Source organism: Mesorhizobium sp. M0954 (genome assembly GCF_040319155.1).
Taxonomy (GTDB): domain Bacteria; phylum Pseudomonadota; class Alphaproteobacteria; order Rhizobiales; family Rhizobiaceae; genus Mesorhizobium.
Map to the genome: position 1 here is coordinate 115,344 of NZ_JAMYNR010000004.1, position 110,317 is coordinate 225,660.

Annotated in this window: 112 protein-coding genes and 1 pseudogene (2 of these 113 only partly in view); 54 read left to right on the forward strand and 59 right to left on the reverse strand. The window is 63.3% G+C overall.

What is annotated here, in order from left to right; all coding sequences use genetic code 11:
* A protein-coding gene (locus NKH93_RS07245) for an IS110 family RNA-guided transposase (protein ID WP_352473779.1) crosses the window boundary here: on the reverse strand, positions 1-123 show its start. The gene continues 915 nt to the left of window position 1, outside the view; the window shows 123 of its 1,038 coding nt (coding positions 1-123); its start codon is at positions 121-123; its stop codon lies beyond the left edge, outside the window.
* A gap of 155 nt (positions 124-278) precedes the next feature.
* On the opposite strand from NKH93_RS07245, the gene NKH93_RS07250 reads away from it, so the two are divergent.
* Complete coding sequence (locus tag NKH93_RS07250) at positions 279-1,652, forward strand: transposase (RefSeq protein WP_352969760.1); 1,374 nt, start codon at positions 279-281, stop codon at positions 1,650-1,652.
* A 100-nt stretch (positions 1,653-1,752) separates the two neighbouring features.
* Here NKH93_RS07250 and NKH93_RS07255 read toward each other — a convergent pair whose 3' ends face one another.
* The 5 genes from NKH93_RS07255 to NKH93_RS07275 form a co-directional block, all read right to left on the reverse strand.
* Entirely contained in the window at positions 1,753-2,865 is a 1,113-nt protein-coding gene (locus NKH93_RS07255; RefSeq protein ID WP_352923519.1) for a nucleotidyltransferase family protein, read from the reverse strand.
* A gap of 270 nt (positions 2,866-3,135) precedes the next feature.
* A complete protein-coding gene (locus tag NKH93_RS07260) occupies positions 3,136-4,230 on the reverse strand; it encodes an alcohol dehydrogenase family protein (protein ID WP_352501341.1) in 1,095 nt (364 codons plus the stop codon).
* Positions 4,231-4,239: 9 nt separating this feature from the next.
* On the reverse strand, positions 4,240-5,619 hold the full coding sequence (locus tag NKH93_RS07265; RefSeq protein WP_352923522.1) for an aspartate aminotransferase family protein: 1,380 nt from the start codon (positions 5,617-5,619) through the stop codon (positions 4,240-4,242).
* Between the two features lie 35 nt (positions 5,620-5,654).
* Positions 5,655-7,148 carry an NAD-dependent succinate-semialdehyde dehydrogenase gene (locus NKH93_RS07270; protein ID WP_352923525.1) on the reverse strand — a complete coding sequence of 498 codons (1,494 nt, stop codon included), beginning with the start codon at positions 7,146-7,148 and terminating at the stop codon, positions 5,655-5,657.
* A 127-nt stretch (positions 7,149-7,275) separates the two neighbouring features.
* Positions 7,276-7,767: an Lrp/AsnC family transcriptional regulator gene (locus NKH93_RS07275; RefSeq protein ID WP_352473224.1), complete on the reverse strand. Its 492-nt coding sequence runs from the start codon at positions 7,765-7,767 to the stop codon at positions 7,276-7,278.
* A gap of 82 nt (positions 7,768-7,849) precedes the next feature.
* Here NKH93_RS07275 and ehuR point away from each other — a divergent pair, with 82 nt between their 5' ends.
* From ehuR to doeB, 10 genes are all read left to right on the forward strand, one after another.
* Positions 7,850-9,235 carry a MocR-like ectoine utilization transcription factor EhuR gene (ehuR, locus tag NKH93_RS07280; RefSeq protein ID WP_352501338.1) on the forward strand — a complete coding sequence of 462 codons (1,386 nt, stop codon included), beginning with the start codon at positions 7,850-7,852 and terminating at the stop codon, positions 9,233-9,235.
* A gap of 122 nt (positions 9,236-9,357) precedes the next feature.
* A complete protein-coding gene (gene ehuA, locus NKH93_RS07285) occupies positions 9,358-10,143 on the forward strand; it encodes an ectoine/hydroxyectoine ABC transporter ATP-binding protein EhuA (RefSeq protein ID WP_352683223.1) in 786 nt (261 codons plus the stop codon).
* A 65-nt stretch (positions 10,144-10,208) separates the two neighbouring features.
* Positions 10,209-11,060 (forward strand): ectoine/hydroxyectoine ABC transporter substrate-binding protein EhuB, encoded by an 852-nt coding sequence (gene ehuB / locus NKH93_RS07290; RefSeq protein ID WP_352923530.1) that lies wholly within the window; start codon positions 10,209-10,211, stop codon positions 11,058-11,060.
* 187 nt (positions 11,061-11,247) lie between these two features.
* Positions 11,248-11,907: an ectoine/hydroxyectoine ABC transporter permease subunit EhuC gene (gene ehuC, locus NKH93_RS07295; RefSeq protein ID WP_023677201.1), complete on the forward strand. Its 660-nt coding sequence runs from the start codon at positions 11,248-11,250 to the stop codon at positions 11,905-11,907.
* A gap of 16 nt (positions 11,908-11,923) precedes the next feature.
* Positions 11,924-12,583, forward strand: a complete 660-nt coding sequence (gene ehuD, locus NKH93_RS07300) for an ectoine/hydroxyectoine ABC transporter permease subunit EhuD (protein ID WP_352467665.1) — start codon at positions 11,924-11,926, stop codon at positions 12,581-12,583.
* Positions 12,580-13,353, forward strand: a complete 774-nt coding sequence (gene eutA, locus NKH93_RS07305; RefSeq protein WP_352923532.1) for an ectoine utilization protein EutA — start codon at positions 12,580-12,582, stop codon at positions 13,351-13,353. The genes ehuD and eutA overlap by 4 nt, the downstream gene beginning before the upstream one ends.
* A gap of 10 nt (positions 13,354-13,363) precedes the next feature.
* Complete coding sequence (gene eutB / locus NKH93_RS07310) at positions 13,364-14,356, forward strand: hydroxyectoine utilization dehydratase EutB (RefSeq protein WP_352923534.1); 993 nt, start codon at positions 13,364-13,366, stop codon at positions 14,354-14,356.
* Positions 14,353-15,345 carry a cyclodeaminase gene (locus NKH93_RS07315; protein ID WP_352923537.1) on the forward strand — a complete coding sequence of 331 codons (993 nt, stop codon included), beginning with the start codon at positions 14,353-14,355 and terminating at the stop codon, positions 15,343-15,345. The genes eutB and NKH93_RS07315 overlap by 4 nt, the downstream gene beginning before the upstream one ends.
* Before the next feature lie 38 nt (positions 15,346-15,383).
* Positions 15,384-16,562 carry an ectoine hydrolase DoeA gene (doeA, locus tag NKH93_RS07320; RefSeq protein ID WP_352923540.1) on the forward strand — a complete coding sequence of 393 codons (1,179 nt, stop codon included), beginning with the start codon at positions 15,384-15,386 and terminating at the stop codon, positions 16,560-16,562.
* 5 nt (positions 16,563-16,567) lie between these two features.
* Positions 16,568-17,569, forward strand: coding sequence for a N(2)-acetyl-L-2,4-diaminobutanoate deacetylase DoeB (doeB, locus tag NKH93_RS07325; protein ID WP_352923543.1), 1,002 nt, complete (start codon positions 16,568-16,570; stop codon positions 17,567-17,569).
* A gap of 3 nt (positions 17,570-17,572) precedes the next feature.
* On the opposite strand, the gene NKH93_RS07330 is transcribed toward doeB, so the two are convergent.
* Complete coding sequence (locus tag NKH93_RS07330; protein ID WP_352923553.1) at positions 17,573-18,232, reverse strand: GntR family transcriptional regulator; 660 nt, start codon at positions 18,230-18,232, stop codon at positions 17,573-17,575.
* Between the two features lie 322 nt (positions 18,233-18,554).
* On the opposite strand from NKH93_RS07330, the gene NKH93_RS07335 reads away from it, so the two are divergent.
* The 8 genes from NKH93_RS07335 to atzF are packed head-to-tail and all read left to right on the forward strand — an operon-like array spanning position 18,555 to position 26,828.
* A complete protein-coding gene (locus NKH93_RS07335) occupies positions 18,555-19,682 on the forward strand; it encodes a BMP family ABC transporter substrate-binding protein (RefSeq protein ID WP_352467659.1) in 1,128 nt (375 codons plus the stop codon).
* Positions 19,683-19,702: 20 nt separating this feature from the next.
* Positions 19,703-20,827: an ABC transporter permease gene (locus tag NKH93_RS07340; RefSeq protein ID WP_352822810.1), complete on the forward strand. Its 1,125-nt coding sequence runs from the start codon at positions 19,703-19,705 to the stop codon at positions 20,825-20,827.
* Entirely contained in the window at positions 20,827-21,753 is a 927-nt protein-coding gene (locus NKH93_RS07345; RefSeq protein WP_352822807.1) for an ABC transporter permease, read from the forward strand. Before NKH93_RS07340 ends, NKH93_RS07345 begins: the two co-directional genes overlap by 1 nt.
* A 14-nt stretch (positions 21,754-21,767) precedes the next feature.
* Positions 21,768-22,469 carry a biuret amidohydrolase gene (gene biuH, locus NKH93_RS07350; protein WP_352923549.1) on the forward strand — a complete coding sequence of 234 codons (702 nt, stop codon included), beginning with the start codon at positions 21,768-21,770 and terminating at the stop codon, positions 22,467-22,469.
* A 58-nt stretch (positions 22,470-22,527) separates the two neighbouring features.
* Positions 22,528-24,012, forward strand: a complete 1,485-nt coding sequence (locus tag NKH93_RS07355) for an ABC transporter ATP-binding protein (protein WP_502896441.1) — start codon at positions 22,528-22,530, stop codon at positions 24,010-24,012.
* Positions 24,012-24,680, forward strand: a complete 669-nt coding sequence (locus tag NKH93_RS07360; RefSeq protein WP_352822799.1) for a cysteine hydrolase family protein — start codon at positions 24,012-24,014, stop codon at positions 24,678-24,680. The genes NKH93_RS07355 and NKH93_RS07360 overlap by 1 nt, the downstream gene beginning before the upstream one ends.
* Entirely contained in the window at positions 24,673-25,023 is a 351-nt protein-coding gene (locus NKH93_RS07365; RefSeq protein WP_352501326.1) for a cupin domain-containing protein, read from the forward strand. The genes NKH93_RS07360 and NKH93_RS07365 overlap by 8 nt, the downstream gene beginning before the upstream one ends.
* Positions 25,020-26,828, forward strand: coding sequence for an allophanate hydrolase (gene atzF, locus NKH93_RS07370; protein WP_352822796.1), 1,809 nt, complete (start codon positions 25,020-25,022; stop codon positions 26,826-26,828). The genes NKH93_RS07365 and atzF overlap by 4 nt, the downstream gene beginning before the upstream one ends.
* A gap of 5 nt (positions 26,829-26,833) precedes the next feature.
* On the opposite strand, the gene NKH93_RS07375 is transcribed toward atzF, so the two are convergent.
* Positions 26,834-27,391 (reverse strand): cytochrome c, encoded by a 558-nt coding sequence (locus NKH93_RS07375; RefSeq protein ID WP_352473247.1) that lies wholly within the window; start codon positions 27,389-27,391, stop codon positions 26,834-26,836.
* Positions 27,392-27,408: 17 nt separating this feature from the next.
* Positions 27,409-27,951: a phosphatase PAP2 family protein gene (locus NKH93_RS07380; RefSeq protein WP_352822790.1), complete on the reverse strand. Its 543-nt coding sequence runs from the start codon at positions 27,949-27,951 to the stop codon at positions 27,409-27,411.
* A gap of 41 nt (positions 27,952-27,992) precedes the next feature.
* Between NKH93_RS07380 and NKH93_RS07385 the strand changes: the two genes are divergently transcribed.
* Entirely contained in the window at positions 27,993-28,475 is a 483-nt protein-coding gene (locus tag NKH93_RS07385; RefSeq protein WP_352452336.1) for a DUF2127 domain-containing protein, read from the forward strand.
* Between the two features lie 42 nt (positions 28,476-28,517).
* On the opposite strand, the gene cueR is transcribed toward NKH93_RS07385, so the two are convergent.
* Positions 28,518-28,916 carry a Cu(I)-responsive transcriptional regulator gene (gene cueR, locus NKH93_RS07390; RefSeq protein ID WP_352473250.1) on the reverse strand — a complete coding sequence of 133 codons (399 nt, stop codon included), beginning with the start codon at positions 28,914-28,916 and terminating at the stop codon, positions 28,518-28,520.
* A 269-nt stretch (positions 28,917-29,185) separates the two neighbouring features.
* On the opposite strand from cueR, the gene NKH93_RS07395 reads away from it, so the two are divergent.
* From NKH93_RS07395 to NKH93_RS07405, 3 genes are read left to right on the forward strand one after another with little or no spacing between them, the layout of a single operon-like run.
* Positions 29,186-30,253 (forward strand): type III polyketide synthase, encoded by a 1,068-nt coding sequence (locus NKH93_RS07395; RefSeq protein ID WP_352473251.1) that lies wholly within the window; start codon positions 29,186-29,188, stop codon positions 30,251-30,253.
* On the forward strand, positions 30,250-30,963 hold the full coding sequence (locus tag NKH93_RS07400) for a methyltransferase domain-containing protein (RefSeq protein ID WP_352473252.1): 714 nt from the start codon (positions 30,250-30,252) through the stop codon (positions 30,961-30,963). The genes NKH93_RS07395 and NKH93_RS07400 overlap by 4 nt, the downstream gene beginning before the upstream one ends.
* Positions 30,960-32,180 carry an NAD(P)/FAD-dependent oxidoreductase gene (locus NKH93_RS07405; protein WP_352473253.1) on the forward strand — a complete coding sequence of 407 codons (1,221 nt, stop codon included), beginning with the start codon at positions 30,960-30,962 and terminating at the stop codon, positions 32,178-32,180. The genes NKH93_RS07400 and NKH93_RS07405 overlap by 4 nt, the downstream gene beginning before the upstream one ends.
* On the opposite strand, the gene NKH93_RS07410 is transcribed toward NKH93_RS07405, so the two are convergent.
* From NKH93_RS07410 to NKH93_RS07475, 14 genes are all read right to left on the reverse strand, one after another.
* The gene (locus tag NKH93_RS07410) at positions 32,177-34,708 is read right to left on the reverse strand and encodes an NAD-dependent epimerase/dehydratase family protein (RefSeq protein ID WP_352920354.1); all 2,532 of its coding nucleotides are present in this window, start codon (positions 34,706-34,708) and stop codon (positions 32,177-32,179) included. The genes NKH93_RS07405 and NKH93_RS07410 overlap by 4 nt on opposite strands.
* 737 nt (positions 34,709-35,445) lie before the next feature.
* Positions 35,446-36,012 (reverse strand): hypothetical protein, encoded by a 567-nt coding sequence (locus NKH93_RS07415; RefSeq protein WP_352703996.1) that lies wholly within the window; start codon positions 36,010-36,012, stop codon positions 35,446-35,448.
* A 21-nt stretch (positions 36,013-36,033) separates the two neighbouring features.
* Entirely contained in the window at positions 36,034-36,756 is a 723-nt protein-coding gene (locus tag NKH93_RS07420; protein WP_352703994.1) for a cytochrome c biogenesis CcdA family protein, read from the reverse strand.
* A gap of 26 nt (positions 36,757-36,782) precedes the next feature.
* Positions 36,783-37,580: a DsbA family protein gene (locus NKH93_RS07425; RefSeq protein ID WP_352920351.1), complete on the reverse strand. Its 798-nt coding sequence runs from the start codon at positions 37,578-37,580 to the stop codon at positions 36,783-36,785.
* Positions 37,581-37,642: 62 nt separating this feature from the next.
* Positions 37,643-38,401: an SCO family protein gene (locus NKH93_RS07430; RefSeq protein ID WP_352744064.1), complete on the reverse strand. Its 759-nt coding sequence runs from the start codon at positions 38,399-38,401 to the stop codon at positions 37,643-37,645.
* Positions 38,401-38,712 carry a hypothetical protein gene (locus NKH93_RS07435; protein ID WP_352473262.1) on the reverse strand — a complete coding sequence of 104 codons (312 nt, stop codon included), beginning with the start codon at positions 38,710-38,712 and terminating at the stop codon, positions 38,401-38,403. Before NKH93_RS07435 ends, NKH93_RS07430 begins: the two co-directional genes overlap by 1 nt.
* Positions 38,713-38,725: 13 nt before the next feature.
* A complete protein-coding gene (locus NKH93_RS07440) occupies positions 38,726-39,247 on the reverse strand; it encodes a TlpA disulfide reductase family protein (RefSeq protein WP_352920366.1) in 522 nt (173 codons plus the stop codon).
* A gap of 2 nt (positions 39,248-39,249) precedes the next feature.
* On the reverse strand, positions 39,250-39,858 hold the full coding sequence (locus NKH93_RS07445; protein ID WP_352703988.1) for a DsbE family thiol:disulfide interchange protein: 609 nt from the start codon (positions 39,856-39,858) through the stop codon (positions 39,250-39,252).
* The gene (locus NKH93_RS07450; RefSeq protein WP_352473265.1) at positions 39,845-40,018 is read right to left on the reverse strand and encodes a hypothetical protein; all 174 of its coding nucleotides are present in this window, start codon (positions 40,016-40,018) and stop codon (positions 39,845-39,847) included. The genes NKH93_RS07445 and NKH93_RS07450 overlap by 14 nt, the downstream gene beginning before the upstream one ends.
* A gap of 11 nt (positions 40,019-40,029) precedes the next feature.
* On the reverse strand, positions 40,030-40,470 hold the full coding sequence (locus tag NKH93_RS07455) for a DUF411 domain-containing protein (RefSeq protein ID WP_352473266.1): 441 nt from the start codon (positions 40,468-40,470) through the stop codon (positions 40,030-40,032).
* Positions 40,471-40,508: 38 nt separating this feature from the next.
* Entirely contained in the window at positions 40,509-40,949 is a 441-nt protein-coding gene (locus tag NKH93_RS07460; RefSeq protein WP_352920346.1) for a DUF411 domain-containing protein, read from the reverse strand.
* A gap of 36 nt (positions 40,950-40,985) precedes the next feature.
* The gene (locus NKH93_RS07465; protein ID WP_352969770.1) at positions 40,986-42,422 is read right to left on the reverse strand and encodes a multicopper oxidase family protein; all 1,437 of its coding nucleotides are present in this window, start codon (positions 42,420-42,422) and stop codon (positions 40,986-40,988) included.
* Between the two features lie 125 nt (positions 42,423-42,547).
* Entirely contained in the window at positions 42,548-42,931 is a 384-nt protein-coding gene (locus tag NKH93_RS07470) for a hypothetical protein (RefSeq protein ID WP_352542785.1), read from the reverse strand.
* Positions 42,932-43,030: 99 nt separating this feature from the next.
* Complete coding sequence (locus NKH93_RS07475; protein WP_352473273.1) at positions 43,031-43,456, reverse strand: MerR family transcriptional regulator; 426 nt, start codon at positions 43,454-43,456, stop codon at positions 43,031-43,033.
* Positions 43,457-43,519: 63 nt separating this feature from the next.
* Between NKH93_RS07475 and NKH93_RS07480 the strand changes: the two genes are divergently transcribed.
* Together NKH93_RS07480 and NKH93_RS07485 are read left to right on the forward strand one after the other, a co-directional pair.
* Positions 43,520-45,721: a heavy metal translocating P-type ATPase gene (locus tag NKH93_RS07480; RefSeq protein WP_352920339.1), complete on the forward strand. Its 2,202-nt coding sequence runs from the start codon at positions 43,520-43,522 to the stop codon at positions 45,719-45,721.
* 31 nt (positions 45,722-45,752) lie between these two features.
* Positions 45,753-46,349, forward strand: coding sequence for a cation efflux transmembrane domain-containing protein (locus NKH93_RS07485; protein ID WP_352920336.1), 597 nt, complete (start codon positions 45,753-45,755; stop codon positions 46,347-46,349).
* Positions 46,350-46,634: 285 nt separating this feature from the next.
* On the opposite strand, the gene NKH93_RS07490 is transcribed toward NKH93_RS07485, so the two are convergent.
* A complete protein-coding gene (locus NKH93_RS07490; RefSeq protein ID WP_352817350.1) occupies positions 46,635-47,057 on the reverse strand; it encodes a hypothetical protein in 423 nt (140 codons plus the stop codon).
* A 191-nt stretch (positions 47,058-47,248) separates the two neighbouring features.
* On the opposite strand from NKH93_RS07490, the gene NKH93_RS07495 reads away from it, so the two are divergent.
* The 12 genes and pseudogenes from NKH93_RS07495 to NKH93_RS07550 all read left to right on the forward strand — a co-directional run bounded on the left by NKH93_RS07495 (position 47,249) and on the right by NKH93_RS07550 (position 58,404).
* Entirely contained in the window at positions 47,249-48,061 is an 813-nt protein-coding gene (locus tag NKH93_RS07495; protein WP_352920334.1) for a class I SAM-dependent methyltransferase, read from the forward strand.
* 1,595 nt (positions 48,062-49,656) lie between these two features.
* A pseudogene (locus tag NKH93_RS34315) lies at positions 49,657-50,166 on the forward strand (DUF2778 domain-containing protein); the annotation flags it as partial.
* Positions 50,167-50,352: 186 nt separating this feature from the next.
* Complete coding sequence (locus NKH93_RS07505; RefSeq protein ID WP_352817357.1) at positions 50,353-51,138, forward strand: ThuA domain-containing protein; 786 nt, start codon at positions 50,353-50,355, stop codon at positions 51,136-51,138.
* Positions 51,139-51,193: 55 nt separating this feature from the next.
* The gene (locus NKH93_RS07510) at positions 51,194-52,252 is read left to right on the forward strand and encodes a Gfo/Idh/MocA family protein (RefSeq protein ID WP_352920328.1); all 1,059 of its coding nucleotides are present in this window, start codon (positions 51,194-51,196) and stop codon (positions 52,250-52,252) included.
* Positions 52,253-52,276: 24 nt separating this feature from the next.
* Positions 52,277-52,678 carry a GFA family protein gene (locus NKH93_RS07515; protein ID WP_352473786.1) on the forward strand — a complete coding sequence of 134 codons (402 nt, stop codon included), beginning with the start codon at positions 52,277-52,279 and terminating at the stop codon, positions 52,676-52,678.
* Between the two features lie 193 nt (positions 52,679-52,871).
* Positions 52,872-54,545, forward strand: a complete 1,674-nt coding sequence (locus NKH93_RS07520) for a LuxR C-terminal-related transcriptional regulator (protein WP_352969775.1) — start codon at positions 52,872-52,874, stop codon at positions 54,543-54,545.
* A 208-nt stretch (positions 54,546-54,753) separates the two neighbouring features.
* On the forward strand, positions 54,754-55,434 hold the full coding sequence (locus NKH93_RS07525) for a hypothetical protein (RefSeq protein WP_352501301.1): 681 nt from the start codon (positions 54,754-54,756) through the stop codon (positions 55,432-55,434).
* 242 nt (positions 55,435-55,676) lie between these two features.
* The gene (locus NKH93_RS07530) at positions 55,677-55,847 is read left to right on the forward strand and encodes a hypothetical protein (RefSeq protein WP_352501300.1); all 171 of its coding nucleotides are present in this window, start codon (positions 55,677-55,679) and stop codon (positions 55,845-55,847) included.
* A 327-nt stretch (positions 55,848-56,174) separates the two neighbouring features.
* Positions 56,175-56,702, forward strand: a complete 528-nt coding sequence (locus NKH93_RS07535; protein ID WP_502893757.1) for a c-type cytochrome — start codon at positions 56,175-56,177, stop codon at positions 56,700-56,702.
* A gap of 229 nt (positions 56,703-56,931) precedes the next feature.
* Positions 56,932-57,141, forward strand: a complete 210-nt coding sequence (locus NKH93_RS07540) for a LuxR C-terminal-related transcriptional regulator (protein ID WP_352541235.1) — start codon at positions 56,932-56,934, stop codon at positions 57,139-57,141.
* Between the two features lie 129 nt (positions 57,142-57,270).
* Positions 57,271-57,912 (forward strand): hypothetical protein, encoded by a 642-nt coding sequence (locus NKH93_RS07545; RefSeq protein ID WP_352473775.1) that lies wholly within the window; start codon positions 57,271-57,273, stop codon positions 57,910-57,912.
* Positions 57,913-57,951: 39 nt separating this feature from the next.
* On the forward strand, positions 57,952-58,404 hold the full coding sequence (locus NKH93_RS07550) for a nuclear transport factor 2 family protein (RefSeq protein ID WP_352473774.1): 453 nt from the start codon (positions 57,952-57,954) through the stop codon (positions 58,402-58,404).
* A gap of 481 nt (positions 58,405-58,885) precedes the next feature.
* Here the strand turns inward: NKH93_RS07550 and NKH93_RS07555 are convergent, their stop codons facing one another.
* The gene (locus tag NKH93_RS07555) at positions 58,886-58,978 is read right to left on the reverse strand and encodes a LysR family transcriptional regulator (RefSeq protein ID WP_352473773.1); all 93 of its coding nucleotides are present in this window, start codon (positions 58,976-58,978) and stop codon (positions 58,886-58,888) included.
* A 178-nt stretch (positions 58,979-59,156) separates the two neighbouring features.
* On the opposite strand from NKH93_RS07555, the gene NKH93_RS07560 reads away from it, so the two are divergent.
* A complete protein-coding gene (locus tag NKH93_RS07560; RefSeq protein WP_352685236.1) occupies positions 59,157-59,300 on the forward strand; it encodes a hypothetical protein in 144 nt (47 codons plus the stop codon).
* 86 nt (positions 59,301-59,386) lie between these two features.
* Here NKH93_RS07560 and NKH93_RS07565 read toward each other — a convergent pair whose 3' ends face one another.
* The 9 genes from NKH93_RS07565 to NKH93_RS07605 form a co-directional block, all read right to left on the reverse strand.
* Positions 59,387-60,130 carry an amino acid ABC transporter ATP-binding protein gene (locus NKH93_RS07565; protein WP_352473770.1) on the reverse strand — a complete coding sequence of 248 codons (744 nt, stop codon included), beginning with the start codon at positions 60,128-60,130 and terminating at the stop codon, positions 59,387-59,389.
* A 25-nt stretch (positions 60,131-60,155) separates the two neighbouring features.
* Entirely contained in the window at positions 60,156-60,830 is a 675-nt protein-coding gene (locus NKH93_RS07570; protein WP_352920321.1) for an amino acid ABC transporter permease, read from the reverse strand.
* A complete protein-coding gene (locus NKH93_RS07575; RefSeq protein ID WP_023720609.1) occupies positions 60,827-61,498 on the reverse strand; it encodes an amino acid ABC transporter permease in 672 nt (223 codons plus the stop codon). The genes NKH93_RS07570 and NKH93_RS07575 overlap by 4 nt, the downstream gene beginning before the upstream one ends.
* A 133-nt stretch (positions 61,499-61,631) precedes the next feature.
* On the reverse strand, positions 61,632-62,420 hold the full coding sequence (locus NKH93_RS07580) for an ABC transporter substrate-binding protein (RefSeq protein WP_352569105.1): 789 nt from the start codon (positions 62,418-62,420) through the stop codon (positions 61,632-61,634).
* A 111-nt stretch (positions 62,421-62,531) separates the two neighbouring features.
* Complete coding sequence (locus tag NKH93_RS07585) at positions 62,532-63,695, reverse strand: saccharopine dehydrogenase family protein (protein ID WP_352920317.1); 1,164 nt, start codon at positions 63,693-63,695, stop codon at positions 62,532-62,534.
* On the reverse strand, positions 63,692-64,195 hold the full coding sequence (locus NKH93_RS07590) for an Lrp/AsnC family transcriptional regulator (protein WP_023677254.1): 504 nt from the start codon (positions 64,193-64,195) through the stop codon (positions 63,692-63,694). Before NKH93_RS07590 ends, NKH93_RS07585 begins: the two co-directional genes overlap by 4 nt.
* Before the next feature lie 317 nt (positions 64,196-64,512).
* A complete protein-coding gene (locus NKH93_RS07595; RefSeq protein ID WP_352569108.1) occupies positions 64,513-65,556 on the reverse strand; it encodes an acyltransferase family protein in 1,044 nt (347 codons plus the stop codon).
* A 203-nt stretch (positions 65,557-65,759) separates the two neighbouring features.
* Positions 65,760-66,485 (reverse strand): 3-keto-5-aminohexanoate cleavage protein, encoded by a 726-nt coding sequence (locus tag NKH93_RS07600; RefSeq protein ID WP_352920313.1) that lies wholly within the window; start codon positions 66,483-66,485, stop codon positions 65,760-65,762.
* Positions 66,486-66,666: 181 nt separating this feature from the next.
* Positions 66,667-69,867: a tetratricopeptide repeat protein gene (locus NKH93_RS07605; protein ID WP_352969779.1), complete on the reverse strand. Its 3,201-nt coding sequence runs from the start codon at positions 69,865-69,867 to the stop codon at positions 66,667-66,669.
* 147 nt (positions 69,868-70,014) lie between these two features.
* On the opposite strand from NKH93_RS07605, the gene NKH93_RS07610 reads away from it, so the two are divergent.
* Positions 70,015-70,758 (forward strand): 2OG-Fe(II) oxygenase, encoded by a 744-nt coding sequence (locus NKH93_RS07610; RefSeq protein WP_352774355.1) that lies wholly within the window; start codon positions 70,015-70,017, stop codon positions 70,756-70,758.
* 30 nt (positions 70,759-70,788) lie between these two features.
* On the opposite strand, the gene NKH93_RS07615 is transcribed toward NKH93_RS07610, so the two are convergent.
* On the reverse strand, positions 70,789-72,144 hold the full coding sequence (locus NKH93_RS07615) for a sigma-54-dependent transcriptional regulator (RefSeq protein WP_352920306.1): 1,356 nt from the start codon (positions 72,142-72,144) through the stop codon (positions 70,789-70,791).
* 6 nt (positions 72,145-72,150) lie between these two features.
* Positions 72,151-74,010 (reverse strand): sensor histidine kinase, encoded by a 1,860-nt coding sequence (locus tag NKH93_RS07620; protein WP_352920304.1) that lies wholly within the window; start codon positions 74,008-74,010, stop codon positions 72,151-72,153.
* 238 nt (positions 74,011-74,248) lie between these two features.
* Between NKH93_RS07620 and NKH93_RS07625 the strand changes: the two genes are divergently transcribed.
* The 3 genes from NKH93_RS07625 to NKH93_RS07635 all read left to right on the forward strand — a co-directional run bounded on the left by NKH93_RS07625 (position 74,249) and on the right by NKH93_RS07635 (position 77,532).
* Positions 74,249-75,580, forward strand: a complete 1,332-nt coding sequence (locus NKH93_RS07625) for a dicarboxylate/amino acid:cation symporter (protein WP_352920302.1) — start codon at positions 74,249-74,251, stop codon at positions 75,578-75,580.
* A gap of 469 nt (positions 75,581-76,049) precedes the next feature.
* Positions 76,050-77,108: a glycosyltransferase family 2 protein gene (locus tag NKH93_RS07630; RefSeq protein ID WP_352920299.1), complete on the forward strand. Its 1,059-nt coding sequence runs from the start codon at positions 76,050-76,052 to the stop codon at positions 77,106-77,108.
* A 115-nt stretch (positions 77,109-77,223) separates the two neighbouring features.
* Positions 77,224-77,532 carry a HigA family addiction module antitoxin gene (locus NKH93_RS07635; RefSeq protein ID WP_352473755.1) on the forward strand — a complete coding sequence of 103 codons (309 nt, stop codon included), beginning with the start codon at positions 77,224-77,226 and terminating at the stop codon, positions 77,530-77,532.
* Between the two features lie 43 nt (positions 77,533-77,575).
* On the opposite strand, the gene NKH93_RS07640 is transcribed toward NKH93_RS07635, so the two are convergent.
* The 6 genes from NKH93_RS07640 to NKH93_RS07665 form a co-directional block, all read right to left on the reverse strand.
* The gene (locus NKH93_RS07640; protein WP_352685247.1) at positions 77,576-77,863 is read right to left on the reverse strand and encodes a DUF982 domain-containing protein; all 288 of its coding nucleotides are present in this window, start codon (positions 77,861-77,863) and stop codon (positions 77,576-77,578) included.
* An 89-nt stretch (positions 77,864-77,952) separates the two neighbouring features.
* On the reverse strand, positions 77,953-78,759 hold the full coding sequence (locus NKH93_RS07645) for an ABC transporter permease (protein WP_352920295.1): 807 nt from the start codon (positions 78,757-78,759) through the stop codon (positions 77,953-77,955).
* A 4-nt stretch (positions 78,760-78,763) separates the two neighbouring features.
* Positions 78,764-79,597, reverse strand: a complete 834-nt coding sequence (locus tag NKH93_RS07650) for an ABC transporter permease (RefSeq protein WP_352473751.1) — start codon at positions 79,595-79,597, stop codon at positions 78,764-78,766.
* A gap of 17 nt (positions 79,598-79,614) precedes the next feature.
* Positions 79,615-80,730: an ABC transporter substrate-binding protein gene (locus tag NKH93_RS07655; RefSeq protein WP_023677269.1), complete on the reverse strand. Its 1,116-nt coding sequence runs from the start codon at positions 80,728-80,730 to the stop codon at positions 79,615-79,617.
* Positions 80,731-80,797: 67 nt separating this feature from the next.
* The gene (locus NKH93_RS07660) at positions 80,798-81,892 is read right to left on the reverse strand and encodes an ABC transporter ATP-binding protein (protein WP_023677270.1); all 1,095 of its coding nucleotides are present in this window, start codon (positions 81,890-81,892) and stop codon (positions 80,798-80,800) included.
* A 124-nt stretch (positions 81,893-82,016) separates the two neighbouring features.
* On the reverse strand, positions 82,017-82,904 hold the full coding sequence (locus tag NKH93_RS07665) for a LysR substrate-binding domain-containing protein (protein WP_023677271.1): 888 nt from the start codon (positions 82,902-82,904) through the stop codon (positions 82,017-82,019).
* 75 nt (positions 82,905-82,979) lie between these two features.
* Here NKH93_RS07665 and NKH93_RS07670 point away from each other — a divergent pair, with 75 nt between their 5' ends.
* Both NKH93_RS07670 and NKH93_RS07675 read left to right on the forward strand, forming a co-directional pair.
* On the forward strand, positions 82,980-84,572 hold the full coding sequence (locus NKH93_RS07670; RefSeq protein WP_352473793.1) for a zinc-binding metallopeptidase family protein: 1,593 nt from the start codon (positions 82,980-82,982) through the stop codon (positions 84,570-84,572).
* A gap of 33 nt (positions 84,573-84,605) precedes the next feature.
* The gene (locus NKH93_RS07675; RefSeq protein WP_023677273.1) at positions 84,606-85,538 is read left to right on the forward strand and encodes a dimethylarginine dimethylaminohydrolase family protein; all 933 of its coding nucleotides are present in this window, start codon (positions 84,606-84,608) and stop codon (positions 85,536-85,538) included.
* An 80-nt stretch (positions 85,539-85,618) separates the two neighbouring features.
* Here NKH93_RS07675 and NKH93_RS07680 read toward each other — a convergent pair whose 3' ends face one another.
* The gene (locus tag NKH93_RS07680; protein ID WP_352817112.1) at positions 85,619-86,626 is read right to left on the reverse strand and encodes an ornithine cyclodeaminase family protein; all 1,008 of its coding nucleotides are present in this window, start codon (positions 86,624-86,626) and stop codon (positions 85,619-85,621) included.
* Between the two features lie 155 nt (positions 86,627-86,781).
* On the opposite strand from NKH93_RS07680, the gene NKH93_RS07685 reads away from it, so the two are divergent.
* On the forward strand, positions 86,782-87,243 hold the full coding sequence (locus NKH93_RS07685) for an Lrp/AsnC family transcriptional regulator (RefSeq protein WP_023677275.1): 462 nt from the start codon (positions 86,782-86,784) through the stop codon (positions 87,241-87,243).
* A gap of 107 nt (positions 87,244-87,350) precedes the next feature.
* Here the strand turns inward: NKH93_RS07685 and NKH93_RS07690 are convergent, their stop codons facing one another.
* Positions 87,351-87,734, reverse strand: a complete 384-nt coding sequence (locus tag NKH93_RS07690) for a YybH family protein (protein WP_352473747.1) — start codon at positions 87,732-87,734, stop codon at positions 87,351-87,353.
* 152 nt (positions 87,735-87,886) lie between these two features.
* The gene (locus NKH93_RS07695) at positions 87,887-88,636 is read right to left on the reverse strand and encodes an SDR family NAD(P)-dependent oxidoreductase (protein WP_352473745.1); all 750 of its coding nucleotides are present in this window, start codon (positions 88,634-88,636) and stop codon (positions 87,887-87,889) included.
* Between the two features lie 97 nt (positions 88,637-88,733).
* Here NKH93_RS07695 and NKH93_RS07700 point away from each other — a divergent pair, with 97 nt between their 5' ends.
* Positions 88,734-89,627 carry a LysR family transcriptional regulator gene (locus NKH93_RS07700; RefSeq protein WP_352473744.1) on the forward strand — a complete coding sequence of 298 codons (894 nt, stop codon included), beginning with the start codon at positions 88,734-88,736 and terminating at the stop codon, positions 89,625-89,627.
* Positions 89,628-89,717: 90 nt separating this feature from the next.
* On the opposite strand, the gene NKH93_RS07705 is transcribed toward NKH93_RS07700, so the two are convergent.
* Entirely contained in the window at positions 89,718-90,146 is a 429-nt protein-coding gene (locus tag NKH93_RS07705; RefSeq protein WP_352473742.1) for a VOC family protein, read from the reverse strand.
* 216 nt (positions 90,147-90,362) lie between these two features.
* Between NKH93_RS07705 and NKH93_RS07710 the strand changes: the two genes are divergently transcribed.
* On the forward strand, positions 90,363-91,565 hold the full coding sequence (locus NKH93_RS07710) for an MFS transporter (protein ID WP_352969783.1): 1,203 nt from the start codon (positions 90,363-90,365) through the stop codon (positions 91,563-91,565).
* A 97-nt stretch (positions 91,566-91,662) separates the two neighbouring features.
* Here NKH93_RS07710 and NKH93_RS07715 read toward each other — a convergent pair whose 3' ends face one another.
* Positions 91,663-92,565: a sigma-70 family RNA polymerase sigma factor gene (locus tag NKH93_RS07715; RefSeq protein WP_352473741.1), complete on the reverse strand. Its 903-nt coding sequence runs from the start codon at positions 92,563-92,565 to the stop codon at positions 91,663-91,665.
* Positions 92,566-92,769: 204 nt separating this feature from the next.
* Between NKH93_RS07715 and NKH93_RS07720 the strand changes: the two genes are divergently transcribed.
* From NKH93_RS07720 to NKH93_RS07750, 7 genes are all read left to right on the forward strand, one after another.
* Complete coding sequence (locus tag NKH93_RS07720) at positions 92,770-94,176, forward strand: MFS transporter (RefSeq protein WP_352473740.1); 1,407 nt, start codon at positions 92,770-92,772, stop codon at positions 94,174-94,176.
* A gap of 433 nt (positions 94,177-94,609) precedes the next feature.
* On the forward strand, positions 94,610-95,806 hold the full coding sequence (locus NKH93_RS07725) for an acyltransferase family protein (RefSeq protein ID WP_352473739.1): 1,197 nt from the start codon (positions 94,610-94,612) through the stop codon (positions 95,804-95,806).
* 2 nt (positions 95,807-95,808) lie between these two features.
* On the forward strand, positions 95,809-96,915 hold the full coding sequence (locus tag NKH93_RS07730) for a glycosyltransferase family 2 protein (RefSeq protein ID WP_352969786.1): 1,107 nt from the start codon (positions 95,809-95,811) through the stop codon (positions 96,913-96,915).
* 6 nt (positions 96,916-96,921) lie between these two features.
* Positions 96,922-97,950, forward strand: coding sequence for a glycosyltransferase family 2 protein (locus NKH93_RS07735; RefSeq protein WP_502896437.1), 1,029 nt, complete (start codon positions 96,922-96,924; stop codon positions 97,948-97,950).
* A 9-nt stretch (positions 97,951-97,959) separates the two neighbouring features.
* Positions 97,960-99,747, forward strand: a complete 1,788-nt coding sequence (locus NKH93_RS07740; RefSeq protein ID WP_502896438.1) for an ABC transporter ATP-binding protein — start codon at positions 97,960-97,962, stop codon at positions 99,745-99,747.
* A 1,081-nt stretch (positions 99,748-100,828) separates the two neighbouring features.
* The gene (locus NKH93_RS07745; protein ID WP_292659780.1) at positions 100,829-101,047 is read left to right on the forward strand and encodes a hypothetical protein; all 219 of its coding nucleotides are present in this window, start codon (positions 100,829-100,831) and stop codon (positions 101,045-101,047) included.
* A gap of 111 nt (positions 101,048-101,158) precedes the next feature.
* Entirely contained in the window at positions 101,159-101,863 is a 705-nt protein-coding gene (locus NKH93_RS07750) for an SOS response-associated peptidase (protein WP_352473737.1), read from the forward strand.
* Here NKH93_RS07750 and NKH93_RS07755 read toward each other — a convergent pair.
* The 11 genes from NKH93_RS07755 to NKH93_RS07805 all read right to left on the reverse strand — a co-directional run.
* Positions 101,860-102,120, reverse strand: a complete 261-nt coding sequence (locus NKH93_RS07755) for a hypothetical protein (protein WP_352451464.1) — start codon at positions 102,118-102,120, stop codon at positions 101,860-101,862. The genes NKH93_RS07750 and NKH93_RS07755 overlap by 4 nt on opposite strands.
* 3 nt (positions 102,121-102,123) lie before the next feature.
* Positions 102,124-102,381 (reverse strand): hypothetical protein, encoded by a 258-nt coding sequence (locus tag NKH93_RS07760; protein ID WP_352473735.1) that lies wholly within the window; start codon positions 102,379-102,381, stop codon positions 102,124-102,126.
* 146 nt (positions 102,382-102,527) lie between these two features.
* Positions 102,528-102,677 carry a hypothetical protein gene (locus NKH93_RS07765; protein ID WP_023677295.1) on the reverse strand — a complete coding sequence of 50 codons (150 nt, stop codon included), beginning with the start codon at positions 102,675-102,677 and terminating at the stop codon, positions 102,528-102,530.
* A 3-nt stretch (positions 102,678-102,680) separates the two neighbouring features.
* Entirely contained in the window at positions 102,681-103,010 is a 330-nt protein-coding gene (locus NKH93_RS07770) for a DUF2934 domain-containing protein (protein ID WP_352920286.1), read from the reverse strand.
* 128 nt (positions 103,011-103,138) lie between these two features.
* Entirely contained in the window at positions 103,139-103,774 is a 636-nt protein-coding gene (locus tag NKH93_RS07775) for a BA14K family protein (RefSeq protein WP_352473733.1), read from the reverse strand.
* Between the two features lie 204 nt (positions 103,775-103,978).
* The gene (locus NKH93_RS07780; RefSeq protein ID WP_352969788.1) at positions 103,979-104,704 is read right to left on the reverse strand and encodes an ABC transporter ATP-binding protein; all 726 of its coding nucleotides are present in this window, start codon (positions 104,702-104,704) and stop codon (positions 103,979-103,981) included.
* Positions 104,705-104,741: 37 nt separating this feature from the next.
* Positions 104,742-105,740: an ABC transporter substrate-binding protein gene (locus NKH93_RS07785; RefSeq protein ID WP_352472197.1), complete on the reverse strand. Its 999-nt coding sequence runs from the start codon at positions 105,738-105,740 to the stop codon at positions 104,742-104,744.
* A gap of 58 nt (positions 105,741-105,798) precedes the next feature.
* Positions 105,799-106,647, reverse strand: coding sequence for an ABC transporter permease (locus NKH93_RS07790; RefSeq protein WP_352472196.1), 849 nt, complete (start codon positions 106,645-106,647; stop codon positions 105,799-105,801).
* Positions 106,648-106,687: 40 nt separating this feature from the next.
* The gene (locus NKH93_RS07795; RefSeq protein ID WP_352472194.1) at positions 106,688-108,052 is read right to left on the reverse strand and encodes an LLM class flavin-dependent oxidoreductase; all 1,365 of its coding nucleotides are present in this window, start codon (positions 108,050-108,052) and stop codon (positions 106,688-106,690) included.
* Positions 108,053-108,104: 52 nt separating this feature from the next.
* Positions 108,105-108,662 (reverse strand): FMN reductase, encoded by a 558-nt coding sequence (gene msuE, locus NKH93_RS07800; RefSeq protein WP_023677302.1) that lies wholly within the window; start codon positions 108,660-108,662, stop codon positions 108,105-108,107.
* Between the two features lie 732 nt (positions 108,663-109,394).
* On the reverse strand, positions 109,395-110,317 hold the 3' portion of the coding sequence (locus NKH93_RS07805) for an Nramp family divalent metal transporter (RefSeq protein ID WP_352472192.1). 370 nt of this gene lie beyond the right edge of the window; the window shows 923 of its 1,293 coding nt (coding positions 371-1,293); the start codon falls outside the window, past its right edge — the gene reads right to left on this strand; the stop codon is at positions 109,395-109,397.

The following is a 110,317-nucleotide window of genomic DNA, read 5'->3' on the forward strand; positions in this document are numbered from 1 at the left end:
AACCGCGGTGAGGTCGTCGGGGTGGCTGACCACCTTGATCTCGCGGCAGATCTTGCCAGTTTCATCGACAATGCAAACGGCGGTCTCTTTTACCGAGATATCCAATCCGGCATAATGCTTCATGCTGCGTTTCCTTTCCTGATGCTTGTGGCTGTAGCTGCAGACCACGTTCTATCATCAGCTCGGAGCGCAGCACCTCCGTCCATCACCGTCGAAGATGGGGCTCAAGCCGAATATCCCATCTGATTCAATCTTCGTCGTAAGAGGAGATTGAGTCGATGATGGGCGAGCAAAGTGTGATGCAGGAGGAGCTGTTCTACGGCTTCAGCCTGGAGCGGCATGTGCCGGCGGATCACCTGCTCAGAGCGATCGACCACTTCGTCGATCTGTCCGCCATCCGCCAGCATCTGGCGCCCTTCTACAGCCCGATCGGCCGTCCCTCGATCGACCCTGAGCTGCTGATCCGCATGCTGATCGTCGGCTATTGCTTCGGCATCCGCTCGGAGCGCCGGCTGTGCGAGGAGGTACATCTGAACCTGGCCTATCGGTGGTTCTGCCGGCTTGGCCTCGAGGGTGATGTGCCTGACCACTCACCCTTCTCCAAGACCCGCCACGGCCGCTTCCGCGATGCCGACCTGCTGCGCGAACTGTTCGAGACCGTCGTCCGGCGCTGCATAGCTGAAGGGCTCGTCGGCGGCGAAGGCTTTGCGGTCGATGCCAGCATGATCGTCGCCGACGCCCATCGTCAGCGCGGGATCGAAACGGCCGAGGACCTCAATCCCAAAGCCAAGCGGGCCGTGGCTGAGTATCTCGCCACTCTGGATGACGCCGCCTTCGGGGCCGCCACGCCGGTGGAGCCCAAGTTCGTCTCCCCTGTTGATCCCGCCGCGCGCTGGACTGCCGCTTGGGGTGGCCCAGCCGTCTATGCCTATTGCACGAACTATTTGATCGACGTGGAGCACGCCATCATCGTGGACGTGGAGCCCTCGACCGCGGTGCGCCAAGCCGAGGTGACGGCCGCCAAGACTATGATCGAGCGGGCGCACGACGAGCTCGGCCTCTGGCCGGAGCGGCTGATTGCCGACACCGGCTACGGCTCGGCCGAAATGCTGAACTGGTTGGTGCATGAGCGTGGGATCGAGCCGCATATCCCGGTCTTCGACAAGTCTAGGCGCAAGGATGGCACCTTCTCGCGCGACGACTTCACCTACGACCATAAGGCCGATACATACATCTGTCCTGGCGGGAAGACGCTCAGGCAGCGCCAGAAGACCTATCGGATGCCACACCCTCTCGTCGACGAGAATGGCATGATGCGCTATCGCGCCAGCAAGCTGGATTGCGACGCCTGTGCCCTGAAGCCCAGCTGTTGCCCGAAGGAGCCGGCGCGCAAGGTGCTGCGCTCGATCTATGAGGGCGCGCGCGACATGGCCCGCGACATCGCAAAGACAGACGCCTACCAGACCTCACGCTATCAGCGGAAGAAGGTGGAGATGCTGTTCGCGCACCTCAAGCGCATCCTGAAGCTCGATCGATTGCGATTGCGCGGCCCCTGTGGTGCCCGCGATGAGTTCCACCTTGCAGCCATCGCCCAGAACCTCAGGAAATTGGCCAAGATTTGCACCCTCGGAACAAACGTCCGAGCCACTTAAGGCGAGGAGGTCGCGTCGACCTTAATCAAGACGCTTCGGTGCGAGTGGATCCACGGCTTCATCGCCGACTTCTTCAACACTATCCACCCGTTGCTGCCGTTTAGTCTCCGTGCTTTGTTTTCGCAGATGAGCCGCTGAATCCTTCCAGTTCCTCGCCGATTCCTGAAAGTGCGTTGACGATCGTCGCCTCGACGTCGCCACGCTGTTTCTGGGGAATCAAGCCAAGTCCTTTTTGTATCGCTTCACGCCAATGTTTCCCCCTGTCCCACGCTTCCGAAAACGCGATGGCGAGATCGTCCTGGCGACGGGTAGCTTTCAGTGCCTCGACCAGAAGTGCTGCCTGGTGGACATCCTTTTCCCGCTTGCCCACGCCGTTTGCGTTGTTCTGTCGGCGCGAGGCAACGATCAGCTTGTGAACCGCATATCGTCCGGGCGACGGTACCACGACAGGCACTCCCGATCGATGCAGCAGCACAGTTCTGATTGGTTCGTGGATCAGGAAATCGAGAAACCGAAGAGGCTGCGCGGATGCACCGCCCAAAGGCGGCATCGAGGTTGCATGATCGGCGTAGTCATCGCTGCCCGTGTTCGGTGTAAGGAACTCGACCTTGTATCGGACTGCGTTCTCGAATTGCGTCGCGTGTCCGGGATCTGATCTGTAAGGGATTTCCCTGAAGGTTGGGTCGATCTCCCTCAAGATTTCGAGGATGGGCGGCAGGCTGTCCTCGACCGCGGCCGACACGGAATGGAATAGGGCGAAGTCTGCATCGCCCGTCTGCAACGCTGCACCGGGCAGCTTCACGCCCAGATAGCCCGCGTAGGACTGAAAGGCGACTGTGCCGACCAGGACGCCGCGTAAGCGGAAGATGCCAGCCTTCCCCAGCGCCTCGACGACATCCCCGGTGAACCTTTCGGGTTCTGTCAGCCCTGCCTCGCGCACGAGCGTGGATACCAGCTTCCTGCGGGCGCGGAGGTCGTCCTTGATCTGACGGAAGGATTCAACGCGTTTTGCAATCTCGGGATCGCTGTCAGGCCCGACATACCGTCGCGTCTTCGTCGGCTGCGTTTCCTCGAAATACCAGTATACCTTGCCCTTGACGGGCACCTTGACGAGATTGCCCGTCGTAGGGAAATCCGTTTCGAAGACTGCGTCCAAGGATCGCTGGACGAGTTCCGCATACATCGTGCGGTAAACGAGGTCGACCGTCTTCATGTCAGGCGGCTCCGGTTATAAGAAAAATGCGGTTCTCTTATAGCGGCATGACCTCAAGGGACGCAAGCGGGAGTTATAAGAAATCGCGAAAACCTATAACACCGCAGGAGAGGGTCAGGAATCCTTGTTGCCGGCGTGCAGCCAAATCAGAATGGGTTTTGCTCATTCAGATAAACAAAGCCATCACGAAAACGCTGCTTGGATGTGGCGCTCGACCTCACCGCGTCCGCGAACGGCCCGAGCCTGTCATAGGCGTTTTTGGTCGACGCGCTATTTTGGCGACGCATCCGGCACGACGACCAGCTTGCCAACGAAATCCTTGGCGATGAAATCGGCCTGGGCGCGATGGAAATCGGACAGCTTGTAGACGCCGCCGACCAGCGGCCGGATCTTCTTGTCCTCGATGTAGCGCACGATGCGGCGGAAATCCGCGCGTGTGCCCTGGCTTGAGCCATGCAGTTGCAGCTGTTTCAGGTACATGGTGCGCAGATCGAGCTGCACGACCGGGCCGGCAATCGCGCCGGCCGTGGTATAGCGGCCTTCCGGCCTCAAGATGCGCAGGAGGTCGTTGAAGATCGCGCCGCCGACCAGGTCGGCGACCACATCGATTGGCCGCCCGCCGGTCGCCTCGTTCACGGCTGCCGGCAGGTCGGCCACGCCACGGGTGATCACCGCCTCGGCGCCGATGTCACGCACGGCCTGTTCCTTGCCCTTGCCGGCAACCGCATAGGGAATGGCGCCGCGTGCCCGCGCCAACTGCACGATGCCCGAGCCGACGCCGCCCGAGGCGCCGGTGACCAGCACGCGCTCACCGGCCTTCAATGCTGCGCGTTCCAGCATCTGTTCGCCGGTGAGATAGGCGCAGCAGAAAGTGGCGAGCTCGACATCGCTGAGATCGGTATCGACGACATGGGCATTCTCTGCCGGCACCGCCTGATATTCGGCATAGCCGCCGTCGCGGCCGTGGCCCATATAGTCGATGTCGGCGAGTGAATCGTCGTCGCGATTGTAGATGGAGAAATCGACCATCACCCGCTCGCCGATGCGGGTCGGCGAGACGCCGTCGCCGACGGCAATGATGTTGCCGACCGTGTCGGTGCCCTGGATGCGCGGGAAGCTCAGCGTATTGCCCCGACGACGCCAGGTCGACACAGCGGCGGCATCCTCCTCCGTTCCATAGGCGCCCTGGCGCACCCAGACGTCGGTGTTGTTCATGCCGCAAGCGGTGACCTTGACCAGCACCTCGCCCCGGGCGGGCGAGGGCACTTTCACGTCGGTGCGGTAGACGAGCTTTTCCGGTCCGCCGTGCCCGATCAGTTGCACGGCGGCCATGGTGGCGGGGAGGGTCTTGGTCATGGCATTCATGTCGGCTCTTCAGATATTTGCAAACACGCTCTTCACCGCGTCGGCCGTCCTCGACACGACGATATCGGCCTCTTGCCGCGTCAGGCAGAGCGGCGGCGCGAAACCGAGAATGTCGCCCTGCGGCATGGCCCGGCCGATGACGCCGCTTGCCGCAAGGGTGGTCGCGACCTGCGGCCCGATTTTATGCGAGGCGTCGAAGAATACGCGATCGTTCTTGTCGGCGACGAACTCGATCGCCGCCAGCATGCCGTCGCCGCGCACCTCGCCGACGTTTTTGTGGCCGCCGACGGCTTTCGTCAGCTCGGCGCGGAAATAGGCGCCGGTCTCGCCGGCGTTCCGCACCAGGTCCATCTCGTCGATCAGTTCCAGGTTGGCGACGCCGGCGGCGACGCAGATCGGATGCGCCGAATAGGTCCAGCCATGACCGAGCGAGCCGAGCTTGTCTGAACCCTGCACCAGCACCTGCCAGACCTTGTCTGACACGATGACGCCCGACAGCGGCGCATAGGCCGAGGTCAGGCCCTTGGCGATCGTGATCAGGTCGGGCTTGATGCCGTAGTGGTCGGAGCCGAACATGGTGCCCAGCCGGCCGAAGCCGGTGACGACCTCGTCGGCAACCAGAAGCACGTCGTATTTCTTCAGCACCGCCTGGATCTTCTCCCAGTAGCCGGCCGGCGGCGGCACGATGCCGCCGGTGCCGAGGATAGGCTCACCGATGAACGCGGCGACCGTCTCCGGCCCTTCGGCGAGAATCATCTCCTCGAGCTTGTCGGCACAGTATTGCGAAAACTGCTCCTCGCTCAGCGAGCGGTCGGCACGGCGGAAGTAGTAGGGCGCCTCGGTGTGCAGGACCGGCGCACGCGGCAGGTCGAAGGCGTTGTGGAACAGGTCGAGGCCGGTCAGCGATCCGGTCATGATGCCGGAGCCGTGATAACCGCGCCAGCGCGAGATGATTTTCTTCTTCTCCGGCCGGCCGAGCACGTTGTTGTAGTACCAGATCAGCTTGATGTTGGTTTCGTTGGCGTCGGAACCGGAGAGCCCGAAATAGACCCTCGACATGCCCTGCGGCGCGCGGTCGATGATCATCTTGGAAAGCGTGATCGATGCCTCGGTGCCGTGCCCGACATAGGCGTGATAATAGGCGAGGTTCTTGGCCTGTGCGGCGATGGCGTCGGCGATCTTCTGACGGCCATAGCCGACATTGACGCAGTAGAGGCCGGCGAAAGCATCGATGCTCTTGCGACCGTTATTGTCCCAGATGGTGACGCCTTCGCCGCCGGCGATGATGCGGGTCGGCGATTCACCCCGTGCATGCGTGCCCATATGGGTCGAGGGATGGAAGAAGTGATCGCGGTCCCAGGCGGCGAGTTCGTTTGACTGGTCGAGCATCTTTTTACTCCTGAGGAAAAGTGTCGGGCGCGGTTCTAGGCCACGTCCAGGCAGAGATATTTGAGATCGGTAAAGGCTTCGAGCCCGTGACGCGAGCCCTCCCGGCCGATGCCGGACTGCTTGACGCCGCCGAACGGGATCGGCGCGCCGGTGATCCTGACGCGATTGATGGCGACCATGCCATAGTCGAGCGCGCGGCCCATGCGCAATTGCCGGCCGCCGTTTTCAGTGACGACATAGGCGACCAGGCCGTACTCGGTGGCATTGGCGCGGGCGGCGACTTCCTCTTCGCTGTCGAAGGGCGTCACGGCCGCAACCGGACCGAAGGTCTCCTCGCGCATGATCAGGGCGTCGTCGTCAACATCGGCCAGCAGCGTCGGCTGGTAGAACAGCGGCCCGGCAGGATGGCGCTTGCCGCCGGTCAGGCAACGCGCGCCTTTGGCGAGCGCATCGGCCACCTGCTCCTCGACCTTCTTGACGCCGCGTTCGTGCATCAAGGGTCCGATTTCGGTGTCCTCAGCGAGGCCATTGCCGGTCCGCAATGCCTCGACGCGTTTGGCGAAAGCAGCGCAGAACCGATCGTAGAGCGGACGCTGGACATAGATGCGGTTGGCGGCGAGGCAGTCCTGGCCGGAGGTGGCAAATTTGGCGTCGACGGCTATTCTCACCGCCTTGTCGAGATCGGCGTCGGCAAAGACGATCAGCGGCGCATGCCCGCCAAGTTCCATCACCAGACGCTTCATCGTCGGCGCACTTTGCGCGGCAATCAGCCTGCCGATCTCGGTCGAGCCGGTGAAGCTCATGGCGCGAACGCGCGGGTCTTCGCACATCCGCCCGACGATGGTCGAAGCCCTGCCGGTGAGGACGTTGAACACGCCAGCCGGCAGGCCGGCACGTTCGCCAAGCTCGGCCAGCGCCAGTGCCGACAGCGGCGTTTCCGAGGAAGGATGCGCGACGATGGTGCAGCCGGCGGCAAGGGCGGCAGCCGCCTTGCGGGTCAGCATGGCCGCTGGAAAATTCCACGGCGTGACGACGCCGACGACACCGAGCGGTTCGCGTCGCACCACCATCTCGGCATTTGGCAAATGGCTGGTGACGCTTTCGGCGTTGAGACGTTTGGCCTCCTCGGCATACCACTCGACAAAAGAGGCTGCGTAGTCGATCTCGCCGCGCGATTCCTTCAGCGGCTTGCCTTGTTCGAGCGTCATCAGCAGGGCCAGGTCATTTTTGGCGGCGACGATCAGATCGAACCATTTTCGCAAGATTTTCGACCGTTCCTGCGGCAGCAATGCGCGCCAGGCAGGAAAGGCGCGCGATGCCGCATCGATCGCCAATGTCGTCTGCCGGGCATCGAGCGCGGCAACGAAAGCGACGGTGGATCCGGTGGCCGGATCGGTCACCTCGAAACTCTCCGCGGTCTCGCTCGCCGTCCAGTGGCCAGCGACATAGGCGAGTTCGCGCAGCAGCCGTCGGTCGGCGAGGCGGTCAAGTGCTTCATGGCGCTGCGAGCGGGCAAAATGTGCGGACATCGTCGGGCTCCCGGTTCGGGTGATGCCGCAAGACTATCTCTGCCGCGCAAACAGAGAGGCTGTTTGCGTGCCTGCACGTAGAGAGATTGTCTCTATTGCACCGAGCGCGCAGACGATCTCTCCGGTATCAGGAAGATGCCGGCAACAGGTCCGCCACCGGCAGCACACTCTCCTCCTTCACCGTCTTGGTGACGATATATGTGAAATAGCGGTCGATGCCGATCTCGCGTTCGAGCAGAGTGTCGACCAGCCGCTGATAGGCGTCGATGTCGCGCGCCATCACCTTCAGCAGGTAATCGACGCCGCCGCCGACAGACCAGCAGGCGACGATCTCGGGAATGTCGCGGATGACGCGCTCGAAACGGTCGAAATCGGCCTGGCGGTGGCTGGCAAGCGTCACCTCCATCAGCACGGTAGCGACCGGCGAGATGGCGCGCATGGCGATCCTGGCATGGTAGCCCGAGACGATGCCGGCCTTTTCCAGCTTGCGCAGCCGCATCCAGCACGGCGTCGGCGACAGGCCGACTTTCTCGGCCAGCGCCAGCTTGGTGATGCGCCCGTCGCGCTGGATGGCGTCGAGTATTTTCAGATCGATCGGATCGAGTTTCGCTGCAGCCATGATCGCCCACTTCCGGTGCCGGACACCATGACGGCGCATTATTTCGATTGTCAATTGCACTGATTTCGATCTCTAATAAGTCATGACATTTTGGCGACCAGATCCCGCTCTTATCCGGCGGCCGGCCTATCAATCGCTCGCCGACCAGTTCGCGCGCGCCATTCATGACGGGCGCCTGGCCAATGGCGCGCGCTTGCCGACGCACCGGCAACTGGCCGACGATCTGCAACTTTCCGTGCAGACGGTCAGCCGCGCCTACGAGGAATTGATCCGCCGCGGGCTGGTTTCCGGCGAGGTCGGCCGCGGCAGCTTCGTGCAGACGCAGCGCCGCGAGCCGGAGCCGCCCTATCTGCCGGAGCGGCTGGGCGAGCTCATCGACCTCTCCATCCTGAAGCCGGTCTGCGAACCGATGCATCTGGAGCGGCTGAGGCAGGCACTGGGCTGGCTCGCCGAAAACCTGCCGTCGAGCTCGGCGCTGTCGTTCAGGCCGAACATGGTGTTCCCACGCCACCGTGCGGTGGGTGTCGAGTGGCTGCGGCTCTGCGGCCTCGACGCGTCGCCGCAGAACATCAGCCTGACCAACGGCGCCACCGCCGGTATGACGGTAGCGCTGATGAGCGTAGCGCCGCCCGGTTCGACCGTCGCCACCGAGGCGATCGGTCACCACACGCTGATCCCGCTGGCGCGTTATCTCGGCTTCAACCTCGAGGGTTTGCCGATCGACGACAATGGGCTGATCCCGGAAGCGCTGGACGAGGCCTGTCGGCTGTCGGACATCCGCGCCGTGTTCGTGCAGCCCTCGGTGATCAACCCGACGGCAACGCTGATGGATGCCGCCCGGCGCGAGCAGATCGCTGCGGTGGCGCGCAGGCACGACATCGCCATTATCGAAAACGACGTGCTCGGCCCGCTGGTCGAGGACCGTCCGCCGCCGGTCGCGGCGTTTGCCCCCGAGCGCACGCTCTACGTCACCTCCTTTACCAAGATCGTGGTGCCGGGCCTGCGCATCGGCTATCTCGCGGCGCCCGATCGTTACGTCGCCGCGGTCGCCAATCGCCATCTCGTCTCGAACTGGATGGCGACGCCGTTGGTGGCCGAGATCGCCACCAAATGGGTGACCGACGGCACCGCGATGGAACTCGTGCGATGGCAGCGCCTGGCTTTGCGGCGGCGTCTGGACATAGCCGCCGAGGTGCTTGCCGGAGTGGATTATCGGGCTCATCGCGACGGGCTGCATGTCTGGCTGCGGCTGCCCGAGGATCGCGGCGAGGAAAGCTTTGTGTCCCAGGCGCGCCTGCAGGGCGTGGCGATTGCGCCCGGTACGTCGTTTCGCATTTCGCAGATGCCTTGGCATCCCGCTGTCCGGATTTCGCTGGGCTCGACCACGGAGGGGGAACTGCGTGCCGGTCTCGGCGTTGTCACCAAGCTTCTGCTCGGCGATCCCGAGCATCTCCTGCTTGCCATCTAGGCAACAAATGGCGGGGAATTGTGCGGAGTTCGGAATATTGTCATGATATTATTTTCTTGATTGACATGATTTGCCGCGATCCGCATCGTTAAAGGCATAGCTTCTCCAGCACGGGAAATTCATTGTCGGCGCCCATCATCAAGATCGACGGCATTTCGAAAAGCTTCGGCACCTTCAAGGTGCTGGACGGCCTCTCGATGCAAGTCATGCCCGGCGAGAAGCTGGCACTGATCGGCCCGTCGGGTTCGGGCAAGACGACGATCCTGCGCATCCTGATGACGCTAGAGCGTATCGACAGCGGCCACATCCAAGTCGACGGCGAACAGCTGTACCACATGGAGCGCAACGGCCGGCTACTGACGGCCGATGAACGGCATTTGGCAAAGATGCGCCAGAAGATCGGCATGGTCTTCCAACTGTTCAATCTGTTTCCGCACAAATGCGTCATCGACAATGTGACGCTGGCACCAATGCTGACCAAAGGCGTGCCGCGGGCCGCCGCCGAAAAGCGGGCGATGGAACTGCTCGACATGGTCGGCATGGTCGAGAAGGCCAAAGCGATGCCGGCGCAGCTTTCAGGCGGCCAGAAGCAGCGCGTCGCGATTGCGCGGGCGCTGGCGCTGTCGCCGAAAATCATGCTGTTCGACGAGGTCACCTCGGCGCTCGACCCTGAGCTCGTCGACGAGGTGCTCAACGTCATGCGCAAGCTCGCCGCCGAGACCGACATGACCATGCTGCTGGTCACCCACGAGATGGGTTTCGCCCATGACTTCGCCGACCGGGTGCTGTTCTTCGATCGCGGCAGAATAGTCGAGGAGGGCAAGCCCGACGAGATTTTCCGCCATCCCAAACAGGAGCGCACGCAAGGTTTCCTGAAGAAGATCATTGCGGCCGGACATCGGGTCTGACTGCCATGCGAGGCGGCAACGCCTCAAGCAAGCCAAGAAGACAGACAAACAAGGAGTTGGGAACAATGAAGAAATTTGCCATTTTGGCCGGCGTCGCCGGTATTGCGCTGACGGCGGTGCTGGCCGCCTCGACGGCCGGCTCGGCCGACGACAGCAAGCTCGAAGAGCTTAAGGCGCAAGGCTTTGCCCGCGTCGCCATCGCCAACGAGCCGCCCTATACGGCGGTCGCTGCCGACGGCAAGGTTTCGGGTGCGGCGCCTGACGTTGCCCGTGAAATCTTCAAACGCCTTGGCGTCAACGATATCGTCGCCTCGATCTCGGAATATGGCGCCATGATCCCCGGCTTGCAGGCCGGCCGTTTCGACGTCGTCACCGCCGGATTGTTCATGAAGCCGGAACGTTGTGCTGCGGTCGCCTATTCGGAACCGGTGCTGTGCGACGCCGAGGCGATGCTGGTGAAGAAGGGCAACCCGAAGGGCTTCAAGAGCTACGAGGACGTCGCGAAGGACGCGAGCGCCACGATCGGCGCGCCGGGTGGCGGCACTGAAGAGAAGCTGGCGCTCACCGCAGGTGTGCCGCGCGAGCGCGTCATCGTCGTGCCGGACGGCCAGAGCGGCCTGAAAATGCTGCAGGACGGCCGCATCGATGCTTATTCGCTGCCCGTGCTGTCGATCAACGACCTGGTCAAGAAAGCCAATGATCCGAACCTCGAAGTCATCGCGCCGGTGATCGGTGCGCCGGTCTATTGCGACGGCGCGGCCTTCAAGAAGGGCGACGAAGCGCTGCGCGACGCCTATGATGTCGAGCTGGCGAAACTGAAGAAGTCCGGCGAGTTCGCCAAGATCATCGAGCCTTACGGCTTCTCGGCGGCGGCGGCAATGTCGACGAGCCGCGACAAGCTCTGCTCGGCGAAGTAGGTGCGTTCTTCCTTCTCCCCTTTCACGGGGAGAAGGTGGCCCGAAGGGCCGGATGAGGGGCGGCGCCATACTCCGGTTGGTTCGCGCTGCCCCCCATCTGCCTGCCGGTATCTTCTCCCCGTGAACCGGGAGAAGGACGCTGGAAGCAACGTGTCGCTAGACATTCAACGCGGAAACTTTCGACCCAATGACCCAATGGTCCGGCTATTTCGGCCTGATATTGCAAGGAGCGCTTGTCACCATCGAGCTGACGCTGATGGGGTCGGTGCTGGCCTTGGTCATGGCCTTTCTTGCCGGGCTGGGGCGGCTGTCGCGGTTTTTCGTGCTACGCGCGCTGGCCACCGCCTATATCGAGTTCTTCCGCGGCACCTCGATTTTCGTGCAGCTGTTCTGGGCTTATTTCGTGCTGCCTTTTGCCGGCATTTCGTTGACGCCGCTGCAGGCCGGGGTGCTGGCGCTGGGCCTCAATGTCGGCGCCTATGCGGCGGAAGTGGTGCGTGGCGCCATCAAGTCTATCGGCCGCGAACAATATGAGGCCTGCACCGCCCTCAATCTCGGCCGCTGGCAAGCCATGCACCATATCATCTTGCCGCAGGCGCTTCTGGTGATGCTGCCAACCTTCGGCAACAACGCCATTGAATTGCTCAAGGCCACCGCCGTCGTTTCGCTGATCTCGCTCGCCGACCTGACCTTCCAGGCGCAGGTGGTGCGCTCGCAGACCGGCAATACTCTGGTGCCGTTCAGCACCATCCTCGTCATCTATTTCGTCCTGGCGCTGCTCATCTCATGGGGCGTGCGGTCGCTGGAACGCCGCATGGCTCGTGGCCTCGACGGGGTGCGCGTATGATGGACCGGGCCTGATAATGGAATGGGATTGGGATTTTGTCCGGCAGATCCTGCCGACGCTGATCGAGGGGGTGAAGATCACCATCCTGGCGACGCTGCTTGGCTCGGTGCTGGCGGCCATCGTTGGGTTGGGCATCGCGTTGGCGCGCCGGTCGCCGAACAGGGCTCTGTCGCGCACCGTCGGTTTCCTTGCCGAGTTCATCCGTGGCACACCGCTGTTGGTGCAGCTCTATTTCATCTTCTACGTGCTGCCGGATTTCGGCGTCCTGTTGCCGCCGCTGGTCGCGGGCGTTATCGGTCTCGGGCTGCATTACGGCACTTACACGGCCGAGGTCTACCGCGCCGGCATCGATAATGTTCCGCGCGGCCAGTGGGAAGCGGCCAAGGCCTGCAATCTGAACGCCACCCAGACCTGGACGCACATCATCATTCCGCAGGCGATCCCGCCGATGATCCCGGCGCTTGCCAATTATTTCATCGCCATGTTCAAAGAGACGCCGCTGCTGTCGGCGATCACCGTGCTCGAACTGATGAACCAGGCCAAGAGCGTCGCCAATACCTATTATCGGTATATCGAACCGATCACGTTGGTCGGCGCCTTCTTCCTCGCCATCAGCCTGTTCTCGGTGGTGCTGCTGCGCTGGCTGGAACACCGTTATGGGCGGATCGAAAGATGAGCGCTGCACCCGAAATCCGCCTGCATTCGGCCCGGCCGCCGCTCGACGCGCGTCCGCTGGAAAAGCGGGTCGGCCTGATCATCCTTGCCACCGACCATACGAGCGAACCGGATTTTCACCGCATGGTGGCAAGCGACCGCATCGGGGTCTATGTCGCACGCATCCCCTACGCCAACCCGACGACGCCGGACAATTTGCGCAAGATGCAGCCGTCACTGACGGCGGCCGCGGCCCTGATCCTGCCCGACGAGCCGCTCGATGCGATCTGCTATTCCTGCACCTCAGCTTCCGTCGTGATCCGCGATGCCGAAATCGAGGCGGCGGTGCAGGCCGCGAAACCCGGTGCGCCGGTGGTTACGCCGCCGATGGCCGGGGTGCGCGGCCTGAAGGCGCTGGGCGCCAGGACGATCAGCATTCTTACCCCTTATACGGTCGAGACCAGCCGGCCGATGGCGACCTATTTCACCGTGCATGGTTTCGAAATCGTCAGCTTCACTTGCCTCGGCTTCGAGGATGATCGCGAGATGGCGCGGATTGCGCCGAAATCCTTGGTCGATCTGGCTCGCGAGGCGACGGCCGAACACTCGGACGCGCTGTTTGTCTCCTGCACGGCACTGCGGTCCGCGGCGGCAGTTGTCGGTATGGAAGAAGCCATCGGCCGTCCTGTCGTCACCAGCAACCAGGCGACGGCCTGGAATTGCCTGCGGCTTTGCGACGACGACGAGCCGCGCCCTGAATTCGGCCGTCTGATGACGCTGCCGCTGAACTGATTGATGAGCCATGACCACGTCCAGGATAAGCCTGTCCGAAATCCACGCCGCGCGCGAGCGCATCGCAGGCAAGGTCGAGCGTACGCCGACCGTTCCTTCCCGGAGTCTTTCCCAGCACTTGGACGCTCCTGTTTATCTCAAGCTCGAACACCGGCAGACCACCGGCGCCTTCAAGCTGCGTGGTGCCTCGAACGCAATCGCCTCGCTGACAGAAGAGGAGAGGGCGCGTGGCGTCGTCGCTGCCTCGACCGGCAATCACGGCCGGGCGCTGGCTTATGCCGCTCGACTGCAAGGTATCCACGCGACGATCTGCATGTCGCGGCTGGTGCCGCAGAACAAGCTCGACGAGATCCGCCGGCTCGGCGCCGAGATCCGCATCGTCGGCAACAGCCAGGACGATGCGCAGCGGGAGGTCGAACGGCTGGTCGCGGAAGAGGGGCTGATCATGCTGCCGCCTTTCGACCATCCCTCCATTGTCGCCGGGCAAGGCACGCTCGGGCTGGAGATCATCGAACAGGTTCCGGACGCCGCCTTGGTGCTGGTGCCGCTTTCCGGCGGTGGGCTGGCGGCTGGCGTTGCCGCTGCCGTGAAGGGCGTCAGCCCGGCGACGAAGGTGATGGGCGTTTCAATGGCGCGCGGTGCGGCGATGAAGGCGAGCCTCGACGCCGGACATCCGGTTTTGGTCGAGGAACTGCCGACGCTGGCCGATTCCCTCGGCGGCGGCATAGGCCTCGACAACCGGCTGACCTTTTCCATGTGCCGCGACCTGCTCGACGATGTGATCCTGCTCAGCGAGGACGAGATCGCCACCGGCATCCGCCATGCCTATGAACAGGAGCGCGAGATCGTCGAAGGCGCCGGCGCCGTCGGCATCGCAGCCGTGCTTGCCGGCAAGGTCAGGGCGAGCGGCCCGACGGTGCTCGTGCTGTCCGGCCGCAACATCGATATGACACTGCACCGCAAGATCATCTGCGGCGAAGCAATTGCGGAGAGCGCAGCATGAGCCGGATGACGATCCTCACCGAAGCTGAATTGCGCAAGATCGTGAAGCTCGATCTCGATGCCATCGCCTGCGTCGAGAATGCGTTCCGGGCGCTCGCCACCTTGCCGGTGGCGATGCCGCCGATCCTTCGGCTCGACATTCCGGAGCATCGCGGCGAGGTCGACGTCAAGACCGCCTATGTACCGGGTGTCGACGGTTTTGCGATCAAGATCAGCCCCGGCTTTTTCGATAATCCCAAGCTCGGCCTGCCCAGCGTCAACGGCATGATGGTGCTGCTGTCGGCGAAAACCGGATTGGTCGAGGCGCTGCTGCTCGACAATGGCTATCTCACCGACATCCGCACGGCCGCCGCCGGTGCGGTCGCCGCCAAACATCTGTCGCGGGCGGGTTCCTCCGTTGCCGCGATCTTCGGCGCCGGTGTTCAGGCCGGACTGCAGCTCGAGGCGCTGATGCTGGTGCGGCCAATCACGGAAGCCCGCATCTGGGCAAGGGATGCCGCCAAGGCCGAAGCCGCGGCCGACGCATTGTCCGAAAAACTGGGCATCGCCGTTCACGCCGAGCCCGACGCGGCAAAGGCTGCGGCCGATGCCGACATCATCGTCACCACGACGCCGTCGACCGAGCCGCTGATCAAGGCCGGCTTCGTCTCCGCCGGCCAGCATATCACTGCCATGGGCTCGGATGCCGAGCACAAGAACGAGATCGCGCCGGCGATCCTGCGCATGGCCGATCTCTACGTCGCCGATAGCGCCAAACAGACGCGCCGGCTGGGCGAACTGCACCATGCTATCGCGGCGGGCGTGATGGCGTCCGATGCCGAAATCACCGAGCTTGGCCACATCATCGCCGGCGAAAGGCATGGCCGGCGCTCGGACAGCGACATCACCATTGCCGACCTGACCGGCACTGGCGTGCAGGACACGGCGATCGCTACGCTCGCCCGCGACCGTGCGCGTGCAGCCAAGACCGGTACGATTTTCGAAAGCTGATGCTGGCCGCAAGGCCCAACAAACGAGGACCAAGAACAATGCAGCCCAATTTGAAATTCTCGCGCGGCGAATATGCGGAGCGCCTCGCCAAGACGCGGAAAGCCATGCAGGTCAAGGGCGTCGATCTATTGATCGTCAGCGACCCGTCCAACATGGCCTGGCTGACCGGCTATGACGGCTGGTCGTTCTACGTGCACCAGGCTGTCATCGTGCCGCCGTCGGGCGAGCCGGTGTGGTACGGGCGCGGCCAGGACGCCAACGGCGCCAAGCGCACCGCCTATCTCGCGCACGACAACATCATCGGCTATGCCGACCACTATGTGCAGTCGACCGAGCGCCATCCGATGGATTTTCTCTCGCAGGTGCTCGCCGATCGCGGCTGGGGCAAGCTCAGCATCGGTGTCGAGATGGACAATTATTGGTTCTCCGCCGCAGCCTTCGCGTCTCTGCAGAGACATCTGCCCAATGCCCGCTTCGTCGACGCCACGGCACTCGTCAACTGGCAGCGCGCAGTGAAGAGCCCGACCGAAATCGACTACATGCGCAAAGCCGCCCGCATCGTCGAGGCAATGCACGAGCGCATTGTCGACAAGATCGAGGTCGGCATGCGCAAATGCGACCTGGTCGCCGAGATCTATGATGCCGGCACGCGCGGCGTCGATGGCATTGGCGGCGACTATCCGGCGATCGTGCCGCTGCTGCCGTCGGGCGCCGACGCATCGGCGCCGCATCTGACCTGGGACGACAGGCCGATGAAGTCGGGCGAGGGCACTTTTTTCGAAATTGCCGGCTGCTACAACCGCTACCATTGTCCGCTTTCCCGGACTGTGTTCCTTGGTAAACCGACGCAGGAATTCCTCGATGCCGAAAAGGCGACGCTGGAAGGCATGGAGGCGGGACTTGCGGCCGCCAACCCCGGCAACACATGCGAGGACATCGCCAACGCCTTCTTCGCGGTGCTGAAGCGGTACGGCATCGTCAAGGACAACCGCACCGGGTACCCGATCGGGCTTTCCTATCCGCCTGACTGGGGCGAGCGCACGATGAGCCTGCGTCCAGGCGACCGCACCGAGTTGAAGCCCGGTATGACCTTCCATTTCATGACCGGCTTGTGGCTTGAGACGATGGGGCTGGAAATCACCGAATCCATCCTGATCACCGAGACGGGCGTCGAGTGCCTGGCGAATGTGCCGCGCAAACTGGTCGTGAAGAATTGAGCCCGATGTCCAGCCTTCGCCCGTCACCGATCACGCCGACCGTCGATTTCGAGCGCGACGGCGTGCAGCACGGTTTCCTGCGCCTGCCTTACAGCCGCGACGATTCGGCCTGGGGATCGGTGATGATCCCGATCTGCGTCATCCGCAACGGCAAGGGGCCGAGCGCATTGCTCACCGGCGGCAATCATGGCGACGAGTACGAGGGGCCGCTGGCGCTCTATGACCTCGCCCGTACGCTCGACCCGAAGCAAGTCAGCGGCACGATCATCATCGTGCCGGCGATGAACTATCCGGCGTTCCGCGCCGGCACGCGCACCTCGCCGATCGACAAGGGCAATCTCAACCGCAGCTTTCCCGGCCGGCCCGACGGGACGGTGACCGAGAAGATCGCCGATTATTTCCAGCGCGAGCTTCTGCCCCGTACAGACATCGCGCTCGACTTCCACTCCGGCGGCAAGACGCTCGACTTCGTGCCGTTCTGCGCCGCCCACATCCGGCCCGACAAGGTGCTGGAAGCGAAGGGTTTCGCTGCGGTTGAAGCCTTCTCCGCACCATGGTCGATGAAAATGCTGGAGATCGACGCGGTCGGCATGTTCGACACTGCCGCCGAAGAGATGGGCAAGCTGTTCATCACCACCGAGCTTGGCGGCGGCGGGACTTCGCGCGCGGAAACGGTGCGGATCGCACGTTGCGGCGTGCTCAATGTGCTGCGCCATGCCGGCATCGTCGCCGGCGCGGTCGAGATGCAGCCAACCCGCTGGCTCGACATGCCGTCCGGCGATTGCTTCTCGTTCGCCGAGGACGACGGGATGATCGAAACCATGATCGATCTCGGCGAGGCGGTGGCAGAGAACCAGGTGCTGGCACGTATCCATTCCATAGGCCGCACCGGCGGCGCTCCGCAGGAGATCCGGGCCAAAATGTCCGGTCTGTTGGCGGCGCGGCATTTTCCGGGGCTGGTCAAGGCCGGCGACTGCGCTGCCGTGGTCGCCGTGCTGGTCGATTGACGGTTAGGAAGCCGATGTCGGGAACGGCTCGGTCCTGCCTTTGGGACGATCGCCGATGGCAAAGACGGCGCTCGCCTCGCTGACGATCGAGACATGATCCTTGGCGGCTGTTCCGGCCGCCGCACTGTCGCCGCGCATGATTGCGGTGACGACGGCGTCATGCTCCTGCCACGACTGGGCCAGCCGGCCGGGCAGCATGAATTGCGCGCGGCGGAACGGCGCCAGGCGGCCGCGGGTCATGACTGTCAGTTCATAAATGTGCTTGCTGTGGGCGCCGCGATAGAGCCGGGTGTGGAACTCGGTGTTGAAAAGCTCATACTCTTCTTCGGCACCGAGCTGCACGAAGCGCGCCGAGGCCTGGTGCTCGGCCTCCAGCGTGCGGCGCTCGCCAGCGGTCATGCGCTCGGCCGAGAACCTCGCGCAGATCGCTTCAAGCTCGGCCATGCTTTCGAACATCGAGGCGAGGTGCTCCTGCGTCACCACGGCGACGGTGGCGCCGCGGTTCGGCCGCCTTTCGACCAGCCCCATGGCGCTGAGCCGGCTGAGCGCTTCCCTGATCGGCGTGCGTGAGACGTCGAAGCGGGCCGCGAGCGAGGCCTCATCGAGCTTTTCGCCCGGGCGCAGGAAACCGGTGATGATCCGGTCGCTGATCGCCCTCACCATCTGATCGACGGTCGTGCCCGACCTGATCAAATTGCGCTTTCCCGACACGTCTCCTCCGTCCAGTCTTTTCGCTAGAGCCGTAAGCCACTCACCGGCTTCGATTCCTCCGCATCTCTGTATGCCTATGTTTTAGCCTTCATGTCAAATTGGCGATTTTGAAGGCAAAAAGTGTATGCAATTGCTCCGGCTTTGTGCAGTCCACATCGGCACACTCATTGATATTGCTGAATAAATCCTATTTCTGAAACTGGCATGCTGATTGCATACACTTCTTTCATTGAGGTGTTAACCGGCCCCAAAGGCCCCACAGAGGGAGCATTCAATGTCCGAGAGATTCATGCTTAGCCGCCGCGACCTGCTCAAGACCTCCGCCGCCGGAGCGGCGCTCGGCCTTGCGTCCGCATCGTTTCCGATCAGCAGGGCCTTCGCCGCGACGGCCACCGTCGGCTTCATCTATGTCGGGCCAAAGGACGATTACGGCTACAACCAGGCGCATGCCGAAGGCGCCGCCACGCTGAAGGGGATCGAAGGAATTTCCGTCGTCGAGGAGGAGAACGTGCCGGAGACGGTCGACGTCCAGAAGACGATGGAATCGATGATCAATCTCGACGGTGCGTCGCTGATCTTCCCGACCTCGTTCGGCTATTTCGATCCGCACATGCTCGCCATGTGCGCGAAATTCCCCGACGTGCAGTTCCGCCATTGCGGTGGCATGTGGAACAAGGACAAGCATCCGATGAATGCCGGTTCCTATTTCGGCTATATCGGCATGGGCCAGTATCTGAACGGCGTCGTCGCCGGTCACACCAGCAAAACCAAGAAACTCGGCTTCGTCGCGGCAAAGCCGATCCCGCAGGTGTTGCTCAACATCAATTCCTTCCTGCTCGGCGCGCGCTCGGTCGACCCGACCATCACCTGCCAGGTGATCTTCACCGGCGAGTGGTCGCTGGCGGTCAAGGAGGCCGAGGCCACCAATGCGCTGGTCGACCAGGGCGCCGACGTCATCACCTGCCATGTCGACAGCCCCAAGGTGGTGGTCGAGACGGCGGCCGGCCGTGGCGCCTTCGTCTGCGGCTATCATGCCAACCAGAGCCCGCTGGCGCCGGAAAAATACCTGACCGGCGCGGAATGGAACTGGGCCAAGGTCTACAAGATGTTCGTCGACGATCTGGTGGCGGGCACGCCGCTGCCCAATTTCACACGCGGTGGCTTGGCCGACGGCTTCGTCAAGATGAGCCCGCTCGGCCCCGCCGTCGGCGACGCCGCCCGCAAACAGTTCGACGGCACGCTGGCCGAAATGATGAAAGGCGGCTTTTCCGTCATCAAGGGTCCGCTGAAGAGCAACAAGGGCGTCGTCGTCGCGACCGAAGGCCAGGCCTTCGCCGAGACCGCGCTCGAACTCGAAAGCATGGACTACCTGGTCGAGGGCGTCGTCGGTTCGACCGCCTGAACCGGATCGGAGACGGGGCCATGGCAGACACGATCAGCACTGCGGGCGCACCGGCGCTGTTTGGCGCCAGGAATTATCCGGCGGCGCTCGAATGGGCGGCGCGGCGGGCGGAAGCCTTCGTCATACCGCTCGCGGCACTGATCGTCGGCATGGCGCTGTTCAGCGTGTTCATCGCGCTGGTCGGCAAATCGCCGGTGCAACTCTACGAGACGATGTGGCGCGGCGGCTTCGGCTCGTGGTTCTCGATCCAGAACTCGCTGTCACGGGCAGCACCGCTTTTGCTGGCAGCGCTCTGCGTGGCGCTGCCGGCCCGGCTCGGCCTCGTCGTCATCGGCGGCGAAGGCGCGATCGTGCTGGGCGGCGTTGCCGCCGCCGCCATCGGCGTCGCGGCGAATGGCGCGCCGGCTTTTCTGGTCATCCTGCTGATGGGCGTGGCGGGCGCGGTCGCCGGCGGCATCTGGATCGGTGCCGTCGGCGCACTCCGCCACTACCGCGCCGTCAACGAAACCATCTCCAGTCTGCTGATGGCCTATATCGCCATCGCGCTGATGAACCATCTGGTCGAAGGGCCTCTGCGCGATCCGACTTCGCTCAACAAACCCTCGACCGAGCCGCTGGCGGATGCCTACCGCATCGGCAACATTCCAGGCATGGACGTGCACTGGGGCCTGGTCGTCGGCATTCTCGCCTGCGTCTTGTCCTGGCTGTTGATCGAAAAGACGCGCTGGGGGTTTGCCGCCCGCATCGCCGGCGGCAATGTCAGGGCAGCTCAGGTGCAAGGGCTTGCCGTCGGGCCGCTGATCGTCGGCTTCACCGGGCTCGCCGGCGGCTTCGCCGGGCTGGCCGGCATGCTGGAGGTCGGCGCCGTTCAAGGCAGCGCCAACGCCTCGCTCGCCGCCGGCTATGGCTATACCGGCATCCTCGTCGCCTTCCTCGCCCGCCACAATCCGCTCGCCATCATCCCGGTCGCTTTCCTGCTCGGCGGTATCGGCGCTTCTGGCGGGCTGATCCAGCGCCGCATGGACCTGCCCGACGCGACCGTGCTGGTGCTGCAAGGCATGCTCTTCGTCGTCATCCTGTTCAGCGAAACCTTTTACGGCCGCTTCAAGGTCTTCAATCCCGATCTGTGGAAGAGGGGCTCCTGATGGACGCGACCGAGATCGGCCTGTGGGGCGTGCCGCTCGCCATTCTCGGCGGCGCCATCCGCGTTTCGACGCCCTTCATCTTCGTCTCGCTCGGCGAAGCCATCACCGAGCGCTCCGGCCGCATCAATCTTGGCCTCGAAGGCACGCTGGTCTTCGGCGCGATGACCGCCTATGCGGTCGCAGTGATGACCGGCTCGCCATGGCTCGGTCTGCTGGCTGCCGCAGGTGCCGGTCTTTGCTTCGGCCTGTTCCATGGCTGGATCTGCAAATTCCGCGGGGTGAACGACATCGCCATCGGCATCGCGCTGATGCTGTTCGGCTCCGGTCTCGCCTTCTTCTTCGGCAAGCCGTTTATCCAGCCCTCGGCACCAGACCTGCCGGCCATCGCCTTCGGTGGCTGGTCGGATCTCCCGCAGGTGCAGGCGGCGCTCAACGTCAACATCCTGTTCCTGATTGGTGCCGCACTTGCCGTGTTCCTATGGTGGGCGTTCCGCAACACCCGCGCCGGCCTGATCGTGCGCGTCGTCGGCGACAGCTCCGATGCGGCGCGCGCCATGGGCCTCAATCCCAACACCGTGCGCCTGCTTGCGACAGGTGTCGGCGGTGCGCTTGCTGGCATCGGCGGCGCCTATCTGTCGCTCTATTATCCCGGCAGCTGGACCGAACGCATCTCGTCGGGGCAGGGCCTGATGGCGGTGGCGCTGGTCATCTTCGCCCGCTGGAATCCGCTCGGCTGCTTTGCCGCGGCACTGTTGTTCGGCGGTGCGGGCGCGCTGGGCCCGGCGTTGCAATCGGTCGGGGTCACGCAGGGCTACTACCTCTTCTACGCCGCGCCTTACATCCTCACGCTCATCATCATGATCGCCACCTCGTCGCCGAGCCGCTCGCTTGCCGGCGCGCCGGGCGAATTGTCGATCACCAAATGACTGGAGTTTTTCCGATGAACGCCAGAGCCGAGATCACCCAGCGCTACATCGACGCCGACCCTTATCCATGGCCTTATAATGGCGAGCTCCGGCCGGACAATACGGCACTGATCATCATCGACATGCAGACCGATTTCTGCGGGCCGGGCGGCTATGTCGATCATATGGGCTACGATCTTTCGCTGGTGCGGGCACCGATCGAGCCGATCAAGTCGGTGCTCGCAGCCATGCGGGCCAAGAGCTACACCATAATCCACACGCGCGAGGGCCACCGGCCCGATCTCGCCGACCTGCCGGCCAACAAGCGCTGGCGTTCGCGCCGCATCAATGCCGGCATCGGCGACCCCGGACCTTGCGGGCGCATCCTGGTGCGCGGCGAACCCGGCTGGGACATCATCCCCGACCTCTATCCGGCGGCGGGCGAACCGATCATCGACAAGCCGGGCAAGGGCTCGTTCTGCGCCACCGACCTCGAGCTGATCCTGCGCCAGCGCGGCATCGACAACATCGTGCTGACCGGCATCACCACCGACGTCTGCGTCCACACGACGATGCGCGAGGCCAACGATCGCGGCTTCGAATGCGTGATGCTGGAGGATTGCTGCGGGGCAACCGACTACGGCAATCATCTCGCCGCGATCAAGATGATCAAGATGCAGGGCGGGGTGTTCGGCGCGGTGTCGAATTCGGCATCCTTCGTCGCGCAACTGCCGTGAGGAGGCGATCTTGAGCGGAAGCACTGGGAAGAAGGCCGTCGGCGTCGAGACCATCGGCATGACCATGCGCTTCGGCGCTTTCACCGCGCTGGACGATGTCTCGATCAAGGTGCCGGCGGGATCGTTCCACGCGCTGCTCGGCGAAAACGGCGCCGGCAAGTCGACGCTGGTCAAATGCATGATGGGTTTTTACCATCCGACCGCCGGCGACATGCTGGTCGATGGCCGCGAGGTCGCGATCGCCAGTCCCAAGGACGCGTCGGCGCTCGGGCTCGGCATGGTTTATCAGCATTTCACGCTCGTTCCGTCGCTGACCGGCGCGGAGAACCTGGTCATTTCGCGCGAGAAGGTGCCGGGCGTCATCGACTGGCGCAAGGAGCGCGCCGCACTTGCGCAATTCATGCAGCGTATGCCGTTCAAGCTGCCGCTCGACGTCAAGGTGGCGGAACTTGCCGCCGGCGAGAAGCAGAAGCTCGAAATCATCAAGCAGCTCTATCTCGGCCGCAGTTTCCTGGTGCTCGACGAGCCGACTTCGGTGCTCACTCCCGGCGAGGCACACGAAGTGCTTGGCCTGGTGCGCGACATGACCAGGACCGGCGACCTCACCGTGCTGATGATCTCGCATAAATTCCACGAGGTGACGGCCTTTGCCGACGATATCACCGTGCTGCGCAAGGGCAGGCTGACCGGAACCGGAAAGGTCTCCGAACTTTCCCACAAGCAGATGGCGGCGATGATGATCGGCGACCAACCGATCGCCGCACTCGACAGCCGCGCCCCGGTGCCGGCCGGCGCCAGACAGGTGCTGACGGTAAAGTCGCTGAAGGCGCCCGACCGCACCGGCTTGAAAACCATCGACATCGGCGAACTCGATGTGAAGTCGGGTGAGATCGTCGGCATTGCCGGCATCTCCGGTAACGGCCAGAAGGAGTTTCTCGAAGTCCTTGCCGGACAGCGGGCGCGCAATGGCGGCGACGTTCTGGTGAAAGGCTCGCCCTATGGCGCCAGCCGCAGCGAGGCGCGCACGCTCAATGTCCGCTTCATTCCGGAGGAGCCGTTGCGCAATGCCTGCGCACCGAAGATGACGGTGGCGGAAAACATGGCCTTCCGGACCTTCGACCTCAACGAGGCCGGCAAGCCGGTCAACTGGATCAGGATGAGTGCGATCAGTGACTACGCGGCCCGCCTGATCGAACAGTTCAAGGTCAAGACGGCATCGCTCGCTTCGCCGATTTCGTCGCTCTCGGGCGGCAATGTGCAGCGCGCGGTGCTGGCGCGGGAACTGACCGGCGAGGTCGATTTGCTCATCGTGTCGAACCCCTGCTTCGGCCTCGACTTCTCTGCCGTCGCCGAAATCCGCGCCCGCATCATGAAGGCGCGCAACGCCGGTGCCGCCGTGCTCCTTATGTCGGAGGACCTTGATGAGCTGCTCGAGCTCTCGGACCGCATCTTCGTCATGTCGGACGGCGCGCTGGTCTACGAGACGCCGATCGCGCAGGCGAGCGTGCAGACGATCGGCGAGCACATGGCGGGACATCACTGATGGCTGGGATCGAGGCACTGCCGTTTCCGTTTGTGTTCAAGCCTGAGGCGATGGCGCTGGTCGTCATCGACATGCAGCGCGACTTTGCCGAACCCGGCGGCTTCGGCGCCAGCCTCGGTAATGACGTCAGCCGGGTCACGGCCATCGTGCCGACGGTGAAGAGGCTGATCGCGGGGTTTCGCGCCGCTGGCCTGCCGGTGATCCACACGATGGAGTGCCACAAGGCAGACCTTTCGGATCTGCCGCCGGCCAAGCGCAATCGCGGCAATCCGTCGATCAGGATCGGCGATGTCGGGCCAATGGGTCGTGTGCTGATCGTCGGGGAGCCGGGAACGGCGATCCTCGATGAACTTGCCCCACTGCCTGGCGAGATCGTCATCGAAAAACCCGGCAAGGGCGCGTTCTATGCCACCAGCTTCGGCGACGACCTCAAGCGGCTCGGCGCACAGCAGCTAGTCTTTGCCGGGGTGACGACGGAGGTCTGTGTGCAGACGACGATGCGCGAGGCCAACGACCGCGGCTATGAATGCCTTCTGGCGGAGGATGCCACTGAGAGCTATTTTCCGGAGTTCAAGGCGGCAGCCCTTGCCATGATCAGGGCGCAGGGCGCCATCGTCGGCTGGACGGCAACGACGGACCAGGTGCTCGAGGGACTTTCCAATGCCTAACGTCGCATACGCGGCTCTCATCCAAGGGGGCTGGCGTGATCTGCCATTCGAGCATTTTCGCGAAGGCATCACAGTGCATTGGCTGCTCAAGGGTGGGCCGATGGAACCGTCGGTCGCCATCCTGAACTACCGGGCTGGCGCCAGCGTGCCGCGTCATCGCCATGCCGGGCTGGAGACGATCATCGTGCTGGAAGGCACGCAGAGCGACGAGAACGGCGATCATGCCGCGGGCAGCGTGATCCTGAACCCGGTCGGAACCGAGCATTCGGTGTGGACCAAGGATGGCTGCGTCGTACTCATCCAGTGGAACCTGCCGGTAGTCATTCTGGGCGAGGCCAAATGAGCGACATCCGCTTCGACATAGCGAGCCTGCACGTTGCCTATCAGGCCGGCGTCAGCATTGGCGAGGTGATCGATATGGTCCATGCGCGGCTCGCGGCGGCCGATGACCCCGGCATCTTCATCCATCTGGCGAGCAGGGCGGAGTTGCTTGCCGAGGCGGAAAAGCTCGGCCCGTTCGATCCCGCGGCAAAGCCGCTGTGGGGCGTGCCGTTCGCGGTCAAAGACAACATCGATGTTGCCGGCATGCCGACCACGGCGGGTTGTGCGGAATATGCCTACTTGCCGGCGAAAGACGCCACCGTCGTCGCGCGGCTCAAGGCCGCCGGCGCGCTGGTTGTCGGCAAGACCAATCTCGACCAGTTCGCCACCGGCCTGGTCGGCGTTCGCACGCCCTATCCAATCCCGAGGAATGCGATCGACCCGAAACTGGTGCCGGGCGGTTCCTCGTGCGGCTCGGCCGTGGCGACGGCGCGCGGCATCGTCTCCTTCGCGCTCGGCACCGATACCGCCGGTTCGGGGCGCATACCCGCCGGCCTCAACAACATCGTCGGGCTGAAGCCGAGCGTCGGCGCGCTATCAGCCGCCGGCGTCGTGCCGGCCTGCCGGACGCTCGACTGCGTCTCGGTCTTCGCGCTCACCGTCGATGACGCCTATCACGTGTTCGAGGCGGCGGCGGCAAAGGACGACGCCGATCCCTATTCGCGTGACCTCTGCATTCAGGCTCTTGCCGCGCGCCCGCCGGTGCTGACTGTCGGCGTGCCGGCCAGGGCGGACTGGACCTTCTTCGGCGACGAGGCGATGCAGGCGGGTTTCGAGGCCGCTCTTGCCTCGCTGGAGACGCTGGGCTGCCGGCTGGTCGAAATCCCGTTCGGTGATTTCTACGCCACCGCCACTCTGCTCTACGAAGGCGCCTGGGTGGCCGAGCGTTACGCCGCGATCAGGGACTTCATGGATGCCAACGAGGCCGCCATGCATCCGGTGACGCGGCAGATCATCGGCGGTGCGCGAAAACTTTCCGCTGCGGACGCTTTCAAGGGGCTCTATGCCCTGCAAGGCTATAAGGCCAGGCTTGCGCCGGTCATCGCCTCGGTCGACGTTTTCTGCGTGCCGACCGCGCCGACGCACTACACAGTCGAAGCGGTGCTGGCCGATCCCATCGTCACCAACAGCCGGCTCGGCACCTACACCAACTTCGTCAATCTGCTCGACATGTGCGGCATTGCCGTGCCGAGCGGAACCCGCAGCGACGGTCTGCCGATGAGCGTCACCTTGCTTGCCGCGGCGGGCAAGGACCACCTGACTGCGTCGCTTGCGCGCGATGTCCATGCGGCAAGCGGCCTTGCGCTTGGTGCTATCGGCTGGCCGCAGCCGCAGCGCGGCGATGTTCTGGCGGGCGTGGATGAAGGCACGATCGAGCTGGCCGTGGTCGGCGCGCATCTGTCGGGGATGGCGCTGAACGGCCAGCTGCAGCAGCTCGGCGCGATTTTCGCCCGGGCTGCAAGAACGGCGCCGCTCTACCGGCTTTACGCGCTCGCCGGCCAGTCGGTGCCGCGACCGGGGCTCGAACGGATCTGCAACGGCAAGGGGACAGCGATCGAGGTCGAAGTCTGGCGGCTCTCGCCGCAAGCCTTCGGCCGTTTTGTTGCCGCGATCCCGCCGCCGCTCGGCATCGGGACGCTTGTGCTTGACGACGGAACTTCGCCGAAGGGCTTTCTCGTCGAAAGTGCCGGTCTCACCGATGCAAAGGAGATTTCGCATTTCGGCGGCTGGCGCAATTTCATGGCGGGTCAGCTGCAGCGAAGCTGACGCTATCACTCGACCTTTTGCCTAAACTTCGAATGGCAGCTCGAGCAATCCTGCAAGATGAGATGCAGGAGGTGCTCCGCCGGCAATTTAGTGGGATCGGCTTCCGCGAGTGATGGTCGCTTGCCAAGCAGGCTGCCACCGCCCATCGCCAGGCCGGAACCCATTCTCATGTCGTCGGTGATGCGCGGCGGCGCCCGCTCGGCGTCGGAGGCCAAGGCGCTGGCCAGCGTCCCGATGTGGCGAGCCAGCTCTTCGAACTCCGCGCGGGCGGGGTCGATATCCGGCCTGGCGCCTGAAGGCGCGCCCAATGTCGCGCTGGGGAATTCGGCAATCAGGGCAGGGCCGGTGCGGGCGCGGATGGTCTCGGCCGCCGCCTTGAAGGCCGCGGCGTCGTACGCCTGCTTGCCGTCGAACATCCCGGCTATCGTCTTTGCGGCCTGGGCCATTTCCTTCATCGAGGCCTGGCGAGCCTGGATGACCGCATCACGACCCGAATGGGCGGCGGCGAGCACGACAGAGACGCAGGCAAGCGACAGGACCGCTATGATAGCTGCTCGTCTCATCGTTGGCACATAAGGAGCTAGAGAATTCTTGTGACCAGACTGTCCAGTCGGGAGTTCTCGCGATAGGCAAATCGGACCACAACGGCACCTAAGACGCCAGTGATGGCACCGCCTATCACGTCGGTGAGATAGTGGGTGCCGATATAAATTCTCGACCAGCAGATCAGCAATGCCATGATGGAGAGGGCCAGCATCCGGCGCGGCAGACCTTGCGTTGCAAGAGCCGCAACAACCGCAAAGCTGGCTGTCGCGTGGTCGGAGGGAAACGACCAGTCGGCGCTGGGCGCAATCAGCAGATGCGTCACGCCGGCATCGTAGGGCCGCAGCCGGTGGACGAATAGCAAAATGAACTGATTGATCGCCAGACCGAGCAGGAACGCCAAGCCGGCGGACAAGGCAGCATGGCGCACATGGTAGCGGTCGGCCTTTGCCCACCATTGCAGGGCAACAGCCAGCACCATCAGCGGAACGCCGATTTGTGAGACGGCGATCATTGCCTTATCAAGAAAAGGGCTGATCCCGGCTGCCGCGTTGATCCAGTGGGTTAGAGCTGCATCCATCGTTTCTCGTTTCCGCTGTTGTCGATCGCAAGGTGAATTTTGTGAAAGCAGTAGACGAACGCCGCATCCATCAGATTTTCGAGCTCAGCATCTGGCTTAAAGGGGCGCATGCCCTGATCGAATGCGTGGGCGGGATCCTGCTTTATGTCGTCACCACCGACGCCATTGCCTCCTGGGTCAATACATTCACCCAAGAGGAATTGATCGAAGATCCGAACGATTTCATAGCTGGCTATCTGTCGCAGATGGCAAGCCACTTTTCCGTCGCCAGCAAGGAGTTTTATGCCTTCTACCTGCTTAGCCACGGCCTGATAAAACTGCTGCTCGTTGTCGGGCTTTTGAGAGGCAAGCTGTGGTCGTATCCGGCATCGCTTGCGGCGCTGGGCGCATTTATGTTCTATCAAGTCTACCGCTACTCCTACACTCATTCGTTCGGCCTGCTTGTCCTGACCGTATTCGATGCTGTCGTCATGGTGCTGATCTGGCATGAATGGAAGGTCGTGCGGCAGCACAAGCCGGCATGACAGCGAAGTTTGCACGTCAGCCGCTCCGATTTTCAATCCACCTCACTGGGCGACGCCTTGTCCTGCCAGCTCGTCGATAATCGGGCAATCCGGCCGCTCGTCGCCGTGGCAGTGACTGACCAATTGGTGAAGCAAGCCGCGCAATCCGACCAGTTCGGCGATCTTCCTGTCGACCTCGACCAGCTTGGCTTTCGCGATCGCCTTCACGTCGGCGCTGTCACGTTCCCTGTCCTGGTACAGCGACAGCAGCTGGCGGCATTCGTCGACCGAAAACCCCAGGCTTCGCGAGCGCTGCAGGAAGCGCAGCCGGTGAATATCGGCCGTCGAGTAATCACGATAGCCATTGTCCGTCCGGGCCGGGTGCAAGAGCCCGATATCCTCGTAGTAACGGATCGTCTTGGCCGGCAAGCCGGATTTTTCGGATGCGACGCCGATGTTCATGGCGGAAATCTCCTTTGTCGGAGGAAATAGACCTTCCAGTAGATGGAAGGTCAACATGATGTGGCGATTTTGGATGCCTGACGCAACCGCCCGCCCGCTCCAACCGTTTGCCTGCCAGTACATACTGAACCTTCGGGAAGAAATCGGTCCTCGGAAACGTTTTTACCGAACAGTGCTCAAAACCCGGTGTTCGACACCGGGTGCCGATGAGCAAAGACCCTCCGGCGCTGGCTCGACGCAACACCGTGCAGACGCCGAGGAGACAGAACATGCCCGTCAAGGCCTATATCAACCGGATCGCGACAGCGGCACCGGAGCACGAGGTTCATGAATTCTACCTGCGTTTCGCGGCCTCCATGCTCGCGGCCGATCGCCGGAGGATCTTCGAACGCATGGCCGATCTTGCCGGCATCGAGCACCGCTATTCCTGCTTTGCGCCGGCGTCCGACCCCGAGGGACCGTCCGCCGACCTGGCCGGAACCTTCATCCGGGGCGCGTTTCCCGGAACGGCGGCGAGAATGGCGATGTTCGACGATGCCGCACCTGTTCTGGCGCAAAAGGGCATCGACGGATTGCAGCTTGGCGACGACGCTTCCCGCATCACCCATCTGATCGTCACCACCTGCACCGGCTTTTCGGCGCCGGGCATCGATCTCGAGCTGGTTGCGCGTTGCGGGCTGCCGAACGGGATCGAACGCACGATGATCGGGTTCATGGGTTGCTATGCGGCGATCAACGGCCTCAAGCTGGCCCGCCACATCGTCCGCTCCGACCCGCAGTCCAAGGTCCTGCTGGTCAATATCGAGCTCTGCACGATGCATCTGCGACAGACCACCGAACTGGAAAAACTGCTGTCGTTCTGCCTTTGGGGCGACGGCTGCGCGGCTGCGCTCATCACTGCCGAGCCGGCCGGCATCGAGCTCGATAGCTTTCACTGTCTGGTGGCGAGGGAACGGCGGGACCTGATGCGCTGGAACATTCGCGACCACGGCTTCGAAATGGTTCTTTCCGGCCAGGTGCCGGCAGCGATTCATGAAGCGTTGCGGAACAGCCAGGCCGCCGTCCTCGGAGGCCGATCGGCGAAAGACATCGACCTTTGGGCCGTGCATCCGGGTGGACGTTCGGTGCTCGACGCCGTCGAAAGGGCCCTGGAACTGGAGCCCACCGCGCTGGAACCATCGCGCGAGGTGTTGCGCCAGTATGGGAACATGTCGTCGGCGACCGTCATGTTCGTGATGAAGGAGATGCTGAAGGCGCCACCCGGCCTGCTCGGTTGCGGCATGTCGTTCGGACCCGGGCTGACGGCCGAAACCATGCTCTTTCGAACGGTGTCATGAGCGGCCTGGAGCACCGGCAGCTTGCGCCGGAAATCCTCGACGGACTTGCGGCCGACGATCCGCGAGCGCTGGCCGCGCGCCGCGACCTTCGGCGCATCAATATGCTGATGTTTCAGGTGCCGATCATGACGTCGTTGCTCAGGAGGTTTGTGCCAAAGCCGCCACGCCGCATTCTGGAGATCGGCGCCGGCGATGGCTCCTTCATGCTGACGGTGGCGCGGCGCATGACCAGGCATTGGCCCGGGGTCGAACTGGTGATGCTCGACCGCGTCGGCCTCCTCACCGCGCAATTGCGCGGCGATTTTGACCGGCTGGGATGGAGGGCGGAAGGCGTCACCGCCGATGTCTTCGACTGGGCAGGAAAGATCGAGGGCGCGCGGTTCGACGCCGTCACCGTCAATCTGTTTCTGCATCATCTCGACGATGCGCAACTCGTGCGTCTATTTTCGCTGATCGGGCCGAAAGCCCCGTTGCTCATTGCGACAGAGCCGCTGCGGGCGAAATTGCCGCTGGCCGCGACCCGTCTTCTGCCGGCAATCGGCGCCAACGACGTCACACGAAACGACGCGGCGCAAAGCGTGCGTGCCGGCTTTCGCGGCAGCGAGCTTTCCGGTCTCTGGCTTGAGGCCAACGGCAAACCGGTCGAGGAACGACGCGCCGGCCTGTTTTCCCACATTTTCGTCGGCGCCAGCGCCGGCAACGACCCATGACGCGATTGTCGACCCATGACGCGATCGTCATTGGTGCCGGCCCGGCGGGCACCTCCGTCGCGCTCACGCTGGCCCGGCGCGGATGGGCCGTGGCAATTGTGGAAAAGAGTGCGTTTCCACGCCGCAAGGTCTGCGGCGAATATATCTCGGCAAGCAATCTTGCGCTTCTCGACCGGCTTGAGATCGGCGATGCCTGGCGTACCAATGCCGGCCCCGAAATCCGCCGCGTCGGCTTGTTTTCCGGCGAGACCTGCGTCGAGGCGGCAATGCCACGTGCAGGAGCTGGGCCTCGTGGGAAAGACAGCTTCGGCCGGGCGCTCGGCCGGGACATTCTCGATTCTCTGCTTTTGCAAGCGGCGCGATCGGCGGGTGTCGAAATCTTTCAACCCTGCCGCGCCGTCGCCATCGAGCGGGATCGCGAGATGCAACGGGTGCGAATTCAAGCCGGGGATGAAGCGGCGATATTGCGAGCGCCGGTGATTGTCGCCGCACACGGCTCGTGGGAACCGGGACCATTGCCCAGCCAGCTCGCAAAGGCCAATCGCCCGTCGGACCTGCTCGGCTTCAAGGCGCATTTCACCGGGTCGTCCCTGCCGCCGGATTTGATGCCTCTGCTGGCCTTCCCCGGCGGCTATGGCGGCATGGTTTCGGCGGATCATGGCCGGTTGTCGATCTCGTGCTGCATCCGGCGCGATATGCTCGCGCGGCTGCGTAAACAATATGGCCCCAAACAACGGAGCCACGTGTCGGCCGCCGATGCGGTCTCGCGCCATCTCGTGGACTCGTGCCGAGGCGTCAGGAACGCCCTGGAACCGGCTCTCCTCGACGGTTCGTGGCTTGCCGCAGGTCCGATCCGGCCGGGAATTCGCTCGTGCTACGAAGAGGACATCTTCCGCGTCGGCAATGCAGCTGGAGAGTCTCATCCTGTCATCGCCGAGGGCATCTCGATGGCGCTTCAGTCCGGCTGGCTGCTGGCTTGCGAACTCGCATGCGCGCCAAGTGGCCGGGCAGGGCGCGAGGCTGCCGCCACACGCTACGGGGCGGCCTGGAAAAGACTGTTCTCGACACGGGTCTACGCCGCCGCGGCCGTTGCCGGAATTGCCCTTCGCCCCGGCAGCGCCACCTTGATGGCAGCGATCGTCCGGAATTTCCCGCAGACACTGACGCTGGGCGCGCAACTGAGCGGCAAGACCAAGCCGGTTCCCGGCTTCGTCTAGGCGACATAGCGGTCCCATGAGCCGTAGTGCTCCTTGCTTCGGAGCCCGCGAGGCAGGCTGAGGCCGATCACAACTAGCCCTGCAACGGCATTGTTCAATGTCGAACCTCTGGTCGCGCCGTCGAGCAGCCAGGGCGCTGCGATCAGCCATAACCCGAACGGCAGGTTGAGGAAACGCAACGGCCGTGCCACCTCGGCCATGGCGCAGACCGCGATCGTGATGATCATGGCGCCCGAGAGGTGATCGCTGTTTGCAATGGCGCCGGCCGTGCCGAAGACCAGCCGCGAGATCATCAGCCAACCGCCGACGATACAGCATGCGACCAGCGTCCATGGAAACGTGACACCGCGAATGGCTGCGGCGGACTGTGCGGCAAGCGCGGCGGAAAAGCCGGGATCGTTCTTGTCCGCCTCGCCGTTCGGCTCCGGCCCGCCTTGGAAAAAGGTGCGCCAGAACGGACGGTCTGCCCGCACGCTGCGCAGCATGTACTGGCCCATGGCGACCACCTCGTCCAGCGTCAGCGGGATCATGACCAGCATGGCCGCCGCCGCGATGAGGCACAGTGTGCAATAGGTGCCGATCATGATCGGCTGGATGATGATGAAGAAGATCGAGACGCCGCCGAGCGGCACCACCAGGATGAAGAAGAAGGTCACCATCCAGGGCATGGTGCGCCAGCGGGTCGCCGTGCCCATCGCGCCCATCAGGGTTTCGATCATATAGGCCACGGCGCCAAGCCCGGCATCAGCGACTGGCCAGGCTCGAGAAACGTCGGATGTGATGATGAATTCCGTGCCGTTCCTGCCGTCTCCGCCGGGGAAGAACGGCTCCCAGACAGCACCCACATGGCCGAGCTGGTAGGCAGTGAGATAGCGGGCGATAAGGAAACCGAAGAAACCGAGCGCGATGATCGGCAGGCGCTGCAGCCAGGATGACGGCGAGTAGGTCCAGCCGGGCGGAACGGTGCTCTCGTCCATCATCCCTTCGTGGCTCATGCCCGGCATCATCGGGACGAGCACCGAGAAAGTGATGGCCAGCGCGCCGACGATCGTGTCGTTCATGGTGGCGGCGGCGCTCGGCGTCCAGAAGAACAGCGGCGCGAACAGCAGCCATAGGCCGGCGATCGTCGTGCCCCATTGCGCCCAGGAAAAACGCGGCGACAGTGCGAGCCCGCCAAACAGCATCAGCAGCAAGCCCGAGACAATGTCGCTCCAGCCGGTGAGCGCGTTGCGCAGCACCGGTTCCCACAGTCCACGCTCTTGCGTGACGTCACGCACAGTGCCAGCCGCCGGATCGAACAGCGCGAACTGAAGCGGGCTGGTGAGGAGCCACACGCCAAGCGTGATGACCAGGAAATGAGCCCAGAGCATCTGCTTGCCCATCCCCGCCATCTCGGCCATGTGTCCGGGTTTCATCTTGTCGTGTTTGGCCTCGAACGCCTTGTCTTTCTCTCGCGCTTTTGTTCCGCTGCCGGCCACCTTGGCGGCGTTGAGCTTGTTGGCCCGATACCAGCCGGCGGGATCTGCCTTGAGCGCGTCGACGATCCGCGGCAACGTCTCGCGCAGGGAATGCCGGGGCTGCCAGCCGAGGACATTGCGGGCACGGCTGATATCGATCGCGTAGTGGTCGTCGGCGATATCGACCATCCAGGGACGAACGAATGATTCTTCGCCCAGCACGTCCTGTTGGACCCAGGCACCCGCCTTGGCGAGCGCCTTCGGCACCTCCCGTGTCTCCCAGTTCTCGCCACGGATCAACCGACCAATCTCGGCTTGAAGTTCGCCGTAGCCCATGACCTCAGGCTCGCCGAGAAGCAGCGCCAGCTCCGTGGGAAGTTTCTTGCGCCGATCTATAAGGCGCGCCACCGCCTCGATGAGGTCTTCCAGATGCAGGAACGACTGCCCGGTGCGCAGGTCACCCGGATATACATGCCCGGTCGGATCCTCTTCGTAGATACGCGCAATCTGATTGGCGAGGAATGCGTTACGGCCAAGATCATCATAGACGCCGGCCGGCCTGGCATAGACGACAGGGATCGCCCCGTGCTGCTCATGGATCAGGCGCTCGGTCTCGATCTTCGAGGTGCGGTAGGGTAGGTTCGATTCGAGCGGCCAATCCTCATCGATGATGTCGCCTGGTCGGCCAGCCTTGTGCGCCAGCATCGAACTCATGAAGACAAACTGCTCGACCTCAAATTGTTTCAGGGCGCGCAGGAGCTTCTCGGTGCCGCCAACCGTAATCTTTTCGTAGAGCGGGTTCCGTTCGCCTGTGAGATCGAAATAGGCCGCAAGATGGATCACCGAGGCGAGGCGGGCGCCATAGGCCGTCCGCACGCGCGCCAAGCCGGCTGCCACGGCGTCCTCCGATGTCAGGTCGATGCAGACGCACTCCGCGGCCGGCGGCGGCTGACGCGTCGCCGCCCGGTCGAGGCCGACGAGAGCAAACCGGTCGGCGAAGCTGTTGACCAGAGCCGAGCCGATGAAGCCGGTGCTACCGGTAACAATAACCGTGTCTTTGCGCTTCGCCATCCAGACCTCATAGCCGGCGATTTGCCACTCCTGAGAGGGCCGAAGGCGACAGACGTTAAGAGCCGAAGGGCCGGACCAGTTCCGACGCCGACCCGATGACGCTGCTGCTTCCGGTGACGCCTACAACTTTCCGTCCTTTTTGCTCTTTTGACCCCGACTGCCTATGCCGTCAGGTTCGCAAATATTTGACCAGCGCCGCGATCGCGAGCACGAGGGTGACAAGCACCAGGACCCAAATGAGCGCCATGCCGCCCATCATCCACATTGAACCGTCCATCATCATTACAATCATCCCTCCCGCCGCCGCTGCCACCGGCGATTGCGAGGGGAACTAGTTCGCCATGTACGCCCGTCAAGGCGAACTCGATCAGCCCACGAAGGCGGTGGCTTGCCGGTCAATCAGGGCATGTTCAATGCTATCGACGAACGAGTTCATAGTAGGCTTCGGCCAAAACATGCTGGCCGTGCGGTAACTCGGGAACGGCAGGGCTTTGATCCAGTGCCTCCAGCGCTCGCAGCAAATGCTCCGCGACATCTGATCTGCCTTGCCGATATGCCTCTCTGAACAGGGCCAGTAGCTGCCTTTCGAAATTCATGGTTCGGTCCGCCATTGGACGATCTCCGGAAGTTGGCAATGAGCCTAACCGTTCCAGCCACCGGAAGGTCAAGCGCTCCTTTCAAGAAGCTAGAACAGGTTGAGAGCGCTTGTTGAACCGCATCCGAGGCGTCGCCCGGCTCTACTCTCCACCGCCGCAGCCGTCGGAGAGATCCCAGACGTCGACGACCTGCTTGCCGGTGAAACCGTGCTCGCGGATCAGGAACTTCGCCAGCCCGCCATACACTTTCCAGCGCCAGCATTGACAGCAGCATGGGCCTTTCTCGTTGGAATTGGCCATCGCGTAGTCGTAGGCCTGCTGCTCATCGCCGGAGAGCTTCACATCGTAGTAAGGAATCAATTTTTGGGCGATGCCAGCCGGAATGTCGTATGGATCGACGGGTATCATGGCGATATCGCGATACTTGGTCAGCCCATTCAACTGCTCGATGTAGCGCTTCATTTCCATCGGGCTGCAACATGAGCCCTTGATCCGCGACGTGCTTGGCATGGTTGCGATCGACTCCGTGAATTTGGCCGAACACGTGCTGTTGCCATTTTCGCTGAGGTCTTTGAAGCGACCCGCCATACCGGGGTCCTCCGCAGCGATTGCCAAATCCGGTTCGTTGACAAAGCCGGCAACCATCGCGGCGCCGAAAACACCGCCGAAAACAACCATTCGTCTGTTTGGGGACATTGTCCGGACCATGACTAATTCCTTTCCCGGTCTTCAGCCGATGCGCGTGAATATTGGAAACTGTTCGAGCAGCCAGAACGAGAATGTCGACATCCGTCCGGTGACCATGGCGAGCCCCATGACGACCATGATACCCCCGGCGGCGAACTGCAACATCGAGCCGGTCCGGCGCATCGCCTTCAGCCGCCGCGCCAGACTGTCGGTGAACAGAGCGGCAAGCAAGAAGGGAAGGCCGAGGCCGAGCGAATAGACGGCGAGCAGCGTCACGCCTTCGGCGACGGTGGCCGACGCGGCGCCGACGGTCAGGATGGCGCCGAGGATCGGGCCTATGCACGGGGTCCAGCCGAAGGCGAAGGCGAGGCCGAGAACATAGGCCGACGTCGCCTTGCCACCGGGCATATCGGCATGAAATCTCGCTTCGCGCATCATCCAGGATGGGCGAAGCAGACCGGTGAGGAACAGGCCGAACAGGATGACGATCGCACCGCCGGCAAGGTTGAGCTCGATGCGGTGGCGGAGCAGCAATCGGCCGAGCGCCGTGGCGCTGGCGCCTAGCACGATGAAGACGGTCGAGAACCCGAGCACGAAACAGAGGCTCAAAGCGGCCGCCGACAGGCGCGCCGACCCGCCCATCGGCGTCCTGCCGGCGACATACGACACATAGCCCGGCACCAGCGGCAGCACGCAAGGAGAGAGAAACGAGACGATGCCGGCCACGAAGGCGGTCAGCACGCCGATGTTGGAGAGTTCGGGCATCGGTCAATTGTTCCCGCTTGCCGGCGTCACTTCTTCAGGGCCCTTGCCTGCCCGATCAATTTCTTCATCGAAGCAAGATCGGTCGCGCCTTGAAAAATCTGGTCGCCGACGACGAAAGTCGGCGTTCCGGCGATTTTCAGCGCCTGAGCCAGTTTCGCATTTTGGTCAATTGCCGCTTGGATGCCCGGATGCTGCATATCGGTCTTCAAGCGAGGGACGTCGAGGCCGACCTCGGCCGCGATCCTGAGAACGATCGTCTCGTTCACCCGGCTCTTGGCGTCATACAGGGCCTTGTGGAACTCCGCATATTTGCCCTGCATCTGAGCCGCGAGCGCTGCCTTGGCCGCAAATACGGAATCAGGGCCGAGGATGGGGAATTCCTTGTAGACGATGCGCAACTGCGGGTCGTTGGCCGCGGCTTGCGCCATGATCGGCGCCACTTGGCGGCAATAAGGGCAATTATAGTCGAAGAATTCGGCCATGGTGACGTTGCCTTGCGCATTGCCGCCGACGGGGCTTTGCTTGTCGCGGAAAATGTCGTCCGCGCGCGACACCAGAACCGCCTTTACCTGGGCCGCCTCGGCCTCGCGCTGGCGCTGATCCAGGCTTTGCAGCGCCTGCACCAGGACTTCGGGATGGGCGAGGATATAGTCGTGGATGCGCTGGTCGATTTGGTCCTGGGACATTCCGCCAGCCGCCATCGCCGATCGCCCGGCGCCCTGAAGGCCCGGATTTAGCAGGAACCATCCGGTCACGGCGGCAAGCAGCAGGGCGCGGACAAGCCAGCTCCCATATCGGTTTGCCTGTTTTACGCTGATCGTCATATGCATCTCTCCTTGTTCTCCGTCGAGGCGCCCGGTCGGCATGCCGCCGGCGAAATTGCGCGTCAAAAGAAGTTCTTCAATTTTGCCAGCCAGCCTTCGTCCGGCTCCCCACCCGTTTCCTGTTCATGGTGCGGACGCTCGACGCCGTTGGTGAGCGCGTTGACGAAGGTGACAAGATTGACCGGCGCGAAATCCAGGCCGTGAAAATTGGCGCGCCACCGGCCTTCCTTGTCGATGACATGAGTGACGATGCCGTGCGCCTGAATGCCGTCATCTGTCTTGCTGAATCTGTGGCCGAAGGCTTCCGCCAGCTTGCGGGTCGCGTCCTCCGGCTGATCGGGTGTCGTGGTCAGGAACAACCAATTGACCGGATCGAGCCCGTGCGCCGGCCCGTAGCTGCGCAGCACGTCCGGCGTGTCCCGCGTCGGGTCAGTGGTGATAGTCACGAAGGTGACCTGGTCCTTCATCGGCGTGGCGTTCACCATCGCCTGGATCTCGGCGATCTTCTCGGCGTGGAGCGGGCATACGTCCGTGCACGACGTGTAGACGAAGTGGAGGACGACGACCTTGCCATGCAACTCGGTCGGCCGCACGATACGCCCCTCAGCGGTGCGCAGGGTGAAATCGGGTATCGGCTTATCAATCGGCTGGAAATACTTCTCGTCGCCCTTGAGCATGGCGTCGACTTCATCGAGCGAATGCGCCTGCGCGCCGTGAAAAAGGCCGAGGATCAGCGCCGCCAGTGCGATCAGGCCGCACAGCAAGCGCGTGCCCAAAGTCGGCGAGAGCGCTTGCCGCTCGTTTTGGGTCTGGATAGGCATCAACCGCTGCCTTTCGTGGTGCCTTCCCCATCCGCTTTTGGGGCAGCGTTTTCCGTTTGGCAGGTGCGGCCTGTCATCCGGTTCATGCACAGGCCGAGCGCGCACATGGCCACGCAAGGCAGGACGCTGAGCAGCAGTGGCGCAATGCCCGCGGCGACCAGCCATGTCCAGTTGAAGGCGAGGCCGGCGACGGCAATGACCGTGCCGGCAGCGATTAGTCCGCGCCGGTCACCGAGATAGTGGCGGATGGCGTGAAGAATGCTGCGGCCAAGCGAAGCCTGCGAGGTTTCGGGCGATTCTGTTGTGGTCATGTCTTTTCCTTTCTCAGTTGGCCCCGAAATGGCTGCGGATGAACGCCATCATTTCGGGTGAATCCCATTCGGCTGGGCCGATCAGCCGGCCGATTTCCTTGCCCTCGCGGTCGATCAGCAATGTCATGGGAAGGCCGAGGGCGCCGAGCGTGAACATCGCCTTGCCCGTTGTGTCGATGTTGAGGGCGAGATGCTCGACGCCGATCTCGGCGAAGAACTTTTTCACGATGTCCGGACCGCCGCGATCCATCGACAGCGCGATGACCTCGAAGTCCGGTCCGCCGAGCTTGGCTTGCAACCGGTCGAGCGTCGGCATTTCCTTGCGGCAGGGAGCGCACCATGTCGCCCAGATGTTGAGCAGCAGGACCTTGCCGTGGAAATCCGCAAGCGTTTTCGGTTGACCGTCGGCGTCCTCAAAGCTGATTTCCGGCACGGGGACGGGAGCCTCATGAATGGCGAAGTCCTGCGGCGGCTCGACGGCCGATGCGGGCTGCGCCATCGTGAGCAAGGCGCCGAAGAGCGCGAGAGTGAGCATCTTCACGGTTGCCGCTCCTTCGCCTCGGCCCTCAGGCGCTCGACGAGCGGCATGATCGTTTTCTCAAGAGCCTCTTCCGTCACCGCGCCAATGTGCTTGTAGACAATGCGGCCGTCGGCGCTCACGACAAAAGTTTCCGGTATGCCGTAGACGCCCCAATCGATGGAGACGCGGCCGTTCAGATCCGCGCCGGTACGCGTATAAGGATCGCCCATCGTGTCGAGCCATTGTGCGGCATCATCGGGCCTGTCCTTGTAGTTGAGCCCATGCAGCGGCACCGTCTTGCTCGCCGCCAGTTGTATGAACACAGGATGTTCCTCGCGGCAGGCCAAGCACCAGGATGCGAAGACGTTGACCAGCGAAACGTCGCCCCGCAGGTCACCGCTCGACAAACCAAACGTGCGACCCTGGACCGGCGGCAGGCTGAATTGGGGCACCGGCTTGCCGATCAGCACCGATGGAATGTCGGATGCATTGCGCGTGAGCCCCCAGGCGAGCAACACGGCCAGCCCGACGAAAATCATCACGGGCAGGACGACCAGTAATCGTCGAAGCAAGGCGCGCCGAATGGCTGCCGGTCCCGCATCGGATTGAACGTCACCGCTGGTCATGATGCACCCGGCCGATTGTGGTCCGACGACCCGTCAGCACGTATCTTGCGAGTGCCGCGACGGCGAGCACCAGAACCAGCAGCACGAGGAAACCGGCAACGGACAGGAAGGTCATCGCAAGCCAGGTTCTGGCCGGACAATCGGAAATGTCGGTCAACATCGCGGTGCCTTTCACTCCGTCGCGTAGACGGTCGGCGCCTTGCCGTCCTTGGTGAAAGCATAGATCGTCCAGGTCCCGTCTTTCTCGCCGCCCATGCCGGGCGCGCCCGTCGGCATGCCGGCCAGCGTGATGCCTGTGATTGCTGGCCTTTCGGTCAAAAGCTTCTTGACGATCTCGACCGGCACTAGGCCGTCGACGACATAGCCGTCGACCATCAGCGTATGGCAGCCTTGCAGGTCGGCCGGCACGCCGGCATCGCCGCTAATCTGCGAGAGGTTGTTGACCGGCTTGATCTCGACCTTGAAGCCATTGTGCTCCAAATAGTTAGCATAGGATTCACAGCAGCTGCATTGCGGGTTCTTGTACATCACCGCTTCGATCGTCGCGGCGACGGCCGGAAGGGGCATGGCGATCGCGACGGCGAAGGCCGCAAGCGAGTAGGTCAGTTTCATGGCAGTCTCCTCGAGTTCCAGAAATTCATCGCCGGCCGTCACTGCGTCGCGTAGACGGTCGGCGCCTTGCCGTCCTTGGTGAAGGCGTAGACCTTCCAGGTCTCGGTCTTCTCGCCGCCCATTCCCGGCGAGCCCATCGGCATGCCGGCCATGGCGATGCCGGTGATTTGGGGCTGTTCCGTCAGCATCTTCTTGACCAAGTCGACCGGCACGAAGCCGTCGACCACGTAGTCGCCGATCACCACCGAATGGCAGCCTTGCAATTGCGCGGGAACGCCGAGCCCAGCGCTTATCTGGCTGAGGTCGTTGGTCGGCTTGAGCTCGACCTTGAAGCCGTTCTGTTCGAGATAGGCGGCGTAGGTCTCGCAGCAGCTGCAGCTCGGGTTCTTGTACATCACCGCCTGGATCGTTGCGGCGAATGCAGGCATCGGCATTGCGATTGCGACCGCGAGAGCGGCGATTGAGTAGGGCAGTTTCATTTGCAGTTCTCCTTGGGTGATTGGGTGGCGAAAAAATCAGGTCACGCGGAAGACGGTCATCAGACCCGCCATCTGGTGGTCGGCGACATGGCAGTGCAGCATCCAGTCGCCCGGATTGTCGGCGACGAAGGCGCATTCGATCACATCCTTGGGGGCGAGCAGCACCGTGTCCTGCCATTGGCGGTGCGGCACCGGCGAACCGTTGCGCGAGATGACCGACAGGCTGAAGCCGTGGACATGCATCGGGTGCCACCAGGCGGTTTCGTTGCGCATGGTGAGATGGCAGGTCACACCGCGTTTCAGCGTGAACTGCGGCGCCATGCCGGCATGGCCGTCGCCGGTCATCGACATGCCGTTGATCGCCCAGGCCGCACCGCCGTTCATGCCCATCATCCCCATGCCCATCATGCCGCCGACGCCCTTGAGCTTGCCGCCGCCCATCATGCCGCCCTGCAGCACGATCTCCTGGCGCTCGGCGCCAGCGAGGTCGGGCTGGGGCAAGGGATTGCGCGGCAGGCCGACAGGCGTGTCGAGCGGATGGGTTCTCAGCGGCGGCGCTGCGTCATAGGCCAGCGTGGTCAGCGTATAGGCGAGGCCGTCGTAGAAATCGTCGATCACCGCGTGGCGGCTGCCGGGGTGGCCCTGCATGTCGAGCACGATATCGATGCGCATGGCGGGCGCCAGCACCAGGCGACCGCCCTCCGGTTCATGCGGATCGCAGGGCTGGCCGTCGATGGCGACGACGACCGGACGGTGGCCTTCGAAGCGCAGCGCCATCATGCGGGCAAGCGAGGCATTGGCGAGCCGCAGCCTGACGCGCTCGCCGGCCTTCACGCTCCGATCGCCTGGCCCCGTGCCGTTGACGGTGACGACATTGCCGACGCGGCCCGACATCGACGCATCCATGGCACTGCCGAAGCCGCCGGCGATCTGCCCATCGGCCGCAAGCCGCCAGTCCTGCAGCAGCCACAGAATGTCACGGTCGACGGCGACCGGCTCGACCTCCTCGACGACCAGCGCGCCGGCAAGGCCACGGCCGAGCTGGACCAGGCTGTCGGCGTGCGGGTGATACCAGAAGGTGCCGGCATCGGGCGGGGTGAATTCATAGATGAAACTTTGCCCCGGCCCGATCGGCTTTTGGGTCAGGCCCGGCACGCCGTCCATTGCGTTTGCCAAGCGAATGCCGTGCCAGTGGACGGTCGTATCCTCGTCGAGACCGTTCTCGACAGTGATGCGGACCGGCTGGCCTTGCCGCAGGCGCAGCGTCGGGCCGGGAATTGTGCCGTCATAGGCCCATACCGTGGTTTGCGGGCCACCTGCGTCGATTAACCGGGCATGGGCCGGCGCGACCTTGATACGGCGCTCATCAACTGCGGCTGCCCGCGCCGGGCGCATCGACGTCGAGACGGCGACGCCCGCCGCCGCAAGCAGGAACCCGCGGCGCGACAGGAAAAGACTGGAATTGCTATTCACCCTTACGTTCCTTGCGATCTCGATCGACGGCGAGCGTCGACTGATTGCTTGTCCGCGCCCGTCGCGCATCAACGCGAGCGGGCGACCGGACGCCGGACATCAGCCGTGGGACGGCTGAAACGGCGTCAGACGAGAGCGCTGGGTCTGGGAGGGTATGGGTCGGGCAGGGAACTTCGTCCGTGCAGGAACGGCACCGGCAGCGGCGATATTTGCGACGGCAGCGGGGTTGCCGTCATCTCGAGCTTCTGCGGCAGCAACGCAAGCGCCGGGGCAATGCAGGTCGGCGGGCAGTATATCCCCTTGCCGTCATCGCCGGCACCCTTGAGGCATCCCTTGCAGTCACCCTTCATGGCGGCATCGGCCATCTTGTCCATGCCGGGCCCCGCGGGCATGCTCATGCCATCGCCGGCAGCCATGCCGGCCGTCATCGTTGCCGACATGATGCTGGCCTGTGCACCGGACAGGCTGAGCCCCACGGTCAGGAAGACCGCGAGCAGCGTGACAAGCATATGTTTTGGCGACAGCCGAGCCAACATCTGCTCAGGCTGACCGCAAAGTACGGTTTTTGCAAGTGCCAATGCTGTGACATAGCGACCAAGGGGAGCCAATCAGTGCCGGGCATGCTCGCATTTATCGTGATCCGCCAGCACCTCGATGACACGGCATTCGCAGACTTTTCCGTGCCGGCAGCCTTCGACCATATGCTCCAGCTCGGCTTTCAACGCTGTAAGGCTGCGTATCCGCTGAACCACGTCGGCCAGACGCGCCTGGGCAATGGCGTCGGCAGTCGCACAAGGCTGGCTGGGATTATCCTGCAGCGTCAGCAGCGCCCTGATGGCTTCGATCCCGAACCCCAACTCGCGCGCGTGCCTGATGAAGGCGAGCCGGCGCAAGTCTGCCGCTTCATACTGCCGGCGATTGGCTTCGCTGCGGGCAGCGGCAGGAAGCAACTCGATCTGCTCATAGTAGCGAATGGTTGGAACCTTCACGCCGCTGTGTCGGGCCGCTTCACCGATGGTCATACCTGTTGACATTTCGCTTGCTCCTCTAGTCGCTAGAGGATGTAGCGTCGCGGTCGAAGATACAAGAGGTTCACCATGGCTGCGACCAAACAACAGACCCGCTACCGCGTGGAGGGCATCGATTGCGCCGGTTGCGCCAGCAAAATCGATACGGCCGTGCGGCGGATGCCTGGTGTTCAGGACATCAACGTATCCGTTTCGGCGGGCACTCTGACGGTCACTCATACTCCCGAAAGCAATCTCGGCGCGATCGAGAGGAAGGTCACCGGCCTCGGCTACGCCGTCGCTCCGCTGACCTCCAAGTCTGGGACGCCGGTGTCTGATCAATCCGCCGACAACCATGCCGACGGAAGACGCAATCACGACGAGACCGTAGCGGGGTTACATGATAACGATGATGCGCCGGCGTCGGTGCTATGGTGGGACAGCGCCAAGGGCCGCCTGGCCATCGCCAGCGGAGTCGCCTTGGCCGTGGCTTTCGCGATTGATTACGCCTGGCCCGCGACCGGCCCGTGGGCCTTCATCGCCGCAATGCTGCTCGGCCTGGCGCCGATCGCGCGCCGAGCGGCCATGGCCGCAGCCGCAGGCATTCCGTTCACAATCGGAATGCTGATGACTGTGGCGGCGGCCGGGGCCGTCATCATCGGTGCCGGCGAGGAAGCGGCGACGGTGGTCTTCTTGTTCCTGATCGGCGAGTTGCTCGAAGGGGTTGCGGCCGGCAAGGCACGGTCCAGTATTCAAGCGCTCACGGTCCTCGTTCCCAAAACCGCGTTCGTCGAGAAAGGCGGCCAGACCCGCGAGGTGCCGGCAGAAAGCCTGGCTGTGGGCGCCATCATCCTCGTGCGGCCGGGCGACCGGATTCCGGCTGACGGCGAGATCACCCAAGGCGGGAGCGCCATCGATGAATCACCCGTCTCCGGTGAAAGCGTGCCGGTGCGCAAGGACGTCGGCGACACGGTCTTTGCCGGCACTATCAACGGCGACGGCGTGCTGCGCGTCAAGGTGACGGCGACCGCCGCAGACAACACGATTGCACGCGTGATCAAGCTGGTCGAGGAGGCGCAGGAAAACAAGGCGCCGACCGAGCGCTTCATCGATCGCTTTTCGCGCTGGTACATGCCCGGCGTTGTCGCCGTCGCGGCGCTTGTGGCCGCCACACCGCCGCTGCTCTTGGGCGGCGATTGGAACGAATGGATATACAAGGGGCTGGCGCTGCTGCTCATCGGCTGCCCGTGCGCGCTGGTCATTTCAGTTCCGGCGGCGATCGCGGCGTCGCTTTCGGCCGGAGCCCGGCGCGGCCTGCTGATGAAAGGTGGGGCGGTGCTGGAAGGGCTCGCGACCATCAACGCCGTGGCGCTCGACAAGACCGGCACGCTGACGCTCGGCAAGCCACAGGTCACCGATGTCGTTGCGGTGGGTGCCAGTGAACGCGACATCCTTTCGCTCGCGGCAGCGCTTGAGATCGGCTCGAGCCATCCCCTCGCTTTGGCCATCCTCCAAAGGGCCAAAGCCGGCAACATTCCCGTGCCGCCTGCCGCCGAAGCCAAAGCGATCGGCGGTAAAGGGGTTATCGGTCGTGTCGGCGGCAAGAACCTGTTTCTGGGCTCGCCAGTCGCGGCGGGCGAGATAAACCTGCTGCCAGCAGACCAGGCGGCACGCATCGTGGCATTGAACGATGAAGGCAAGTCAGTGGCGGTGCTGCTTGTAGACAACGCGCTGGCCGGCTTCATTGCCATGCGCGACGAACCCCGGCCGGATGCTTTCGCCGGTCTAAAGGCGCTGACCAATGCAGGCATCAGGACAGTCATGCTAACCGGCGACAATAAGCGCACGGCGGCTGCCATCGGCAAACAGCTCGGCATCGAGGTGCGCGCCGAACTGCTCCCTGAGGACAAGCAGCGCATCCTCGGCGAGTTGAAGGGGCAGGGGCTTAGGGTAGCCAAGGTCGGCGACGGCATCAACGATGCGCCGGCACTTGCCGCGGCCGATGTCGGCATTGCCATGGGCGGCGGCACCGATGTGGCTCTTGAAACGGCTGACGCAGCGGTGCTGCATGGACGCGTCGGCGACGTTGCGGCCATGATCAGGCTGTCCCAAGCAACCATGGCCAACATCAAGCAGAACGTCACCATTGCGTTGGGCCTGAAGGCAGTGTTCCTGGTGACGACGATCGCCGGCATCACCGGCCTCTGGCCCGCCATTCTCGCGGACACCGGGGCGACGGTGTTGGTGACGGCCAATGCCATGCGGCTGTTGCGTTGGAAGAGCAGCTGGTAAGAGCGACAACGGCATCGTGTTAGGACAGACCATGCAGCAAGCCATTGCGTCGGACGGCCTTCGCCGGGTGGTGCTTGTCGTCGCACTGCTGAACCTGGGTTATTTCGGCATTGAATTCGCTGTCGCGCTGGCGATCGGCTCGGTGTCGCTGTTCGCCGACAGCGTCGATTTTCTGGAAGATGCCTCGGTCAATCTCCTCATACTGCTCGCCATGGGATGGTCGCTGCGTGCCCGCTCGCGGGTCGGCATGGCGCTGGCGCTTATCCTGCTGGTGCCGGGCCTGGCGACGCTGTGGACCGCGTGGGAAAAGTTGAACATGCCGGTGCCGCCGCAGCCAACGGCGCTGACGCTGGCGGGATTGGGCGCTCTGGCGGTCAATCTGTCATGCGCCTACATGCTGGCGCGCTACCGCCATCACAGCGGCAGTCTTACCAGGGCGGCATTCCTCTCGGCCCGCAACGATGCGGTCGCCAATATTGCGATCATACTGGCCGGATTGGTGACGGCCTTCCTGTGGCGCTCGGCGTGGCCGGATCTGATCGTCGGCCTGGGAATCGCGGCACTGAATGCAGATGCGGCGCGCGAGGTCTGGGAGGCAGCTCGGGAAGAGCACCGGGCCGTTTCGTGAACTCCAAAACGCTCAGCGCGCTGCCGCATTGCCAATCCGCCAATGCAGCAGTCAGCCAGAAACTTGCGCGATCTCTAATATAATATCACCCTTTCAAAGCGGTCGGAGGGAGAACCGCTCATAAGTAAAAATCGGGAGGAAAAACCACGAACAGCATGAGCCTCACCACACTTGGACGAAGTCGACCGGGTCGAAGCGGTGAAGCGATGAACCGCTCAAGGCCACGCACGTCATCAAAAGGCCCGCGTCTCCGAAGAGGACGCGGGCCGGTTTCGTCGGTATGCGCTAGGCAGGTATCAAGACGGCGATGCGGTGGATGCCGACCACCTTGCTGGTGTTGGCTGCCGCGTCGGTCTTGCCCTTGGAGCAGGTATATACGTCACCTTCCTTGAGCTTGAATTCCTTGTCCGCCTTCTTGATCGTGAATTCACCGGCAGCAATGGTGCAGACCATGTCGTTGTCCATCACCATTTGAGGGGCGGCTGCTCCGGGCTGAAAGACTATATCGACAATTGAGATGCTCTTGTAGGCGGGGATATCGGAATTGCCCGTGCCGACCTCGACCAATCTGACGCCGGGTGCAATCTCCTTGCCTTCCTTCGGGCCGTATTTCTTCACCTTTGCCGCCGCCGCCAGCGTGAACAAAGGCGTTACCGCTGCCGCCGTCACGCCGAGAGCAATCGCGGACCTGCGATTCATGGTTTTCATCGCGTCCTCCCATTTAATGTTTGGCCACGCACCAATGCGCATGACTACAATACATTAGCACACATGCAGATAATTGCAGCACGGCGTTTCGGAGCTTACGGAAGCGAACCGCCTCCCGGTCGAATGCGACCGAACAGCAAACAATTCCATGCTATGCTGGCGAGCCATCAAACGGGCGACGGGGGATAGCAATGTTGGAAACGGACAAGGTATTCGCTGGCTCAATTCCGGAAAACTACGACCGCTATATGGTGCCGTTGATTTTCGAGCCGTTCGCCGCAGATCTTGCGCGACGAGCAGCGTCATTGTCGCCAAGCGCCGTTTTGGAAACCGCCGCGGGCACCGGGGTTGTCACCCGCGCATTGGCGCCAAAACTGTCGCCCGGTGCAAGCTATGTCGTAACCGACCTCAACCAGCCGATGCTCGACTACGCCGCTTCGCGGCAAGCTCCCGACGATCGCATCAATTGGCGTCAGGCTGATGCTCTGGCGCTACCGTTCGAAAATGCGGCCTTCGATCTCGTTTGTTGTCAGTTCGGTGCGATGTTCTTTCCCAACCGCTCATCTGCCTATCGCGAAGCCCGGCGAGTCCTGAAGCCCGGAGGACATTTTCTATTCAGCGTATGGGATCGCATCGAAGAGAATGTATTTGCGGACGATGTGACGAATGCCCTGGCGAGGATTTTTCCGAACGATCCGCCGCGCTTTCTGGCACGCACGCCGCATGGCTACCACGATACGGCACTGATCCGTAGCGAGCTGGAGGACGCAGGTTTTTCCGGTGTGGTGATCGAGACGAGGGCCAAACAAAGCCGTGCCTCCTCGCCGCGCGTTCCGGCCGTTGCTTATTGCCAGGGCACTCTCCTTCGCAATGAAATCGAGACCAGAGAGGCGGGAAAACTGGACGCTGCAACCGACTACGCCGCAGCCGCGATTGCTGACAGGCATGGCAGCGGCGAGGTTGCTGCCAAAATCCAGGCTCACATAGTGGTGGCTGTGGCCTAGGTGTTGGATATCCCGCTCCGGCACTTCGCGACATTCAGCTGCTGTGCGGCAAACATCTTGCCGCTATCCCGAATTCTCAGAGGTTAACGTTCATTCGCCCGAGTGGCAGGTCGACAAGTGCCAGGTCGATAATCGCCGGTTTGACCGATCGCCGGGGCTTGATGGCGGCGGCTGCCGGCCGCGCGATTCCGGTCGGCCCGGCTTCACTTTGGCAGCCATGGCCGACTCCGCCCAGCAAGGTCTAGTCATTTCGCTTTCTTGACTCGGCCGACAAAAACGGGCAGCAAAGTCATCATTGGAGGGCAGTTTTGCCACCTATGCAGGTTTTGGAGGGCGTTTTTCGGTGTGACCGTCGCCCAATCGGCGGTCGGTAGAGGGATTGGTTAACCAACTTTGTCCATCTTTTGAATCAATCGGCAACAGACGCAAAGCGTGCTGGGGGCACCAGGCGAACTGTGAATGTCACGGCTGCGAAATCCGCTAGCCGGCATCGGCCGATTGAGAGTGGTTGAATGGCGTTTGTAAGTGCGAAAACCCGGGGTGACAGTCCTGCAACTGGATTGACTTCGATGAGGCCCGGCCTGCGCTGGGTCGCGGTTCCGGCCGTCGGCGCAGCCATTGCTTTATGGTCGGTAGCGACCTTGGCCGGCCTTTATTCAGTGGGAACCTCGCTCAGCGCCGCTTCCAACGGTCTCCCGCAAAGCCTGCTCGCGCCGCGCACCATCGCGCTCGCCGATCCTCGCCGCAGCCTTCCAAAGGCGCAGGCCCCGACATGGGCCGCAGCAAACGCGGCGCTGTCGGCCAAGCTGCTGCAGCACGGATGCGATGCCAACTGCCTGCGGTCGGCGTCGAACTTCGTCCACCAGGGAAAATCGGCCCGCCTCAAGCGCAACACCGTGCCGCTTGTCGCTGATGCGTCGCGGCAATCGAGCTTCGACGACGTGGTCGCCAAGGCCGCGCTGTCGCCGCAAAAGCTTGCCGCCGCCTTTGCCCGTGCCTCAGCCGGCTCTCTCGTCATGCTCGCCAGCCTGCCGGCCGACGCCCGGTTCGCCGAGCCGGTACGCATACCCGACCCGAACGGCCCGGCGTCAGTGCGCTTCGGGCCCGCGGTGGCGGAGATCGAACGCTCGTCGCGCCTTGCGCTGGCGCTGGCGAATACATTGCCGGAGCAGATGATCGACGTGCTCCCGGCAGCCGTCGCGGCAAGCGAGCCCGCGGCTTCGCAAGAGCCGCAAGAACCTGAGGTCCAACTGGCCTCGCTGCCGCCGCAAGACGACATGCCCGACAGCATTCCGCTGCCGACGCTGCGTCCGCGGGCGGACATCGATAAGCTGGCCGAGGCGCCGCGGGCTCAAGCGTCAAGAGATCAGGCGCCAAAAGACCAGGCGCGAAAAGATCAGGCGCAAAAGGATCAGGCATCGAAAACGGAGCCGCCCAAGGCGCAGGCCTCCAGGACCGCCAAGGCGAGCAAGGTGCAGACGGCCGACGGTCCGCCGGTCGAGACGCAACCCGGCAGCCTGTCGCCTCGCAATTCGTCACAAGCGGCAGTGCCGGGTGTGTCGGGCAAGCCGGGCAAACGTTCGAAGACGCAGGGCGGCGACATGCTGGCCTATGCCAAGCCCGACATGCCTTCCGGCGGACTCGGCGGAGCCTTCAGGAACCTGTTCACCACGCCCAACATGGGTACCGGCGTCGCCGTCTACGACATCTCGGCCAAGACCGTCTATATGCCCGACGGCTCGCGGCTGGAGGCACATTCGGGACTGGGCGCGATGGTCGACCAGCCACGCTACGTCCACAAGAAGAATGTCGGCCCGACGCCGCCGGATACCTACAATCTGACGATGCGCGAATCGCGCTTCCACGGTGTCGAGGCGATCCGTCTGACGCCGGCCAGCGGCAGCAACAAATATGGCCGTGACGGCCTGCTCGCCCACACCTACATGCTGCGCGGCGGCCGCGCCGAATCGAATGGCTGCGTCGTCTTCAAGGACTATGCCCGCTTCCTCGCCGCCTACAAGAAGGGCAAGATCAAGCGCCTCGTCGTGGTGCCGCGCCTGTCGAAGCCGCTGACACGCGTCGCCCAAGAGGGGCGAGGGGCTTAGGTCGCTCGCGGCAGCCCTTCATGGCTTCGTCATCCCAGGGTCTTCGCGACGCCGCTTCGCGCCTGCTCCGCCCTGGGATGACGAAGCTGGGGAGGTTTGGCCAATCTCGAAGGTTTTCAATCCCGTCCAGGGACAGTATGAGTGGCCGGTGGGGCGGCTCCGGCTTCAAACAATCACGAGGACATCATGACAATACGCGCTGTCGTCTGGGGCGAGAATATTCATGAGCGGACCAACGAAGTGGTCGCGGGCATCTATCCTGAGGGCATGCATGCGACGATCGCCAATGCACTGAAGCTCGACCCGGAAATATCAGTGTCCTGGGCAACGCTGGAGCAGCCGGAGCATGGGCTGCCGGCCGACCGTCTGGCCGAGACCGACGTCTTGCTGTGGTGGGGACACAAGGACCATGGCGCCGTCGCCGACGAAGTGGTCGAGCGCGTGGCGCGCCGCGTCTGGGAAGGCATGGGGCTGATCGTTCTCCATTCCGGCCATTTCTCGAAGGTATTCAAGAAGCTGATGGGCACTCCCTGCACGCTGAAATGGCGCGAGGCGGGCGAGCGCGAACGGCTCTGGGTGACCAGCCCCAACCACCCGATCGCTGCCGGGATCGGCGAGTATTTCGAGCTCGAGAACGAGGAGATGTATGGCGAGCAGTTCGCCGTGCCGGAGCCGCTCGAGACCGTGTTCATCTCCTGGTTCCAGGGCGGCGAAGTGTTCCGGTCGGGGCTGACCTATCGCCGCGGCGCCGGTAACATCTTCTATTTCAGGCCCGGCCACGAGACCTATCCGACCTATCACGACGCCAACGTCCACAAGGTGCTGCGCAATGCGGTGAGATGGGCGCACAACCCCCAAGGCTCCAATCCAGCCATCCTCGATGCGCCGAACGTGCCGGTGGAAAAGGCGCTCGAGCCGATCGTCGAGCGCGGCGGAAAGCTTCATTCCGCCGGCGAAGCCGGCTTCCGCTAGACGACAAATCCATGATCGAACAAGAAGATAAAGCCCTGTCCTAAGGATAAGAATCATGCGTCTGTTGATACTCGGCACCGGCTGGATGGCGGAGGAGCATGCCAGGCAGTTCGGCAAGATCGAGGGCGTCGAACTGATCGGCGCCGTCGATCTCGACCGCACGCGTGTCGACAAGTTTTCGGACATCTACGGTATCCCCAACCGCTTCGCGTCGCTGGACGAGGCGCTGGCATGGGGCAAGTTCGACGCGGTGGCGAACGTGACGCCCGATCGCATCCACCATCCGACCACCATGATGCTGATCGCGGCGGGCAAGCCGGTGCTGTGCGAAAAGCCGCTCGCCGAAAATTACCAGAGGGCCAGTGAAATGGCCGATGCGGCCGAGCGGGCCGGCATCATCAACATGGTCAACCTGACCTATCGCAACGTCGCGCCGCTGCAGAGAGCGCGCGCCATGGTGCTGGCCGGCGAGATCGGCACGGTCAGGCATGTCGAGGCGTCCTATCTGCAGAGCTGGCTGATATCCAAGTTCTGGGGCGACTGGCGCACCGATCCGAAATGGCTGTGGCGGCTGTCGCGCGGCCACGGCTCCAATGGCGTGCTGGGCGACGTCGGCATCCACATCCTCGATTTCGCCAGCTATGGCGCGGCGCTCGACATCGACCATGTGTTCTGCCGCCTGCGGTCCTTCGACAAGGCGCCTGGCAACCGGATCGGGGAGTACGAGCTCGACGCCAATGACAGTTTCACCATGGCGCTCGATTTCAGCAATGGCGCTTTCGGCGTCGTCCATGCCAGCCGCTGGGCGACGGGCCATCTCAACGAGCTCCGACTGCGCATCTACGGCGACAAGGGTGGCATCGAAGTCGTGCACAATCTGACCGGCTCGGAGCTGAAAGCCTGCATCGGCGAGGATGTCGAGAACGCCAAATGGCAAGTTCTGGACGCCGGAACGGTGCAGACCAACTACCAGCGCTTCGTCGATGCGGTGCGCAGCGGCGTCCAGGCCGAACCGTCGTTCCGGCATGCTGCCGAATTGCAGAAGGTCCTCGATCTCGCCGTCGTCTCGGATGAGAAGCGGGCCGAATTGAGCACCCACGCGGATGCGCAGTGAGGTCATTTCAGGAGTCTAGTAGCCATGGTCACGCGTCGCGCCGAATGTTCCTGCGGTCAGCTATCGGCCATTTGTTCGGGCGAGCCGGTGCGCGTCTCCGTCTGCCATTGCCTGGCCTGCAAGCGGCGCACCGGCAGTGCATTCAGCTTCAATGCGCGGTTTGCCGAGAATGACGTATCGATCGAGGGGCGGGCAGCGGAATTCTCGCGCACCGGCGAGGAGGGTGGCCGCGTCATCTACAGCTTCTGCCCGGATTGCGGCACCACCGTCCACTACCGGATCGACACCCAGCCCGGTCTGACCGCCATCCCGGTGGGTGCCTTCGCGGACCCTGCGTTCCCATCGCCCTTCTTGTCCTTCTATCATGAGAGCCGGCGCTGCCAGTGGGTCGAGATCCGCACTGAGCCTCTGGCGACGTTCTGCTGAAGACGCCGGCCACGGCCGGCTGACGTTTCAGGATCAAACCCAATCATTCTGAACGACCGAGTTCGACCCGTTTCAGTCGTCCGGGACGTTCCCCATTCAGAGCGCTTTAAGTGCATTCCGGTCATTCGCGTTCGAGCATGTTATACTGCACCTTGGCTCCAAAGCAGCCATTGATGGCTAGGAACCAATGCGGATGGGCAGGTCAGACCGACAGCAATTCAACAGCGGCTCCTTGCAGGAGGCGGACCAGCTCGTGCTCGGTCGTGAGGCTTACGAGGAAAGGGCGTGGGACGACGCCTATCGGTTCTTCTCGCGTGCCGGCGAAGCGGCTCCGCTCGCAGTGGACGATCTCGAACGGCTGGCGATGTCGGCCTATTTGACCGGGCGCGACGAGGAGTACCTGCGGGCCCTGGAGCGAACCCATCATGCATATCTGGACGCGGGCGAGTGCCATCGGGCCGCCCGCTGCGCCTTCTGGCTTGGCCTGCGCCTTGTCTTTCGTGGGGAGATGGCTCAGGCGGCCGGCTGGTTTGGACGGGCGCATCGGCTGCTCGAACGCGAGCCACATGATTGTGCCGAACAGGGTTACCTGATGCTGCCCCATGTCGAACAGCAGCTTGCTTCGGGCAACCTTGAAGCGGCCTACGCTGCGGCGAGCGGCGCAGTCGAGATTGGCGAGCGCTTTGCGGACGTGGATCTGGTGGCCTGTGCACGGCACTTGCAGGGCCGTGTTCTGTTGCGCCAGCGGCGAACCGCGGAAGGTTTCGCGCTCCTGGACGAGGCGATGGTTTCGGTCACGGCCGGCGAATTGTCGCCGCTGCTTACCGGCTTGATCTACTGCAGCGTGATCGAAGCGTGTCAGCAAGTCCATGCTCTGGGCCGCGCACGCGAATGGACCTCCGCCCTGGGGCGATGGTGCGCCGAACAGCCCCAGCTGGTCAGTTTCAGCGGCACCTGCCTGATGCATCGCGCCGAGATCAAGCGGCTCAGCGGCGCATGGCAGGACGCGATCGACGAAGCGCAGCAGGCCGTGGAGCGTTTGACGCAGTCGAACAATCGGAGAGATACGGCTGGAGCATGGTACCAGCTGGCGGAAGTATACCGCCTTCGCGGAGACTTTGACGTGGCCGAGCAGGCATATCGGAGTGCAAGCCAACATGGCTTCGAACCGCAGCCGGGCCTTGCCCTGTTGCGGTTGGCCGAAAGGCACATCGATGCGGCTGCGGCCGCAATCCGGCGCGTCATGGGCGCGACGACCGACCAACTGAAACGCATTCGGCTGCTGCCTGCTCACGTCGAGATCATGCTGGCGGCTGATGACATCGAGGAAGCACGGCGTGCCTGCCACGAACTGGCGGACGTTGGAGAAAGCTACGGAACCGAACCGCTGCGCGCCCTTGCCGCTCACGCGCGGGGAGCGGTGGAACTGGCAGAAGGCGAAGCGCAGGCTGCATTGACTTGGCTGCGCCAGGCACTCGAGGGGTGGCAGCAAGTCGAAGCGCCATACGAAGCAGCGCGCGTAGGCGTCATGATAGGCCAGGCTTGCCGCGCCCTCGGTGACAACGATGGTGCGGAACTGGAGTTGCAGGCAGCCCGGACAGTGTTTCGGCAGCTCGGTGCGATGCCGGACCTTTCTCGTGTCGATATCCTGCTTGGCATGCGATCAGACGGAGCCCGCGGCCTCTCTGCCCGTGAACTGCAAGTTCTCCGCCTGGTCGCTGCCGGCAAAACCAACAAGCAAATCGCCAACGAACTGGATTTGAGCGGGAAGACAGTGGACAGGCACGTCAGCAATATTTTCAACAAGCTTGACGTCCCCACGCGCGCTGCCGCCACCGCCTGGGCCTACGAGCACCGCCTGGTTTGAGCAGGTCTGGCATGGGTCGAATCACCCATGCCGTTATCGGCGCCCATTGGGTGGTTCGCCCGAAGCGCCGCCCTCCCTTCCGCGCTAGCTTGCACTCGAAATCGATCGGCCATGGATGCGCGGCGCCACGGCGCAGCTCGCCCACAGATCGCGAGACGGACGCAGTGATCGCGCTGCGAACATCCGGCCACAATGAAGGGAAGTAGCGATGTCGCATGCCGATACCGGAATGCGGGTCGCGGGCGCCTGGCTTGCGATCGCTTCTGTACTCTTGGGTTTCGTCCTGATCGGTCACGGGCCGATTAATCCCGACCTCGCCCAGCAAATGCAGGCCATCGCCAGTGGCGTCACCCTGTGGGTGGTCGTGCATTGGGCCGCCGCGGCAGCACTTTCGCTGTTCGTCGTCGCGAGCCTGATCGTGCTGACCGCCGGCTCTCGACTGACCGAACGCTGGTGGACCCTATCCGCCTGGGCGGTGGTGGCCGTCGGCGCGCTCTGGACGATGACAACCGCCGTGGCCGAGGCCACCACCGTCGCCGATGCCGTCGCCGCCAACGACATGGCGCGATTCGCGGTCTGGTGGGCCTTCGCCGAGGGCAAGGCCAACGGCTTCATGTTCCTCTGCCTGGCGGTTGCCGTGATCGCCGGCAATGAGACGCTGAGCCGGCAACAGGTAACGCCGACCTGGGCGTCACTGGTCGGAGTCGTGGCCGGGCTTGGTGCCTTCGTCGGATGGCCGCTGGGCATGTGGTTCGGCATCGGGCTGGGCAGCCTCGTCTGGGTTGCGTCGTCTTTTGTAATGGCCCTGTGGACGTTGTGGTTCGGGTTGGGGCTCGCGCGAGCCGAGAACAGCGTGTCGAAAGCTCGCAGCGCGAGCTTCAGCGCGTGAGCACCCCAAGAGGCCAGCGGCACGTGCAATACGTTACCGTCCTATCAACATCAGGGAGGCCATGATGACTCACGTTGACGGTTACACCGCCACCCCGGCAGCAATTGAAGATAGCGCCGATGTCAAAGCTGAAGGCGTGCGGCAAATGTCGGCTATTGTTTAGGGTTACGGATGCCGGCCAACAGGTGTTGGCTTGGCGCGAGGGCCGGCGTCCGAAAGCCTCCAGGGAAAGAACCCGCGGGATGGAGGGCGTGGTTCCGGCGCTATGGGGATTTGACGGTTCCGCGTGGTTCGCGGTGGGTGCACTGATGCGGCTGACAGGTGGGACTGCTCAGGTTGACAGGCGCGCGCGGCCGGCCGAGGCGGCGCATGATGCGGTGTGGCGGCTGAAGAATCCGGTCGCCTGCGGCTGACGTTTCAGGATCAAACCCAATCACTCTGAACGACCGAGTTCGACCCGGTCCGACCGTCAAGGCATTTCAGGCGACGAAGTCGATCCATCAACGTGCGTGGCTCGATCGCGCCAAAAGAAGGCGTGTGCGTCGGCTGAGCAAGCTCCGTCACAGCTGCGCTCAACGGGGCGCGACAAGTGCCGACCATCCAATTGATCGCTGATGGTTACTACGTGCTGGCCATGCTAGAATTCAGCGTCCTCGACGTGGTTAAAATCGGGGAATTGCGACCGGTTGACGGCGCGGGAGGTCGACGGACAAACACGAACAGATCACAGGGAGGAAGCAATGTTTCGGACACCAGTTCATCTTGCATTCTTGACAGCGTCGATTGTTGCCCTGCCATCTTACGCGGCCATGGCCGATGACACACAGATCGCGCGCGGCGAATATCTGGTTACGATTGCCGGCTGCAGCGACTGTCACACATCCGGTTACTTCTTCGGGAAGCCCGACATGTCGCGCTTCCTTGGCGGTTCAGATGTGGGCTTCGAGATTCCTGGTCTTGGTGTCTTTGTCGCCCGTAATATCACGCCTGACAGGGAGACCGGTATCGGAAGCTGGACCCCGGAGCAGATCGTCACCGCGATCCAGACCGGCGAACGGCCGGACGGCCGCATCCTGGCGCCGATCATGCCTTGGCGCGATTTTGCGCATCTCACCGCGGATGACGCCATGGCGATCGCGGCATTCCTCCAAAGTGTGAAGCCGGTCAGCCACCAGGTTCCCGGCCCGTTCAAACCCGGGGAAGCGGTGTCGACGTTCATGATGCGGATTATGCCGCCGGGGGAAGCCGCAGCCGCTGCAACGAAGTAGGGCGGCTTTGATCGGAACGAGATTTTTAGTCGAATAATGGGTGAATGTCCGCCTTGGAGATGATGAGGCCGATATCCGAACGGCAGAAATGGGTCGATTCGAGCCGTTGCGCGAAGGGCCGCTTTTGAGAAGCGCCATGAATGTCGCGATATTGGCGCTACCTACTCGTTCCCATCGACGAGACGAATGGCAGCATCCACCCTTCCCCCGGTCCTCGGCGGCGGACGCGATGAACGGCTCGATTGAGCCCGAAACGAACTTCTGTCACATCGGTAACCTGCCGCCACCTCCTCAAATTGCCCGCGAGCTCGGTCTGAGCCAGCGGACGGTAGACCGTCACGTTAGCGATATCCTGACGCGGCTGAACGTGCGCACGCGCGCGGCAGCCACGGCCTATGCGGTCGAGCACGGCCTGATCGGCATGGTCGTATCTGGGTAATCCTACCCAAGCCAAATTTCTCGCTGCGTGGGTACTTACGCCGAAGCGGGCAACCGTGGCGCGGGTCTAAACCTCATGGCGTGATAAAGGCCACAGGAGGTTTTCCCGATGCCAACGAATAATAACAGCATGAGCGGGCCGGGCGGTGTCTGGCTCGCCACCGGAACGCTGCTGCTGGCGGCTGCGCTCGTCTTTCACGGGCCACCGGACGCGGATTTGTCTGTTCAGATGCAGAATATCGCCGAGGGCCATGGGCGATGGGCTACGGTCCATTGGACGGCGGCAGCGGCGCTGTTCCTGATCGCCGGCGCTTCGTTCCTGAACCTGGCGCTCAACCCCCGGGTTCGGCGTTCGCCGATGCTGAGTTCTGCCTGGATGGTGATGGCTCTCGGCGCCCTGACTACGTTCTCCACCGCAGTCGCCGAGGCATCGGTGGTCGCGGTCGCGGCCGACCGGGGTGACACCAACGCCTTCATGACCTGGTGGGCGTTTTCCGGCGGCATGGGTAACGGATTCTGGGCGTTAGCCTTGGCGACAGCGCTTGTCGCGTATCACGATGCCCGCGACAACGTTGGGATACTGCCCCGATGGGCCGCGATCGTCGGCTCGGCGTTCGGTATCCTTTCAGCAACCGGGTGGACACTCGGTGAGCAGCTCGGGATCGGCATCGGGGGTCCGATCTGGCTGATTTCCTCGCTTCTCATGTGCCTGTGGCTCGCGTGGTACGGGCTGTCCTCAAGCAGCGTCCGGTCGGGGCAAGCCACGGCGTAAAGCGCCTGATCCAGCATCATCTTGAGACAGGAGGAAAAAATGTCCCTTCAAACGAAGGAAATCGAGGCGACGATCCACGACATCCACGAATTCTTCACCGACTGGGTGGCGGGCCGATGCCCTGGCGACGACGCGACGTTCAAGAAGAACGCGCTCGACCGGATCAGCGACGATCTGGTCGCCATCATGCCGGGCGGCAGGGCGTTCGGGAAAAATGATTTCGCAGGTTACATGAAGAGCATCTACGGATCGAATCCGGCCTTCCGTATCAAAATACGCGACATCCGGATCAGCCATCAAAGCGCCGACCTGGCGGTCGTGAACTACCACGAATGGCAACGCGACGCGAAGGACTCCGATCAACCGAACAATGGCCGGGTCACGACGATGGTGGTCCGCGATCGCGGCAACAGCCGGGGGCCCGAGATCTTGCAAGTTCATGAAACCTGGCTCCCAGCCGATGTCGTTCAGTCCGCGGATTTCGCGTTCTGAGAAGCGTCGGTCCGAAACGGGCAGAGAAAGGAATTGCGCTGGCGGCACCATCGGCTCTGCCGGCGTCATGGAGCCAGAACTGTGCTTCTTTTCAGCTCGAATTGATCCACATTCAACGTCCGGCTAGCCCAGCAAGCCGGCCATTCCATGCGTTCGCGTGGAGCGTCGGCTCGCCACCCATTGCTGCCGCTTGGTCGGCTGAACGCTTCGGCAGATCTTAGGCCCAGAGCGGACGTTAACCCGGCGCAAGATTTGGTCGCGAACAGCGCGGCCACGTCCGCAGGAGCCACGAAAGGAACCAGATCGGCGCTCCGGGGCAGGGATTTGGAAAGTATCATTGCCTAAGTTTCTGGTACTTTGAGGAAGTTCGGATAGATCATCTGCGGGACATTCAACCGCAACCGGCCGGCAGGCTTTTCGGCAAAGCTTCCCGCATCCCTCATTGCGGCAAGGATGAGCTCCAGCGCCGGTCCTGCCTGGCTCAAAACCTCTCGCCGGCTTCAGTCAGGCTCGTCGCCCTCGTGGTCCGCGTCAGAAGGGTCGCGCTAAGCCGCGCTTCCAGTTGCCTGATCATCTTGCTGATCGCCGACGGCGAGACCCGAAGTGTCTTGGCCGCGGCCGTGAAGTTGGCCGGCGCCGCTGGTTTCGCATGTTTCTTGGCGAACAGACGCCCGAAGCAGCGTTGGCCGCAGCCGACGATCCCGTCCCGGTCCCGGCCAAGAAACGCGAAAATCTATGCGAGGCCAATCTCTATGTCGCGGAGTTTTTACCGGCTCGACGGCCGTGACGATGAAGCCTTGCGGCGGTACCGGCTTGCGGAACGCGACTGCCCCCACGACTTCATCGAATATGTCGCAGCAGGCAATGCACTGCGCGCGCTCGGTGTGTCGCCATAGTGCGCCGCTGCGGATGATTCATTGTAGGCTCGAGCGCAACCTCGGCGCAAAGGCGACGGCAGGTTCGGTGCGTATTGTCGCTGCTGTCAATGCCGCAGGATCTTGCTCAGAAAAGCGCGGCTGCGGTCGGTCTTCGGGTTGGAGAAGAACTCATCCGGCGTGCCGCTCTCGACGATGGCGCCGGCGTCCATGAACACGACGCGCTGGGCGACCTTGCGGGCAAAGCCCATCTCGTGCGTCACCACCATCATGGTCATGCCTTCCTCGGCCACCGCGACCATGACGTCGAGCACCTCCGAGATCATCTCGGGATCGAGCGCCGAGGTCGGCTCGTCGAACAGCATGATCTTGGGGCGCATGCCGAGGCAGCGCGCGATCGCCACGCGCTGCTGCTGGCCACCAGACAGCTGCGCCGGATAGGCGTTCACCTTGTCGGCGAGGCCGACCTTGGCGAGCAATTCGCGCCCGGCCTTCTCGGCTTCAGCGCGCGGGATCTTGCGGACATGGATCGGCGCCAGGGTGACGTTCTCGAGCGCCGTCTTGTGCGGGTAGAGGTTGAACGACTGGAAGACGAAGCCGATCTCGGTGCGCAGCCGCGTCATGTTGGTGGCGGGGTCGCCGAGGCGCTGGCCGTCGACCGTCAGGTCGCCGTCGCGGATCGTCTCCAGCCCATTGATGCAGCGGATCAGGGTGCTCTTGCCCGAGCCGCTCGGGCCGCAGACGACGACCACTTCGCGCGGCTCGACGCTGAGCTTGATGTCCTTCAGCACGTTGAGCGTGCCGAACCATTTGTTGACGCCGCGAAATTCGATCATGCCGGTTTTGGTCATATTGCCGGACCCTTGAGGTTCGATGTCACAACTGCACCTCGCCATGCGCCGCGCCCATGCGTTGCTCCAGCCGGCGGGCCAGCATGATCAGGGGGTAGCAGACGATGAAGTAACCGAGGCCGACGAGGAAGAAGACCAGCAGCCCATTGGGTACACGCTGCACCACCAGCCAGCCGACGCGGGTGAGGTCGGTGAGGCCTATGGCCGAGACGACCGAGGAATCCTTGATCAGCAGCACATATTGCCCGACCAGCGGCGGCAGCACGATGCGCATCGCCTGCGGCAGCACCACCTGGCGCATGCGCTGCCAGCGCGACAGGCCGGACGCCAGTGCTGCCTCGACCTGGCCGGTCGGCACCGAGCGGATGCCGGCGACGACGATCTCGCAGATGAAGCAGGCGGCCAGGTTGGTCAGCGCGATGATGCCGGCGGTGAAGGCGTCGAGCTCGATGCCGAGTTCCGGCAGGATGAAGAAGATCAGGAAGATCTGCACCAGGAACGGCGTGCCGCGGATCAGGTCGACCCAGGCGCCGATCGCGCCGCTGATCAGCCGGTTGCCGCCGGTGCGCAGGATGCCGAGGCCGAAGCCGAGCAGCGTGCCCAGCACCAGGCTGATCAGCGACAGCACCACGGTCATGCCGAGGCCGTGCAAGGCGAGGGGATAGCTGCCGGCGATGCTTTGCAGCTGCTGCCAGATCATGTCCGTGCCCCCGCCAGGCCGAGCCAGCGCCCGGAGAGCGCCGCCAGCCCCTTCAGCCCGTAATAGAGCAGGAGGTAGAAGGCGGCGATGGTGATGAAACCTTCGGCCGGCATGAAGCGGTCGGAGGCGAGCAATTGTCCGGCGCGCGTCAGCTCGGCAACCGAGATCAGCGACAACAGGGCGGAATCCTTGACCAGCACGATCGCCTGGCCGAGCAGCGGCGGGATCGTCACCTTGAACGCCTGCGGCAGGATGACCAGGCGCATGCGCTGGACATAGGTCATGCCGGAGGCGACGCCGGCCTCCACCTGGCCGCGCGGGATCGACAGGATGCCGGCGCGGATGATCTCGGCGACATAGGCGCCGCTGTTCAGCGACAGGGCCAAGATGCCGACGACGAGCTCGGGCAGGACGAAGCCGAGCCGCGGCAGGCCGAAATAGAGGAAATAAAGCTGCGCCAGCAGCGGCGTGGCGCGCACCGCGTCGATATAGGCCTTGGCCGGGACGCGGAACAGCCGGCCGCGCTGCAGGTTCATGGCGGCGAGCACGATGCCGACGGCGAGCGCGCCGGCAAAGGAGAGGACAGACAGCCACACGGTCGTGACGAGGCCCTGCCCGAACAGGGGCAGATATTCGACGATGGTGCGGAAGCTGAAGTTTTCGAGCATTTTGGACGGTGAATGGTGAATAGTGAATAGGGAATAGTGAATAGGGAATTGGGAATAGGAGCAGCAAGTAGCGAGTAGCTCTTCTCTACTCCCTACCCCCTACTCCCTGCTCACCATTCACCATTCACACTACTCAGTGATCCTTCTTCCAGGCGTCGGAATTCACCCAGTAATCGAGGTTCTTCTGCAGGCGGCCGTCGAGGCTGACCTGGTCGAGGAACAGGTTCATCCACACCAGCAGGTCCTGCTCGTCATAGCGTGTGGCGAAGGCCAGCGGCTCTTTCGACAGCATGTCCGGCATGATGATGAAGCTGTCGGCGGGGTAAGCGGTCGACTGGCCCTTGACCGCCGAGACGTCGTTGACGCCGCAATCGGCCTGGCCGTTGTTGACGGCGTCGAGCAGCAGCGGGCCGCCGCCCTTGTAGCTCTTGATATCGGCGTCGGGGAAGGCGGCCTTGGCTTCCTTCTCGCCGGTGGCGCCGAGCAGCACCGCGATCTTGGTGCCCTTGGCCTTGCAGTCCTCGGTGGACTTGAAGGCGGTCCCAGCCTTGGTGAAGACTGTGCTGCCGGTGTACATGTAAGGCTTGGTGAAGGCGACCTTCATGCCACGCGCCAGTGTCGGGGTCATGTCGGCGACCAGAAGATCGGCCTTGCCCGACAGCAGCGCCGGGATCAGGCCGTCCCAGTCGAAGTCGAGGAAGGTGATCTTGACGCCCATTTCCTTGGCCATCAGTTCGGCGAGTTCGACCGAACTGCCGGTGCGTTCGCCGGCAGCACCCACCAGCGAGAAGGGCGGTCCTTGCGTCTGCACGGCGACGCGCAACTCTCCGCGCTTGGTGATCTCGTCGAGCGTTCCCGCACTGGCGGCAGCGGTAAGGCCAGCGAGCGCAAGGCCGGCGATGAAAAGCTTGGCAATCTTCATTTGGGCATTCCTCCTTGTTGTCGTTTGTTGTTCCACTTGTTGTTTCACCCCATCGAGGTGCTTTTTGAGCGGCAGCGCCGTTGCCGGCGGCGACCACCGTTCGAAAATCCTTCAGTCCCAGCTCACCGTTTCGGCAACCTTGATGCCGCGCTTGGCCAGCTCATCGAGGAAGCGGCCATCGGGAACATGCAGCAGCGGATTGAGCAGGCCGGGCGCGGCGATCTCGCGCCGTGCCAGCATCTGCGCCACAATGCTGGCGGGATAGCCGACGCCGAGGCTCATGCCGAATAGGCCCGAGGCGAGGTCGCGTTCGATGACCAGCTCCGAGGTCACCGTCTTGCGGCGGTCGCCTTCGCTGCCGACAAAGACGTTGCGCATCACGCAAAGGTCCTTTTCGTCGGCGCCATATTGCAGTTGCGGGCCAAGCAGCCGGCCGAGGAATTCGCGTGGGCTGGCACCGGTGCTTTGCACCTTGTCCTCGGACAGGAAGCCGAGCTGCTTCAGCGGCGCCCAGAACGCCGACCAGCCGGGCCAGCGAAGCGAATAGCGGCCGGAGCGCTGCAGCCCCTTGGCGGCGGCGAGCATGCCGGCATAATGCTGCGCGTCGCCATTGGGGAAGGCTTCGAGCCTGCCCAGTCCCGCCACCTCGATCTCGTGGATGAAACGATTGTCGTGCTGGCGGGCGGCCGGCACATCGACCCGTTTGCCGTCCTCGACCAGCACGCTGTCGCGGTTCTGGCTGACCAGAACCATGTCGAAATTCCAGCTCACCTTGTAGCGCAGCGGCTCGACCACCGCCTTCGGCTCGGGAATGCCGCCGCAGTAGGAATCGATCGCGGTGATGGTGTCGAACTGGCTGGCGGCGCGCGCGTAGAGCACCAGGTCGATGCCGGGGTCGAGCCCGCATTCGGTCACGATCGACACGCCGGCCTTTTCGGCCTCGGGAGCGAGATCGGCGATGGCCTTGCCGTAATTGGTGGTGACCAGCGGCGTGCGCGTCGCGATCGCCGCCTGCACCGCGTCGCGCATCAGCGGCTGCGGCAACAGGTCGATGACCGCATCGACGTCCTCCATCACATCGGCCAGCACCGGACCGATCGCGCCCTCCGGCACGACAAAACGCACCCTGGCAAGGTCGGTCAGGCCGCCAAGCCGCGCAGCGCCGTCGGTTGCCGTGTCGACACAGACCACTTGCTCGACGCCGTCGCTGGCAACGAGATCGGCGATCGCCGCCCGGCCTTGCAGGCCGAGGCCGCCGAGAACCGCGATCTTCATGCCATTTCCTTCCGCGTCTCGTCCGACCAGCAGCCTTCCGGCAGGCTGACCCATTTGTTGCAGGACGCCATGACGACGAAGGTCTCGCTGCGCACGACTTCGCCCGGCTCGCCGGCGCCGGGGATCAGCTCGCTGGTGACGCGGTAGAGATCGGCGACATCACCGGCCACGGTCACGTCGACGATGATGTCGAAGCGCCCGGTGACGACGGCGGCCGAGTTCACGAAAGGCAGTTCGGAGATGCGCTGCGCCAGTTCCCGGGCGCGGCCGCGTCCCTGCGCATTGATGCCGACGATGGCCGAGATCAGCTCAGGGCGTTCGGTCAGGTTGAGCAGCCCGACGATCTTGAGCAGGTTGCGGTCGAGCAGGTTGCGCAGCCGCATGCGCACCGTCGGCACCGAGATCGCCATCTTCTCAGCGAGGCGGTTGACGCCAAGCTGCGCATCTTGCGACAGCAGCTTGACCAGTCGCCGGTCGGTCTGATCGAGATGTTCCCGCAAACGCTCAGGCTTTCATAAAGGGAAAGAAATGATCGTATTTTCTTTCTGATATGAAAATACCTTATGAGAGATTTTTAACAACGGCAAGAGCCATGTCATCCGCCGTGCCGCTGCGCCTATCGGCAGTTTCGTCGATGTCGCCACATTTTGTTCTTGCTTTGTGCCGGCAGCTATGCTACTAATTTGGGTATGGTGCCAATTTGGCTCCAACGACCCGTCCTCCCGAGGCGGGTTTTTGTTTCCGGATCTTTTGAAGGTTCAGCGCCGCCGGTCTAAGATTGGCGGGACACCGTGGTTCCGCGGAGCGCAGCCGCAACTCATGCCTTCACGTGACGGGCGGAAAGGCTCATCCGCGAAATGGCCAAAATCGGCTTTTCAACAAAACTGTAGCTGGCCAGGGAGACGGCAATGCAGGCGGTGACAATAACCATGCCAGCAAGCCATGGTGATACGCTGACGCTTGCAACGACAGGAGCGGTCGCAAGCAGCACGATAGGATGCGTCAGATAGAGAGAGTAGGAGGCATCGCCCAATCTTGCCAGCAGGCGAGGAGCAAAAAGCCGGAAATAGCTTTCCAGGCTGATGCAACCGGCGACAAGGATCAAGGCCGGGATTCCCTGAGCAAGGGTTCGCGGCAAGTTGAAGCCAAGTACCATCACCAGCATGGACACGATGGCGAACACGAGCGCCGAGACACCCAGGACGGTAGGCAAACGCGCCAGTCTGCCGACCAGGTGGCCGAGCGCCATGCCGGCAAGGAACTCAAACAGGATTGGCGTGGTATAGAAAAACAGCACAGTGTCGGCGGCGGGTTTGAAGACGATGCGCGCCGCTACGGCGATTGCAAAGACAACGCCGACCATGGCCATTTGCGTCAGCGTGCCGAAACGCATAGTCGCTGCGAACAGAATGTAAAACAGGATTTCCAGATTGAGCGTCCAACCCACGCCAAGCACCGGTTGGACATAGCCTGTGACCGTATCGAGATAGGCTATGAAAAGCAGGCTATTGGTGATCTGCTCAAGAAACACTGCACGACCGGCAAACAACCAAAGTGCGGCGACCATGAGGAAGGTCATAACCCAATAGAAGGGAACGACGCGCGTGAAGCGCTGCATCAAAAAAGCACGGTGGTCGGCGCGTCTGTTCTCTGTCGAGAGAACCATTACAAAACCACTAATGACGAAAAACAGGTCGACGCCGCTGTTTAGAACGGGAATACGCAGATCGAGCATGCCCAGCGCGGCCGGAAGATGATAGATAACAACCATGAGAGCTGCTAGCCCCCGCAGTACCTGTATCGATGTATACTGTTGAATCCGACGCGGCGCAGCGTGATCATTCTGTGGAATGATGTTCATCAAAAAATGGTCCCCGGTGCAGGAGAGCATAAACATACGTGATCGTTGATGTGCCGATTAATTGTTGGTTTAATTAACACGTAAAGTTTTAGATAAGTTTTATTGATATAGCGTGCCGCCACACTTATGCTCGGCCGACTTTGGCCTGCCTCGTTGCCAAACTTGGCATCTCCCCAGTGAAGAGGAGATTGGCCGTTCCCGCGCTAACGGCTGGACTCGAAGATAGCGACGGCTGCCGCTGTCAGCGCAGCGTTACTAGATGCTACTGTTCCATCAGGGAGCTCCTTGCCGTCTTCCAGTCCGACGCGCGTCGACCAACGGCGTTCCGCCGCCCGGTGCACGAAAGGCCAGACCGTGGCGTCGGCGCCGTGCAGCAGGATTGCCCGGCGCATTCCGGCGCCGTCGAGCACGGCGGCGATATCGTCGCTGATCTCCAGCGCAGCGTCCGGCTCCTGCTCGGAGATTTCGATCAGGATCCGCAGCACGCGTTTGCCATGGTCGAGGCTCACCAGGCGTTCGGCGTCGGCGACGGAGGCAAGCCCCGCCTCGATGCCAATGCCGCGTTGGCGCAGACGCTCCATGATAGCGGGCGCGGCGTCTTCGCTGAGATTGACCGAGGCATAGTCGGGCAGCTCGCTCCAAGCGGCGATCGCGGCCAGCGTCCGCTCGTCGTCATTCTCAATCCAGGCGCCGGTCGACACGCCGATCAGCGTTCCAGGGCAGGCGCGACGAAGCGCCAGCACCGTCCGATCCATCGCCGCCGGAGCCAGGCTTTCGCGGCCGTCCAGCCCGCGGGCATGGACATGCAGTTCGGCGGCACCGGCGGCGACGCAGGTCGCACCGTCGCGCGCCATGGCTTCGGGATCAAGCGGCAGTCGCGGGTGAAAATCGGCGCTGCGCGCGCCATTGATGCAGGTCTGGACAATCATGCTATGGGCAGTCCGGTTGCGGTTGCTGCCAGCCTAGCGCGGGCCAGTGAAAACCGGAATCGCGCTGGCGAAGGCTCCTGACATATGGACGCCGGCCGGCTTGGATCAGTCTGGCAGGGTGTGTCTCTATCGCCTTGTTCGCCAACGATCTTCTCGGCAAAAGAGACGGTCGTTTGCAGAGTTATGGCGGCACGCCCAGATCGTGCAGCGCACTCATGGCGGCTCGGTATTCGACGAAATCCCTGGGACAATCGCTAGCGGCGAGCCGGTAAAGCCGTAAGGCTTCCTCGCTATGCCCTTGGAGCCGGCTAAGCTCGGCCGTGTAGAAATTCGTTTCGCAGACTTGTCCGGTTCTCTGAGCCAGGCCCACAGCACCGGCATCCGAAAGTGCTTCGGCGGACGTCTTTTCACCCAGCAGCATGCTGACCAGCGGTGCCGGCCACTTCGTCATGTCGAGCTTGCTTTTCGCCTCCTTCAAGTGGCTCGCCGCGCCGTTGCGCCGCGCCGCGATATCAAGCCAGATGGCAAAGTAGGCATTGTCGGGGGTGAGAGAGGCCGCCTGCTCGAAATCCGTCTGCGCCATCGCCGTCGCGCCGGAATAGAGATACAGGACGCCCCGGCCAGCATAGGTGGAGGCGTCTTTCGGATCGAGGTTGATTGCTTCGCCATAGTCGGCGATAGCGCGGCTGTATTGGTCCTTTGCCGTCCAGGCTACGCCTCGGTTTTGGTAGCTCTTGACAAGTCTCGGATCGAGGCTGATCGCGCGGTCGTAGTCGGCGATGGCGAGATCGTATTCGCCTTTCCTGCTCCAGGCGAAACCTCGGTCGTTGTAGGCGATCGCCTTTGTCGGGTCGAGCGTAACGGTCTGGCTGTAATCGGCGATCGCCCGGTCATTGTCGCCTTTTTCTAGCCATGCCTCGCCGCGTTTGTAGTAGGCGGGCATCAGTTTCGGATCGAGGCTAATCGCCTTATCGAAATCGGCGATGGCCTTCTCGGCATCACCCTTGGCAATCCACGTTATGCCCCGGTTGAAAAATGCAGAAGGGTCTTTTGGATCGAGGCTGATGGCCTTGTCGAAATCGGCGAGGGCGCCGTCATTGTCGCTCTTTCCCGCACGCGCGATTCCACGATTGGAATAGGAAAAGGTATTTTTCGGGTTGAGGCCGAGCGCTTTGTCGTAGTCGGCGATGGCACGGTCGAACTCGCCCTTTGCCGCCCACACCAGTCCTCGGTTGTTGTAGGCATCGATGTTCCCGGGGTCGGAGCTGATTGCCTGGTCGTAATCGGCCATAGCACGGTCATTGTCCCCTTTGGCGAACCAGGCTATTCCCCGATTGTAGTAAGCGCTTGAGTATTTTGGATCGAGGTTGATGGCTTGTCCGTAATCTTTGAAGGCGCGGTTGACGTCGCCTTTGCGCGCCCAGACCATCCCCCGGTTGTTGAAAGTCTCGGCACGCTTCGGATCAAGATCGATCGCTATGTTGTAGTCGGCGAGGGCGTGGTCATTATCGCCCTTCTTGAACCACACTAAACCCCGAGCGTTGAAAGCGTAGGTATCTTTCTGGTCAAGACTGATCGCCTTGTCGAGATTGGCCATCGCGTCGTCGAAATCGCCCCTGTCGATATCTATCATGCCCCGATGCAGATAGGCGTCGGTCTGACCCGGGTCGATGGTAATCGCCTGGTTGAGGTCGGCCAGCGCACGGTCCCTATCGCCCCGGTCCGCCAGAGCTGCACCTCGATTGGCGTATGCGTCGGCGTATTTCGGATCGAGGCGGATCGCCTGGTCAAAATCAGCGATGGCCTTGTCGGCTTCGCCCTTTCGCCACAAGGACATGCCACGGTTGTTGAAGGGCATCGCGCCTTTTGGATCGAGACCGATGGCTCGGTTGGAGTCCTCAATGGCGTGGTCGTCTTCCCCCTTCTTGTACCAGGCATGGCTACGACTGACGTAGATTTTCGGATTTGTCGGATCGAGCCTGATCGCCTGGGTGTAATCGGCAATGGCACTGTCCGCATCGCCCCTTGCAAGCGAGGCGATGCCTCTGTTGAAATAGGCATTGCCAAGGTTCGGATCGAAGGTGATCGCCTGGCTGTAATCGGCGATGGCACGATCGATGTCGCCCTTGTTTGCTCGGGCCAGACCCCGGTTTGAATAAGAGATGGCGTGTTTCGGATCGAGTCTGATCGCCTGGTCGTAGTCGGTGATGGCGCCGTCGAAATCGCCTTTCGCCGCCCATGCTATCCCCCGGTTGTTGTAGGCGTCGACATATTTCGGATCGAGCGCGGTGGCCTGACCATAGTCGGCGATGCCGCCATCGGCGTCACCTGCGTCGGATCGGGCCGCGCCTCGCGCGTAGTATGCGACGGCGAGTTTTGAATCGATGCCAATCGCCTTGCCATAATCGGCTATGGCGCGGTCATGGTCCCCCCGGTTGGCCCAAGTGACGCCTCTGCTGTAATAGGCTGGTGCAAATGTCGGATCGAGGCTGATGGACGTGTCGAAGTCCGCCAGCGCCTGGTCATGGTCGCCCTTGTTCGACCAGGCGAGGCCTCTGTTGTAGTAGACGCTAGCATCCTTCGGATCGATCGCGACGACCTTATTGTAGTCGGTGATGGCGCCGTCAAAATCGCCGCCCGTCAGCCGGGCGTTGCCGCGCCGGTAGTAGGCATGCGCGTTTTTCGGATCGAGGCTGATCACCTTGTCATAGTCGGCCAGCGCGCGCTCCTCATCGCCCTTGCTGGTCAACGCATCGGCTCGATCGTTCAGGGAACCGGCGTCGTTCGGGTTGAGCCTGATGGCCCGGTCGAAGTCGGCTATCGCGCGGTCGTCGTCGCCTTTGCGTGACCAGATCAGCCCGCGATTGTGGTAATTTCTGCCGTCTCCCGGATTGAGGCTGATTGCCCTGTCATAGTCGGCCAAAGCCCGGTCGTTCTCGCCCTTGAAGGTCCAGGCGACGCCGCGGTTGTAGTAGGCATCGCCATATTTCGGGTCCAGGCTGATCGCCTTGTCCAGATCGGCGATGCCCTTGTCGTAGTCGCCCTTGAAGACCCAGCTGATGCCCCGGTTGTAGTAGCCGCTGGCGACGGTCGGTGCGATGCCGATGAACGCGCTGTAGTCGGCGATCGCGCGGTCATAGTCGCCTCGTTCCGTCAGGGCATTGCCGCGCTTGAAATAGGCAATACCGCGGTTTTCGAGGGGCTCTGTCGCATCCTCGATCATGCGCGTACAGGCGGGAATCCGCACCGCCGGATCGACCTCATCGTCGCTGACGCAGTCGCTGCTGGCGGGCAAGGCCGGGAGCGCCGAGACCAGCATGACGACGAGGCAAACGAGGAATTGCCGGACTGCCCTGTCCCCCTGTCGAACCCGTCCGATCAAATCGCCCCCCATCGCGGCAAGCCCAGCTGCATTGTATTCAACGAAATCCCCGAGACAATCGCTAACGAGTTACCCGGCAAGAAACGGGTGGTCCGCGCGCGCCGTTTCACCCATCTCAATGACAGAGAAGCCACAGGAGGCGAAGCCATGACCATCCATTCGATAGGCGCGAAAGCGGCGGTCAAATCGGCGGAGGTGCGCGTTGCCGGATATGACTGGCGGACGCTGGCCGATGAGCTGAGCGGCTATGGTTGCGCGGTGATGGAAAAGCTGCTGACGCCGCAGGAGTGCCGGCATATCGCCGGACTTTATTCGGACGAGAGCCATTTCCGCAGCCATGTCCATATGGCGCGGCATGGCTTCGGCAAGGGCGAGTACCGCTATTTCCGCTATCCCTTGCCCGACTTGATCGGCGGCTTGCGCACCGCGCTCTATCCGCGCCTGGCCGCGGTCGCCAATGACTGGAACGAGCGCATGGGTATCGCCCAGCGCTATCCCGACGAACACGCCGCGTTCCTCGAGCAATGCCACGAGCAGGGCCAGACGCGGCCGACGCCGCTCCTGCTGCAATATGTTCCCGGCGACTTCAACTGCTTGCACCAGGATCTCTACGGCGATCTGGCCTTCCCGCTGCAGGTGGCGATCCTGTTGTCGGAACCAGGCAAGGATTTCACCGGCGGCGAGTTCGTGCTGACCGAGCAGCGTCCGCGCATGCAGAGCCGCGCCGAGGTGGTGCCGCTGCGCCGGGGCGACGCGGTCGCCTTCGCGGTCCACAATCGACCGGTCCAGGGCAGCAAGGGCAATTACCGGGTCAATCTCAGGCACGGCGTCAGCCGGCTTCGCTCCGGCATGCGCCACACTGTCGGTATCATCTTCCACGACGCCAAGTAACCGGGCCGCCCGGTCAAGCCCTGGCGACGATTACCTCGAAAAATCGCTGCGCACGATACCGTGGCGCTGGAGCTTGTCGTAGAAGGTCTTGCGCGGAATCCCCAGCGCTTCGATCGTGCGCCTGACGTCGCCCTCGTTGCGGCCAAGCGTCTCGCGAATGATGTCGGCCTCGTAGCGCTCCAGCCGCTCCGGCAGCTTCATGGCGGCGTTCGATTGGGTCGGGGCAGGGGGTTGTGCTTCGGCGCCTTCCTCCAATCCAAGCACGAACCGCTCGGCGAAATGCGCCAGTTCGCGCACATTGCCCGGCCAGTCATGGTCGCTGAGATGGCGATGCACCGAAGCCGGCACTGCCGGCACCTGGCGGTGGAAACGGGCGGCGGCGCGCTCGGCGAAATAGAAGAACAGCAGGGCGACATCGTCGCGGCGCTCGCGCAGCGGCGGGATCGAGATCGTCACCACGTTGAGCCGGTAGTAAAGGTCCTCGCGGAAAGCGCCGCGCTGGCGCGGATCGGCGAGGTCGACCTTGGCGGCGGCGACGACGCGCAGATCCACCGGCCGCACCTCGTTGGTGCCGAGCGGGGTGACCTCGCGCATTTCCAGCACGCGCAGCATCTGCACCTGTGTCGAGACCGGCATGCTTTCGATCTCGTCGAGGAACAGCGTGCCGCCGCTGGCGTGCTCGATGCGGCCGATCCGTTTCTTCTGAGCGCCGGTGAAGGCGCCGGCCTCATGGCCGAACAATTCGCTTTCGATGACGGTCTCCGGCAGCGTGCCGCAATTCAGCGCGACGAAATTGCCCTTGGCGCGGCGGCTCCAGCGATGCAGAAGGCTTGCCACCACCTCCTTGCCGGAGCCGGTCTCGCCGGTCACCAGCACATCGACGTCGGTGTCGGCGATCTGGCGTAGTGTGCGGCGCAGCCTGTCCATCGCCGGCGTCTGGCCGATCAGCGGCAGGCCGTCCTGCGCCTCTCCGGCCGCCTCGCGCAAGGCCCGGTTCTCCATCACCAGGCGGCGCTTTTCCGCTGCGCGGCGCACGCTCTGTACCAGCCGGTCGGCGGCGAAAGGCTTGGTGATGAAGTCGTAGGCGCCGTCCTTGATCGCCTTGACGGCCATGGCGATGTCGCCATGTCCGGTGACGAGGATGACGGGAATGTCGGTATCCAGCCGCAGGATGCGGTTGAAAAGCTGCAAGCCGTCGATCTGAGGCATGCGGATATCCGACACCACGACGCCGGTAAAACCGGCGTCGAGCCCGGCCAGCGCCTCGGCCGCCACCGCAAAGGCCGAGACCGAGAAGCCGGCAAGCTCCAGCGTCTGCACGGTGGCCTTGAGGAGATCGCGGTCGTCGTCGATCAGGATCACCGGCGCGGCATTGTCGTTCGTCATGATGGCTTACGCTGCTGTCTGGAGATGAATGGTGAAGCGGGTGCCGCTGTCGTCGCTCGAAACTTCGATGCGGCCGCCATAATCGGCGACGATGTCCTTCGAGATGACGAGGCCAAGGCCAAGGCCTTTTTCCTTGGAGGTGTTGAACGGCGTGAACAGCGATTTGAGGATCGCGGGTGGAATGCCGGGTCCGTTATCGGACACGCCGACCGTCACGCCGTCCGCGGTCTCGTCGACCGACACCTGCACACGAGCGTCGTCGCGGCCGTCGAGTGCTTCGAGCGCGTTCTGGAAGAGGTTGATCAGCACCTGTTCGAGCCGCACCCGATTGCCCATGACCTTGAGGCTCGGCGGCGGCAGGTCGATGGCCAATGCGTCGAGCCGGCCGGCAAAGCGGCTTCTCAACAGCATGACGGCGCCTTCGATGACACCACGTAATTCGACAGGCTCGGCGGCGGTGCGGCCCTTGCGGGCAAATGCCTTCAACTCCTCGGTGATTGAGCCGATGCGTTCGGTAAGGGCTGCGATAGCGCCGAGGTTTTCCTCGGCCGGCCCGGTCTGCTTGCGGTCGAGGAAGGTGCGGGCATTGTCGGCATAGGCGCGTATGGTGGCGACCGGCTGGTTGATCTCATGGGCGACGCCGGCAGCGACCTGGCCGAGGATGGCGAGGCGGTTGGCCTGGACCAGATCCTGCTGCACGATTTGGAGCTTGGCTTCCGTGCTGCGGTGGCCTGTTATCTCGGCCTGCAGCCGGTCGCGGGCGCGGCTCAAATCCTCGGTCCGTTCGACGACGCGGCGTTCGAGTTCGGTGCGGGCCGCCTGTTCGGCGGCAATCCGCATCTGCGCCGACTGCCGGCGCCACAACAGATACGCGGCAAGGCCGAGCAGCGGGACGACGACGCCGAGCGCCAGAAGCCGCATTTCGCGGACGGCGGCGGCGATCGGCGCTTCAGCCGGGATCAGATAGTCGAGCCGCCAGGGGGTCGAAGGAATCGTCGTGAAAAGGCTGAGATACTCCGCGTCGCTGCCGCCGGGCGTTACTGCGTGGACGATTGACACATCCGGGCTGAGCGCCTGCGCGTGCATGATCGGCAACGGCACAAGCGGCGCGTCGCCGAACTGTTGGCTGTCGCGGATCGCGGCTTGCTTAGGTGCGGCCAGCGGTGCGGTTGTCATGAAACGCCAGGACGGCACGCTGGTGATCAGCACGACGCCATTCTCGTCGCTGACATAAGCCGGGCGGTTCGCCTCGCGCCAGTCGGCTTCGAGCTGGTCGAACTCCATCTTGACGACGACGACGCCGAGCGGTGCGTCTGTGTCGCCGACGCGCCGCGAAATGTAGAGGCCGGGGCGCTTGCTGACATTGCCGAGTGCAAAATACTCGGCGGTTCCGGCCTGCATCGCGCCGGAGAAATAGTCGCGGAAACGGTAGTCATTGCCGACGAAGCTGATCGGCTCGCGCCAGTTGCTGGAGGCGACCGCCAGTCCATCGGTGCCGACGACATAGAGTACCGACGCCTTGGTGCCGGAGACCAGCCCCTCGAGCTTGCGGTTCAGCACATCGATTGCCGCGGCATTTTTCTGCGACAGCGCGTCACGCACTTGCTGGTCTGCGGACAAAAGCAGGGGCAGGGCACGCGGGCTTTCGAGCACGGCGCGCAGCAGCGCGACCTTCAGATTGGCGTCGGTACGCCCCTGCGCCGCCAGGGTCTCGACCTCGGCGGTGCGGCCGTAGAGGCCGGCGCCGTAGAGCGCTGCGGTGACGATCAGCAGGGCGACGGCCGCAAACAGCAGCCAGGCTCGGCGCGCCCGCCTGGCGAGTTGCTCGGGCGTCGAAGACAAGGCACCGGCGGGGCGTTGCAGCATCGCCCATTTGTGCATGAACTCGCACAAAACACAATTCGACCTATGCGGAGAGTCGCACTTGACCATGCGTCCGGCAGTGCGGACGTTTGCGAATGCTCAATAAAATCAATGCTGAAGCACTCTTCTGCGTATCTGGCACGGCTGTTGCAAACACGAATTCAGCAGTCGCGAGGCTGCTGGTCTCAAAACAACTGCCCCGGGGAGTCGAGCTTTCGATCGGGGCGCCATGGAGGACGTCATGCAGACAGCAATCGCTGCCGCCGAGCCGCGCGGCAAACTTCCCTTATACCGGCATCTTTATGTGCAGGTGCTGGCGGCGATCGCCGCCGGCGTGCTGCTCGGCCATTTCTATCCGGAAGCCGGCGAGGCGATGAAGCCGTTCGGCGATGCTTTCATCAAGCTGGTGAAGATGGTGATCGCGCCGGTGATCTTCCTGACCGTGGCGACCGGTATCGCTGGTGTTTCCGACCTGCAGAAGGTCGGCCGCGTCGCCGGCAAGGCGATGATCTATTTCCTGGTGTTCTCGACGCTGGCGCTGGTCGTCGGCCTGGTCGTCTCCAATGTCGTCCAGCCCGGCGCCGGCATGCACATCAATCCAGCGACGCTCGATACCGCCAAGGTGGCGGCCTATGCCGAGAAGGCGCACGACACTACCATCGTCGGCTTCCTGATGAACATCATCCCCGACACCATCACCGGCGCCTTCGCGCAGGGCGACATCCTGCAGGTGCTGTTCTTCTCGGTGCTGTTCGGTGTCGCCCTGGCGCTGGTCGGCGATCGCGGCCGTCCGGTCGTCGATTTCCTGCAGGCGCTGACCACGCCGATCTTCCGCCTCGTCGCCATCCTGATGAAGGCCGCGCCGATCGGTGCGTTTGGCGCCATGGCGTTCACCATCGGCAAATACGGCATCGGCTCGATCGCCAACCTCGCCATGCTGATCGGCACGTTCTACTTGACCGCGCTGCTGTTCGTGCTGGTGGTGCTCGGCGCTGTCGCCCGCTACAACGGCTTCTCGATCCTGGCGCTGATCCGCTACATCAAGGAAGAGCTGCTGCTGGTGCTCGGCACCTCGTCCTCGGAAGCGGCATTGCCGGGCCTCATGGCCAAGATGGAGCGCGCCGGCTGCAACCGCTCGGTGGTCGGTCTGGTCATCCCGACCGGCTATTCCTTCAACCTCGACGGCACCAACATCTACATGACGCTGGCGGCGCTGTTCATCGCGCAGGCGACCGACACGCCACTCACCTACGGCGACCAGATCCTGCTGCTCGCTGTCGCCATGCTGAGCTCCAAGGGTGCCGCCGGCATCACCGGCGCGGGCTTCATCACGCTGGCGGCAACGCTTTCAGTCGTCCCCACCGTGCCGGTCGCCGGCATGGCGCTGATCCTCGGTGTCGACCGCTTCATGTCGGAATGCCGAGCGCTGACCAACTTTATCGGCAATGCGGTGGCGACGGTCGTGGTGGCACGCTGGGAGGGAGAACTCGACCAGACGAAGTTTGCCGCCGCCATGGCCGGCGACTTGCCGGAGGAAGTCGACCTGTCGCTGCCGGGTTTGCAGGCCGCCTGACCGTCTAGGCCACATGATCACAAGGCCCCGGAGGCGGTTCACCGGCTCCGGGGCAAAAGGGCCGGCGGTCGCGGCATGCCGCCTGAAACGCAACCTGAAGTGGCGCTATTTTCGACGCGGGGCTTGTTCCAGCCGCATTTGCAGGCCAGTATCCGCCATGCCTTCAGGGCACCCGTCCGCTTCGCTCCCGACCTGATCGCGAGGCGAGACATTTCCGTCGGGCTCGGTTGCGACCCACCTTGGCCGAACGTCGGAGCTTTTGCTGCCGCCGACCCTGACCATGGCAGCAGCCTCGAAGGCAATGGCGGCCTCAGTACGAAGTCGCAACGCGAAACGTGACTCGTCTCCTCGTGGGAAGCGCAGGCTTTCTCCCAGGGAACTCGTTGCGCCAAGAGGGGGCGCTTGAAGAGGGGGGCGGGCCCATGAGCGGGCCTTTGCCGAACCAAAGCAAGATGCGAGGTCAAACGCGATGCAGCCTGTCATTCCGGTATCCATCATCATCCCGAACTACAACTATGCGCGGTTCCTCAAACGCAGCATCGACAGCGCCCTCGAGCAGGACTACGCGGATGTCGAAGTCATCGTCGTCGACGATGCATCGCAGGACAATTCCACGACAATCATGGAATCCTATCGCGACGAGATCCTCGCATGCCCGCGAGCGCAAAATGGCGGACACGCGGCGGCGTTCAACACCGGCTTCGCTGCGAGCTCGGGCAAGATCGTCCTGTTCCTCGACGCCGACGATTATCTTTATCCAACCGCCGTCTCCACCATTGTCGAAACGTGGGATGATGCAACCGCTCAGGTCCAGTCCAGACTGCATATCGTCGACGAGGGGCAACGCATCAAGGATGTCTTTCCGCCGCCCGAATTGCCTTTCGACAGCGGCGACGTCATGCCGAAACTCCTGCACAAGGGCCGCTATCAGACGACAGTGACCAGCGGGCTGGCCTTTGACCGCGCAACGCTCGAATCGATCATGCCGATACCGGAGCCGGAGTTCCGGCAGGGCGCCGACGGCTATCTGGCAACGCTGGCGCCGATGTACGGGCATGTCCAATCGATCGACGAATGCCTCGGCGCCTACCGGATCCATGGCGCCAACCATTCAGTCTTCGGTGAAAAGCTCGCCGAGCGGGCACGCTGGCGGGTAACTCACGATTTCCGCCGCATGCAGGCGCTGTCGGACCAGGCCGCCGGGATCGGCCTGACCATCGTGCCGTCGGATGCTGTCCGCCACGATCCGGTCCACCTGGAAGAGCGGCTGGCGTCGCTCTGCGCGGACAGCGGCCGACATCCCGTGGCCGACGATTCCCGGCTGGCGCTCGGGGCGGCCGGCGCCGTCGCCAGCCTCGAAATGACCGCATCCCTGCGGCGGCGTGCAATCCTTGCCGCCTGGTTCCTGTCGGTCGGGGTGTTGCCGCGGAAAATGGCGACCGCGGTGCTGTCGTGGAAGCTTGATGCGGCGTCGAGGCCGGCATTTTTGAGCCGCCTGTCCAAGACCATTCGTCATGCGATGGGATAGTGGGTGGCGCTGTGCCACAACTCCGCCAGGTTTTCGGGAGGTCTGGCAACCCGGGTAGATTTCGAACAATATCATTATGGGTACGTGGCGCCCCAAGCGAAAGGACAACCAGCCCATGACCTCTTATGAGCCGATGCGTCCGATGGAGCGCTGCCCATCCCACCCTGGAGCGCTGCTTGACGACATTATCCCGGCAACCGGAAAGACCAAGGTGGAGATCGCCAATCTGCTCGGAATCTCGCGCCAGCAGCTTTATGACATCATCCGCGAAAAGAAGCCGGTGTCGCCGGCTGTCGCTGCCCGTCTTGGAAAGATGTTCGGCGACGGCGCCGCGATCTGGCTCAGGATGCAGGCTGCCTATGATGCCTGGCATGCGGAGCGCGAGGTCGACGTCAGCGCCGTTCCAAGATTGCATGCTGCCTGAGATGCAATAGATCGGCCGAACCACCGAGGCTCTCACAAATCGATCACGGTCCTGCCTGCCTGGACCGGTTCTCCGGTTCGACGGCGCGCTCGACCAGGACATGCGCCGCCCGCGCGGCCTCGACGAACGCGTCCCTGGCGGCTTCGGTCCAGCGATCGTCGCTCATGGCGCGGCGGCATGTGCGCAGTGCCAAGCCGTGTTTGGCGCTGCCGGCGTCACGCCAGTGGGCTTCCAGCAACTCGACAGCCTGCCGTGCGTTGGAAATGTTGCGGATATCTCCCACGATGCCGACCGCAACCGCAACCGGCTTGGAAAACCATCCTTGGGTCATGGCGGAGCCTTCGACGTGTTGAACTACTTATAACGAAAATCGTAGCGCAAGGTTTCATTTGCGCCAGTCACCACGGCGTGAGGCGGCCCTCACTGCGCCGCGCGCAGCCTGACCACGACGCTGCGCGCCACAAGCACCAGCACGGTGATGACGATCAGGATCACCGAGAGTGCGGCGATCGCCGGGTCGATGTTGTCGCGCAGGCCCATCCACATCAAGCGCGGCAGCGTGATGGCGTTGACCGAGGTGATAAACAGGGTGACGCCGATCTCCTCCCAGGACAGCACGAAAGACAACAACGCCGCGGTGACGATGCCGAACTTGATGTTGGGCATGATGATGCGGGTGGCGCGCTCCCACACGGTGGCGCCGAGGCCGCGGGCGGCGAGGTCGATGCGGCGGTCGAGCTGGCTGAGCGACACCAGGATCAGCACCGTGGCGAAGGGCACCGTCATCACCGCATGCGCCATGACGACACCCAGCCAGGTGTCATAGCCGAAGAACGACGAGAACCCGGAGATCGAGGTCAGCAGGAAGTAGAGCGTGATTGCCGAGACCACCGGCGGCACCACCATCGGCAGCAGCACGAAACCGACCAATGCTGCCGTGAAGCGCGGCTGGAACATCCAGATGCCGAGGCTGAAGCAGAGCGCCAGCACGGTGGAAAAGGCGCTGCTGACGATGCCGATCCTGATCGAGAGCAGGATCGAATCGATCCAGCGCGGATCCTCGATCAGCGCCCGGTAATGGCGCAGCGACAATTCGCCCGACGGCATCGCCAGCATGCGGCTCGGCGTCAGCGATACCGGGATGACGGCGAGCAGCGGCAGCAGCAGGAACAGCGCGACGAGGGCGGCGAGGACCAGCGAGACGGGACCGGGGCGGTAGGTCGGCATCGCGCTACACCAGTTGCTTGGGTCTGATATAGCGGAACAGCAGCGCCATCAGCGCGCCGACAAACAGCACCAGCACGACACTGATTGCGGCGCCCAGGCCCCAGTCCGGGCTCTGGAAGATGCGAAGGTAGATCAGCTCGGCGATCATCACGCTACGGCCGCCGCCGAGGATCGCCGGCGTGACGAAGAAGCCGAGCGAAAAGACGAAGACGATCAGCGCCGAGCCGATGATGCCGGAGCTGGTCATCGGCACGAATACCGACCAAAAGGTGCGCATACGGCTGGAGCCGAGGCCGCGCGCCGCCAGCAGCACACGGTCGTCGAGGCTGCGCATCGATGAGGCCAGCGGAAACACGGCGAAGGGAATGAGGAAATGCGTCATGCCGACGATAACGCCGAACTCGTTGCGCACCAGCGCCAGCGGCTCTGAGATGAAGCCGACCGCCTGCAGCCAGGTGTTGATCAGGCCGCGATTGGACAAAAGCGCCACCCAGCCGAAGGCGCGCGTCAGCACCGAGATCCAGAACGGCACCAGGATGCAGAACTCGGCCACGACGCGCTGCACCGGCGTGCCGCGTACCCAGACAACGGTGATGGCGTAGGCGGCGACAACCGAAACGATCGTCACGATCGCGGCGATACGCAGCGTGCGGATGAAGACCGACTGCACCAACTGATCCGTGAGCAGCGCATTGTACTGCCCCAGCCCCGGCGTGGGCAGGGTGAAGCTCCATTTAACCACGCCAAGGAATGGCCAGGCATAGGCCAGCACAAGAAAGAGGAGCAGCGGCGCCATCAACAGCGCCGCGCCCATCCTGTCGGAGAGGTATGCTCTCATCCGGTTATCCCGGCTTGTCAGGCGGAGATGATCTTCGTGTATTCGTCGAGTGCCGCCCCGTAGTTCTTGGCGTACCAATCCATGTCGAGCGGGATCTGCTTCTTCATGTTCTCGGGATCGACCGGATTGATGCGCCTCTTGTCGGCGGGTATCAGCGCATCGGTGGCCGGGTTGGCCGGACCCTGACCGAGCTTTTCGAACATGATGAGTTCCTTCTCCGGGTCCTGGGTGCTGGCGATGAACTTCATCGCCGCGTCCTTGCCGCCGGGATTGCCCTTGAGCACGGCGAGCGCGCCGGGCGAGATCAGGCCCTGGTCCCAGATGAACTTGATCTTGCCGCCGGAATCCTGCTCGATGAGCGAAGCCCGGGTCGACCAGACGATCGCCATCGAGGCCTCGCCATTGAGCAGCACGCTCTGGCTTTCGGCGCCGCCACCCCAATAGGCGACGACGTTTTCCTTGAAGGCGGCGATCTTGTCATGCGCGCGCTTGAGGTCGAGCGGGTAGAGCGATGCCGGTGCGATGCCGTCGGCGAGCAGTGCCGCTTCCCAGCTCGACACGCCCCATTTGTAGAGCGAGCGCTTGCCGGGGAATTTTGCCACGTCGAAGAAGTCGGCCATGCCGGTTGGTGCCTGGCTGCCGTATTTCTCGGCATCATAGGCGATGACATAGGAGAAGAAATAGGTCGAGGCGGCGTATTCCCAGCCGAAGCCCGGCCGCATCTTCTTCTTGTCGACGACCGCATAATCGATCGGCTCGAGCATGCCTTGGGCGCCGAGCGTGATGGCCGAGAACGGATCGACGTCGACCAGGTCCCAGGTCGGGGCGCCGCTCTTGAACTGCGCCGCGATCGCGCCTTCGGTCGGGCCGGAGCCGTCCATCTTAACGACAATGCCGGTTTCCTTGGTGAAGGCCTGGCCGTAAGCCGCGTCATAGGCGGTAATGGCGTCGCCGCCCCAGTTGACGAGCACCAGTTCCTTAGCCGCGGCAAAGGCGCCGGTCGAGCGCAGCAGCATCGGCGTGCCGGCCAGCACCAGTGCGGCCAGCTGCGTAAACTGCCGGCGCGAGATCTCGCCGCGCACTGCCCTGGCGGATAGCGCCTCGATGGAATTTTTCTTGGTTTGGTTTGTCATGTCAGTTCCCCTTTTTTGTCGTTGATATTTCCTGAAAGTCAGCTTGGCGAATTCGCCGCGCCGATCGTCATTGTCCTCCGTTCGGAAGGAGGAAGCCTTTCTCCGCCGGCCAGGTCAGCCAGACGGAATTGCCCTTGCTGAGCGCGGAAGCGGCGACCTCGTTCGGCACAGAGATCGTCACCTTGGCGCCTTGCCGCGTCGTCAGATCGAGCCGCGTCGCAGCGCCGAGATAGGTCGAGGCGACGGCAGTCGCGGCAATGCCGTTCTCGCCTGTCGCGGCTTCGCGGGCGATCGACATGTATTCGGGCCGGATCGCCAGGATGGCGTCGCCCCGGACCTTCTCGGCCTTGCAGCGCATGCTGATCGCGCGGTCTTCGCAGAGGCCCGTCGAGCCATTGTTGGCCGGGCGTACGCCCTTCAGCGGCAGCATGTTGATCTCGCCCAGGAACTCGGCGACGAAGCGGTTGTCCGGCCGGTCGTAGACCTCGTCCGGCGCGCCGACCTGCAGCAATTTGCCGTGGTTGAAGATGGCGACGCGAGATGACAACGCCAGCGCCTCGCTCTGGTCATGGGTGACGAAGACGAAGGTGGTGCCGGTCTCCTGGTGCAACCGCTTCATCTCGGCCTGCATCTGGCCGCGCAGGCCCTTGTCGAGTGCTGAAAACGGCTCATCGAGCAAAAGTACGCCCGGCTCGAACACCAGCGCCCGCGCCAGTGCGACCCGCTGCTGCTGGCCACCGGACAATTGCGACGGCAGTTTCTTTTCGTGGCCCTTGAGCCCGACGCGCTCGATCATTTCGCCGACGCGGCGTTTGATCTCGGCCGCCGGTTTCTTTCGCACCTTGAGCGGAAAGGCGATGTTGGCCTCGACGCTCATATGCGGGAACAGCGCATAGCCCTGGAACACCATGCCGGCGGCACGCTGCTCGGCCGGCCGCTCGGTGATGTCGACGCCGTCGCTGTAAAGGCGACCGTCGGTCGGCTGAATGAAGCCGGCAAGGATCATCAGGAAGGTGGTCTTGCCGGAACCGGAGGGGCCGAGCAGGGTGAGGAACTCGCCACGGCCGATATCGAGCGTCAGATCGTCCAGCGCACGGAACGAGCCGAAGCTCTTGCCGATCCCGATTGCCTTGATCTCTGCGGCCCGGCCGGGTTGCTGCATCCTGCCCTTTCCTTAGCGTAGCCGAAATCGTAGGCAGGGCGGCGGCTCACCGCAACCGAATAGTTTTCGCCTGATCGGCAAATTTGATTCATCTATGCGCCAATCTCCCCCTCGAGGGGGGAGATTAACGCTGGTTCTCCGACAGCTTCGACCGCAGCCACCGCCCAAACGCCTCCAGCACCGGATGCGCCGCCTTGGCGTGCTCGGAAACCAGAAAATACGAGCGCGGTGAATTGATCGCTATGTCGAAGGGGCGGACCAGCCGGCCTTCGCTCAGTGCCCGGCCGCTGGTCAGCTCGTCGCCCATGGCGATGCCCTGGCCGGCGATCGCCGCCGAAAAGACCAGGTTCATGTCGGAAAAGAAGATGCCGCCTTCCGGGTCGGGGTTCTCGACCTTGGACAGCGCCAGCCAGCGCGCCCAGTCCTCGGTATCGCCGAGATGCAGGAGATTGGCGCGCAGCACGTCGGCCGGCTTGGAGAAGCCGCCGATCTTGTTGAGCAGCGTCGGGCTGCACAGCGGCGTAAAGGAGATCCCGCACAACAGCTCGACCGCGCGGTTTGGCCAATTGCCGACGCCGAAGGCGATGAAGGCATCGGCCTCGGCATTGCTCACGTCGTCGAGACGGCGCGGCGTCAGGATGCGCAGCGCGACATCGGGGTACATCTGCCGGAACTCGCCGATATGGGTGCACAGGAACAGCGAGGCGAAACCCGGCGTACAACTGACGCTGAACGAGCCGCCGATGCCGGTGCCGGCATGGCGTGTCACCGCGTCGCCCAGCACCGTCAGCGCCTTGCGCACGTCGCTGGCATAGCGCTGGCCGCGCGGCGTCAGCGCCACGCCCTTGCCAATGCGCTCGAGCAGGTCGAAGCCGAGATCGCGTTCGAGCAGGCGAAGCTGATGGCTGACTGCGCTGCGGGTCAGATGCAGTTCGTCGGCGGCGCGCCAGACGCTGCCGTGGCGGGCAAAACTGTCGAGGGCGCGCAGCGCCTGCGTCGAGGGAATTCTCAAGAGGTGAACCGAATTTGCATGAGCCGGGAAAACATATCACTTTTTGGCGGGGCGCTTCACTGCTTTCTTTCCGCCATGGAGAAACCGGTGACCTCCGCGCAAGTGACCGCACTTGCCTTTCTGGATGACATCCAGCCGTCGCTATCGGCGTGGACGCGGGCGATCTTCGATTTCGGCGAGACCGCCTGGCGCGAATACCAGTCGGCCGCCTGGTATGTCGAGCATCTGAAGCACGAAGGCTTTTCCGTCGAGGAAGGTTCTGGCGGCATGCCGACCGCCTTCTGCGCCCACTGGGCCAATGGCGCGGGGCCGACCATCGGCCTGTATGCCGAGTATGATGCAGTGCCCGGCAATTGCCAGGATGCTGCGACGGTGAAGCGACCGCGCCCGGGCCTCGGCGAACAGGCTGGCGGCCACACCGATCCGCATTCCGGCCTCGGCATTGCCAGCCTCGGCGGGCTGCTGGCGACCAAGGCGGCGATGCAGCGCCACGGCATATCAGGCACGCTGCGCTTCACCGGCGAGCCGGCGGAGAAGGTGCGCGGGTCGAAGCCGATCCATGCCGCGAAGGGCTATTACGATGGGCTAGCGGGCATGGTCTCCTTCCATCCTTTTTATATGCTGCCGCTCTGCAATACCGCGCGCTGGGATACGCATTGCGGTGCGGCCTATGCGATGATCTACCGCTTTGTGTGCGACGAGCCGGAACATTGGGCGAGGGCGGCAGGCGGCGCAGCACCCATCCCGCAGGCGCATTCGGCAGTCAGGGCGCCCGGCGCCAACGACGCGCTGATGATGATGTATATGGCGTCCAAGGCGCTGCGCGATTCCATGCTGCCGCATCAGGGCGGCTGGTCGATCAGCGAGGCGATCCTGACGGCGGGCCAGGCGACCGCCGACAATCTGCCGGCCGGGCTGGCCGAGATCCAGTACATGATCCGCGTGCCGACGCTGGCGATGGCCGAGCAGGTCACCGCCGTGCTCGACCGCAATGCGGAAGCCGCAGCCAGGATGAGCGGCTGCCGCCATGAGCGGCACTGGGTGTCGAAGTCGCGGCCGGGGCTGGCCAATCACGTCATGGCCGGTATTGCCTTCGACGCGCTGGCGGCGGTCGGGCCGCCGTGCTGGGACGAGACGGCCAAGGCGATCGCCCGCGAAGTCCAGCTCAATGCCGGGGGCGAGGCGACCGAGGAACCATTCATCGACGAACTGGACCGGCTGATTGCACCACAGGCGGCCGAGGCGCTCCTGCGCCGCGACCTGCCGCCTTGGCAGCTCAATTCCACCTCTGACGATTACACCGACATGTCGTGGCATACACCGACGGCACGATTCTACGTCGCCCGGCCGGCGCTGCGATCCGAGAACGGCCACGCGTTTCCGTCCTGGGCTATGAATGCGCTGGGCGGCATTTCTGCCACCATCGACCCGATGGTCATCTGCGCCGCAAAGACGGTCGCGCTGGCAGCACTTCGCCTGTTGGAAGACGAGGCTGCGCGCGACGCGGCGATGGATGAATTCGTCACCCGCACCGGCGGCGGCATCGGCGGCTCGAACTGGATCGCGCCGCTCTGCGACTACGATCCGCCCATCGGATTTCGCTGGCCGGAATACATCACCACCCCGCGCGGACGGGATTGGTGGATACCAGGCAACCAAGCCGCATGATCAACCAAGCCGCCCTTCACGAGGAGAAACCCCATGACCGTCCATGACCGCATCGTCGCCGAGCCGTTTTCGCTGCAGCACCGCAACCCGGCCGGCGGAACCAAGCCGCTGACCGCCTGGGGCTTCGCCAACGAGACCGACGTGCTGACCGACGTGCTGCTCGGCTCGCCGAATTTCCTGCGCCATCTCTCGACCAGCTCGCTGTCGCGCAAGCACCTGCGCGAAGCGCCATGCAACGTCCAGATCGCGCAGGCGCAGCACAAGGACCTGGTCGCCGCCTATGAGCATTTCGGTGTCAACATCCACTGGCACGAGCCGACGCCGGAACTGCCGATGCAGGTCTACTCGCGCGATTCCAGCGTCATGACGCCGTACGGCGCCATCATCACCGCCATGTCGCAATGGTGGCGGCGTGGCGAGAACTACGCGGCGATCCGCACCTATGAGAAGCTCGGCATCCCGATCTATGATATGGTCACCGCCGGCACGTTCGAGGGCGGCGACTTCAACGTCATCGAGGACGGCGTCGTGCTGATCGGCTGCGGTGGCGCCCGCACGCAGGAGGAGGGCGCGCGCCAGGTCCAGGCCTGGTTCGACAAGGAGGGCTGGGAGACCCGCATCGCCTTCATCGACGAGTATTACGTCCATATCGACCTGATGGTGGTGCCGATCGCCGAAAAGCTGACCGCCGTCTGCCTTGCCTGTACAGAGCCCGGCATCGTCGACTGGCTGAAGGGCAAGGGCCACGAGATCATCGACGTGCCGTTCCAGGATACTATGGCGCTCGGCTGCAACTTCATGTCGCTGGGCAAGGACAGGGTAATCGCCCCGACCTCGAGCCAGACGCTGATCGGCCAGCTCAAGGCGCGCGGCTTCGAGGTGGCGGCCATCGACATGAGCGAGATCTCGAAGACCGGCGGCGGCATTCACTGCATGGCGCAGGCGCTGAAGCGCGAGCCGGCCTGAGGGGCCGGCCTTTAGCCCGGCCGCTTGCGCGAAAGCGCCACTGTCAGCACCGTCGATCCCGCCTGGCGTGCGGCGCGCCCCTACAGCACGATGAGCTTTCCCTTGCGCAGACGCCGGGCGCAACGATAGACGAGGTCGGCAGCGACCATGTCTTCCATCGCAATGCCCATCGCCTTGTAGGTGGTGATCTGTTGATCCGAAACGCGGCCCGGCGCGCGGTCGAGCAGCATGGCGCCAAGCTCGGTGCCGAAATCCGGGTCGAAGCCGGCAAGCTCGCAAGATCCGACCGGGGTCGGTTTGAATGCATCCTTGGTTTCGACAAAAAGACTGGATCTGCCGATGAGCTCGATCGGCATTTCACCGCCGGGCGGCGCCACCCCGACCGAGGAGACATGCGTGCCCGGCTGGACCCAGCCTGCGTCGATCACCGGCTGGTAGGAGTGGGTCGCCAGGCACACCACGTCGGAACTGCGCACTGCCGTCTCGAGATCGGCGACCGCCACCACCGACGGATGCAGCCGGGCAAGCGCTGCCGCATCGTCGAAGCTCTTCGAAGCGACACGGATTTCGGCAAAGTCGCGCACCAAGGGCAACAGATGCAGGTGCTGGTTGGCCTGCACGCCGGCGCCGACCACGGTCGCTATCCTGGCGTCCCTGCGGGCAAGCGTGCGCACCGACAGCACGGCGGAGCCGGAGGTCCGCACCGCGGTTATGAAGGTGCCGTCCATGATACACACCGGCAGGCCGGACAGCGGATCAAACAGGGTGATGGTGGCGAGGTGGCTGGGCAGGTTCTTGGCCAGGTTGCCTTCGAAGACGTTGACGATCTTGACGGTCAGGTTCATGCCCTCCATCCAGGCCGGCATGGCGAGGCTGTAGCCGGCCTCGGGGATGTCGAGCTGTGGTCGGGGTGGATTGACGACCCTGCCTTGTGACAGCGCCTTGAAGCCGTCTTCCAGAACATCGAGAAGCTGACTGAGGTCGATGCATTCCATCACATCGGTTTCGCTCAGCACCAGGATCTCGGTCGCTCCCTTGCTGATTTCTGCCGCACTCTTGCCGGCTGGGCTGAACGCTTCCTTGGTCATCCTGCACTCCTGTGTTCGAAATCGGCTCACCACGTTTGCTTTCAGCGGTGAGGGAAGCGCAGGCTATTGCGAGGTTTTATGTTGTGAAATACGTTGATTTCGGTGTCTCTGCGTGAAATCAACACGCAAATCCCTTAGATAGCGTGGATTGTGAAATGAGCGACCTCGACCAGATAGACCGCAGCCTGCTCCGGTTGCTCCAGGAAGACGGACGCCGGACGACGCTTGATCTTGCCGGGCGTGTCGGGCTGTCTCCGACCGGAACCAGCCAGCGGGTTAAGCGCCTGTTCCGCGACGGGTTCATCACCGCGGTCAGGGCCATGCTCGATCCGCGCAAGGTCGGCCGGGGAACGCTGGTGTTCATCGAGGTCCGGCTTGACCACACGGCGCCTCATGTCTTTGACCGCTTCGCCGAAGCCGTGGCGAAAGCTCCGGAGGTTCTGGAGTGCCATATGGTGGTTGGCGGTTTCGATTATCTGGTCAAGGCGCGGATCGCCGATATGGCGGTGTTCCAGGATTTCCTGCAGCGGGTCATCCTGCCGCTGCCCGGCGTGCGCGAAACGCACACGTTCGCCTCCATCGCCGATGTCAAGCCGAACGCCCTTTTGCCGGTGTGATCGGGTAGAGGAGGGGAACGCTGTTCAGGGCGACCTGCATCGCATCTTCGCCATCTAATCGCTCCCCCCTGGCGCGCCTTCAGGTGCAGCGATGCCGGAGACCGGCTCTAGCCTTGCTGGGTCAGCAGGTTTGCGTCGCGTGCGAGCCGCCACTCACCATCCGCCTCCTTGCGCAGGAGCGTCAGCGCATATCCCGATCGATGGACCGGCTCGCCATTCGGCGGGGTCGCGGTCATATTGATGCGGCTGCGGATGAAGGCCCAAGTGCCGAGAAGCTGTAGTTCCACGATATCGCTCGTGCCGTCGATATGAACGCCGGCCGTCTCCCGCGCGGCTGCCGCGAAGATCTCCTTGTCGAAGGGTTCCCGGCCGGGAACCATGAAGATCGCGTCGTCCGTCATTAAGCTGAGGACGGTCGCGATGTCTCCACGCTTGCTCGCATCCATCCACGTCTCGACCAGCTTTCGGATTGCTGTTTCGTCGCCCGTCATCCGTTACCTCCCTGGCATCTCGCCGTCATCGATGGCGCACGGCGCTCCTTCCTCGCTGCTACATAGGGCTTAGATCGCTCTCGTCATCGATTGCAGTGCGTCGCGCCGCGGGTAGCACGGTCAGCGAGCCGGCAGGTTCGCGCCCTCCATGCCTATCGCCAGCCACCGGAGGCGGTGATGCGCTCGCCGGTCAGCCAGGACGCTTCGTCGGAGGCGAGGAACACCGCGACGCGGGCGACGTCGTCGGGCAGGCCGAAGCGACCGAGCGGCGTCATGGCTATAATCTGCTTCTCGAATTCGCTGCCGACGATGCCGATGCGCGCGAGGCCCTCGGTATCGATGCCGCCGGGCGCGATGGCGTTGACGCGGATGTTGCGTGCGCCGAGCTCCCGCGACATCGACAGCGTGATCGTGTCCACCGCACCTTTGGTCGCGGCGTAGACGAGCGAGTTCGGTTGCGGATTGCGGCTGGCGACCGAGCTTATGTTGATGATGCTGCCGCCGCCCGCGCCAAAATGGTTCACTGCTGCTTGCGTGGTCAGAATGATGCCCAACACATTGGTGTCGAACTCGCGGTGAAACTCGGCCTCGGTAACCGCTTCCAGCGGCTCGAATGCGAAGACTCCGGCATTGTTGACCAGTATGTCGAGCCCGCCAAACTCCAATTTCGCCGCCTCGAACAGGCGGCGCACATCAGCCGCTTGCGACACGTCGCCCTGGACGGCGACGGCGCGGCCGCCACGGTCCTCGATCTCGGCGACGACGCGGTCGGCGCCTTCCCGTGACGAGGCGTAGTTGACGACCACTGCGGCGCCGGCCGTGGCAAGACTCTTGGCGATGGCGGCGCCGATACCGTTGGAGGCGCCGGTGACGATGGCGACCTTGCCGTTCAGCTTGCTCATCAAATCTCTCCTTTGTTGACGATGAGCGGTATTTAATCATGATCGAAACGCGTATTATGGTGCCCACAATCCGTTCTTTCGTTCCTGGAATTCCGGAATGACCACCATCCTCGAAAAGACCGCCGGTCTCGTCGCCTTCGTCCGAACCGTCGATGCCGGCTCTTTCCATGCCGCCAGCCGGCTGGTCGGCTCCAGCCCGTCGGCAGTGTCGAAAAGCGTGGCGCGGCTCGAGCGTCGGCTCGGCGTCAGGCTGATCCAGCGCTCGACGCGCCGGCTCGGGCTCACCAGCGAAGGCATCGTCTATTACGAGCGCGTGGCGCCGCTGCTCAGGGCGCTGGACGATGCCGAAGACATCGTTCAGATGGCCGATACGGCGCGCGGCCTGCTGCGCGTTACAGCGCCGGTCGAGCTTGGGCGTGGCCTGATCGCGGCATGGGCGCAAGCGTTCCTTGCGCAGCACGGCGCAGTCAAACTGGAGCTCAGCGTCACCGACCGTCACGCCGATCTGATCCGCGAAGGCTATGACGTTGCGGTGCGCATGGGGCCGCTCTCAGACACCGGGCTCGTCGCGCGCAAGATCGCCAATCTGCCGATCATGCTGGTGGCCTCACCGGCCTATGTCGAGCGGCGCGGCCGTCCGGCATCGGTCGAGGATTTACGGGACCATGAATTCGTCCGCCACCAGATGGCTGGCCGGCCTTATCCGGTCACATTTGCCGACGGTACGATGATCGTGCCGGATGGGCGGCTCGATACCGATGACGGCGGCGCCATCCGCAATGCCGCACTTGCCGGCGCCGGCATCGCGCATCTCATGCAGTTTGCGGTGCAGGACGATCTCGACACGGGCCGCCTGGTCCGCATGCTGCCCGAGGTGGCGATGCGGACCATGCCGGTGCACATCGTCCATGCCTACGGGCGGCAGCTACCGGTCCGGGCGCGGCTGTTCGTCGACTTCCTTGCGGGCCAAATGGCGGCGCTGGCGCGATAGCGCAGGGCTCCGTGGCAAAGACAGCGGCGGCTTCGAGATTACCCTGTTAGTAGCACAAGCGACCCCCGCCTTCGTTACCTGTCCATAGAGCTAGAACGTGATCTTAACTGAATCGGCGCTGCGGTTGGCCGCGCCGTGGTGGACGGCCTCGATGTTGTTGCCGTCGGGGTCGAGCAGGAAGGCGGCGTAATAGCCGGGATGGTAGGATCGCTCGCCCGGCGCACCATTGTCGGTGCCGCCGGCCTCAAGCCCGGCCCTGTAGAAGGCATCGACCATGGCGCGGTCATTTGCCTGGAAGGCCAGGTGGTGGCGGCCGGTCAGCTTTCCCAGGGCCGCCGGGCTGTCGGGGCTGGAGATGAACAGCTCGTCGGCCCAGAAATAATCATTGCCGGCGCCACCGATCGGTATGCCGAGCACGTTGAGAACCGCCTCGTAGAAACGACGGCTGGCCTTGAGATCCCTGACCACCAGATGGAGGTGGTCGATGAGACGCCCGCGATGAAGTTCCTGATTTGCCATGCTTGACAGCTCCTGATCGCCGGTTGGAAATCTAGCTTCGAATGGTGCGCGGTCAATCCAGAAAGCCGTGGAATGGCGCCATCGCGCCGACTGGATAAAAAATGCAACCGGATTGTCGGATTCATGACATATCCAACGTCCTTCGGACGCAAGCGGCTCGGCGAAGCTCGAAAAGGTCGTGCCGTATCAACGCTTCCGGCATGGGAGAAAAGTGAAATGAGCCTTCCCTATCGTTGGGTTATCGTCGCGGCTGGTGCGCTGATGACCTGTGTCGCCCTCGGGGCGATGTTCTCGCTGGCGATCTTTCTCGAACCGATGGCGCTTGACACACAATGGTCGCGCGCCGGCATATCGAGTGCGATGACGCTGAACTTCCTGGTAATGGGCCTCGGCGGCTTCGCCTGGGGCGCCATTTACGACCGCTTTGGCGCCCGCATCGTCGTCATGACCGGCGCCGTGCTGCTCGGCCTGGCGCTGGTCCTGGCCAGCCGCACCGGTTCGCTGCTCGTTTTCCAGTTGGCCTACGGCGTGCTCGTCGGCCTCGCGGCAAGCGCCTTCTTCGCGCCGATGATTGCGCTGACCTCCGCCTGGTTCGACACGAACCGCAGCCTCGCCGTCTCGCTGGTCTCGGCCGGCATGGGCGTGGCGCCAATGACCATCTCGCCCTTCGCCCGCTGGCTGATTTCGGCCTACGACTGGCGCACCGCAATGTTCGACATCGGCATAACCGCGTGGGTGCTGCTACTGCCGGCCGCGCTTCTGGTGCGCCAGCCGCCCAAGCCCGCTGCCGCCGGCGCTGCCCCAAGCGTTGCCGCCGAGGGTGCCGGCATGACGGTTCCGCAGGCGCTGCGCTCGCCGCAATTCATCGTGTTGGGACTGACCTTCTTTGCCTGCTGCGCGGCGCATTCCGGGCCGATCTTCCACATGGTGAGCTATGCCATGCTGTGCGGCATAGCGCCGATGGCGGCGGTCAGCATCTACAGCATCGAGGGCCTGGCAGGGCTGGGTGGCCGGCTGCTTTACGGCGTGCTTGCCGATCGGTTGGGCGTCAAGCCGGTGCTGATCACCGGGCTGGCCATACAGGCCGTGGTCATCGCAGCCTATCTGGCGGTCAGCGAGCTTGGTCAATTCTACACGCTCGCCGTCATCTTCGGCGCCACCTATGGCGGCGTCATGCCGCTCTATGCGGTGCTGGCGCGGGAATATTTCGGCCAGCGCATCCTCGGTACGGTGTTCGGTGCAGTAACCATGCTGTCCAGCCTCGGCATGGCTTTCGGCCCGCTCGCCGGCGGCATGGTGTTCGATGCCTATGCCAGCTATTCCTGGCTGTTCATCGGCTCGGCCCTTGTCGGGCTTGGCGCGATGGCGATTGCGATCGCCTTCCCGCCGCTGCCGCGCAGGGAGTTGCAACCGGCTTAAAGCAGGATCGGTGGAAAAGGGCGGCCGCTTGGATGGCAAGCGGCCGCGATCCAAAAATAGCTGGCAGTGTTTGTTCGGCATTATGAAACGCGAATTGCTATGCCCGCAGAGGCACCACCTCGGCGCCGTCAAGCGTGTAGCGCGCATAGCGGAAATCGCGAATTCTCGCCAATCTGTCGCCGGCCCATTCCAGCAGGATAAAGTATTTTAGCCCTCCGGCCGAGTCGTCCGGATCGATCACAAGAATGGCTGGCTGCCGATCCACCAGGCCTGGAAGCAGCCGCCAATCGTGGATACCCGCGTAATTGTGGAAGTACCGGCCCACTTTCGTGCGGCCACTCGCCCGGAGCCGGTTGACGAGGTCAAGCCGGACGTCCTCGGCCAGCATGTCGCGGATCGCATCGAAGTCGCGGGCGTTGAACCGCTCTACATAGGCTGCCAGACGCGCCCGTTCGGGCTCGGCCAACACCGGCACAGGCCGATCGTCAGGCTCGCCGGCGACCTGGCGCAGGCGCAGACGGCCGCGATGCAGTGCGGCTTTCACCGCCGGAACGCTGCTGTCGATAATGTTGCCGATCTCTTCGATCGTATAGCCGAGCACATCCATGAGGATGACGCTGCTACGCTGCGCCGCGGGCAGGCGCATGAAGGTCTGCAGGCTTGCGGCTGCAGTGTGTCGACCCTCGGCCGACATACCGGGGTCAGGGATCATATCGATATCCTCAACGACATGCGCGGCATCCAACCTGGCACGACGGCGTAGGTGGTCGAGCGCGGCATTGTGCGCGATGCGAAACAGCCAGCCCTCGACATTGGCTATCGGCCCGGTCCCGGGGAACGCCTCGAGCGCCTTGACCGTAGCTTCCTGGACGACATCCTCGGCATCGATCACCGAACCGGTCATGCGGGCGCAATAACGGTGCAGTTTCGGCCGCAATTCGCCGAGCAGCCGGTCGAATGGCTCCCGTCCTTCTGGCGTGCCGATTGCGGATCCGGTCATCGCACAAGGGTCGATCTCATGCGTATCTCCCAGGCAGAGGCGCCCGCCATCGGGCGCAGCGTCTTATAGACGCTCGACGATGGCAAAAGGATTCGGTCGAAAAAACTTTCTCCTGCTGGAATCCTTTGATGTTCCCTACGCGTCTCTGGATCACGGGCCCGTCAACCTGGCGGGCCCTTTGTTCAAGCCGGAGGCGCCATAGTCATGAGCAAGCAAAGTGCGGGATCAACGAAGGTCTGGGTTCTCGCCCTCACGTCGATAGGCTCCTTGATGGTCGTTCTCGATGCGATGGTCGTGGCGACGGCATTGAGCACGATGCGCGTCGAGCTCGACGCCTCGCTGGAGACGCTGCAATGGACGATGAACGCCTATAATTTGAGTTTTGCCGTCCTGCTCATGACCGGGGCTGCGCTCGGTGACCGGTTCGGCCGCCGCCGTACGCTCGTTGCCGGATTGGCGTTGTTCGTCGCAGCGTCGGTTGCGTGCGCGCTCGCTGGCAATGCCGGATTGCTGATTGCGGCCCGTGCGGTCCAGGGCGCAGGTGCCGCGATGGTCATGCCGCTGGCCATGGCGCTGCTGAGCGTCGCTTTTCCTCCGGAGGAACGAGGCAAGGCGCTGGGTATCTTCAGCAGCATCACCGGCCTGGCCCTGATCATCGGCCCGATAGCGGGCGGTGCGATTTCCGAAGGCCTCTCCTGGCACTGGATCTTCTGGCTCAATGTCCCGGTCGGCATCGTTCTCATCCCGCTGGTGCTGCGTCGGATTCCGGAGAGTCACGGGCCGGGCACGGTTATCGATGTCCTCGGCGTCGTGCTGGTAACTGCGGCGGCATTCGGAGTGGTCTGGGGCCTGATGCGCGGCAACATCGTGGGCTGGAGCAGCTCTGAAGTGCTGACGGCGCTGACGGCCGGGCTGCTTCTCGCCATCGCGTTCGTCCTTTGGCAGCTGCGTGCCCGTGAGCCCATGCTGCCTTTGCGGTTCTTTCAGGCGCGCGCATTCTCCTCGGGCGTAGGGGCGAACTTCCTGCTTTGCGCCGCCATGTACGGCCTCGTATTCCTGTTGCCGCAGTTTCTGCAGTTTGCCCAGAGCCGTGGGCCGTTCGGCGCCGGCATGGGATTGCTGCCTTGGACCGCCACGCTTTTCGTGGTCGCACCGATCGCCGGCAGCCTGATCAACCGAGTCGGCGAGCGCTGGCTTGTGGTGGCCGGACTGATCCTGCAAGCGGCTGGCATGGCCTGGCTGGCGCAGATCGCCGCACCTGATCTGCCCTACGTTCAGCTAGTCGCCCCGCTGATCATTACCGGTGCCGGCGTGTCGATGGCCATGCCTGCCGCGCAGAACGCGGTTCTCAATGCGGTCGCCCGGCCGGAGGTCGGCAAGGCTGCCGGCACGTTCAACACATTCCGCTTTCTCGGCGGCGTATCCGGGATCGCGATCGCCGGTGCGGTGTTCGCCGGCACTGGAAGCTTCTCGTCCACCGACGCGTTCAGCGATGGCTTCACCTCGGCAATCGACGTCTCCGCTCTGCTCTCGCTCGCCGGCGCGCTCGTCGGATTGGGGCTCCCGGAGCGTCGCGCAGTGGCGCTCGCGAATGCCAGCAAGGAGGCGTAACTCGAAGGCGGGAAGCTTGCGCTTGCTCCCACTGTTGTCGCGCTAACAGCAGCCGCGCCAGCGCAGCAAAAAGGTCGCCGAGCGTCGGTTGCCGGCCGGTCCTGTGGCGGGGCATCTGTGTCCAGACCCAGATCTTGCGCCCGTGATGGCGGCGAACATGCTGCATCGCAGCACCCTCTCGCCGATATCGGCGGGCCAAGGCAGTGCGAAAAAATCGTCAAGAATGGACAATTCAGGCTGTTTCCTGCTGTTTTTTGGCTTTTATTAGTCGCGCCTCACGTTCCTGTTTCAAATGTGTCAACTTTTTGTGTTGCGTTGCACAATGGTGGTCCTATTCTGCGCAAGGGGGGCGCTTCCGATTGGAATGCGCCGTGAACGACGCCGCTATATTGACCGATTGGCAGTTTCGCCGTCCCTCCGGCGTATGCCGCTAATGGGAAATGCGCGCGACACCCAATTGGACGCGCTGAGGGCCATCGCCGTGACGATGGTGCTGTACTCCCATTTCTTCGCGGCCGGAGGGTCCTCGTTCTGGGGCCATATCGGCGTGCGCCTGTTCTTCGTGCTGAGCGGCTTTCTGATCACGCGACTGCTGCTGGAAGCCAGAGCGGCCGCCGAATTCGAAACCGGACCGGCGCTGAAATCCTTCTATATCAGGCGGGCGCTGCGAATATTCCCGCCCTATTTCGCCGTGCTGGGTTTCGTCTGGCTGGTGGACCTGGAGCAGTCCAGAGGATCACTGGCCTGGCATGCCCTCTATCTGTCGAATTTCTGGTACGCGGCGCAGAATGAATGGACGCCCTGGCTGCTCTGCCATTTCTGGAGCCTGAGCATCGAGGAGCAGTTCTATATCGCCTGGCCACTGATCGTCCTGCTGGCACCGCGCCAGCGCCTCGAAGCGATCTGCATCGGCGTGATCATGCTGTCGCTGGCCTACCGGTTTTATTGGCCGATCGCGGGAACGCCCGGTTTGGCGCGCGACCTGCTGCCGCCGGCGTCGATGGATGCATTGGCGTCAGGCGCGCTGCTCGCCGCCTACCGGTCAAGAACAGCCGGCTTGCCGCAATGGCTTCGAGCTGGCTGGCCGGGGCTCGCCGCGGCGTTTTTCGTTCTGCAGTGGTTTGCGCCGGCGCCGGCAAATCCGGTGCAGGAATGGGGTCTCTGGCTGCTGTTGCAGATCCTGCCTGTCGCGCCTCTGGTGGTCATCGTTGCAAGCTGTTCAACGGGCATTGGCGGTCGCGTCGGAAAACTTCTCGAACTGCCGCCGCTGCTTGGCCTTGGCCGCATAAGCTACGGCGTCTATCTCTACCATCCCATAGTGCTGGCTCTGGTTGTCAAGTCGCAGCCCTGGATCCCGCTCAACGTCTCGGAGCAAGGGCCGGGGCGGTTCCTGGTCGCGGGAACTGCGACGCTCATGCTGGCTTCGGTTTCGTGGCTGCTTTTCGAAAAGCCGCTCAACAGCCTCAAGCGCCACTTCCCCTATGTTGCTGGAAAAGGCCGAGGCGCCATCTCGGCAGGCATGGACGTGGGCAATGCCGGATGGCTCGCGGCCGGAGCATATCCGGGCAGGCCGCTTGATGGTGGCACGTCACCCTTGCCGCGCAAGCTGCACCGAACCGATCGGAGCTGATCATGGCTGCTGCTCCCTTGGTTTCCGTTCTGCTGCCGATCTACAATGCGGGACCTTATCTCGCCGCTGCGCTGGGCAGCGTCCTGCGCCAGGATTACGAGCGTCTGGAGGTCATCGCCATCGATGACGGCTCGACCGACAACTCGCTGCAGATCCTGCAGAAATACCGCCAGGCCGACAATCGCATCTCGATCATCTCACGCGAAAACCGTGGCCTGATCGCAACTTTGAACGAAGGCCTGGCCGTGGCGCGCGGCGATCTGGTCGCCAGGATGGACGCCGACGACATCGCCTATCCCCAGCGCCTGTCGCGGCAGGTCGCGCTGTTCAACCAGCAGCCTGACCTGGCTCTATGCGGCGCGGGTTTCGATACCTTGCTCGGCAACCGCATCGTCCGGGGTTCGCCCGATCCGATATTCCAGGACAATGTCCTGCGAATACTGTCGATGTTCTTCACGATCTTCATGCATTCCACGGTCGTCTACAACAGGAAGGTCATCGAAGAGAGCGTTCTATTTTATGACGAAAGCTACAAGCATGCCGAGGATTTCGACCTGTTCAGGCGGCTGACCGACCGCTACCCGGCGGCCATGATCCCCGAAAGCCTGATCGCCTATCGTATCCATGACGACAGCGTGACCAACAGGCACAAGCGCGAAATGCGCAGGACCCATTTGAAGATCGTCGCCGAGAACCTCGAGCGCGAAGGGCTCGCACAAGAGACGCAAGGCCTGCGCGACATCGGTGAGGTCCTGTCGATGGACACGGTTCGCCGTGCCGCCGAATGGATCCTTGCGCTGGAAGAAAGGATTTCGGCACTGCCGGCCGAGACGAGGCCGAGTTACCAGGCCGGCACGCTGAACCTGTTCTATTTCCACTACCAGCTGATATCGGGGGAAAGGCAGCCGCTGCTGATGCACGAATTCCTGACGCGGACGGCGAAATGGAACCTCATCCGGCGGCGCGAGCAGTACGTGTTTCGGACCGGTGCCTTCGCGCCGCGCTTCAGTCTCGCCTCGATGTCGGTCACCAGGCAGGTGGATGCCCTGTCGCGGTATCTGCAGTCCGTGCCGGCCGCGGCGGTTTTGCCTTCGAACCAGTTGAGCTAGCAACGCATGTTCGTCAAATCGCACCAGCTCCAGCAGCGCGGCCGCTCGACGGTGCCGGCGGCCATGTCGCCGCGGCCGCAGCAAGGACCGGCGCCGGCGGTCAGCTTCATTGTCTGCACACGCGACCGTGTCGCCGTACTCGAGCCCTGCATCAGCTCGATCCAGGCCGCGTGTCGTGCCCATGCCGACTTTGCCGCCGAGCTGGTGGTTGTCGACAACGGCTCGACCGACAGCACGGCCAAACGGCTGGCCAGCATCGCCGAACTGTCGGACATCCCGTTCACCGCCATTTGCGAGCCGCGACCCGGATTAGCGGCCGCGCGCAACGCCGGGCTGGAGCGGGCGCGGGGCCGCGTGCTGGTCTTCGTCGACGATGATTGCGCTGTCCACAAGGATTATTTGCGCGATCTGCAGCGGCACTATGCGGCCGGCGAACGGGTCATCCGCGGCGGCCGCGTCGAGATCGGCGACCCCCGCGACCTGCCGTTCACCATCAAGCGGTCGCCGGTGCGCGCGCGGCTTACGCCGGATGTCCATCCCGGCGGCTTCGTGCTTGGCTGCAACATGACGATGCATCGCGATGTCGCCGCCCGTATCGGGCGGTTCGACGAACGGTTCGGCGCCGGCGGCCCGCTGCGATCGGCGGAGGATACGGACTATCTGGTGCGGGCGGTGCTGCTTGGGATTCCGGTCGAATACGTGCCCGACATGACCATCTATCACCATCACGGCCGGCGCGACCGCAAGGCCATCGAAAAGCTGCATCGCGACTACAGCATGGGCAATGGCGGGCTTTGCCTGAAGCATATCCGCAACGCGCCGTGGCTGCTTCGGCATTTCTACTGGTCGATGAGGGCGGCCTTGCGCGAATTGGGGAAAGGCCCGCTGTTCGACCGTGAACTCCAGCTGTCGCACTGGCCGATCATCGGCATGAACTTGCTGGGCGCGGCCAAGTTCGCGGTGCTTTTGCTGGCGAAATCCCCCGAAACGACGGAAATGCGACAGGAGCAACAGGCAAATGCCGAGGCAAGGTGATCCGCCATCATGCGACTGATGCCGCCCAGCCTACCGATGCTGCGCCGCGCGCTCGGGCAAAAACAGTTGCGTCTGCTTCCGGCCGTGGTGGTGCTCGGGCTGCTCAGCGCCGCGCTTGAAGGCTTCGGCATCGGCCTGATCATCCCGTTGCTGAACATAATCATGGGGCAACAGGGGCAGACCGGCATGGCTGGCTTTTCCGCCGTCTTCCAGCATGTCGGATCGAGCTTGAGCGAGCGCGACCGGCTGATCGTCATATCGGTCGCCATCCTCGGCTCGATCGTGCTGAAGAACCTGTTCGCTTTCGCCAACACGCTGCTGACCACCTTTATCTATGGCAAGGCAAGCCATTCGATCCGCAGCGCGCTGTCGGAGCGGCTGCTGCGGGTGGGCTACCCATTCTTCCTGCAGCAAAGCCCGGGACGGCTGCTCAACATCATCTCCAACGAATCCTGGCGGGCCTCGGATGCCATCCAGATCACGTTGGGGGCAATCGTCAATGCATCGGCCGCAATCATCCTATTGGCCTTCCTGCTGCTCCTGTCGTGGCAGATGACGCTGCTGGTGACGCTGGGCCTGGCGCTGGTCCAGGTCGCGCACGCCGTGCTGTCGGCCAATCTGAAGGCGCCGAGCCGCAGCGTCGCCTCCCGCAACAGCCAGCTCGCATCGCAGATGCTGCATCTGGTGCATGCCGGGCGGCTGATCCGCATTTTTGGCCAGGAGCAACGCGAGAAGGCGGCATTCGACCAGGCATCGGATGCGGTGCGCCGGGCGGCGTTCGTGCTTTTAACCCGCCAGGGAGCTTTGCCGCCGCTGACCGAGGTTCTGCACGCCATGCTGTTCCTGGCGGTGGTGATCGGCGCCTGGTTCGCCAATGTTTCCTTCCCGCTGATCGTCGCCTTCGTCATCCTGCTCTACAGGCTGCAGCCCTACATGCGATCGTTGCAAATGGCCTGGAGCCAGCTGCAGGGCCTCAGCGGATCGCTGGAAGAGGTGACGTGGATGCTGGACCCATCCGACAAGCCAGCGCCGCCGCAAGGCAGCGCAGCGTTCCCCGGGCTCAGCCAAGGCATCAAGTTCGAGGACGTCACCTTTACCTATTCCGGCTCGGAGCAGCGCGCGGTGGTGCTGCATGCGGCGAGTTTCGATATCCGTAGCGGCCGCTCGACCGCGCTGATCGGCCGGTCGGGCGCCGGCAAGACGACGATCGTCAACCTTTTGTGCCGCTTCGTCGAACCGGATAGCGGCAGGATCCTCGTCGATGGATCGCCGCTGGACCGCATAGACCCCGGCCAGTGGCGAAAGCACATCGCGCTTGCCAGCCAGGAGCTGGAGCTGGTCGACGGCACGATTTTCGACAACATCATCTACGGCCAGGACGCGGCCTCGGCCGATGACGCCGAGCGCGCGGCAAAACTGGCCGAAGCGCATGGCTTCATCGAGCAACTGCCGCAGGGTTACTGGACGGTCGTCGGCTACCGCGGCGTCAATCTCTCGGCGGGACAGCGACAGCGGATCGCGCTGGCCAGAGCGCTGGTGCGCGATCCCGATATCCTGATCCTGGACGAAGCCACCAATGCGGTGGACGGCCTGTCGGAAGCGGCAATCGTCGAGACGCTCAAGTCGCGGGCCGGCCGCCGCACTACCATCGTCATCAGCCATCATCGCAGCACCATCTCGTTCTGCGACGACGTCGTGATCCTGAGCCACGGCCGTGTGAAAAAGCAGGCGCCGTTCGCCGCGCTTGCGACGCTCAGCATGGACGAGCTTTACCAGCACGAGGCGCTGGAAGCCTGAGGGCGACCCGCTGCGTGCGCGCGCTGGGAGGTCGTCTCGGATGTCAAGCCGGGTCAAGCATCTCAGGGGCGAGGAAGACCTCCGCCATACGTCTCTACGGGGTTTCTGGGATGATGAGTGATCCCGAGCTTACCCGCTTTTCATCTGGAGCGTACAGAACCAAGGGTCCGCCTGCCAAATCCAGCAATGGCAGGCGGACCCTAATCAGCGCATGAAGGGACTGATTCTGCGCCGATGTCTCCTCGAGGAGGTGACGCCTTCAACTGAAGACGGGCGCAGTTGTTCCCGACGCCGGCCGTACACAAGACCATTGCGCAGGCAGGTCAGACTTAGGTCCCTGTAAACGCGCATCGCTGGCTGGAGTGAACATCGGATCGGCTCGGTGGTAGCGAAACTTCGGCCGGAGATAGATGCAGCCATCGGGTCCCGGAGCATGACCGGCTCGGCGCTGATCATGGGCGGCGATCTGTCCCCGCACGACTGATGCCGAGGGCGCTTGCAGTCCTGCGGAATACGCATCCACCAGCGCCAGTGAAGTTGTCCAAGCGGTACGCAGCGGTCGTCAAGCTGTTGCTAATATGCAGCACAGGCAGCGCTCTATGAACGGCGTCGCTTGGAACCGCTACCTCCGACCAACCGTTAGTGTCACAATGACAAACCAAAAAGTGAGGCTGACGATGGACCCGCTGCAAAACAACACGTTGGAGATCTGGTGTCTTGCGGCCGTTCCGCTGTCGCTGCTCCTCACGGTGTTATTAGCCGGATTTATCCTTTAGCCGGACCCAACGGCGCCGGCTGCGGACCGGGGCCTGGAAGATGAAAATGCCGGCCATTTAGGCACGCTAGGCGTCTCGGACACCCCTGTAGCACCAGGCCGTGGCAGCCTTTCCAACATTGCCATCATAATCGGCTCTTTCGACCGGTCCGGCCCGCAGCGATTGCTCGCAGCCCCGTTGCGAGGGTGAGCATGCGAGCTCGTACGTTTTTTACACAATCTCTGATTGGTGGACTCGCCCGCCGCCATCGACGTTAATTTTGCGTTAGCGACAGGAGGGGGGAGATCGCTAAAGGGAGGAAGAAAATGAAAGAAAACTACGATCTGACGATCGACTACGACGACGAACCTTACGACAACAAGCCTTACGATCTAGCCACATTCGCAAGGAAGCACGGGCTCAACATTCGAGCCGCCGAGCTTCTTCTTTTCGCCAAAGGCCCGTCTCGAGCGGCCTGCGATGCCGCGGCGAGGGCTTTTCTCGCCGCAGTCGCCGCACAAGCTATGAGACAATCGGCGCGGTAAGTCTCACAAACCATTGCTGACACGGCCTGCCGTGTCAGCAACCCGACGCACAGCGCTGGAAATTCCAGGCCGTTTCCAACAAGATGCCTGAGCATCCGGGAATGGCCTGAAATGTGCAATCTCTACAACATCACGACCAGCCAGGAGGCCATCCGCCAGTGGACCCGCGCCTTGCGCGACATCCTCGGCAATCTCGAACCCTCGATCGACACCTATCCCAACCAGCCAGGCCCTGTGGTGCGCAACACGCCGGACGGCGAACGCGAATTGGCCAATCTGCTGTGGGGCATGCCGACGCCACTGGAGCGGGTCAAGGGCAAGGCCGACTATGGCACCACCAATATCCGCAATCCGCAATATGGCCACTGGCAGCAATATCTCGGCATCGAGAACCGCTGCGTGGTGCCTGTCACCAGCTTCGCCGAGCCTAGCCCGACGCCCGGCGACAAGGACCACGAGACCGGCATCCAGCGCAACTACTGGTTTGCACTCGGCGAGGACCGCCCGCTGTTCTTCTTTGCCGGCCTGTGGACGCGCTGGCATGGCCTTCGCAAGGTCAAGGACGGCCCCGCCGATCACCAGGTCTATGGCTTCATGACGACCCAGCCCAACGCGCTGATCGCGCCGATCCACGAAAAGGCAATGCCGGTGATCCTGACCACGCCGAAAGAAACCGAGACCTGGCTGACGGCGCCATGGTCGGAGGCAAGGCACCTGCAGCGCACGGCGCCCGATGATGCGCTGGTGATCGTCGACAAGCCGGCGACACAGATCAAGTTTCCGCAGCAGGCGCCGGCGCAAGGCTCGTTGTTTTAGCGCTTGAATTTCTGCAGCACCCAGATGTAGCCCTTGGGCGGATGGTCCTGGTCGATGAACTGCGTCTTCACCGTCGTGTCCTTGCGGCTGCATCGTTTGCACCTGAACCTGATCGCTTCCAGCGGCTTGCTCCAGCCCACCACCTGGGCCACGTCATTCGCCCTGAAGCGTCCGACATGGTAGCAATGGCCGCACTCCACGATGAGCAGCATGTTGGCCTTGGCGGCACGCCCAACGCTGTCCATCGGCCCGGCCATGGCTCAATTCCGGGTCGAGTAATCCTCGGGCAGCGGAAGCAGGCCAAGCTCCGCCATCCGGTAATCGGGCTCCTTCTCCGCGACGCTGGCCAGCACCTCGTGCAATTTCTCGACAAGCCCGCAAAGCTGCCAGAACAGCTCGCCATGCGCCTTCAGATGCAGTTGCGACGACAGCACCGTCTTGCGCAGGCTCAAAGTGTCCCTGATCGCCTCCGCATCCCTCGCCGACAGCCTGTCGAACCGGCTTTTTCGTCTGCCCATCGCGGCTCTCCTCGATTTGTGAGCAACCGCCCCGCCTGCTGACAAATAGGAAGGCATTCCTCGCAGAGTCAATTCGCTCTTGACATTTTTGTTCCCGTTTTGTTCAATATCAACTAATGGAGGCACCGAAGCGACAGCACGCCGCCTCAATGCCTCTTGAAATACTGCACCTCACGTTCGTGCTTTTCGGCGGCCTCGCGGGTATCGAAGGTGCCGAGATTGCGGCGCTTGCCGGTCTTTTCGTCCTTCTTGCGCGAATAGAGGCGGTATTTTCCGTCTTTGAGTTTTCTGATCATCTGTCACTCCCCGAGCCGCTGCTTCCCCTTAAGGTTGCGCGCGGCTTGTTCGATAGCCGCCCTGTCGTTTCCCAGCCTGTCGATCAGCTCCTGCGCCTGTTCGCCCGATATGCCGGTGCGCACCGCCAGGGCCTCCACCGTCAAAACGTCGGAGCTCGCGACCTCGCGGGTTTCCGGCAGGGCATCGCCTGCCGTCAGTGGCAGGGCCGCCTCCCTGTCGATCTCGGCCCCGGCCCGGTGCCAGTGCCGCTCGGGATCGCCATGGATCCCGCCTTCGCGTACCCAGATCTGGTATGCGCGCTCACGAATCTTGTCTTCCCGGTCGTCGCCCATGTTGATTTCTCCTTTGGGTATCGGATGAACGCCGCGCCAACCCGAACGATCCAAGAAATCTGCGTGATCGTTGGGTGGGGTCGCACAAGGCGCCATGCACTGCGGCCGCCAGCCACCCCACGGCCTGCCTACTCGCACTGCCTGCGCGGCCCGCCCGAATACGGCTGATAGCTGTTGTCCTCCGGTCGATATGACCGGTAGCGGCTGAAGCAGTATTGCACGTGGTCGAATGAGAGCTCGGCGGCGCCGGATTCATCCGATGGCGCGTAGCCCTCCACCGACGACGTATCGCTCGCCTCGAAATAGCTGCCGTCATCGGCGGCGCCGAGATAGGGCGAGATGCAGGGGCGCTGTTGTCCGCTGTAGGATGTGTAGTGGTTGTCGTCCGGCCTGTAGGAGCGGTAGCGGCTGGCGCACCATTCCACGTGGGCGGCGGGCAGCGTCTGCTGCTCTTCCGCTGGTGGCTGGATAGAGCCGGTCGCGGTAATGTCGGCTGTCGACGCTGCGGCGGCATCGGTGGGTTTCGAGGTGCGATCGACTTCCGAGGTGCGAACGGGGACCGGGCGGGCCGGGAGGCGCTCGAGGCGCTGCGAGGCCGGGTTCACCGGTCGCGGGTCCTTGGCCCACAGTTCGGCGACGCTGGAGACCGGGGCGGCCGGCCGTACCGGCTTGGCTATTAGAAGCCAGGTGGCGAAGGCGAGGCCGCTGGCGAATACGGCGAGCGTCAGCACGAAGCCGCCGAAGATTGCGAATAAGGCTTTCATGCCGCGCTCCTTCGCCTCCCGGTTAAGGAAATGCGGGGGCGGGGAATCCGGTTCCAGGAAGAGGGTGGGGGCAGGGCACTTAAAGGAGGACCCCTCTCTCCGTCTCGGCTGGGCCGAGACCCCCATCCCCCGTTGAGGGGGGCGGCCCCCAGGCACCGTAGGCCGCTTTAACTGCCGGCCCCAATAGCGCAGCAATTACTAGAGCTATCGGACGAAGCGGCTTTCGCTGCGCTCGCGCGGGCGGGGCAGGTCGATGTCGATCAGCCGCGCCGCGCCGCCTTTCTCCTTGGGCAGGATCAGCACCCGGTCGGCGAGGTAGATTGCTTCCTCGAGGTCGTGCGTCACCATCACCATGGTGACGTTCTCCTCGCTCCAGATGCGCGCCAGTTCCTCCTGCATGCCGATCTTGGTCATCGCATCGAGCGCGCCCAGCGGCTCGTCGAGCAGCAGGATTTCGGGCTGCACGGTCAAGGCGCGGGCGATGCCGACGCGCTGCGCCATGCCGCCCGACAGCTGCCGGGGAAAGGCATCGCTGAATTCGGCGAGGCCGACGAGCGCGATATAGAAGCGCGCCCGTTCCTCGGCCTCGGCCTTTGGCACGCCGCGCACTTCGAGACCGAAGGCGACATTGCCGAGCACGGTCAACCAGGGCAGCAGGCGCGGTTCCTGGAAGATCACCGCACGTTCGGCACCGACGCCGTGCACCGGCTTGCCGTCAATGGCGACGCCGCCGCTGTCGGCGGCCTCCAGCCCGGCAAGGATGCGCAGCAGCGTGGTCTTGCCCGATCCGCTGGCGCCGACGATGACAAGGCATTCGCCCGAGCGGATGTCGAGATTGAGGGTCCTCAGAACGGCGAGCGAGCGCCCACTGATGCTGAACGATTTGGACAGGTCGCGTATGCTGACCTGACCGCCGCTTGTGCTGCTCATCGCGCGCGTCTCCCAACTGGTTGGTCGGTTGCCTTTGTCAGTTGGTCTTGGTTTCGCCCGGCCGGTAGAGGATGTCTGTTGCCTTCAGCTTGCCCTTTGGCAGGCGGCCGTCGCGCTCGAGCACGCTGACCCAGAAGTCGATGTCGCGGTCCGTCGCCTTGGCCCCCTGGCGCAGGCCGAAGCCGGTCCAGTAACGCGCCAGTTCGCCGTTTTCGCCGCGCTTGTCGAGGATTGTGGCGAGCACCTTGCGCGCTTCGTCGGGGTTCTGCAGCGACCAGTCGGAGGCGCGCGCCGATTGTTCGACGAAGTTGCGGGCGGCGTCCGGATGCGCGGCGATGAAGTCGCGCCTGAGCACGACGAAGCCGCCGGCCAGCTCGCCCAGCACGTCGGTGTCGTTGAACACGCCACGCACGCCGCCGTTGTCCACGAGGGCGCCGGCAAACGTCGCCTGCCAGTAGCCGAGCGCCGCGATGTCGACCTGACGGGAGCGCAAGGTCTGTTCGAGCTGCGGTCCGGGCACGACGACGAGATTGGCAGCATCCGGCGGCAGGCCGACGCTGTGCAGCGCCTCGCGCACGGTGTAGTCGAGATGGGCGCCGAGCGTGTTGACGGCGATGGTCTTGCCGGCGATGTCGGCGATCGATTTGATCGGGCTGTCGTCCAGCACGTAGAAGACGCTACGCACCTTGCTATTGATGCCGTTGCTCGGATAGGCGGCGACGAAGTCGTTGCCGCCGGAGATCGAGTTGATCACGGCTGCGGTTGCAGCCGAGCCGATATCGACGCTGCCGGAGGCCAGCGCAAACAATGATTCCGGGCCGCCGCCGGAATAGCCGACATTCTCGACCTCGATACCGAGGCCTTTGAAATAGCCGAGCTCGCCGGCCAGCTCATGCGGAGAGATGCTGCCACGGCTGGCGAGGGAGCGGAACTTCACTGGTTCCGCTTCGGCAAAGGCGAAGCGCGGCAGGCCCGCGGCGAGAAGGCCGGCGGCGAAGGGCGCGCCGGCAAGCAGGGAACGGCGGGAGATTTTCATGGTCCGGGTCTTTCCTGATTTGAGTTCTGGCCTGGTTGAGATTGGTAAGGGCGGGTGGTCAGTCGACGGCATTGCTCCAGCGGCAGAGCCGGCGCTGCAGGCTGACCAGCGCCTGGTTTGCAATCAGGCCGAGGCCGGCGAGGATGACGATTGCCGCAAACATCAGCGGGATCTGGAAATTGTATTGCGCGTTCATCACCTGGAAGCCGATGCCCTTGTTTGCGCCGATCATTTCGGAAGCGATCAACAGCAGCAGCGCCGTGGTGGCGCTGAGCCTCAGTCCGACGAAGATCGACGGCACGGCGCCGGGCAGCACGACGCGGCGGAAGACGGTGAGCTGCCTGGCACCATAGACGCGGGCCATCTCCAGCAGTTTCGGATCGACCTGCTTGACGCCGCCGATGGTGTTGAGCAGCAACGGGAACAGCGTCGCCCAGAAGATGACGAACACCTTGGAGGCCTCGCCGAGCCCAAGCAGCAGGATAAATACGGGATAGAGCGCCAGCGCCGAGGTCTGGCGGAAAACCTGCAGGATGGGATCGAGCGCGGTTTCGACCGTGCGCACCTGACCCATGAACAGGCCAAGTGGGATGGCGACCAGCACGGCGGCCGCGAAAGCGAGACCGGCGCGCTGCAGGCTGATGGCGATGTCGCCGAGCAGAGTGCCGCCGACCAGCCCCTTCCAAAGTGCCGCGACAATCATGTCGATCGGCGGCAGCACGGCCGCGTTGACCCAGCCCGCGCTGCTCGACACTTGCCAGATTGCGAGGAAAGCGATGAGGACGCCGTAGCGCGACAGGAAGCGGATGCCCGCCCGGCCACCGAGGCGCAGGAAATCCGTGCCGAGGCTTGTCGTGCTGTCAGGCGTGCCGAGGCTGGCGGCCTGTTCGATGTGCTGCAAGGTCATCGTGTTGCCTCCTGCTTGGAAAATATCGGGCTTCTCGGGATTATTCGGCGGCCAGCACCGCCGAGCGGGCGGCGGTCCAGGGGTTTTCCGGCCGCCTGAGGCCGAGGTTCTCGCGCAGGGTCCTGCCTTCATAGGCGGTGCGGAACAGGCCGCGGCGCTGCAGTTCGGGGATCACCAGCTCGACGAAGTCGTCGAGCCCGCCGGGCAGCCAGGGCGGCAGGATGTTGAAGCCGTCGGCGGCTTCGTTGCCGAACCATTCCTCCAGCTGATCGGCGACCTGCGTGGCGCTGCCGATGACGGTATAATGGCCGCGGGCCGTTGCCACCCATTGGTAAAGCTGTCGGATGGTGAAGTTGTGCTCGTCGGCAATCTGGCGGATCAGCGCCTGGCGGCTCTTCATGCCTTCGGTCTCCTTGCTCGGCGGCAGCGGTCCATCGAGCGGATAGCCGGTGATGTCGAGCGTCTGGCCGGCCAGCCCGTTGAGCAGGGCGACGCCGTCTTCGGGCAGGATGAGATCGTTCAGCTGCTGGTACTTGGCGCGCGCTTCTTCTTCGGTGCGGCCGACGAAGGGTGCCACGCCCGGCATGATCAGCACCTGCTCGGGATCGCGGCCGACGGCCGCCACGCGCGCCTTGATATCGCGATAGAATTCCTGCGCCGACGCCAGGTTCTGATGGGCGGTGAAGATGACTTCCGCCGAGTGGGCGGCGAGCTTGCGACCGTCTTCCGATTGCCCCGCCTGCACCACGACCGGGTGCCCCTGCACCGGGCGCGGCACGTTGAGCGGCCCTTTCACGCTGAAATGCGCTCCCTTGTGGTCGATGTCGTGGAGCTTGTCCTTGTCGTAGAAGCGCCCCGATTTCTTGTCGCGGATGAAGGCATCGTCCTCCCAGCTGTCCCACAGGGCCTTGACCGTCTCGACGTGCTCATGCGCGCGGGCATAGCGCTCGGCGTGGGCAGGCTGCGTCTCGCGATTGAAGTTGCGCGCGGTTTCGTCGCCGGCCGAGGTGACGACGTTCCAGCCGGCGCGGCCATTCGACAGATGATCGAGCGAGGCGAATTTGCGGGCGAGCGTGTAGGGCTCCTCGTAGGTGGTCGAGGCGGTAGCGATGAAGCCGAGATGCGTGGTGAGCGGCGCCAGCGCTGCAAACAGCGTCACTGGCTCGAAGCCGGCGATCTTGGCATTGCCGCCTTCGCGGGCGCCGAGCCCGACCGTCAGATTGTCGGCGAGGAAATAGGCATCGAACAGGCCGCGCTCGGCGGTCAGGGCGAGCTGCTTGTGGAACTCGAAATTGGTGGCGCCGTCGGCCGGCGCCTCGGGGTGGCGCCAGGCGGCGATATGCTGTCCGCCGCCGGGCAGGAAAGCGCCCAGTTTGATTTGCCTGGATTTGGTGGATCTGGTCATCGCGGCGTGCTCCTGGACGGATCGGAGAGGGGATCTCGGGTCAGTGGTGCGTTCAGGCGGCAAGGCCGACGCCGTAGGGCACCCCGGTTACACGGCATGCCTCGGCGACCGCCTGCCGGGCGCGGGCGTGGATGGCTTCCGACACCAGCACGCCATTGGCAAAATCCTTGTCGGAGGCGTAGATCGCGGTCGGCACGGTCAGCGCCTCGAAGAAGCCGAACAGCGGCCGCAACTGGTGCTCGACGATCAGCGAATGGCGCTCGCCGCCGCCGGTCGCGGCGAGAATGACGGGCTTGCCCCTCAGCGACGACGGATCGAGCAGGTCGAAGAAATGCTTGAAAAGCCCGGTATAGCTGCCTTTGAAAGTCGGCGAGCCGGCCACCAGGATGTCGGCGCCCAGCAGCCGTTCGACAATGTTGCGCGCCGCCGGGTCGAGGTCGCCGAGGCGCCTTGCCTGCGGCAGGGAAGCGCCGAGATCCTCGATATCGAAGACGGCCGAGGCCGCGCCGATGCTTTCGGCGGCCTGCCCGACAATGTGGCTGACGAACGCCTTGGTCTTCGAGGGCCGGGTCAAATTGCCCGACAGCCCCACCACGAGCTTTTTCGACATTCCTGGCTCCCTCTCAAGCGCTCTATTTTAAGATCTTGGGTCTAGCGATCTATGTTAAATCTAGAGAGTTTGTAGAATTAAGAGAGTGAGAAAATTTCAAAAGTAGCGCATTGCGCGAACGGAGTTTGCGGCACATCGCCCACAATTGGTTCATTCAATGCGCCGCAGCGCGCTGAAAACCCGCCACAGCGCCTTCAGCCGCGATGGCGCAGCGCGTCGGACAGAGCGCATGAAGCCGGCCGGACATATAAGGCAAGTCGCCCTCGGACGCTCCCGGCGCGACGTCGAGGAACTATGTCCCGATACCACGATCCTCGACGGCCTAGCGGTCCTCGGGGAGGATGCAAGCGAGGCACAGGCCACGGCGCTGGAGTGGCTCCGCGGCATGCAGTGAGTCAGGCCAATTTGATTCAAATCCGGCTGTGGATATTTGCTTTTAGCTAAATCGAGGCGGTCATCTTGCCGGCGGGCGGGCAACAGGGAGATGCCTATGACAAGCGACTTTGCCGCCGCACACCTGCACCTTGAACGAGCCTGCCACTATTTGAGCGGCGAGGACGAGACGAGCCGCACGGCTCGTGCGGCTCTGGATCTCCTGATCGATGCAATTGTCGCAGCGCAATACAAGCGGCCGGTGGGAGATGTTGTGGAGTTTCCAAGGCCGGCAAAGCTGGGGCAATCCGCAAGCGGGAACGGGTAGTCCAACTGGCGGCGTCCCTTGTCCTGCCGGATTTACATGAACCAGGTTGCCACCAGGCCGATCGTCGCCGAGAAGATGGCGACGGTCGTTGCCCAGCCGAGTATGTTGGTGCTGCGGCTGTTAACCTGATCGCCCATGATCCTGCGGCTGTTCGTCATCAGCATGATGAGCAGCAGCAAGGGCGGTGTCGAGAAGCCTTGAACGATGCCGGACCAGACCAGCGCCTTCATCGGATTGAAGCCGAGAAAGTTCAGGCCAGCGGCGATCGCCGTAAAAAATCCGATGGCGAGGTAAAATTTGGGCGCCTCTCGAGCCCGGGCGTGCAGGCTGTTTTTCCAGCCGATGGCTTGTGCCACGTCATAGGCAGCGCCGGTGGTCATGACAGGAACCGCTAGGAAACCGACGCCGATCACACCTGCGGCGAACAGAACGCTTGCGGCCTGGCCGGCGAGCGGCCGCAGCGCCTCCGCCGCTTGCGCGGCCGTGTCGATATCGTGATGCCCCGCCTTGTAGAGCGTCGCCCCCGTCGACAGGATGATGAAATACATGATGAGATTTGAAAACATCATGCCGATGAGGATGTCCCGGCGCGAGCGGCGGAGTTCGCTGTCGGTAGCGCCCTTCCTTTGGCTGAGCGTTGTGCGCCCCTGGGCAATCTCCTCCTCCACCTCCTCATTGGACTGCCACGTATAGAGATAGGCGGACAGCGTCGTGCCGATGATGGCGACCAGGATCGACAGGAACTCGCGATTGAATTCGATCCTGGGGAGCAACGTCCCGCGCAGCACCGCCGCGGCGTTCGGTTTGGCCAGAATGGCGGCACCGACATAGGCGAGCAGCGCCAACGCCAGCCAGCGAAAGATGTTGCGAATCAAAGTATAGGAGCCGAAGACCTGGAGGGCGAAGATGAGGGCGGCGACGAACAGCACGATCAGCGGAATGGGAAGCGGCACGA

What these genes read in the sequence shown, in the direction of transcription:
- eutB (WP_352923534.1), top strand. Translation starts at nt 13,364, where the DNA reads ATGACCACGTCCAGGATAAGCCTGTCCGAAATCCACGCCGCGCGCGAG.
- msuE (WP_023677302.1), bottom strand. Translation starts at nt 108,662, where the DNA reads ATGTCGAAAAAGCTCGTGGTGGGGCTGTCGGGCAATTTGACCCGGCCC.
- NKH93_RS07565 (WP_352473770.1), bottom strand. Translation starts at nt 60,130, where the DNA reads ATGACCAAAACCGGCATGATCGAATTTCGCGGCGTCAACAAATGGTTC.
- NKH93_RS07380 (WP_352822790.1), bottom strand. Translation starts at nt 27,951, where the DNA reads ATGGATGCAGCTCTAACCCACTGGATCAACGCGGCAGCCGGGATCAGC.
- NKH93_RS07340 (WP_352822810.1), top strand. Translation starts at nt 19,703, where the DNA reads ATGGCAGACACGATCAGCACTGCGGGCGCACCGGCGCTGTTTGGCGCC.
- NKH93_RS07715 (WP_352473741.1), bottom strand. Translation starts at nt 92,565, where the DNA reads ATGACCGGATCCGCAATCGGCACGCCAGAAGGACGGGAGCCATTCGAC.
- NKH93_RS07645 (WP_352920295.1), bottom strand. Translation starts at nt 78,759, where the DNA reads ATGCCGACCTACCGCCCCGGTCCCGTCTCGCTGGTCCTCGCCGCCCTC.
- NKH93_RS07355 (WP_502896441.1), top strand. Translation starts at nt 22,528, where the DNA reads ATGACCATGCGCTTCGGCGCTTTCACCGCGCTGGACGATGTCTCGATC.
- NKH93_RS07555 (WP_352473773.1), bottom strand. Translation starts at nt 58,978, where the DNA reads ATGATCAGGCAACTGGAAGCGCGGCTTAGCGCGACCCTTCTGACGCGG.
- NKH93_RS07405 (WP_352473253.1), top strand. Translation starts at nt 30,960, where the DNA reads ATGACGCGATTGTCGACCCATGACGCGATCGTCATTGGTGCCGGCCCG.
- NKH93_RS07670 (WP_352473793.1), top strand. Translation starts at nt 82,980, where the DNA reads ATGGAGAAACCGGTGACCTCCGCGCAAGTGACCGCACTTGCCTTTCTG.
- NKH93_RS07675 (WP_023677273.1), top strand. Translation starts at nt 84,606, where the DNA reads ATGACCGTCCATGACCGCATCGTCGCCGAGCCGTTTTCGCTGCAGCAC.
- NKH93_RS07600 (WP_352920313.1), bottom strand. Translation starts at nt 66,485, where the DNA reads ATGATTGTCCAGACCTGCATCAATGGCGCGCGCAGCGCCGATTTTCAC.
- NKH93_RS07770 (WP_352920286.1), bottom strand. Translation starts at nt 103,010, where the DNA reads ATGGGCGACGACCGGGAAGACAAGATTCGTGAGCGCGCATACCAGATC.
- NKH93_RS07485 (WP_352920336.1), top strand. Translation starts at nt 45,753, where the DNA reads ATGCAGCAAGCCATTGCGTCGGACGGCCTTCGCCGGGTGGTGCTTGTC.
- NKH93_RS07700 (WP_352473744.1), top strand. Translation starts at nt 88,734, where the DNA reads ATGACCACCATCCTCGAAAAGACCGCCGGTCTCGTCGCCTTCGTCCGA.
- NKH93_RS07740 (WP_502896438.1), top strand. Translation starts at nt 97,960, where the DNA reads ATGCGACTGATGCCGCCCAGCCTACCGATGCTGCGCCGCGCGCTCGGG.
- ehuC (WP_023677201.1), top strand. Translation starts at nt 11,248, where the DNA reads ATGACCCAATGGTCCGGCTATTTCGGCCTGATATTGCAAGGAGCGCTT.
- NKH93_RS07255 (WP_352923519.1), bottom strand. Translation starts at nt 2,865, where the DNA reads ATGAAGACGGTCGACCTCGTTTACCGCACGATGTATGCGGAACTCGTC.
- biuH (WP_352923549.1), top strand. Translation starts at nt 21,768, where the DNA reads ATGAACGCCAGAGCCGAGATCACCCAGCGCTACATCGACGCCGACCCT.
- NKH93_RS07535 (WP_502893757.1), top strand. Translation starts at nt 56,175, where the DNA reads ATGTTTCGGACACCAGTTCATCTTGCATTCTTGACAGCGTCGATTGTT.
- NKH93_RS07655 (WP_023677269.1), bottom strand. Translation starts at nt 80,730, where the DNA reads ATGACAAACCAAACCAAGAAAAATTCCATCGAGGCGCTATCCGCCAGG.
- ehuB (WP_352923530.1), top strand. Translation starts at nt 10,209, where the DNA reads ATGAAGAAATTTGCCATTTTGGCCGGCGTCGCCGGTATTGCGCTGACG.
- ehuD (WP_352467665.1), top strand. Translation starts at nt 11,924, where the DNA reads ATGGAATGGGATTGGGATTTTGTCCGGCAGATCCTGCCGACGCTGATC.
- NKH93_RS07630 (WP_352920299.1), top strand. Translation starts at nt 76,050, where the DNA reads ATGCAGCCTGTCATTCCGGTATCCATCATCATCCCGAACTACAACTAT.
- NKH93_RS07685 (WP_023677275.1), top strand. Translation starts at nt 86,782, where the DNA reads ATGAGCGACCTCGACCAGATAGACCGCAGCCTGCTCCGGTTGCTCCAG.
- NKH93_RS07550 (WP_352473774.1), top strand. Translation starts at nt 57,952, where the DNA reads ATGTCCCTTCAAACGAAGGAAATCGAGGCGACGATCCACGACATCCAC.
- NKH93_RS07650 (WP_352473751.1), bottom strand. Translation starts at nt 79,597, where the DNA reads ATGAGAGCATACCTCTCCGACAGGATGGGCGCGGCGCTGTTGATGGCG.
- NKH93_RS07440 (WP_352920366.1), bottom strand. Translation starts at nt 39,247, where the DNA reads ATGCTCACTCTCGCGCTCTTCGGCGCCTTGCTCACGATGGCGCAGCCC.
- NKH93_RS07365 (WP_352501326.1), top strand. Translation starts at nt 24,673, where the DNA reads ATGCCTAACGTCGCATACGCGGCTCTCATCCAAGGGGGCTGGCGTGAT.
- NKH93_RS07375 (WP_352473247.1), bottom strand. Translation starts at nt 27,391, where the DNA reads ATGAGACGAGCAGCTATCATAGCGGTCCTGTCGCTTGCCTGCGTCTCT.
- NKH93_RS07470 (WP_352542785.1), bottom strand. Translation starts at nt 42,931, where the DNA reads ATGCTTGTCACGCTGCTCGCGGTCTTCCTGACCGTGGGGCTCAGCCTG.
- NKH93_RS07720 (WP_352473740.1), top strand. Translation starts at nt 92,770, where the DNA reads ATGAGCAAGCAAAGTGCGGGATCAACGAAGGTCTGGGTTCTCGCCCTC.
- NKH93_RS07250 (WP_352969760.1), top strand. Translation starts at nt 279, where the DNA reads ATGATGGGCGAGCAAAGTGTGATGCAGGAGGAGCTGTTCTACGGCTTC.
- NKH93_RS07495 (WP_352920334.1), top strand. Translation starts at nt 47,249, where the DNA reads ATGTTGGAAACGGACAAGGTATTCGCTGGCTCAATTCCGGAAAACTAC.
- NKH93_RS07475 (WP_352473273.1), bottom strand. Translation starts at nt 43,456, where the DNA reads ATGTCAACAGGTATGACCATCGGTGAAGCGGCCCGACACAGCGGCGTG.
- NKH93_RS07490 (WP_352817350.1), bottom strand. Translation starts at nt 47,057, where the DNA reads ATGAAAACCATGAATCGCAGGTCCGCGATTGCTCTCGGCGTGACGGCG.
- eutA (WP_352923532.1), top strand. Translation starts at nt 12,580, where the DNA reads ATGAGCGCTGCACCCGAAATCCGCCTGCATTCGGCCCGGCCGCCGCTC.
- NKH93_RS07760 (WP_352473735.1), bottom strand. Translation starts at nt 102,381, where the DNA reads ATGGGCAGACGAAAAAGCCGGTTCGACAGGCTGTCGGCGAGGGATGCG.
- NKH93_RS07260 (WP_352501341.1), bottom strand. Translation starts at nt 4,230, where the DNA reads ATGAATGCCATGACCAAGACCCTCCCCGCCACCATGGCCGCCGTGCAA.
- NKH93_RS07430 (WP_352744064.1), bottom strand. Translation starts at nt 38,401, where the DNA reads ATGCCTATCCAGACCCAAAACGAGCGGCAAGCGCTCTCGCCGACTTTG.
- NKH93_RS07625 (WP_352920302.1), top strand. Translation starts at nt 74,249, where the DNA reads ATGCAGACAGCAATCGCTGCCGCCGAGCCGCGCGGCAAACTTCCCTTA.
- NKH93_RS07705 (WP_352473742.1), bottom strand. Translation starts at nt 90,146, where the DNA reads ATGGCAAATCAGGAACTTCATCGCGGGCGTCTCATCGACCACCTCCAT.
- NKH93_RS07480 (WP_352920339.1), top strand. Translation starts at nt 43,520, where the DNA reads ATGGCTGCGACCAAACAACAGACCCGCTACCGCGTGGAGGGCATCGAT.
- NKH93_RS07335 (WP_352467659.1), top strand. Translation starts at nt 18,555, where the DNA reads ATGTCCGAGAGATTCATGCTTAGCCGCCGCGACCTGCTCAAGACCTCC.
- NKH93_RS07680 (WP_352817112.1), bottom strand. Translation starts at nt 86,626, where the DNA reads ATGACCAAGGAAGCGTTCAGCCCAGCCGGCAAGAGTGCGGCAGAAATC.
- NKH93_RS07270 (WP_352923525.1), bottom strand. Translation starts at nt 7,148, where the DNA reads ATGTCCGCACATTTTGCCCGCTCGCAGCGCCATGAAGCACTTGACCGC.
- NKH93_RS07575 (WP_023720609.1), bottom strand. Translation starts at nt 61,498, where the DNA reads ATGCTCGAAAACTTCAGCTTCCGCACCATCGTCGAATATCTGCCCCTG.
- NKH93_RS07360 (WP_352822799.1), top strand. Translation starts at nt 24,012, where the DNA reads ATGGCTGGGATCGAGGCACTGCCGTTTCCGTTTGTGTTCAAGCCTGAG.
- NKH93_RS07425 (WP_352920351.1), bottom strand. Translation starts at nt 37,580, where the DNA reads ATGACGATCAGCGTAAAACAGGCAAACCGATATGGGAGCTGGCTTGTC.
- NKH93_RS07785 (WP_352472197.1), bottom strand. Translation starts at nt 105,740, where the DNA reads ATGAAAATCTCCCGCCGTTCCCTGCTTGCCGGCGCGCCCTTCGCCGCC.
- NKH93_RS07455 (WP_352473266.1), bottom strand. Translation starts at nt 40,470, where the DNA reads ATGAAACTGACCTACTCGCTTGCGGCCTTCGCCGTCGCGATCGCCATG.
- NKH93_RS07520 (WP_352969775.1), top strand. Translation starts at nt 52,872, where the DNA reads ATGGGCAGGTCAGACCGACAGCAATTCAACAGCGGCTCCTTGCAGGAG.
- NKH93_RS07420 (WP_352703994.1), bottom strand. Translation starts at nt 36,756, where the DNA reads ATGCCCGAACTCTCCAACATCGGCGTGCTGACCGCCTTCGTGGCCGGC.
- NKH93_RS07515 (WP_352473786.1), top strand. Translation starts at nt 52,277, where the DNA reads ATGGTCACGCGTCGCGCCGAATGTTCCTGCGGTCAGCTATCGGCCATT.
- NKH93_RS07660 (WP_023677270.1), bottom strand. Translation starts at nt 81,892, where the DNA reads ATGCAGCAACCCGGCCGGGCCGCAGAGATCAAGGCAATCGGGATCGGC.
- NKH93_RS07795 (WP_352472194.1), bottom strand. Translation starts at nt 108,052, where the DNA reads ATGACCAGATCCACCAAATCCAGGCAAATCAAACTGGGCGCTTTCCTG.
- NKH93_RS07790 (WP_352472196.1), bottom strand. Translation starts at nt 106,647, where the DNA reads ATGACCTTGCAGCACATCGAACAGGCCGCCAGCCTCGGCACGCCTGAC.
- NKH93_RS07560 (WP_352685236.1), top strand. Translation starts at nt 59,157, where the DNA reads ATGTCGCGGAGTTTTTACCGGCTCGACGGCCGTGACGATGAAGCCTTG.
- NKH93_RS07275 (WP_352473224.1), bottom strand. Translation starts at nt 7,767, where the DNA reads ATGGCTGCAGCGAAACTCGATCCGATCGATCTGAAAATACTCGACGCC.
- NKH93_RS07415 (WP_352703996.1), bottom strand. Translation starts at nt 36,012, where the DNA reads ATGGTCCGGACAATGTCCCCAAACAGACGAATGGTTGTTTTCGGCGGT.
- cueR (WP_352473250.1), bottom strand. Translation starts at nt 28,916, where the DNA reads ATGAACATCGGCGTCGCATCCGAAAAATCCGGCTTGCCGGCCAAGACG.
- NKH93_RS07510 (WP_352920328.1), top strand. Translation starts at nt 51,194, where the DNA reads ATGCGTCTGTTGATACTCGGCACCGGCTGGATGGCGGAGGAGCATGCC.
- NKH93_RS07460 (WP_352920346.1), bottom strand. Translation starts at nt 40,949, where the DNA reads ATGAAACTGCCCTACTCAATCGCCGCTCTCGCGGTCGCAATCGCAATG.
- NKH93_RS07635 (WP_352473755.1), top strand. Translation starts at nt 77,224, where the DNA reads ATGACCTCTTATGAGCCGATGCGTCCGATGGAGCGCTGCCCATCCCAC.
- NKH93_RS07735 (WP_502896437.1), top strand. Translation starts at nt 96,922, where the DNA reads ATGTTCGTCAAATCGCACCAGCTCCAGCAGCGCGGCCGCTCGACGGTG.
- NKH93_RS07615 (WP_352920306.1), bottom strand. Translation starts at nt 72,144, where the DNA reads ATGACGAACGACAATGCCGCGCCGGTGATCCTGATCGACGACGACCGC.
- ehuR (WP_352501338.1), top strand. Translation starts at nt 7,850, where the DNA reads ATGACATTTTGGCGACCAGATCCCGCTCTTATCCGGCGGCCGGCCTAT.
- NKH93_RS07450 (WP_352473265.1), bottom strand. Translation starts at nt 40,018, where the DNA reads ATGTTGACCGACATTTCCGATTGTCCGGCCAGAACCTGGCTTGCGATG.
- doeB (WP_352923543.1), top strand. Translation starts at nt 16,568, where the DNA reads ATGTCCAGCCTTCGCCCGTCACCGATCACGCCGACCGTCGATTTCGAG.
- NKH93_RS07780 (WP_352969788.1), bottom strand. Translation starts at nt 104,704, where the DNA reads ATGAGCAGCACAAGCGGCGGTCAGGTCAGCATACGCGACCTGTCCAAA.
- NKH93_RS07525 (WP_352501301.1), top strand. Translation starts at nt 54,754, where the DNA reads ATGTCGCATGCCGATACCGGAATGCGGGTCGCGGGCGCCTGGCTTGCG.
- NKH93_RS07530 (WP_352501300.1), top strand. Translation starts at nt 55,677, where the DNA reads ATGGAGGGCGTGGTTCCGGCGCTATGGGGATTTGACGGTTCCGCGTGG.
- NKH93_RS07640 (WP_352685247.1), bottom strand. Translation starts at nt 77,863, where the DNA reads ATGACCCAAGGATGGTTTTCCAAGCCGGTTGCGGTTGCGGTCGGCATC.
- NKH93_RS07435 (WP_352473262.1), bottom strand. Translation starts at nt 38,712, where the DNA reads ATGACCACAACAGAATCGCCCGAAACCTCGCAGGCTTCGCTTGGCCGC.
- NKH93_RS07725 (WP_352473739.1), top strand. Translation starts at nt 94,610, where the DNA reads ATGGGAAATGCGCGCGACACCCAATTGGACGCGCTGAGGGCCATCGCC.
- NKH93_RS07445 (WP_352703988.1), bottom strand. Translation starts at nt 39,858, where the DNA reads ATGACCAGCGGTGACGTTCAATCCGATGCGGGACCGGCAGCCATTCGG.
- NKH93_RS07745 (WP_292659780.1), top strand. Translation starts at nt 100,829, where the DNA reads ATGAAAGAAAACTACGATCTGACGATCGACTACGACGACGAACCTTAC.
- NKH93_RS07540 (WP_352541235.1), top strand. Translation starts at nt 56,932, where the DNA reads ATGAACGGCTCGATTGAGCCCGAAACGAACTTCTGTCACATCGGTAAC.
- NKH93_RS07400 (WP_352473252.1), top strand. Translation starts at nt 30,250, where the DNA reads ATGAGCGGCCTGGAGCACCGGCAGCTTGCGCCGGAAATCCTCGACGGA.
- atzF (WP_352822796.1), top strand. Translation starts at nt 25,020, where the DNA reads ATGAGCGACATCCGCTTCGACATAGCGAGCCTGCACGTTGCCTATCAG.
- NKH93_RS07315 (WP_352923537.1), top strand. Translation starts at nt 14,353, where the DNA reads ATGAGCCGGATGACGATCCTCACCGAAGCTGAATTGCGCAAGATCGTG.
- NKH93_RS07730 (WP_352969786.1), top strand. Translation starts at nt 95,809, where the DNA reads ATGGCTGCTGCTCCCTTGGTTTCCGTTCTGCTGCCGATCTACAATGCG.
- NKH93_RS07265 (WP_352923522.1), bottom strand. Translation starts at nt 5,619, where the DNA reads ATGCTCGACCAGTCAAACGAACTCGCCGCCTGGGACCGCGATCACTTC.
- NKH93_RS07345 (WP_352822807.1), top strand. Translation starts at nt 20,827, where the DNA reads ATGGACGCGACCGAGATCGGCCTGTGGGGCGTGCCGCTCGCCATTCTC.
- NKH93_RS07690 (WP_352473747.1), bottom strand. Translation starts at nt 87,734, where the DNA reads ATGACGGGCGACGAAACAGCAATCCGAAAGCTGGTCGAGACGTGGATG.
- NKH93_RS07545 (WP_352473775.1), top strand. Translation starts at nt 57,271, where the DNA reads ATGAGCGGGCCGGGCGGTGTCTGGCTCGCCACCGGAACGCTGCTGCTG.
- NKH93_RS07585 (WP_352920317.1), bottom strand. Translation starts at nt 63,695, where the DNA reads ATGAAGATCGCGGTTCTCGGCGGCCTCGGCCTGCAAGGCCGGGCGGCG.
- NKH93_RS07580 (WP_352569105.1), bottom strand. Translation starts at nt 62,420, where the DNA reads ATGAAGATTGCCAAGCTTTTCATCGCCGGCCTTGCGCTCGCTGGCCTT.
- NKH93_RS07330 (WP_352923553.1), bottom strand. Translation starts at nt 18,232, where the DNA reads ATGGTGAGGGCGATCAGCGACCGGATCATCACCGGTTTCCTGCGCCCG.
- NKH93_RS07410 (WP_352920354.1), bottom strand. Translation starts at nt 34,708, where the DNA reads ATGGCGAAGCGCAAAGACACGGTTATTGTTACCGGTAGCACCGGCTTC.
- NKH93_RS07755 (WP_352451464.1), bottom strand. Translation starts at nt 102,120, where the DNA reads ATGGCCGGGCCGATGGACAGCGTTGGGCGTGCCGCCAAGGCCAACATG.
- NKH93_RS07695 (WP_352473745.1), bottom strand. Translation starts at nt 88,636, where the DNA reads ATGAGCAAGCTGAACGGCAAGGTCGCCATCGTCACCGGCGCCTCCAAC.
- NKH93_RS07750 (WP_352473737.1), top strand. Translation starts at nt 101,159, where the DNA reads ATGTGCAATCTCTACAACATCACGACCAGCCAGGAGGCCATCCGCCAG.
- NKH93_RS07765 (WP_023677295.1), bottom strand. Translation starts at nt 102,677, where the DNA reads ATGATCAGAAAACTCAAAGACGGAAAATACCGCCTCTATTCGCGCAAG.
- NKH93_RS07620 (WP_352920304.1), bottom strand. Translation starts at nt 74,010, where the DNA reads ATGCTGCAACGCCCCGCCGGTGCCTTGTCTTCGACGCCCGAGCAACTC.
- doeA (WP_352923540.1), top strand. Translation starts at nt 15,384, where the DNA reads ATGCAGCCCAATTTGAAATTCTCGCGCGGCGAATATGCGGAGCGCCTC.
- NKH93_RS07775 (WP_352473733.1), bottom strand. Translation starts at nt 103,774, where the DNA reads ATGAAAGCCTTATTCGCAATCTTCGGCGGCTTCGTGCTGACGCTCGCC.
- NKH93_RS07710 (WP_352969783.1), top strand. Translation starts at nt 90,363, where the DNA reads ATGAGCCTTCCCTATCGTTGGGTTATCGTCGCGGCTGGTGCGCTGATG.
- NKH93_RS07505 (WP_352817357.1), top strand. Translation starts at nt 50,353, where the DNA reads ATGACAATACGCGCTGTCGTCTGGGGCGAGAATATTCATGAGCGGACC.
- NKH93_RS07570 (WP_352920321.1), bottom strand. Translation starts at nt 60,830, where the DNA reads ATGATCTGGCAGCAGCTGCAAAGCATCGCCGGCAGCTATCCCCTCGCC.
- NKH93_RS07395 (WP_352473251.1), top strand. Translation starts at nt 29,186, where the DNA reads ATGCCCGTCAAGGCCTATATCAACCGGATCGCGACAGCGGCACCGGAG.
- NKH93_RS07610 (WP_352774355.1), top strand. Translation starts at nt 70,015, where the DNA reads ATGACCATCCATTCGATAGGCGCGAAAGCGGCGGTCAAATCGGCGGAG.
- NKH93_RS07595 (WP_352569108.1), bottom strand. Translation starts at nt 65,556, where the DNA reads ATGAACATCATTCCACAGAATGATCACGCTGCGCCGCGTCGGATTCAA.